109 protein-coding genes and 1 tRNA gene (2 of these 110 only partly in view) are annotated in these 115343 nt (G+C 42.2%); 48 read left to right on the top strand and 62 right to left on the bottom strand.

Annotated features, from left to right (window positions below):
- On the top strand, nt 1–1384 hold the 3' portion of the coding sequence (locus CH373_RS01860; protein ID WP_100712215.1) for an NAD(P)(+) transhydrogenase (Re/Si-specific) subunit beta. It extends 11 nt beyond the left edge of the window; only the last 1384 of its 1395 coding nucleotides appear in the window; its start codon lies off the left edge, out of view; its stop codon occupies nt 1382–1384.
- Between the two features lie 287 nt (nt 1385–1671).
- Here CH373_RS01860 and CH373_RS01855 read toward each other — a convergent pair whose 3' ends face one another.
- From CH373_RS01855 to CH373_RS01845, 3 genes are read right to left on the bottom strand one after another with little or no spacing between them, the layout of a single operon-like run.
- Nucleotides 1672–2781, bottom strand: a complete 1110-nt coding sequence (locus CH373_RS01855; RefSeq protein ID WP_100712214.1) for a tetratricopeptide repeat protein — start codon at nt 2779–2781, stop codon at nt 1672–1674.
- Nucleotides 2778–3188, bottom strand: a complete 411-nt coding sequence (locus CH373_RS01850) for an LIC10301 family lipoprotein (RefSeq protein ID WP_100712213.1) — start codon at nt 3186–3188, stop codon at nt 2778–2780. The genes CH373_RS01855 and CH373_RS01850 overlap by 4 nt, the downstream gene beginning before the upstream one ends.
- 51 nt (nt 3189–3239) lie before the next feature.
- On the bottom strand, nt 3240–3539 hold the full coding sequence (locus tag CH373_RS01845) for an STAS domain-containing protein (RefSeq protein WP_100712570.1): 300 nt from the start codon (nt 3537–3539) through the stop codon (nt 3240–3242).
- 116 nt (nt 3540–3655) lie between these two features.
- Between CH373_RS01845 and flgB the strand changes: the two genes are divergently transcribed.
- From flgB to fliE, 3 genes are read left to right on the top strand one after another with little or no spacing between them, the layout of a single operon-like run.
- Nucleotides 3656–4087, top strand: a complete 432-nt coding sequence (flgB, locus tag CH373_RS01840; RefSeq protein ID WP_100712569.1) for a flagellar basal body rod protein FlgB — start codon at nt 3656–3658, stop codon at nt 4085–4087.
- 40 nt (nt 4088–4127) lie between these two features.
- Nucleotides 4128–4589, top strand: a complete 462-nt coding sequence (gene flgC / locus CH373_RS01835) for a flagellar basal body rod protein FlgC (protein ID WP_100712212.1) — start codon at nt 4128–4130, stop codon at nt 4587–4589.
- A gap of 22 nt (nt 4590–4611) precedes the next feature.
- Nucleotides 4612–4992 carry a flagellar hook-basal body complex protein FliE gene (gene fliE, locus CH373_RS01830; protein ID WP_100712211.1) on the top strand — a complete coding sequence of 127 codons (381 nt, stop codon included), beginning with the start codon at nt 4612–4614 and terminating at the stop codon, nt 4990–4992.
- A 249-nt stretch (nt 4993–5241) separates the two neighbouring features.
- Here the strand turns inward: fliE and CH373_RS01825 are convergent, their stop codons facing one another.
- The gene (locus CH373_RS01825; RefSeq protein WP_100712210.1) at nt 5242–6903 is read right to left on the bottom strand and encodes a P83/100 family protein; all 1662 of its coding nucleotides are present in this window, start codon (nt 6901–6903) and stop codon (nt 5242–5244) included.
- A gap of 160 nt (nt 6904–7063) precedes the next feature.
- Between CH373_RS01825 and serC the strand changes: the two genes are divergently transcribed.
- The 4 genes from serC (at nt 7064) to CH373_RS01805 (ending at nt 11187) form a co-directional block, all read left to right on the top strand.
- Nucleotides 7064–8155 carry a 3-phosphoserine/phosphohydroxythreonine transaminase gene (serC, locus tag CH373_RS01820; RefSeq protein ID WP_100712209.1) on the top strand — a complete coding sequence of 364 codons (1092 nt, stop codon included), beginning with the start codon at nt 7064–7066 and terminating at the stop codon, nt 8153–8155.
- A gap of 33 nt (nt 8156–8188) precedes the next feature.
- Nucleotides 8189–8779 carry a hypothetical protein gene (locus CH373_RS01815; RefSeq protein ID WP_243393208.1) on the top strand — a complete coding sequence of 197 codons (591 nt, stop codon included), beginning with the start codon at nt 8189–8191 and terminating at the stop codon, nt 8777–8779.
- Nucleotides 8780–8856: 77 nt separating this feature from the next.
- Entirely contained in the window at nt 8857–9291 is a 435-nt protein-coding gene (gene rpiB, locus CH373_RS01810; RefSeq protein ID WP_100712208.1) for a ribose 5-phosphate isomerase B, read from the top strand.
- Nucleotides 9292–9321: 30 nt separating this feature from the next.
- On the top strand, nt 9322–11187 hold the full coding sequence (locus tag CH373_RS01805) for a hypothetical protein (protein WP_100712207.1): 1866 nt from the start codon (nt 9322–9324) through the stop codon (nt 11185–11187).
- Here the strand turns inward: CH373_RS01805 and CH373_RS01800 are convergent.
- Genes CH373_RS01800 through CH373_RS01780 form a run of 5 tightly spaced genes read right to left on the bottom strand, consistent with a single transcriptional unit; the run spans nt 11149 to nt 15604 of the window.
- The gene (locus CH373_RS01800; protein WP_100712567.1) at nt 11149–11565 is read right to left on the bottom strand and encodes a hypothetical protein; all 417 of its coding nucleotides are present in this window, start codon (nt 11563–11565) and stop codon (nt 11149–11151) included. The two genes, CH373_RS01805 and CH373_RS01800, sit on opposite strands and share 39 nt — an antisense overlap.
- A gap of 2 nt (nt 11566–11567) precedes the next feature.
- Entirely contained in the window at nt 11568–11765 is a 198-nt protein-coding gene (locus CH373_RS01795) for a CopG family transcriptional regulator (protein WP_165778757.1), read from the bottom strand.
- Nucleotides 11765–12367 carry a tetratricopeptide repeat protein gene (locus CH373_RS01790; protein ID WP_100712206.1) on the bottom strand — a complete coding sequence of 201 codons (603 nt, stop codon included), beginning with the start codon at nt 12365–12367 and terminating at the stop codon, nt 11765–11767. The genes CH373_RS01795 and CH373_RS01790 overlap by 1 nt, the downstream gene beginning before the upstream one ends.
- A 25-nt stretch (nt 12368–12392) precedes the next feature.
- Nucleotides 12393–14642: a hypothetical protein gene (locus CH373_RS01785; protein ID WP_100712565.1), complete on the bottom strand. Its 2250-nt coding sequence runs from the start codon at nt 14640–14642 to the stop codon at nt 12393–12395.
- A 5-nt stretch (nt 14643–14647) separates the two neighbouring features.
- The gene (locus CH373_RS01780) at nt 14648–15604 is read right to left on the bottom strand and encodes a hypothetical protein (RefSeq protein WP_125169849.1); all 957 of its coding nucleotides are present in this window, start codon (nt 15602–15604) and stop codon (nt 14648–14650) included.
- Between the two features lie 127 nt (nt 15605–15731).
- Between CH373_RS01780 and CH373_RS01775 the strand changes: the two genes are divergently transcribed.
- Nucleotides 15732–16712 carry a metalloenzyme gene (locus tag CH373_RS01775; RefSeq protein ID WP_100712204.1) on the top strand — a complete coding sequence of 327 codons (981 nt, stop codon included), beginning with the start codon at nt 15732–15734 and terminating at the stop codon, nt 16710–16712.
- A 5-nt stretch (nt 16713–16717) separates the two neighbouring features.
- On the opposite strand, the gene CH373_RS01770 is transcribed toward CH373_RS01775, so the two are convergent.
- Both CH373_RS01770 and CH373_RS01765 read right to left on the bottom strand, forming a co-directional pair.
- Nucleotides 16718–17866 (bottom strand): tetratricopeptide repeat protein, encoded by a 1149-nt coding sequence (locus CH373_RS01770; RefSeq protein ID WP_100712203.1) that lies wholly within the window; start codon nt 17864–17866, stop codon nt 16718–16720.
- Nucleotides 17863–19428, bottom strand: coding sequence for a hypothetical protein (locus tag CH373_RS01765; protein ID WP_100712202.1), 1566 nt, complete (start codon nt 19426–19428; stop codon nt 17863–17865). Before CH373_RS01765 ends, CH373_RS01770 begins: the two co-directional genes overlap by 4 nt.
- 158 nt (nt 19429–19586) lie before the next feature.
- On the opposite strand from CH373_RS01765, the gene CH373_RS01760 reads away from it, so the two are divergent.
- Entirely contained in the window at nt 19587–20249 is a 663-nt protein-coding gene (locus CH373_RS01760) for a class I SAM-dependent methyltransferase (RefSeq protein WP_100712201.1), read from the top strand.
- A gap of 110 nt (nt 20250–20359) precedes the next feature.
- Here CH373_RS01760 and CH373_RS01755 read toward each other — a convergent pair whose 3' ends face one another.
- From CH373_RS01755 to CH373_RS01720, 8 genes are all read right to left on the bottom strand, one after another.
- Entirely contained in the window at nt 20360–21169 is an 810-nt protein-coding gene (locus CH373_RS01755) for a DUF2071 domain-containing protein (protein ID WP_207761419.1), read from the bottom strand.
- A gap of 25 nt (nt 21170–21194) precedes the next feature.
- Entirely contained in the window at nt 21195–22508 is a 1314-nt protein-coding gene (mtaB, locus tag CH373_RS01750) for a tRNA (N(6)-L-threonylcarbamoyladenosine(37)-C(2))-methylthiotransferase MtaB (RefSeq protein WP_100712200.1), read from the bottom strand.
- Nucleotides 22486–23244: a tetratricopeptide repeat protein gene (locus CH373_RS01745; protein WP_341476338.1), complete on the bottom strand. Its 759-nt coding sequence runs from the start codon at nt 23242–23244 to the stop codon at nt 22486–22488. Before CH373_RS01745 ends, mtaB begins: the two co-directional genes overlap by 23 nt.
- A gap of 57 nt (nt 23245–23301) precedes the next feature.
- Nucleotides 23302–23727 (bottom strand): hypothetical protein, encoded by a 426-nt coding sequence (locus tag CH373_RS01740; RefSeq protein ID WP_100712198.1) that lies wholly within the window; start codon nt 23725–23727, stop codon nt 23302–23304.
- 103 nt (nt 23728–23830) lie between these two features.
- Complete coding sequence (locus CH373_RS01735) at nt 23831–26371, bottom strand: ATP-dependent Clp protease ATP-binding subunit (protein ID WP_100712197.1); 2541 nt, start codon at nt 26369–26371, stop codon at nt 23831–23833.
- Between the two features lie 107 nt (nt 26372–26478).
- Nucleotides 26479–27372 carry an ATP--guanido phosphotransferase gene (locus tag CH373_RS01730; RefSeq protein WP_100712563.1) on the bottom strand — a complete coding sequence of 298 codons (894 nt, stop codon included), beginning with the start codon at nt 27370–27372 and terminating at the stop codon, nt 26479–26481.
- A 16-nt stretch (nt 27373–27388) separates the two neighbouring features.
- Nucleotides 27389–28078: an ABC transporter ATP-binding protein gene (locus tag CH373_RS01725; protein ID WP_100712196.1), complete on the bottom strand. Its 690-nt coding sequence runs from the start codon at nt 28076–28078 to the stop codon at nt 27389–27391.
- Nucleotide 28079: 1 nt separating this feature from the next.
- Nucleotides 28080–29462, bottom strand: coding sequence for an ABC transporter permease (locus tag CH373_RS01720; protein WP_100712195.1), 1383 nt, complete (start codon nt 29460–29462; stop codon nt 28080–28082).
- A gap of 142 nt (nt 29463–29604) precedes the next feature.
- Between CH373_RS01720 and CH373_RS01715 the strand changes: the two genes are divergently transcribed.
- Together CH373_RS01715 and CH373_RS01710 are read left to right on the top strand one after the other, a co-directional pair.
- Complete coding sequence (locus CH373_RS01715) at nt 29605–30621, top strand: hypothetical protein (protein ID WP_100712194.1); 1017 nt, start codon at nt 29605–29607, stop codon at nt 30619–30621.
- A gap of 12 nt (nt 30622–30633) precedes the next feature.
- On the top strand, nt 30634–31707 hold the full coding sequence (locus tag CH373_RS01710) for an LIC_10230 family protein (RefSeq protein WP_100712193.1): 1074 nt from the start codon (nt 30634–30636) through the stop codon (nt 31705–31707).
- Here the strand turns inward: CH373_RS01710 and CH373_RS01705 are convergent.
- From CH373_RS01705 to CH373_RS01690, 4 genes are read right to left on the bottom strand one after another with little or no spacing between them, the layout of a single operon-like run.
- The gene (locus CH373_RS01705; protein ID WP_100712192.1) at nt 31663–31929 is read right to left on the bottom strand and encodes a hypothetical protein; all 267 of its coding nucleotides are present in this window, start codon (nt 31927–31929) and stop codon (nt 31663–31665) included. The two genes, CH373_RS01710 and CH373_RS01705, sit on opposite strands and share 45 nt — an antisense overlap.
- 14 nt (nt 31930–31943) lie before the next feature.
- Nucleotides 31944–32636, bottom strand: coding sequence for a toxin-antitoxin system YwqK family antitoxin (locus CH373_RS01700; protein ID WP_100712191.1), 693 nt, complete (start codon nt 32634–32636; stop codon nt 31944–31946).
- A 6-nt stretch (nt 32637–32642) separates the two neighbouring features.
- On the bottom strand, nt 32643–33392 hold the full coding sequence (locus CH373_RS01695) for a hypothetical protein (RefSeq protein WP_100712190.1): 750 nt from the start codon (nt 33390–33392) through the stop codon (nt 32643–32645).
- Nucleotides 33385–34140: a ParA family protein gene (locus CH373_RS01690; protein WP_100712562.1), complete on the bottom strand. Its 756-nt coding sequence runs from the start codon at nt 34138–34140 to the stop codon at nt 33385–33387. The genes CH373_RS01695 and CH373_RS01690 overlap by 8 nt, the downstream gene beginning before the upstream one ends.
- A gap of 114 nt (nt 34141–34254) precedes the next feature.
- Here CH373_RS01690 and gatB point away from each other — a divergent pair, with 114 nt between their 5' ends.
- Entirely contained in the window at nt 34255–35718 is a 1464-nt protein-coding gene (gene gatB / locus CH373_RS01685) for an Asp-tRNA(Asn)/Glu-tRNA(Gln) amidotransferase subunit GatB (protein ID WP_243393241.1), read from the top strand.
- A 19-nt stretch (nt 35719–35737) separates the two neighbouring features.
- On the opposite strand, the gene CH373_RS01680 is transcribed toward gatB, so the two are convergent.
- The gene (locus CH373_RS01680) at nt 35738–36208 is read right to left on the bottom strand and encodes a GNAT family N-acetyltransferase (protein ID WP_100712188.1); all 471 of its coding nucleotides are present in this window, start codon (nt 36206–36208) and stop codon (nt 35738–35740) included.
- 516 nt (nt 36209–36724) lie between these two features.
- Between CH373_RS01680 and dnaE the strand changes: the two genes are divergently transcribed.
- Complete coding sequence (gene dnaE, locus CH373_RS01675) at nt 36725–40243, top strand: DNA polymerase III subunit alpha (protein ID WP_207761432.1); 3519 nt, start codon at nt 36725–36727, stop codon at nt 40241–40243.
- On the opposite strand, the gene CH373_RS01670 is transcribed toward dnaE, so the two are convergent.
- A complete protein-coding gene (locus CH373_RS01670) occupies nt 40240–41145 on the bottom strand; it encodes a M23 family metallopeptidase (protein ID WP_165778756.1) in 906 nt (301 codons plus the stop codon). The genes dnaE and CH373_RS01670 overlap by 4 nt on opposite strands.
- A gap of 35 nt (nt 41146–41180) precedes the next feature.
- On the opposite strand from CH373_RS01670, the gene CH373_RS01665 reads away from it, so the two are divergent.
- The 4 genes from CH373_RS01665 (at nt 41181) to CH373_RS01650 (ending at nt 45528) form a co-directional block, all read left to right on the top strand.
- Nucleotides 41181–42086 (top strand): RNA polymerase sigma factor, encoded by a 906-nt coding sequence (locus tag CH373_RS01665; RefSeq protein ID WP_100712186.1) that lies wholly within the window; start codon nt 41181–41183, stop codon nt 42084–42086.
- Between the two features lie 39 nt (nt 42087–42125).
- Nucleotides 42126–42869, top strand: coding sequence for a hypothetical protein (locus CH373_RS01660; protein WP_100712185.1), 744 nt, complete (start codon nt 42126–42128; stop codon nt 42867–42869).
- An 83-nt stretch (nt 42870–42952) separates the two neighbouring features.
- The gene (locus CH373_RS01655) at nt 42953–44791 is read left to right on the top strand and encodes a CHAT domain-containing protein (RefSeq protein ID WP_100712184.1); all 1839 of its coding nucleotides are present in this window, start codon (nt 42953–42955) and stop codon (nt 44789–44791) included.
- A gap of 71 nt (nt 44792–44862) precedes the next feature.
- Nucleotides 44863–45528: a hypothetical protein gene (locus CH373_RS01650; RefSeq protein ID WP_207761418.1), complete on the top strand. Its 666-nt coding sequence runs from the start codon at nt 44863–44865 to the stop codon at nt 45526–45528.
- Nucleotides 45529–45584: 56 nt separating this feature from the next.
- Here CH373_RS01650 and CH373_RS01645 read toward each other — a convergent pair whose 3' ends face one another.
- From CH373_RS01645 to CH373_RS18615, 10 genes are all read right to left on the bottom strand, one after another.
- Complete coding sequence (locus CH373_RS01645) at nt 45585–45878, bottom strand: phasin-related domain-containing protein (RefSeq protein WP_100712182.1); 294 nt, start codon at nt 45876–45878, stop codon at nt 45585–45587.
- Between the two features lie 216 nt (nt 45879–46094).
- A complete protein-coding gene (pckA, locus tag CH373_RS01640; RefSeq protein WP_100712181.1) occupies nt 46095–47687 on the bottom strand; it encodes a phosphoenolpyruvate carboxykinase (ATP) in 1593 nt (530 codons plus the stop codon).
- Nucleotides 47688–47839: 152 nt separating this feature from the next.
- Nucleotides 47840–49042, bottom strand: a complete 1203-nt coding sequence (locus tag CH373_RS01635) for a PIN/TRAM domain-containing protein (protein ID WP_100712180.1) — start codon at nt 49040–49042, stop codon at nt 47840–47842.
- Nucleotides 49043–49080: 38 nt separating this feature from the next.
- Nucleotides 49081–49641 carry a CarD family transcriptional regulator gene (locus CH373_RS01630; protein WP_100712179.1) on the bottom strand — a complete coding sequence of 187 codons (561 nt, stop codon included), beginning with the start codon at nt 49639–49641 and terminating at the stop codon, nt 49081–49083.
- 116 nt (nt 49642–49757) lie between these two features.
- A complete protein-coding gene (locus CH373_RS01625) occupies nt 49758–50384 on the bottom strand; it encodes a hypothetical protein (protein ID WP_100712178.1) in 627 nt (208 codons plus the stop codon).
- Between the two features lie 167 nt (nt 50385–50551).
- Nucleotides 50552–51316: a cytochrome c oxidase subunit 3 family protein gene (locus tag CH373_RS01620; protein WP_100712177.1), complete on the bottom strand. Its 765-nt coding sequence runs from the start codon at nt 51314–51316 to the stop codon at nt 50552–50554.
- Entirely contained in the window at nt 51303–52901 is a 1599-nt protein-coding gene (ctaD, locus tag CH373_RS01615) for a cytochrome c oxidase subunit I (protein ID WP_100712176.1), read from the bottom strand. The genes CH373_RS01620 and ctaD overlap by 14 nt, the downstream gene beginning before the upstream one ends.
- Nucleotides 52902–52912: 11 nt before the next feature.
- Nucleotides 52913–53935: a cytochrome c oxidase subunit II gene (gene coxB, locus CH373_RS01610; RefSeq protein ID WP_207761417.1), complete on the bottom strand. Its 1023-nt coding sequence runs from the start codon at nt 53933–53935 to the stop codon at nt 52913–52915.
- A 24-nt stretch (nt 53936–53959) separates the two neighbouring features.
- On the bottom strand, nt 53960–54766 hold the full coding sequence (locus tag CH373_RS01605; protein ID WP_100712559.1) for an SCO family protein: 807 nt from the start codon (nt 54764–54766) through the stop codon (nt 53960–53962).
- A gap of 75 nt (nt 54767–54841) precedes the next feature.
- Nucleotides 54842–55000, bottom strand: a complete 159-nt coding sequence (locus CH373_RS18615; RefSeq protein ID WP_165778755.1) for a hypothetical protein — start codon at nt 54998–55000, stop codon at nt 54842–54844.
- Between the two features lie 279 nt (nt 55001–55279).
- On the opposite strand from CH373_RS18615, the gene CH373_RS01600 reads away from it, so the two are divergent.
- From CH373_RS01600 to CH373_RS01590, 3 genes are all read left to right on the top strand, one after another.
- The gene (locus tag CH373_RS01600; RefSeq protein WP_100712175.1) at nt 55280–56233 is read left to right on the top strand and encodes a COX15/CtaA family protein; all 954 of its coding nucleotides are present in this window, start codon (nt 55280–55282) and stop codon (nt 56231–56233) included.
- Between the two features lie 5 nt (nt 56234–56238).
- On the top strand, nt 56239–57105 hold the full coding sequence (gene cyoE / locus CH373_RS01595; protein ID WP_100712174.1) for a heme o synthase: 867 nt from the start codon (nt 56239–56241) through the stop codon (nt 57103–57105).
- Between the two features lie 264 nt (nt 57106–57369).
- On the top strand, nt 57370–59355 hold the full coding sequence (locus tag CH373_RS01590) for a M48 family metalloprotease (RefSeq protein ID WP_423789750.1): 1986 nt from the start codon (nt 57370–57372) through the stop codon (nt 59353–59355).
- A 4-nt stretch (nt 59356–59359) separates the two neighbouring features.
- Here the strand turns inward: CH373_RS01590 and CH373_RS01585 are convergent, their stop codons facing one another.
- Nucleotides 59360–60355, bottom strand: a complete 996-nt coding sequence (locus CH373_RS01585) for an RlpA-like double-psi beta-barrel domain-containing protein (RefSeq protein ID WP_243393206.1) — start codon at nt 60353–60355, stop codon at nt 59360–59362.
- 200 nt (nt 60356–60555) lie between these two features.
- Nucleotides 60556–60825: a hypothetical protein gene (locus CH373_RS01580; protein WP_100712172.1), complete on the bottom strand. Its 270-nt coding sequence runs from the start codon at nt 60823–60825 to the stop codon at nt 60556–60558.
- A gap of 628 nt (nt 60826–61453) precedes the next feature.
- Here CH373_RS01580 and CH373_RS01570 point away from each other — a divergent pair.
- The 3 genes from CH373_RS01570 to CH373_RS01560 all read left to right on the top strand — a co-directional run bounded on the left by CH373_RS01570 (nt 61454) and on the right by CH373_RS01560 (nt 64571).
- Nucleotides 61454–62764, top strand: a complete 1311-nt coding sequence (locus CH373_RS01570) for a 3-hydroxyacyl-CoA dehydrogenase family protein (protein WP_100712170.1) — start codon at nt 61454–61456, stop codon at nt 62762–62764.
- Nucleotides 62765–62783: 19 nt separating this feature from the next.
- Entirely contained in the window at nt 62784–64049 is a 1266-nt protein-coding gene (locus CH373_RS01565) for an acetyl-CoA acetyltransferase (RefSeq protein WP_100712169.1), read from the top strand.
- An 87-nt stretch (nt 64050–64136) separates the two neighbouring features.
- A complete protein-coding gene (locus CH373_RS01560; RefSeq protein WP_100712168.1) occupies nt 64137–64571 on the top strand; it encodes a hypothetical protein in 435 nt (144 codons plus the stop codon).
- A gap of 104 nt (nt 64572–64675) precedes the next feature.
- Here CH373_RS01560 and CH373_RS18550 read toward each other — a convergent pair whose 3' ends face one another.
- Genes CH373_RS18550 through CH373_RS01540 form a run of 3 tightly spaced genes read right to left on the bottom strand, consistent with a single transcriptional unit; the run spans nt 64676 to nt 69049 of the window.
- Entirely contained in the window at nt 64676–67015 is a 2340-nt protein-coding gene (locus CH373_RS18550; RefSeq protein WP_125169847.1) for a phosphatase domain-containing putative toxin, read from the bottom strand.
- A gap of 17 nt (nt 67016–67032) precedes the next feature.
- Nucleotides 67033–67965 carry a diacylglycerol kinase catalytic domain-containing protein gene (locus tag CH373_RS01545; RefSeq protein ID WP_100712167.1) on the bottom strand — a complete coding sequence of 311 codons (933 nt, stop codon included), beginning with the start codon at nt 67963–67965 and terminating at the stop codon, nt 67033–67035.
- A gap of 10 nt (nt 67966–67975) precedes the next feature.
- Entirely contained in the window at nt 67976–69049 is a 1074-nt protein-coding gene (locus tag CH373_RS01540; RefSeq protein WP_100712166.1) for an SPFH domain-containing protein, read from the bottom strand.
- A gap of 245 nt (nt 69050–69294) precedes the next feature.
- Here CH373_RS01540 and CH373_RS01535 point away from each other — a divergent pair, with 245 nt between their 5' ends.
- Nucleotides 69295–69438, top strand: coding sequence for a type II toxin-antitoxin system Phd/YefM family antitoxin (locus CH373_RS01535; RefSeq protein ID WP_100712165.1), 144 nt, complete (start codon nt 69295–69297; stop codon nt 69436–69438).
- 113 nt (nt 69439–69551) lie between these two features.
- Here the strand turns inward: CH373_RS01535 and CH373_RS01530 are convergent, their stop codons facing one another.
- Genes CH373_RS01530 through CH373_RS01495 form a run of 8 tightly spaced genes read right to left on the bottom strand, consistent with a single transcriptional unit; the run spans nt 69552 to nt 77752 of the window.
- A complete protein-coding gene (locus CH373_RS01530) occupies nt 69552–69977 on the bottom strand; it encodes an acyl-CoA thioesterase (RefSeq protein WP_100712164.1) in 426 nt (141 codons plus the stop codon).
- Nucleotides 69978–69984: 7 nt separating this feature from the next.
- Nucleotides 69985–71010, bottom strand: coding sequence for a phenylalanine--tRNA ligase subunit alpha (gene pheS, locus CH373_RS01525; RefSeq protein WP_100712163.1), 1026 nt, complete (start codon nt 71008–71010; stop codon nt 69985–69987).
- Entirely contained in the window at nt 71007–72407 is a 1401-nt protein-coding gene (locus CH373_RS01520) for a UDP-N-acetylmuramate--L-alanine ligase (protein ID WP_100712162.1), read from the bottom strand. The genes pheS and CH373_RS01520 overlap by 4 nt, the downstream gene beginning before the upstream one ends.
- Nucleotides 72404–73033, bottom strand: coding sequence for a hypothetical protein (locus tag CH373_RS01515; protein WP_100712161.1), 630 nt, complete (start codon nt 73031–73033; stop codon nt 72404–72406). Before CH373_RS01515 ends, CH373_RS01520 begins: the two co-directional genes overlap by 4 nt.
- Complete coding sequence (locus tag CH373_RS01510) at nt 73030–74130, bottom strand: type 2 periplasmic-binding domain-containing protein (RefSeq protein ID WP_100712160.1); 1101 nt, start codon at nt 74128–74130, stop codon at nt 73030–73032. Before CH373_RS01510 ends, CH373_RS01515 begins: the two co-directional genes overlap by 4 nt.
- Nucleotides 74120–76084 (bottom strand): motility-associated ABC transporter substrate-binding family protein, encoded by a 1965-nt coding sequence (locus CH373_RS01505; protein WP_100712159.1) that lies wholly within the window; start codon nt 76082–76084, stop codon nt 74120–74122. Before CH373_RS01505 ends, CH373_RS01510 begins: the two co-directional genes overlap by 11 nt.
- Nucleotides 76081–76809 (bottom strand): ABC transporter permease, encoded by a 729-nt coding sequence (locus CH373_RS01500; protein ID WP_100712158.1) that lies wholly within the window; start codon nt 76807–76809, stop codon nt 76081–76083. Before CH373_RS01500 ends, CH373_RS01505 begins: the two co-directional genes overlap by 4 nt.
- A gap of 10 nt (nt 76810–76819) precedes the next feature.
- On the bottom strand, nt 76820–77752 hold the full coding sequence (locus tag CH373_RS01495; protein ID WP_100712157.1) for an ABC transporter ATP-binding protein: 933 nt from the start codon (nt 77750–77752) through the stop codon (nt 76820–76822).
- Between the two features lie 276 nt (nt 77753–78028).
- On the opposite strand from CH373_RS01495, the gene CH373_RS01490 reads away from it, so the two are divergent.
- From CH373_RS01490 to CH373_RS01460, 6 genes are all read left to right on the top strand, one after another.
- Nucleotides 78029–79186 (top strand): ACP S-malonyltransferase, encoded by a 1158-nt coding sequence (locus CH373_RS01490; protein ID WP_100712156.1) that lies wholly within the window; start codon nt 78029–78031, stop codon nt 79184–79186.
- 72 nt (nt 79187–79258) lie between these two features.
- Nucleotides 79259–80830, top strand: coding sequence for a DUF2779 domain-containing protein (locus tag CH373_RS01485; protein ID WP_100712155.1), 1572 nt, complete (start codon nt 79259–79261; stop codon nt 80828–80830).
- Nucleotides 80831–80878: 48 nt separating this feature from the next.
- Nucleotides 80879–82090: an argininosuccinate synthase gene (locus CH373_RS01480; RefSeq protein WP_100712154.1), complete on the top strand. Its 1212-nt coding sequence runs from the start codon at nt 80879–80881 to the stop codon at nt 82088–82090.
- A complete protein-coding gene (coaD, locus tag CH373_RS01475; RefSeq protein ID WP_100712153.1) occupies nt 82087–82569 on the top strand; it encodes a pantetheine-phosphate adenylyltransferase in 483 nt (160 codons plus the stop codon). Before CH373_RS01480 ends, coaD begins: the two co-directional genes overlap by 4 nt.
- Before the next feature lie 9 nt (nt 82570–82578).
- Complete coding sequence (locus tag CH373_RS01470; RefSeq protein WP_100712152.1) at nt 82579–82992, top strand: nucleoside-diphosphate kinase; 414 nt, start codon at nt 82579–82581, stop codon at nt 82990–82992.
- 207 nt (nt 82993–83199) lie between these two features.
- Nucleotides 83200–83385 (top strand): hypothetical protein, encoded by a 186-nt coding sequence (locus CH373_RS01460; protein ID WP_100712150.1) that lies wholly within the window; start codon nt 83200–83202, stop codon nt 83383–83385.
- A gap of 59 nt (nt 83386–83444) precedes the next feature.
- Here the strand turns inward: CH373_RS01460 and CH373_RS01455 are convergent, their stop codons facing one another.
- On the bottom strand, nt 83445–85211 hold the full coding sequence (locus tag CH373_RS01455; RefSeq protein WP_100712149.1) for an alginate export family protein: 1767 nt from the start codon (nt 85209–85211) through the stop codon (nt 83445–83447).
- Between the two features lie 30 nt (nt 85212–85241).
- A complete protein-coding gene (locus CH373_RS01450; protein ID WP_100712148.1) occupies nt 85242–88781 on the bottom strand; it encodes a nitrate reductase in 3540 nt (1179 codons plus the stop codon).
- A 459-nt stretch (nt 88782–89240) separates the two neighbouring features.
- On the opposite strand from CH373_RS01450, the gene nirB reads away from it, so the two are divergent.
- The 6 genes from nirB (at nt 89241) to CH373_RS01420 (ending at nt 96671) form a co-directional block, all read left to right on the top strand.
- The gene (gene nirB / locus CH373_RS01445; protein ID WP_100712147.1) at nt 89241–91760 is read left to right on the top strand and encodes a nitrite reductase large subunit NirB; all 2520 of its coding nucleotides are present in this window, start codon (nt 89241–89243) and stop codon (nt 91758–91760) included.
- A 10-nt stretch (nt 91761–91770) separates the two neighbouring features.
- A complete protein-coding gene (nirD, locus tag CH373_RS01440; protein ID WP_100712146.1) occupies nt 91771–92157 on the top strand; it encodes a nitrite reductase small subunit NirD in 387 nt (128 codons plus the stop codon).
- 35 nt (nt 92158–92192) lie between these two features.
- Nucleotides 92193–92969 carry a uroporphyrinogen-III C-methyltransferase gene (gene cobA, locus CH373_RS01435; RefSeq protein ID WP_100712145.1) on the top strand — a complete coding sequence of 259 codons (777 nt, stop codon included), beginning with the start codon at nt 92193–92195 and terminating at the stop codon, nt 92967–92969.
- Nucleotides 92970–92983: 14 nt separating this feature from the next.
- The gene (gene moaCB / locus CH373_RS01430) at nt 92984–93904 is read left to right on the top strand and encodes a bifunctional molybdenum cofactor biosynthesis protein MoaC/MoaB (RefSeq protein WP_100712144.1); all 921 of its coding nucleotides are present in this window, start codon (nt 92984–92986) and stop codon (nt 93902–93904) included.
- Nucleotides 93901–95094, top strand: coding sequence for a molybdopterin molybdotransferase MoeA (locus CH373_RS01425; protein WP_100712143.1), 1194 nt, complete (start codon nt 93901–93903; stop codon nt 95092–95094). The genes moaCB and CH373_RS01425 overlap by 4 nt, the downstream gene beginning before the upstream one ends.
- Before the next feature lie 110 nt (nt 95095–95204).
- Nucleotides 95205–96671: an NADP-dependent isocitrate dehydrogenase gene (locus CH373_RS01420; RefSeq protein ID WP_100712142.1), complete on the top strand. Its 1467-nt coding sequence runs from the start codon at nt 95205–95207 to the stop codon at nt 96669–96671.
- Nucleotides 96672–96673: 2 nt separating this feature from the next.
- On the opposite strand, the gene CH373_RS01415 is transcribed toward CH373_RS01420, so the two are convergent.
- The 3 genes from CH373_RS01415 to CH373_RS01405 form a co-directional block, all read right to left on the bottom strand.
- A complete protein-coding gene (locus CH373_RS01415) occupies nt 96674–97081 on the bottom strand; it encodes a response regulator (RefSeq protein WP_100712141.1) in 408 nt (135 codons plus the stop codon).
- Nucleotides 97065–98969 (bottom strand): sensor histidine kinase, encoded by a 1905-nt coding sequence (locus tag CH373_RS01410; protein WP_100712140.1) that lies wholly within the window; start codon nt 98967–98969, stop codon nt 97065–97067. Before CH373_RS01410 ends, CH373_RS01415 begins: the two co-directional genes overlap by 17 nt.
- Before the next feature lie 209 nt (nt 98970–99178).
- Nucleotides 99179–99415 (bottom strand): ferredoxin, encoded by a 237-nt coding sequence (locus tag CH373_RS01405; RefSeq protein ID WP_100712139.1) that lies wholly within the window; start codon nt 99413–99415, stop codon nt 99179–99181.
- A 126-nt stretch (nt 99416–99541) separates the two neighbouring features.
- Here CH373_RS01405 and CH373_RS01400 point away from each other — a divergent pair.
- The 9 genes from CH373_RS01400 (at nt 99542) to CH373_RS01360 (ending at nt 106707) form a co-directional block, all read left to right on the top strand.
- Nucleotides 99542–99628 (top strand) — tRNA-Ser (locus CH373_RS01400).
- Nucleotides 99629–99661: 33 nt separating this feature from the next.
- A complete protein-coding gene (locus tag CH373_RS01395; protein ID WP_100712138.1) occupies nt 99662–100687 on the top strand; it encodes an AraC family transcriptional regulator in 1026 nt (341 codons plus the stop codon).
- 211 nt (nt 100688–100898) lie between these two features.
- A complete protein-coding gene (locus tag CH373_RS01390) occupies nt 100899–101687 on the top strand; it encodes a sterol desaturase family protein (protein WP_100712137.1) in 789 nt (262 codons plus the stop codon).
- Nucleotides 101684–102673, top strand: coding sequence for a sterol desaturase family protein (locus CH373_RS01385; RefSeq protein ID WP_100712136.1), 990 nt, complete (start codon nt 101684–101686; stop codon nt 102671–102673). Before CH373_RS01390 ends, CH373_RS01385 begins: the two co-directional genes overlap by 4 nt.
- Before the next feature lie 83 nt (nt 102674–102756).
- Nucleotides 102757–103809, top strand: a complete 1053-nt coding sequence (locus tag CH373_RS01380; RefSeq protein WP_100712135.1) for a hypothetical protein — start codon at nt 102757–102759, stop codon at nt 103807–103809.
- 26 nt (nt 103810–103835) lie between these two features.
- On the top strand, nt 103836–104066 hold the full coding sequence (locus CH373_RS01375) for a DUF2905 domain-containing protein (protein WP_100712134.1): 231 nt from the start codon (nt 103836–103838) through the stop codon (nt 104064–104066).
- A 7-nt stretch (nt 104067–104073) separates the two neighbouring features.
- Complete coding sequence (locus tag CH373_RS01370; RefSeq protein WP_100712133.1) at nt 104074–105264, top strand: pyridoxal phosphate-dependent aminotransferase; 1191 nt, start codon at nt 104074–104076, stop codon at nt 105262–105264.
- Between the two features lie 122 nt (nt 105265–105386).
- Nucleotides 105387–105869 (top strand): nuclear transport factor 2 family protein, encoded by a 483-nt coding sequence (locus CH373_RS01365; RefSeq protein WP_100712132.1) that lies wholly within the window; start codon nt 105387–105389, stop codon nt 105867–105869.
- Nucleotides 105870–105873: 4 nt separating this feature from the next.
- Complete coding sequence (locus tag CH373_RS01360) at nt 105874–106707, top strand: RNA polymerase sigma factor (protein WP_100712131.1); 834 nt, start codon at nt 105874–105876, stop codon at nt 106705–106707.
- 32 nt (nt 106708–106739) lie between these two features.
- On the opposite strand, the gene CH373_RS01355 is transcribed toward CH373_RS01360, so the two are convergent.
- From CH373_RS01355 to CH373_RS01330, 6 genes are all read right to left on the bottom strand, one after another.
- Entirely contained in the window at nt 106740–107726 is a 987-nt protein-coding gene (locus CH373_RS01355) for a M14 family zinc carboxypeptidase (RefSeq protein WP_100712556.1), read from the bottom strand.
- 81 nt (nt 107727–107807) lie between these two features.
- Complete coding sequence (locus CH373_RS01350) at nt 107808–108275, bottom strand: LA_2478/LA_2722/LA_4182 family protein (protein ID WP_100712130.1); 468 nt, start codon at nt 108273–108275, stop codon at nt 107808–107810.
- Between the two features lie 10 nt (nt 108276–108285).
- Entirely contained in the window at nt 108286–109014 is a 729-nt protein-coding gene (locus CH373_RS01345; protein WP_100712129.1) for an OmpA/MotB family protein, read from the bottom strand.
- Entirely contained in the window at nt 109015–109683 is a 669-nt protein-coding gene (locus CH373_RS01340) for an FFLEELY motif protein (protein WP_100712555.1), read from the bottom strand.
- A 27-nt stretch (nt 109684–109710) separates the two neighbouring features.
- Nucleotides 109711–110865, bottom strand: coding sequence for a hypothetical protein (locus tag CH373_RS01335; protein WP_243393205.1), 1155 nt, complete (start codon nt 110863–110865; stop codon nt 109711–109713).
- A gap of 57 nt (nt 110866–110922) precedes the next feature.
- On the bottom strand, nt 110923–111765 hold the full coding sequence (locus CH373_RS01330; RefSeq protein ID WP_100712128.1) for a DUF455 family protein: 843 nt from the start codon (nt 111763–111765) through the stop codon (nt 110923–110925).
- Between CH373_RS01330 and CH373_RS18610 the strand changes: the two genes are divergently transcribed.
- Nucleotides 111662–111898 (top strand): hypothetical protein, encoded by a 237-nt coding sequence (locus tag CH373_RS18610; protein ID WP_165778746.1) that lies wholly within the window; start codon nt 111662–111664, stop codon nt 111896–111898. The two genes, CH373_RS01330 and CH373_RS18610, sit on opposite strands and share 104 nt — an antisense overlap.
- An 11-nt stretch (nt 111899–111909) precedes the next feature.
- Here CH373_RS18610 and CH373_RS01325 read toward each other — a convergent pair whose 3' ends face one another.
- From CH373_RS01325 to CH373_RS01315, 3 genes are all read right to left on the bottom strand, one after another.
- Nucleotides 111910–112497, bottom strand: coding sequence for an ATP-binding protein (locus tag CH373_RS01325; protein ID WP_165778754.1), 588 nt, complete (start codon nt 112495–112497; stop codon nt 111910–111912).
- Between the two features lie 72 nt (nt 112498–112569).
- Complete coding sequence (gltX, locus tag CH373_RS01320; RefSeq protein WP_100712127.1) at nt 112570–114129, bottom strand: glutamate--tRNA ligase; 1560 nt, start codon at nt 114127–114129, stop codon at nt 112570–112572.
- Nucleotides 114116–115066, bottom strand: a complete 951-nt coding sequence (locus CH373_RS01315; RefSeq protein ID WP_100712126.1) for an LIC_13346 family putative lipoprotein — start codon at nt 115064–115066, stop codon at nt 114116–114118. The genes gltX and CH373_RS01315 overlap by 14 nt, the downstream gene beginning before the upstream one ends.
- A gap of 230 nt (nt 115067–115296) precedes the next feature.
- Between CH373_RS01315 and CH373_RS01310 the strand changes: the two genes are divergently transcribed.
- Nucleotides 115297–115343: the 5' end (the start) of a DNA gyrase subunit A gene (locus CH373_RS01310; protein ID WP_100712125.1), read on the top strand. It continues 1345 nt past the right edge of the window; the window shows 47 of its 1392 coding nt (coding positions 1–47); the start codon lies at nt 115297–115299; its stop codon lies beyond the right edge, outside the window.

Genomic DNA, 115343 nt, shown 5'->3' with positions numbered 1-115343 from the left:
TTTCGTTAACCTCATTTATCTCGTTGCGAGTATCCTTTTTATTGTCGGACTTAAACTACTTTCCCATCCTAAAACAGCGCTAAGAGGAAACTATGCCGGAGCAGTCGGAATGCTCCTGGCAGTGATTGGAGTGTTCTTTGAAAAAGGAGCTTTAGATCTTCCTTTAATCGCTGTAGGAATTCTAATCGGAACTGGAATCGGTGCATACATCGCATTAAAAGTAGAAATGACCGGGATGCCTCAGATGGTCGCATTGCTAAACGGTCTCGGAGGACTAGCTTCCTTCCTAGTGGGTGGAGACTCGCTTATGGAAGAAGTGGCAAAAAACTCTCCTTACTTAAGTAATCTGCAATTTACGATTTCCACTGCTGCGACGGGAATCATCGGTGCAGTTACTCTGACCGGAAGCTTGGTAGCTTTCGGAAAACTCCAAGGATTGATGCCGGAAAAATCGGTTCGATATTTCGGAGATCAGATCGTAAAAGTTCTGTTCTTCGTCGGTTCGATTGCACTCGGATATTTCTCCGTAATGCACCCAACTGCTATTGAATATTACTGGTACATCGTGATCGTCGCTTCCATTCTCGGAGTATTGCTCGTAATGCCGATCGGTGGTGCAGACATGCCGGTGGTCATCGCACTTTTGAACTCTTACTCAGGGATCGCAGCATCTGCAACCGGGTTCGTTTTGAATAATAACGTGTTGATTATCGCAGGTTCCTTAGTAGGAGCTTCCGGAATCATTCTCACACAAATTATGTGTAAAGCGATGAACCGCTCTCTTCCGAATGTGCTTTTTGGCGGCCTAGGAGCAGCTACTACATCGAAAGGCGAAGAAGATATCTACTCTGGAAAAATTAGAAGTACCTCTGCGGAAGAAGTCGCAATGTTACTCGATATGGCTCAAAGAGTGGTGATCGTCCCTGGATACGGAATGGCGGTCGCTCAAGCGCAACACGCAGTGAGAGATCTGTACAATCAACTGACTGACAGAGGAATCGAAGTAGAATTCGCCATCCATCCGGTGGCCGGAAGGATGCCAGGGCATATGAACGTGTTATTGGCAGAAGCGGATATTCCTTATGATAAGATGAAGGAAATGGATGAGATCAACTCCTCATTTGAACAAGTGGATGTTGTGATCGTCAATGGCGCAAACGACGTAGTCAATCCATTGGCAAAAACAGATCCTACTTCCCCTATCGCCGGAATGCCGATTTTGGATGTGGATAAGGCAAAGACGATCATTGTGATCAAGAGATCTTTGAGCCCAGGATTTGCCGGAGTTCCTAACCCTCTATTTATCCAAGAGAATGCTCTCATGTATTTCCAAGACGGAAAGAAAGCAACCCAAGAGATCGTAACAGCTCTGAAAGATACCTAAGGAGAAACGATCCGAAAGGGAAATCAAAAGGATAAGTACATAAGAAAAATCTTATCTAACAAAAAGGGTGCCTTAAATAAGCACCCTTTTTTATTGCTATAAGTAACTTGTAGGAGCTCCTACAAAACTTTACCTTAGAAACTATTCTTGACAAAAGTCGGTTTTTGTGATAGGGAATTCCCGGGGTTCCCACGAGCCCACCTCCCCTCCCAAAGTCAGGGCGGGGGCCGCCCTTCCCTCCAATCCGGAACCAGGATTCCGAGTTCCCTCAGTAAAAAGTTAGCTAACTAATACGGAGACCTCGAGGGAAGCATATGATAGATTTTAGTGTCGTTATCTCTAAGCAATTCCGCAGTATCCAAGGCTTCTTGAACCTTGCGTTTTTTTTCCGGCTCTTCAGAAATCCAGGAGGTGACAAAGGCTTCTAATCTGCCATATTCTCTTAAGAAAACAAGAGATCGAATGTAGTTCACTTTGTCTTCTTCATCCAGGACCTTTGATCCAAGAATCTGAGAGTACGTATTCGCAGCAGCGCGGTAGTTTCCGGTATTATAATATGCATGGCCGAGAAACCTTCTCTCATAAAAAGGGAGCCCCGGAAATTGGTTGTACAGCTTGATTGCCTTCCGAAAATTTTTGTCTATATCCATTACTAATCTTGCATAGATATAGACGAACTCTCGATTTAGAACTCCCTCTTTCGCGAATTCCTTGCAAAGTGAAAGTGCATTCGCTCTGTTCCCCAATAAGAATTCCGATTTAAGCAAAATCAATTTCGCATTCTTAAAATTCGGTTTTAGTTCGATTGCCTTTTCTGCTTCGGCCTTCGCTCTCAAATATTGTCCTGTTTCGAAATATGCCAAAGACATATTCAAACGATAGAAAGGATTGTAGTTCGCGAGTTCGACCGCTTTTTGAAAATATTGGACCGAGGACTCCCATTTGTTTCTCCTTACAAAAATCATCCCAAGCAGATAATAAGATGGATCGTGGCCAGGATGAATTTCCACGGCTTTCAGCAGTGATTTTTTCGACTGAGGATAGCGACCGACCGCATAAAGATAAGCCCCGGTTAAATAATGAAATTCTAATGCATTAGGATCAATCTTCTTAATCTTATCTATATTAGAAAGTGCCTTAGAAAGATTATTCACCCTCAACAAGTTAACTGTTTCGGTGTTCAAGGCCAAAATCTTATACTTTCTCCTTGCTACCTCGCTCTGGTCGACAGGTGGAGTTGGAGGTGGGAGTTCCCCTTCTGGAGAAGCAGGAATAAATGGAGAAGTCTCTTCTTCGCTAGTTTGAGCCGAAACTTCTAAAACACATAATGTATATAGGCAGACTAAGATTAGAAACGATCTCCCGAATCGTTCTAAGATTCTAAGAAAAAAATTCATTCCGTGAGAGTACCGATCTTTACGTAAGTCTCAAGAGTTTCTTTTTTAGGATCTAGGTTGAATAACTCTAGTTCCTTTTCTGAAATTCTTTTCACTATGTATCGAATCTCAAATCCATATTCGGTAAATACAAAGGCCAGTTCTGGTGATTTGGATTTGGTTTCTTCTTCTTGCAGCACATAGTGAATGTGCATTTCCTTTCCCTTTAAGCTCGGATCCGCGTATTTAGCAAATCCGTCCTTAAGGATCGTCAACCTCGCCCCTTTGCTCACCCCAGGATTTTTGCATTCCCCTTGAGCGGGACAAATCATTGTATTTTCCCAAACGCCCAGCAATTGCTCTGGAAGTGATTTTCCACATTGAATCGCAAAGAATAGGATTAGGACGATTAGATGGACTTTTTTCATAGGAGTCCAAGCTACGGCCGCTTTGATGGATGTCGAGGGAATTTCGCTGAATTAAGTCCTTCGAAAGTAGTCATTGACTCTGAGCAATTCAAAGGTTTTGTATAAGTCGGGATGAATTCTAACCATCTCTACTTCTATAGAAGCGAGTTTCGCCTCTTTCGCGAACCAAACCAGAGAACTAATGCATATAGAATTCATCGCTGGAATTCTACCCAGGTCGATAAGCACTTTGCTCGGCTTCGAGGCGATCGCATCCATCAACTGATTTCTAAAGGAATAATAGTCGTTAAATAGCGAGGCCAAGTCTGGTTCTATCTTTATTGTATCTGATGTATTGGATTGTTCGTTCATAACTGTCAAATAAAGGGAGAAAGGTTTTATTATATTAGAGATTTTTTCTAGAGATTTTCCACTTTTTAGCTTCGGAAAAATTGAAATTCGACCGAAATTTTTTATGGGAGAATTCCATGTTCGAAGAAACTCATTTTATGAAAACACAAGATTTGCTCGAACGCGGATTAGGAGCAAGCGTTCTAAAACGCAAGGTCATTTCGGATAATATTGCAAACGCCGACGTCCCCCACTTTAAGAGAAGTGAAGTCGTTTTTGAGTCTATGATCAAGAGAGCACTCGAATCCGAAAAAATAGAGGCTTCCAAAGCAATTCCAACCAGAATCGAGGACGAACGGCATATTTCCTTTTTTACGCCTCTCGATTACAGGAAGGTTCAGCCAAAAGTTAACATTGATTATTTGACCACTATGCGTGCTGATGGAAGCAACGTGGACCCTGAAAAAGAAGTCGTAGACGCCTCGAACTCGCAAATGCAGTACATGATGATGGTGGAGCGTCTGAACGCGAATTATAGGGATTTAAAGGGAGTCATGCGCCTCGCCTAATAGCGGCTAAGCGACATAGGGTAAGGATAAAGGAAGTATTATGGGATTGTTTACTTCGATTAATATCGCCGCAACCGGTCTCTCGGCGCAAAGGTTGCGCATGGACGTTATTGGTAACAATATCGCGAACTCGACCACCACCAGAAATACGAATGGCGACGGGCCGTTTCGTAGAGATAGAGTCATCTTAACACCGGTAAATCTGAGAACCAGGTGGAAAAGTCCGGTGTATCCTTTCGGCTTGGCCCCTGGAGAGGGAAAGGGCGTAAAAGTGATGAAAATCGAAAAAGACATGAGTCCTTTGCGTCTTGTCTACGACCCTACTCATCCGGATTCGATTCAGATCGGTCCCAAAAAAGGCTATGTAGAAATGCCGAACGTAAATATCGTTACGGAAATGACGGATATGATTTCTGCGTCCAGATCATACGAAGCAAACGTACAAATGATCAACGGCTCAAAGGCAATGTTCAATAAAGCCTTAGAAATCGGAAGAGCGTAATAAAGGAAATTAGGATAAGGTAATGCAAGTAGACTTTAATTCAAAACTCTGGTATAATTACAATTCTGGATATTCCGATTCTCGCTTTCCATTGTCTCCTAAGGGAGAACGTGTAAACGTTAACACTCAAGACGACAGACATTACAAAGACGTAAAAGAGCCTGTCGCCCCTGATTACGTGGCAGAAAGTTTCTCCGAAGCAATGCGCAACGCTTTCAAATCTGTGAACGACCTCCAGGTAGAGGCGGATGAAATGACTCAAAAGATGGTGTTTAATCCGAACAGCGTAGATGCGCACGAAGTTATGATCGCTTCCGAAAAAGCAAGAGTCGCTCTTACCTTCACAAAAACACTCGCAGACGGAGTCGTTAGAGCTTACAGAGAACTAACGAACATGAGATAGTTTAGAAAAATCTTAGAAAGTTATCTCGGAATTTTACTTAAACGGATAAAAACCAACAAGGGCTACTTTTGAACCACCTTGGATCTGTGACGAGTCGATTGGATTCAACTGCGCTTTTCTAATAAGGTGCACACAAATAGCGAAGTGATTGTTTTTCTAATATAAGACAAGCTGGATTCTCAATGCATTCGTTTAATAAAAACACTCCTTAACAATAAGGAGTGTTTTTTCTTCGGAGCAAATAAATTATCAAGGATTGATCTTCTTAATCAACTTCAGGTCCGATTTATTGAATACGCTGATCTGAGTCGACGCGCCGCCCTCTTCCTTTCCTGTCACATAGATCTTCTCACCGTAAAAGGTTACGTTAGAATTGGGGCTTACTTCATCTCCAGATTTCGCGACGCTTTTTAAAGACTTATCGAATCTAGTAAGATAATACTTACCGTCGGCTTCTTCGAATGCATAAATTTCCTCTCCTTTAATGATCATCGGAGATCGCCAGAATACCGAATTTTTGGACCAAGTCACTGGCTTTAAAGTTTCTTGATCAATTAGAATCAACTTATGTTCTGAAGTATGTGAGTTTTCGTATCCGATCACCAATGCTTTTCCGTCGACGATTTCAAAGGTTCGACCGCAAATCTTATCAAAGTCGCCCTTGAAGATTGTATCGTCCTTGGTCGGATCTAACGCGTGTAGTTCGTTATTGTAATGTCCGTTATCAATGTACTTTAAAGTCTTTAAGAATAGAATCTTTCCGCCGACTACGTTTTTATCGAATTCTTCTTTCTTCTTCTGCTCTTCTTTTACGGTTTCTAACTCTTTTTTGGTATCACTCAGCTCTTTTTGAAGTTCCTCTTTACTCTTTTTATCGTCCGGTTTTGATTCGGAGGTTTTCTTGTCGCTGCTTGACTTGGAATCACTAGAAGACTTCGAGTCAGATTTTGAGCTCTCTTTTCTAGATTCTTCTTTCTTCGCGATTTCCTTTTCTTTTTCTTTTAGCTTCTGCTCTTCTTTCTTAGCTTCTTGTTTTTCTTTTTGGATTTGCTTTTTCTCTTCCTGTTTTCTTTCGATTTGTTTTTTATTTTTTACAGGATCTTTATTCAGCTCTTGGACTTCCCTCTCGGCCTGTCTTTCTTTTTCTGCGATCTTATCTTGCTGTTGTTTATTTGCGTCCTGCTTTTCTTGGAGTTTACGCTTTTCATCTTCTAGCTTCTGCCTTTGAAGATCATCCATTTTCTTTTTATCGTCTTGGCCTTCTTTTTTCTTATCTAGATCCTTATTGACTTCCTTCTCTAGCTCATCCGTACCAACATCCTTGCCGTCTTCGGAAAGTATATTCGGAACAATGGGTATAATGATCTGAGTCTTGCCGGCCCAGTCCGTATAACGTCTGCCGATACCGATCGTATCTTTCTTTAGCTTTTTCATCACATCTGCGGTGTACTTCTTTTGGAAGAAGCCAGAGTTTTTACGATGAATTGCGTTATAATAAAGGATATAGGTGGCGAGTATTTCTGCGTTCTCTTCCGAATATCCAAAATTGGTTTTTACGTATCCGGTTAGTATTCTTCGGATCGAGTTGATATGTCCGTAATTTGTATCTTCGCTGAGTGAAACGATATCCGATCCAAAACGGGTTTCATCCGGCAAAACTCGAACTGCCGTGACCCCATCGCTGGAAGAACTTGCTTCGGCACTTTTCTTCAGTCCATCGGCAAGATCCGAGCCTGTCTTTTCGTTGATCTCTTTGGTTTCTTCGGCTGCTTTTGCGGTAGATCGATTGATAAAGTTCACTCTGCCAGAGGAGCGGACCTCTTTTTCGCCTAATTTAGGACTTTGTGCAAAAACGGTGGCTGTGAAACCGCTGAAAATAAGAAGTATAACGGACAATCGGATCCGAGACATGAAAGAGCTCCTACGCCGGAAAGTTCGCCCGAGCTTAAATCGGGACGCGTTGGATATCCTACTTGCCTTTCCACAACCCTGCCAAGGATTTTTCCCTTCTCTCCACAAATACTCGAAGTAAGAAAGTTGCCGCTCTAGGCCTCAATTTTACCCTGGAACCATGCGTGAGTTCAAAGAAAGAATCTACAATTTCTGCGCTGGCCCTGCCATGCTTCCTACGGAAGTAATGAAGAAAGCTTCCGACGAATTCCTAAATTACCAAGGTTCCGGAATGTCCATTATGGAAGTGAGTCACAGAGGAGCGATTTTTGAGCAAGTCCTGGATGACTCACTGAATCTGCTAAGAGAATTACTTTCCATTCCAGAAGATTACGAAATTCTATTTCTTTCCGGAGGAGCCACCCTTCACTTCTCCGCAATTCCATTAAATATTCTGAAAGAAGGTGAAACCGCGGACTATGCGGTCACTGGTCTTTTTGCCAAGAAATCCTTTGAAGAAGCACAAAGGTTTAATCCTGTCAAAAAGATCTATGATGGTTCTTCTCATATTTTTACCGAGATTCCGAAACTGAAAGATTCGGATATTCATGATGACGCGGTCTATCTGCACATAACTTCCAACAATACTATTTACGGTTGTAGGTATGTAGAATTTCCGGCAGTAACAAAGGCTCCGCTAATTGCTGACATGACTTCTGAAATTCTTTCTCGCAAAATCGACGTTCGACGATTTGCAATGATCTATGCCGGAGCACAAAAGAATATCGGTCCTTCCGGATTAAGCACGGTTATTATACGAAAAGATCTGCTTGGTCGTTCCGGTCGCACAATTCCGATGATGCTGGATTATGCGGTTACCGCAAAAAATAAATCCATGTACAATACGCCTCCTACTTATTCGATCTATATCGCTAAACTTATTTTCGAATGGATCAAGTCGAAAGGAGGAGTGAGTACATTCGAAAAACTGAATGAAGAAAAGGCGAAAATTCTGTACGATTTTCTAGATTCTTCTTCACTCTATGTTGCTCCGGTAAAAAAAGCTGACAGATCTTTGATGAACGTAGTTTTCACTTTAAAGGATAGAAGCCTAGAGCCCAAACTGCTGTCCCAGGCGGAAGATGCAGGATTGCACGGATTGGAGGGACACAGAACAGTCGGAGGATTCAGAGCTTCAATTTATAATTCTATGCCCAAAGAAGGAATTGTTGCACTGGTAGAATTTCTGAAGGAATTTGAAAAGAAAGTATAGACCTATCTCAAAGATTCGCGTATCTGGATTAGGATGATTTCGACTCGAGCTTGCATTCTACTGACTCTATGTCTTGCGTATTTATATCAGGTGAATCTGTATTCTGCCCCGATGCATTTCCGGACCTCTACGAGAGCAAATGCATGCTTTTCGCCTGCTGGTTCTTCAAAAGAATGGAGCAATTTTTATAATTCCAGAGTTTCTCCCGCAGAAAAAAGTCTATTGGCAGAAAAGCTATCAAAGGCGGAGGCTCAAAGCCTGAAAGAAAGTCTGGACTGCGTATTCCATCTCAAACTTTCCCCTCAAGAAAAAGAAATTCTGTTAAGAGACTTCGACGCCCACTATCGAATGGTGGACGAGCTCTACAAATACTATGAAAATCATTTTCTCTCGGACGATAAGAACCTTAGACTATCAGCTGGCGAAGAAAAGACTGTAAGAAGCTTCTTGATGGCCAAAAAAGAACTTCTAGAGCGAAGACGATCGGCTGAGAGGATTTCGATCGAAAACAAGCCTCTTCCCTTAGATACCTTTGAAAATTTATACTTAGCGATTCTGATCCACCACTGGGAATTCTTTCAAAGTGTTCCCGAATTCCTGAAGGAGCAACTGAAGGAAGAGTAGGTTCTCCACTAATTTTCATCTTTCATTTGTAATTTGCTTGAATGGAATACTTAAGATCCTACGCTTTCTAATAGGACATGAAAAAAATTGGAATCGCCTCCGACCATGGAGGTTTCGAGCTGAAAGAATATCTCAGAAAAGAGCTCGGAAATGGGATCGAAATCGTAGACTACGGAACAAAGGACGAAACTTCCGTAGACTATCCTGAAGTAATCGGCAACGCCTGTAAAAAAGTCATTTCAGGAGAGGTGGAAGGCTTAATTGCACTCTGCGGAACTGGAATAGGCGCTTCTATCGCGGCAAACCGTATGAAAGGAATCCGCGCGGCACTATGCCACGACGAATTTACTGCAGAAATGTCCCGCCGTCATAATAATTCAAACGTGCTGGTTCTAGGCGGTAGAATTTTGGGTAAAGAGCTAGCAATTCGAATCGCGCAGAAATGGTTGTCCACTTCTTTCGAAGGCGGCCGCCATGAAAGAAGAGTCGGTCAACTCGAGACCCTATCATAATCTTGAATTAGAAAATCAGGAGGATCCCGAGTGAGTAACAAACGCTATCTACACTCTAGATTTCTCCTCTTATTAACAATATTCATCTTTACTAATACTGATATAAGTACTGAATCGAACCGATTTGCCTTGAGCTCGTTCCAGCTCAAAGATTTGCGCGTACAAAAATCTGCGAGCGGAGAAACTTTCTTAGAACTTGCACCGAGAGACTGGAGCCTTTCCGCTAATCTATTTTTAGACTTCGAAGAGGATCAGCCTTCCGAGTTACGGGATAAATCGGGAAGCCATCAAATCCAATTCGCTTCTTACCTGCCGGAAAAGGCCCAGGCGAATTCAGGAAAGCGCTCCGCGAGATTTGCGGGTAAACGTTCCGGGATTAAGATTTCCGGAAAATCCAAAAGCATTCTTACTAGCTCGGATCTTAATGAGGAGTTCTTTATTTCCATGTTCCTTTTACCCGGAACTTTGGACAAGGAAGCGGTTCTGATTTCAAAGAGCATTCACACTCGAGGGAAAAAATTCGGATGGGAATTTCGAATCAAAGATGAACTCCCAGTTTTAGAATTCTGGAATTTTTTCGAGCCATCAGACAAATCTTCTACTGATATCAAAATTGTTTCAAAGAGAAGATTGGTCCGCTCCAAGTGGAATCACCTAATTGTGCATATACGACCTTTGCAAAAAGAGATCGTTCTCTATTTGAATGGAACCGAGATGGATCGAAAATCGATTCCGAGTAAATTGCAGATCGTTCGAGTAGGCTTTCATCCGGAAGATACGACTCCGTTCAGAATTGCGGAAAACTTTTACGGTTGGTTGGATGACTTTTTAGTACAAAAAGGCGCTCCAGATTTACAGAAATTGTCCTCCTATTATGAAGGCCAGGAATACGATGCTTCTTCGTTCACCGCTAACACAAACTACGGAACTGCATTGTCGCCTGTATATAAAACCAAGTATTCTAATTCTATTCCTGATTATCTGATTCTAAAGGCCAAGGTCCCGGGCTCAAGTTTTCTAGAATTGTATCTTAGATTTTCTCCCAAAAGTTTTGCAAGAAACGGAGAAGCAGTGCAATGGAATGCAATCGACTTACGAAAAATGGAAGATTACAAGGAAGTGGAACATTCTGATCATAAAAGTCCGGAAGAGACTCTTAATCCTAGATTCTACATGTATCGTATTCCATTAGACAAAGTTTGGAAGGACAGATCGAAGCCTTTCAAATTCTACCAGGCATTGGCAAAACTCAAAGCAGATCCGGATGGAAAACGAAGCCCTGAATTAGAGGAAATTTCCTTCGGATACAGAGAGACCATTCCACCAGTAAAACCAATGGGACTTTCCATTGTAGATGGCACACTTGAAGATGAGGATCCAAATTCCGGAGGACCAAAAGTATGCCTGAGCTGGACACCAAATCCGGAACGAGACGTCAGACAAAACGGCGGTTACGTAATTCACTACGGTGTCGGACCGAATCGAATGGTGGGATCGATCAAAGGAAGTCTCAAAGAACTCCCCAACGGAAAAATGCCAGTCTTGCTGACAGAAGGCAGAGAAAAGCATCCAATGAGTAATTACTTGGATCCTATTTTGGGCCAAGATTCGACCTGTCCCAAAATGTCAGATAATTCCGGAAGAAAGTTGTGTCAGTGTGTGGACAATCGAATCATCAGCCTAAATTCCGAAGTGAAGCTCGAACCGAGTTCCAAAAAGAAAAATTCCCGAAAGTATGTAACTGATCCGTATGACCGCCGCCAATTGTTCTTGAGAAAAGGATTAACATTTTATTTCAAAGTTAGCGCTTATAACTCTTCTTACGATCCAGAAATAGCCTCTGACCAAGTAAGCCCTCTAAGCGAGCCCGTTGAAGTTTATTTCCTGAGTGAGTAGAACTTTTACCAGATTCTGTTTTTTGAAACTAGCAGACGAAGTAAGAATTCCTTCTAAATCGTAATTTGCCGCCTGAGCAATTTCTATCCACTCTTCAAAACTCAAATCAGCAGATGCTGATAGTCGAATCGCGAGTGCAATTTCTTCCTTTCTGACCGGCAAGAGCTCAGTGAATAAATTTTTGGTCTGATTCCAAAGTATTTCTCTTTTTATAGGGTTCGGCTCTTTTGCTAAGGCCTGCTCTATCGCGGGAAGGGGAAGATAAAGAAGGACGTTTTTCTTTGTTAGAGATTCAACAGCATTCCGAACTGAGCTCTTGTTTGCTTCGACGCCGAACAATAAATCTTGGTAGGAAGATGAACTAAGCAGTATCCTCAAGATCAACGCCCCGGATACATCTGCGTCAATTCCTTCAGTGCATCCAATCTCTTGTAAGTATCGGATTTGAAAATCTCGTTTCGAAAACAGGTTCTAAGTAGTTCAGAAGCGGACAAATCCCGCTTTTCAGCTTCTTGCCTGAGCAATTCGAATTCCTCTTCTGTGAGGAGCATTTGAAATCTGCGTTCTATGCGAGCCATTACTCCTCTTCTTTCAGCTCCTTTTCATTTTTCAAGTAGGTTCTGAAGTAGATTTCAGAATCTCTCACTTGGCCGAGCATCTCATAAATCGCTGCGATATTATAATTGGCTTGATTCAGGCGAAAATCGAATTTGAAAGCTTTGCGAAAAATTTGTATCGCCCTGTCTTCTCTACCTGCGTACCACTCGGACATCGCCCATAAAAAATGCCATTTCCCGAGTTCCGGATCTCTTGGACTGATTTTGGCTAGGTGAGTCAAAACCTCTTCAAAAAAAGAAGCGGACCTCAGATAGTTTTCCCGAATCTTTTTTATTTTCTCCATCCTCAGGAACACGTCCTCATCATGCTTCGGTAGTTCCAAATCAGCCCTCCAGAACAATGCTCGCGCTAGGTACAATTTGTAAACGAGCTCGCTGGGATTCTTCCGAACGTATTCTTCCAAGTAAGGCAAACTTTCGGCTTCCTTGCCACCCTGGTGCAGAGAAATGATCTTTTCCTTGGCTGCGCGATTCCATTCTCTTCGATTTTCTTCCTGGGAAATCAGTGGAACAAGCTGGAAGAAATAAAGACCGACCAGTAGAATTAAGAATTTATAATGCATTCTCGAAAAGCTCGAACAGTAACGGTTAAATATATGTGTACAAGTTCTTTCCGTTTTCAGGATAGGGCAGATAAATGATTTCAAAAGGATTTCCGATGCCTTCTAAGATATCGGTTAACTCTTTCTTTCTCTCCTCCCTAGACAATACCAGTAGCTCGGCTGGAGCAACTCCAAATGCATAGTCGTCGCTTCCTAAACTCGGTTGTAACGTATCTAGGAATTTTTTTCTCCAGGACTCTGCGGTAGCAAACTCAGGGCGGCCCGGAATCCGAATCCGATAGATATGACAACGACTCCTTTCCCCGTGAGAAGCCCATCTCAAGAGTAGAAACTGGATTTGAACCATATCCCTTTTATCCTTGATCGCGTGAGACGCCTGCTCTATTTCCAACTGAAGAAATGCCTCTTCGACCGGATCGATGGATTTTTCTACCGACTCGCGTACTGTTTCCACAAAATCAGTATTAGGTGGATCTTGAAAGAATAAGAAGAATCTAAAATCGAGTCCCAAATCGAACAAAGGAAAAGAGACTATCCTCATAACTCCTTCCAAGTCAGATAAATCAAATTTTTTTCGAAAGAAGTGATCGCTTCTTCTGTCTTCTGTGACATCGATTATAGATGTCTCTCCGATTTCGGGACCTAGGAACTGATCGCCATAAAGAAAGATCATGTTCTTTTTTGAATATTCCTTTAAACCGTAGGTTACGACCGGATGATAGGCTCCCTTTCTTCTATCATAGAAATGAATCGAGAACGCCTTGAGCGACACCGATGACAAAATCGTTCTGTAGTATTTGAGCAAAGAGGCAGAAGGAGAATCCAATCCTCTCTGTATTTCATCCAGAGCTTCTAGGATTTTTCTTCTTTCTCGAATGGGTTGATTATCCAACCAAGATTTAAATTTTTCTGATAAAGGTAGGTCTTCATTCGGATCCGACTTCCGGATTCCCCACCAAGCCCGAGCCCACAGAAAAAAGCGAGACTCTTGCTGAGGATGCAATTCTTTCGCAGCTTCCAGTCTTCCTTCTACCAAACCGGTTGCCTTTAGGGCTTTTGCCAAAAGACCAGACTCTCCGGCTTTTGACTTTGCAGGAAGCCCCTCTGCGGTTGTCGACTTTACTTTTTCGACTAACTTAGATAGCTCTTCCGAAAAGATTGCCTCTCGTTTCTTCTGAATAGCTTCAGGTAAAATTCGGACAGCCCCCTTCTTAGATTCAATCTTTGTCGAAATCGGCTTCGGATCTCGCAAAAACTTAGGAGTTAAAATAATATCATCCGGCAAATCGAAAGGTAATACAAAAAAGGTTTTGGAACCCTGGCTTTCTAAAACCTGGGTTTGAAAAACAGGAAATTTTTTAGACTCCGTTTCCAGTTCCGCTTCCTCAGTCGGTTTCGGTCCGGCAAGTCTAGGTTCTGTTTTTGCGATCTGGATTTTCTTAAAAGATTCGGATTCGAGTCGTTCTCTTAATCGTTCGGTTAAACGAAAAATTTCCCTTTGATGGCTTTCTATCGAGCTAGATTTCTTTCTTCTGGCAAGTAGGATTAGCAGGTCCAGCCCGAGAAGTACCGCGAAAAATATCGGAGGTGCTAAAAAGAACATCGAATTTACAACCGGTACGACCAAGTAGATACTATCGATAAAGCTTTCTTTTTCCTCCCCAAAAAAGGAATAATAAGCGTAATAGGATTTATCACCAACCATTACTGATCGAAAACCAGACTGTTCCTCTTTCAGTGATTTCAAAAATTCAGATTCAATGTCGGTGGATTCTTCCCCAGCAGGTTCCAATTTCCAATTTGTGAATTTTCCGACTTTAGGAACCGGATAGAAGAATTCAAGTGCACCGTTTACTGTAATATGAAATTTACTTTTATCTAATATAACTAAAACTGCTTTCTGCTTCTCCTGAAGCGGAACAAAGAAAACCGGATTCGTTTCTAAAATTAGATATCTACTGATTTTTCCTGCCCAGGCTTGCTCAATCAGCTCCAAGCTCTCTTCTTTAGGGAATTTATCCAAGCCGCCCAACACAGGATCCCAAAGGTAAATTTCTCGAATAGGGACCGGGGAATCGATCGCTCTCAAATCCTTTAAATCGGAGCTTCGGATATTTTTCTCAAGAATGAGCAGGTTATTTTGAAACGATTTCCAAATTGAAACAAGCTTTGACTGATAGAAATATCCGTCCGGAAAATACGGCTCGGCCCAAGCCAATAGCGAAGAGATCAAAAGAGCGACGCCCAGAAGTATTCTCAGTCTTACTCCAATCATGAAAGTTAACCCTTTGCTTTTTTCAAAAGATTGAGCAGATCTATTTTCAGTTTCACCCAATCTTCTCGTTCCGAAAATCTCATTTCCGATCGAATTGAAAATACTAGGAGAGAAGCTAGAATCCCAATCAAAAGACTTAAACACGATACTACAAGAGCGGAGAGTATTTTAAGCATCTCTAAAGCTCTCGAATCCCTTGGCAGTTTTAGAAAGATCGAAGTATTTTCCCTTTGCGTCCGTTCCCAGATCGACCTGTACATTCCAAAATCAGAATGTGATGCTTTCTCCAAAATGGTATAGAGCTGTTCTGATTCTTCTTCTTTGTTTTTGCCTGGAAGGATTTCACTCCTGCTCTTACCGGGAACAATTTCAGAATGGTAAGAAAGATTGGTCTCTGAAAGTTTTCTGTGCTTTCCAATTTCAGAAAATACAAAATAGAAAACTTCATTTGGAGATTCGATTGGCGGAAAGGATGGTTTGATTCCGCTCGCTTCCTCTAACATACGATTTGCATCTTCTTGAGAAAGGTTAAAGTAAAGATTCCCGGATGAGCTTCGGTACAGCAAATCACCTTGAGAATCCTTTGCCCAATCCGAAGGTTTGATCTCTAAACCACCGAGCCTAAGATCCGGTTGGAATACAGTCTGATTTGGTTCTGATGAAAAAATCAATCTGTATGATTCATCATAAATTCTTACAAACCTATATCCAGACTGGATCAATTCTTTTGCTAGTTTTGCAGTCTCAGTCTTATCAGCTTGATTTGGCGATTTACGTAGGATATACTCTATTCTTAGTCCCAACTCTGAAAACTGCTCTGAGTGGGATCGAAATAGCTTTTCGGATAAAAAAATTTTCCACGACCTATGCTTAGTGCTTAGAATCTCAATCGGTTGAAAGAAAACCAACTCCTTCCAGGCGTCGGAAAAAAAAGGGATGGAAAGAAGCATTGGACTTAGCATTATCAGGGAAAGATTCCGAATTTTCCTAGAATGGGACTGAGGGCTCACGAATCTAGTATCGGCCTTAATCTACTCGCCGGCGAGTCTAAATTCCTGAGAATCCTGCAAAGAGGCGAGACGTAACTACATGATTTTCTATATGTTTATAGACGGAATCGGATTTGGACAGAATGATCCGACAAAGAATCCGTTCGCACGTTACGCGCGAGGAGTCTTTTTGCCCTTAGCGGAAAAGGAGTTTGGTGAAGGAAGTCCTTCAATTCTCAAAGAGCTCGTTTACTTAAAAACCGACGCGAGTATGGGAATCAAGGGCTTACCTCAAAGTGCCACTGGGCAAACCTCTCTTTGGACAGGGATCAACGCCTGCCAAGTATTGAATAGACATCTCAGCGGATTCCCCACATTTACGTTGAAGAAAATCATCGCGAAGTATTCGATTATTAGAATTTTAGAAGAACGCGGTTTTAAGGCTGACCTACTAAATTGTTATACTCCTGCGTACGAAGAGTATATTCGGAAAAATCCGAGACAGGTATCCGCCTCTACTTTGATTCAAATGGCCAGCGACAAACCTCTAAAAGGAATGGATGATCTGAGAGAAGGTCGTGGCCTCTATATGGATATTACCCGAGAATTCCTAAGTAGGTTCGGCAGGGACAGTGTCGAAAAAGATGATCCGGTTTTGATTAAGCAAAAAGCGTATGACACAGGTAAATCCATAGTGCCTAAATTGAAAGATCATACTTTATGCATCTATGAGTATTTTATCACGGATAAGGTCGGACATAAAATGAACTGGCCCGGTGCCGAAAAATGTATCGGCGATCTGGAAGACTTTATATTAGGAATTGTTGAAGCATTGGACCCAGCTGAGGATCAACTCATCATCACTTCGGACCATGGAAATTTGGAAGATTTGAGCGTCGATGTTCATACTACAAATTTAGTTCCAACGATTCTATTTGGAAAATACACGCAAAAGATCAAGGAAACCGTAAAGGCAATTAAAGACATTCCTCACGCAATCTACGATTGTCTTGGCGTCAAAGTTTCGATGTCTGAACAAGAATTTATGCAGACAACAACCGGATCAGAAAAGCCGAGTTAACCGAATCAGTATTTCCAGTCGTCTTCGTCTGCTTCATCGTTGCTGGGTCTGGCTCTTGCGGAATCACTGTCATTGTATTGCAGGTCATCCTCGATCTGATCCAGAGCTTCCCTTTTCCAATCTGCGGCCTTTCTTCCAATTGGAGTATCTGGATTCCGATCAGCAGCTTCTTGGAATAGTGAAGCCGCTCGATCGTATTTTCCTCCGCGAAAATAAATCGTCCCTTTTCTGAAAAGTGCAGTTTGGTCCAAAGTTGTATCAGAGTTTTCTAATACCTTACTCAAATATTGCAAAGCTGATTCCGGTTTTCCGATTGCATCGTAACTCTCAGCGATATAGTACCAAGCTTGCTCTCTTGCTTTTTCGCTAATGCCTAGATCTAAAGCTTTCTTGAAAGATTCAATGGCTCCGTAGTATTGTTTGCGAACATAAAGCTGTCTCGCTTTATCCAAAATTCCCGATCTGAACTCGGAATCTACAGCAATCTTATCTTTATCAAAATAAGAGTCGGACTGAACATAATCCTCATAAACATCATACGCCGACCAGTCTTTGCCCATCTTACGAAGAGATTTTCCCCAGCGGACTCTTGCCTTGACATTCTCGGGATCCTCCTGCAATGCCAAAACATAGTTCTTGCGTGACTGGTCATAGTTTCCCTTCTTCATATAATAATCTGCAATGGCTGAAAGCGCACTGGATCGGATTTTCCTATCTCCGGAGATTCGAAGGACTTCCTCTAAATGGCCTTTTCCTTCTTCATCGCGATTGAGTAGTAATAAAAGGTTTCCCAAACTATAAGCGACTTTTGCTTTTTCTTCTCTAGATAAGTTATCCTTTTGATTCAGTTCTCGGTAGATTCCTAAAGCCACCATTCTATCATTACTTTTTTCTAATGCGTTTCCTAAATCGTATTTGATTCTGAAAGCCAAATCGGGAGAAACTTCTTTTGCGGAAAGTTCCGAAAAAATATCCAAGGCCTTTTCCGCAGACTTAGGATTAGAGTGCTTTAGGAATTCTTCGCCTTCTCTAATCTTTTCTATTATTCCTTGATTCGTACCCGCGCTTTCCTGAATTACCGCGGTGTAGACGCCTGTTAAAACCCCCGCAGCAATGAACAAAAAGCCTGTGACCAGAATTATCGATCGGTTCATCTTCTGCCCCCGTCGATTCTTCCTAGGCAGCGCTTAGTCCAAAATTCGGATCTCTCCGGGTTGTATGCTTTCGCGTCCTTTTGAACGAAATATTTGAGAGCCCTTGCATAATTTCCATTTCTATAATGGGAAAGTCCGATGAAGAACTTAGCTTTTCCTCTAGTTTCGGCATCATAAGATCTTTCGAAAGGACGAAGCTGATAGACTGCATCGGAGTACTCGCTTCTCCAATATGTATCCCTCAGGACTTGATCCAGTTCTTCGTCGTCGGTCCTTTCTTCCTCCGCAACAACAGGTTCCTTTTCTTCTTTATCAACCTTGGGCTCGGTCTCTTCTTGTTTGTTATTTTCTTGAGCTAAGTCCGTAGACTGATTTCCTTTTTCAAGGTCAATTGCAACGTAAGAGACATCTTGCGTAAGAGTAAAATCTTCGTTCCCACCTCGTTTTACAGTCACACCAAAATAGACAGTACTCTTGGAAGGCTTGATTCGAACCATGACCGTTGTGTCAGGATGACCCAATTCTCCTAGCTTGCGTACATTTCCACCCAAGAAAGTTCCAACACCACCCGAGAGAGGTTTTGCTGCCTGATAAATCGAATATTGAACATTAGAATCCGGATTGTCAGGAGCCTTCCATTCCAGTCGAACCCCGCCTTCTACGGCAGTCGCTCTTAGTTCCTTTACATGCATCTCTTCGAAAGTATATTCAGGTTTTGCAATAGACTCATCTCCATTTGGAGGCTTTCTGTTGTCCTGATCGTACACATAAAAATGTCGGGTAAACGATTGGTTTTGAACTAAAGGGATTACTTCCTTGAATCCTTGACGAACACTCACTCCGTAATAAATCGTTTGAGACTTATTCAGATCTTGATCCAAGAAACTATTTTCAGGGTGAGAAACCTCTGCCAACTTCTCGGCTTTTCTCATCAAAGTAAGACTTGATAAAGGTTCCGTAGAACGGTAGATGTTATAGACTGTTTCGCCTTGCACTCCGTTTCTATAAGGCTCCCAAGAAATTCTTAAAAACTTTCCTTCTCTTTTAATGGAAATATCAGTGACTCTTGCATCATCCGCTAGAGCCTTATTTCCATCTCCTTGATTGTTTCCGCCCGGCTGAGGGTTGCCCGATTCTTTCGGTTGCTCGATCACTACTGGAATCGTGGTAAAATTTCTGTTGGGAACTAATTTAAGATCTTTCTTTCGAACGCGATGCGCGAGTATGACCGCGTAATAATAAGTGCCTGGCTTGAGATTATAATCGTAGATTTGATTTACGCCGTTTGCAATTCCACTGGGGAACTTTCCAAGCGAGTCCGCGATATAACATTTTTCCGCAGTATCAATCACGCCTGGTGATCTCGCTACGATAATCTCTCCAGTCTCACGAGGTGGCTCCCAACTGATTCGAACCGATTTTCCGTCCCGCAGTACATCGACTCCAATCGAACCAGCTACTCCGAAGTTTTCGGTTTCGGACCTAAAATCCTGTTCTGCATGGGTGATTCCTCCGAAGGAGAAAACAAAGGCTAGTAATATAATCCTGGCAGAGTTTTTCATAGGAAAATAGGTGTCCGTCTACTAGTATCGGATTGTAGGAACTCTTTTTTTACTGTAGATTTTAGCGGAAAATAGGGAAAATCCAGAAGATTGCTTTTATTATTTCGGATTGACTGGAATTTTTCTTTAGCAGACATAATAATGCATTCTTCTACAGTATGAGTGACCTTGAATATTACTACAATCTGGATTACCAGAATTTTCTGCTTTCTAGCAGGCGGAGGGATCTAACTCCTCCGGAGCTGATATTTAAGAACTTTCCTTTGAGTGATGTAAGCAACCTGGTAGATTTTGGAATGGGCCTGGGTTTTTGGACCCATGAACTACTGAAAAGGATCCAGAAAGAGGGTTGGGTCTGGGGCGCAGAATGTAACCAAGACTTTTTGGATGAAATCCTCCATTGGAAAAATCGAGAGGAAATCGATCGATTTACACCGTTTTATATGGAAAAAGCAGACCGACCTTTACTCCCAGAATGGATCCCGGTTCCGGATGCAATTTTTGCCTCGTTGGTACTCTCCACTTTTCCAGATCCTGGTCTAGCCATGGATGGATTGGTTCGTTCGATGAGAGTCGGGGGACGTTTAATCGTGCTCGATTGGATGAAGAACGAATACCCGATCGGTCCGAAAATAAACGACAAGATTTCCTTGGACAAAATGAAATTCCTAGCGGAGCAGTACCATCTAGACATCGTAAAAACAGTTCGTGTCAGCGATTACATCTACGGACTCGAGATCAAAGCCGGAACGGGCTTCGAGTATGGCTACTACGACCTCAAAGAGGAAGAGACTTATTCGGAAGAATTGATTCGCTCGTAAAAAGAGCGAATCCAGATTGGAACTACGGACTTGGTGATAGCAGGAAGACGAGTAGATTCAATTCTATATTGGAGCAACTAGTCAAGATACTTTACGAAATTTGAATACGATCAAACTTTTCTAGGAGGCAAATATACCGTAAACTGTGTGTCCGGTTGGATCCAAACGCTATGAGGTTTCAATTGATTTTCGTAGGGAACCAAACCGAGCTTATCTAAAAGTCCAAACTCCGCTTTGACTATTTTCCCTTCTGTGGGAGATAACTTCTCGTGCCAAACAGCATAGTTCCCTAAGTGGTTGTCCCTTCTATAAAAGTATCCTTCGAACGGATGAGTTAATACTACCAAAGAAGTTTCCAAATCCGAAAATCCGTCGGGAACTTTGGCAGGTACTCCTAAATCTTCTAGCTCCAAATCCACAGAAGCCCAATCGGACTTCGTCTTCATTCGGTAAAGATCGTATTTTTTCTTAGCCTGATTCCATTCGGTTTGAAATCGAATCTTTCCGGGATGCCAGGGAAGTTTCCAAAAAAGCCGAGGAAGAAATACACTCCAAGAATCTAAAGTGGTTCCTAAAAACCAAACTACTCGCTCACCCGTTTTAGAATCTATTACGTAGATTCTATAATTCGTTTGACCAAAGGAAAAACCTAGATAAGGAAAACGTACAAAACGAAAATCGGAGTCATAAAAAGGAACTACCGAAAGCAGAGCTTTTCTTTCTCCCTTTTTATCAGTAATCAAATCTAATTCGAATCTGGGATGAACATAGGCACGAACTTTTGCAGGATCGATCGCATAAGTTATCAAGGAAAAATGACTCAGTGTGCTGATAACATCTAAACCGCTAGGATCTTTTCGATCCGAGTTGTCTTGATCGAATCTTAAAATCTCATTTTTCGCTTTTTTGTAGTATCGCAAGTTTTGTACACGTATCTCCGATTTGTTAACCGATCGCCTGTAAAATTCTGCCTTTGACTTTTCCTTCCTTGTCTTGCTCGGGCAGATATTCTCCAATTTCTACTGTCAAAAATTGGCCGGAAGAAAGCGTCCTGATTTCCGAGTCCGGTAAGGAAACTTTTAAGTAGTTATCCGTGACTGCAATTCCATCTTTCTCCAAGATAGCTTCACGCCTTTCTCCAAAACTTTTTTCTGCATAAGATTGATGCAAAGATTTAGAAACGTCCATCAATCGATGTACTCTTTCTTTTTTTTCTTCTTTGGATAAGGTCTCCGAAAACTCTTCCGCTGCGGTATTTCTCCTCACGGAAAAAGGAAATGCATGTATTTTTGAAAAACCTAATTCGCTTATTAAATTAATCGAATCGTTGAAATCGGATTCGGTTTCTCCCGGAAATCCTACAATAATGTCGGTTCCGAGAAAGAGTCCGGGAATCTTTGATTTTGCTAGCTCTATTCTCTTTCTGAAAGTTTCAGGAGTGTAACTTCTTTTCATTTTCTTTAGGATCTCTCTGCTTCCACTTTGCAGCGGAACGTGTAGAAAATGACAGAAGCGTGGATGACTCATTAAATCCGCAAGTTCGGTCCCTACATCGGGAGGCTCGATCGAGGAGAGTCTAAGCCTGGAGTATTCCAATATGTTAAGAATCGCCTCTATCAATTTCAAAAATGATTTCTTTCCATTTTGATCACGATACCAACCTAGATTGACTCCGGTAAGTATGATCTCTCCTACTCCGTTATCCTGCAAAAAGGAAACTTGGTCTAGAACATCTTTCCATTCTCTGCTTTGACCCTTTCCTCGAGCTTGCGGAATCTTGCAATAGGAGCATTTTCGATCGCAGCCGTCTTGGACTTTCAGATAAGCTCTGGTATGTCCGTTCGGTAAAACATCCGAATAAGAAAATCGATCCAGTTCCTTTTCCGGAAGTATGAATTTACCTTCTGACTCAAGAATCTTGTAAGGCAGCTGTGATTTTTCCGAATTTCCTAAAACGCCTGCGATTCCAGGTATAGATTCAATCGACTTCTTATCAGTTTCGGCGTAGCATCCGGTCACCCATACCTGCGCACCCGGATATCTTTTTACAGCATTTCGAATAATATTACGATTTCTTGAATCAGCTTTATTGGTAACCGTGCAAGTATTGACCACAACAACGTCCGGGTTTTCTCCTTCCGTCGCGGTCCGATAGCCGTGTTTGGATAAAGAAGCGTATAAGCCGTCGGATTCAAAAAAATTCAGACGGCATCCGAGAGTATGAAATAGAACTTTTTTATCCGCCTGAGTTGAGTGCATTGATTCTTGCCTCTATTCTGCGTTGGTTGCCTTGGATCCTTTCATCCGATTTTATTTTTAAAGCAGCGTCCACTTGTTCCTTTGCATTTTTATAATGTTCCAAGGCTTTTTTGGTATTACCGCGTTTTGCTTCTTGGTTTCCGGCTTTTTCATAAACCAAGGCGAGATTATTCAGGATAGCTGAGTTTTCGGGAACTAAGGACTGAGCCCACTTTAAACTTACCTCTGCTTTCTCTGGGCTGCCCAAATAAAAATAAGTTTGTGCTTCAATGACCAAAGGTTTGTAGTCGTTTGGATCTTCTGCCTTTAACTTTTCGATCACATATAATGCATCTCGAGCTTGACCAGTATAGAGCAAAGACGTTGCAAATAATAAACGAACTTGTCTGTCCTTCGGATGAGTTTGATATGCCTTCGTGATAATTTCGAGTGCATCTTCGCTTCTGCCTACCTGGATCAGATATCTAGCAAAGTCTGAACTGACTGCAGCGTCCCCGGGTTTTAATTTGAGTGCCTCAGACCAATGAGTCGCTGCCGATTTATTCCTTCCTTGTTTGTAGTGGCAAAAGGCAGCAAGATAGTGAGTTTCATAAGAACGTTTCCCCTGTTCATGCAAAGCTCGAATAATCTCGAGGGCTTTTTCGGAATTGCCGGACTGGTATTCTGCCATCGCCGCGCCGTAGTCTAACTCCTGCGCGTGAAGCTGTGAAAAAGATAAAGCAAGAACAATACCCATCCCTGGGATTAAGAAAGTTTTTAACATATTGGCAGTCATTCACTCCGATCGAGCGGGCTAGGTAGGAACTTCCATCGATTTTGCATTAATACAATCGATTAAGGAGTGATAAGGCTCCACAGGATCGATGAATACGATAATACTCGGGAATTTTGAAATCAGAAAGTGTTCGATCTTTTCTTCGGAAACAATCTGAAATTCGCCCACTTCTAGAACGGGCAGGTCATCCGTATTTTTATAAAGTTCGTATTCTTCCCTACTTAAGAAATCGGTGAGTAATATATACCCTGAACCGAAATATACTCCACCCTGAAAGTAGTATTTGTAAAGCACTCGTACCTCGGGAAGAAATAAATCGGGCTCAAATAGGCAGAGTGAGATTTTTTCGATGCCCGCGACTGTCCGAATCTTTCTAAGGTGAAACCATACTTTCCTTACGAAAAGATAGGAGATCACGAAAAGTACAGGAATCAGATACGGCATCGGTTTTCCCTTCTTACAAAAATTCCGTGGATTCCGCACAACGTCCCAAGGGCGTCAGTAACTCTGGTTTCGAAAGCCTGGCCCTTGTCGGACCAGACATTTTTTACACTAGAGCAGGTTCTTCGGAACGTTCGGAATTGTTAGAAGAATTGTCTCCACCTTGGTGCTGGTCTGCCGGTTTATAATCTGTCCAAGGTTCTTCCACAAATTCCAGTTTTCCGTCCTTAAAGCTGACCGTGATACTTGTAGGATCTTTATAAGCTCCTTTCAGGGTCTGAACTGCCATATAATCTTCTAAATCTCTTTGGAAGACTCTGCGCAGAGGACGTGCTCCGAACTTCTCGTCATAGCCTATATCGACAAAATGCTCTTTTGCTTCTTGGGTAACTTCGATTTTGATCTTTTTATCCAAGAGTCGTTTGTTGGTATCCTTCGCCATAATGTCGATGATTGCCATGATATCGTCTTTGTTGAGAGGTCTGAAATATACTACTTCATCGACCCGGTTCAAGAACTCTGGGTTGAAGTGTTTTTTCAACTGCTCTCTAGCTTGGTCAGACTTGTATTGATCTTCCTCACCGGAACGATCCTCGAAGCCCAAACGCACAGTACTCGAAATCTCTTTTGCTCCGATGTTCGAAGTCATGATAATGATCGTATCTCTGAAGTTTACCTTGCGACCTTTAGTGTCAGTCAGGTTTCCTTCTTCCATTACTTGCAACAAGACGTTGAAAATATCGTGGTGAGCCTTTTCGATCTCATCCAAGAGAATGATAGAATAAGGTTTTTTACGTACGAACTCCGTGAGTTGTCCGCCGTCATCATATCCTACGTAACCCGGAGGCGCACCGATCAATCTACTTACGGCGTGCGGTTCCATGTATTCGGACATATCGACTCTAAGCATTGCATCCTGGTCTCCGAAAAGGAACTCAGCCAAAGCTTTTGCTAATTCAGTCTTACCAACTCCCGTAGGTCCAAGGAAAATAAAGGACCCGGTCGGACGACGTTCGTTCTTGAATCCTGTTCTAGCTCTGCGAACTGCTCTCGAAATTTTCTCGATCGCATCGACTTGTCCGACTACACGTTTCTTCAATTCCTCTTCTAGACGGAGCAATCTTTCAGATTCGCTCTCTTCCATTCTTTCCAACGGAATTCCGGTCCACTGAGAGATTACGGAGAGTATATCGTCCTCATCAATAGAAACTGCGAAGTCGTCCATCTTCTCTTGCCAAGAACGGATCTTCTCTTCTAAAGATTGTTTCTTGCGATTGACCTCGTCCCGAACACCGGCAGCCTTTTCGTACTCTTGTGCTCTCACCAGATCCTCTTTCTTTTGAGAAAGAGATTTGATTTCGTCCTCTAGATCTTTGATCGCCTGAGGACGAGCACAATTCGCGAGACGAGCTTTTGCTCCAGCTTCGTCAATAATATCGATCGCTTTGTCAGGTAGATACCTGTCATTGATATAACGATGAGATAGTTTAACCGATTGTTCCAAAGCTCTTTCGGAATAACGCACTTTGTGGTGCGCTTCATATGCTTTTTTCAATCCTTGCAGAATGAGAATTGCATCATCTACCGATGGCTCGGCGACTTTCACAACTTGGAATCTTCTCTCTAGTGCGGAATCTCGCTCAATATACTTTCTGTATTCCGTACTAGTAGTAGCACCGATACACTGAAGTTCTCCCCTTGCAAGAGCAGGCTTCAAAATGTTCGCTGCATCTACAGCGCCTTCCGCGGCACCTGCACCGATCAAAGTATGCAACTCATCTATAAAAATAATAATATTGTTAGAAGAAGAGATCTCCTTCATGATCTTTTTCAGACGCTCTTCAAATTCACCGCGGTATTTTGTTCCAGCAATCAAACTTGCTAAATCCAAAGAGAGTACTCTCTTTTCAAACAAAAGATCCGGAACATTCTTATCTACAATAGAAAGCGCCAGGCCTTCAACGATGGCTGTCTTTCCAACTCCAGACTCCCCAACGAGCACCGGATTGTTTTTAGTCTTTCTAGAAAGAATTTGAATCACCCTTTGAATTTCATTTTGTCGACCAACGACAGGATCTAATTTTTTATCTTTTGCTAATTGAGTTAGATCCCGAGCGAACTCATCCAAAATCGGAGTCTTGGTCTTTTCTTGGCGAGGAGTACCTGTTTGTGATGTCGGTTGGCTAGAAACTCCGACCGTGCTCGTAGGAGGTGCACCTAACAGACGCAGGATCTCTCCTTTGATCACGTTATAATTTACGCTAAACGAATACAGAGCTCCACCTGCGATATTATTGTTATCTCGCAGCAATGCCAAAAGAATATGCTCTGTTCCCACATAATTGTGTTTCAAACGCTTTGCTTCTTCTTTGGATAGCTCGATGATCTTTTGATAACGATCTTGCCCTTGGGCCATATCCATCAGTAGAGTTCCTGCGTTTTCGCGGGTGCGTCTCTCTACTTCTTTTCGAAGTTCGTTCAGATTGATATTCAGGTTGTTTAAGATTTTAATCGCAACCGAATCTTCTTCTTTTAACAATCCTAAAAGGATATGTTCCGGCCCAATGAATTCGCTGCCTAGACGTTTTGCTTCGTCTTGTGCGATTTCGTTTATTACTCGTTTTGCTCTTTTAGTGAATTCCAACATAATTGCGATAATCCCTGAGGCAGTTCATAGAGTTAGACTGGTTAAATTTCCAATTTCCAACTTTACGTCCGATTCATTTCCCTTACGAAAACTATCGGTTCTTTTTTTCAAAAATATTGACAGGTATGAGAACTTTTCTCCCCTTCAACTCGGCCCCTTACCAGTAAAGCTAAATAGGAAACGAAATTGAAAAAGGAATTTTTTCTAACTAGGCCAAAATTTTTCCGGAAAAAAACAATTCTTTCTATAACATCTTCCCGATAAAAACCCCAGTTCTCCGGGAGCACAAATCCGTCTAACTCTCCAGTTTGGGATAAGCCAAATGGTATAGCTACTGACAGCTTATCGCCTTCACCTGAATTAGTAGGACAAGAAGATATATATCCTATCCCTTCTTTGTAATCAAAGACTTGAGGTTTCCAAAATTTTTCCAAAAAGTTGGAATTGAGGACAGTTTCTAATTCGAACAAACTGTCGGTTACAAATTCCCAGCGCACCTGGTCTTCGTCACCGAAGAGAAGCCTGCCTCCATTTGAATAAAGAGAAGATCGGATACGATTGTTGGACCGGCTTCTAGGAGCAATGGTTTCCGAAAAAGATTTACTTCGCTTCGTATTCGAAGACTCAGTTTCATTTTCAGACAAAATTTCTTCGAGAATATCAGGCAAGCATTTCTGGAGTACTTTTTCGGGAGCGATCGATTTTGATAAACGAATAGGATAAACAGAACCTTTTGGGTTTCTCGTAATTCGAAAACGATAGGAAAAAGGAAGCTTCCAAGAATCGATCCTTTTAGCTAGACGATGGATTGGTTCGCTCGATAATTTCTTCCATTCTTTGAATAGTGGGACTCTCTTGGGAGGTTCCCAATCTTCTTTTTCCCTAGACGGGATATAGCGAATATAATCGGACTGAAATAAGTTCAGGCAATGAGCGCATCCAATTTTACCGTGGTCTTTCCAATCCCGAAGCGAAGTTCCACAGTAAATGCACTTGCTCATACACATTAAACCTTGGTTAGGCAAGCGCCTGTTGAACAGGACGTAGTTTTCCTTGATAGATTTGGTTTCTTTTATGCGCTAAAGCCGCAAGCTCCATATCGTGAGTCACTAGAATCAGTCCAAATTTTAGATCCTTCTGTAGCTCTTGGATCAGGCCCATTAGGTTTCGTGAATTCTCCCTATCCAAATTACCTGTAGGCTCGTCCGCCAAAATCAGCTTTTTGCCAGCTACAAGTGCTCTCGCGACACCGACCCTCGCGCTTTCTCCTCCGGAAAGTTGGGAAGGAAAACTCTGAATTCTTTCTTTCAGTCCTACTTTCTCAAGCATTGCAGTCGCCTCTTCTCTAGCGCGATTCGGAGAATATCCTCTAATTAGTAGAGGAATCGAAACATTCTCTAGGGCAGAGAAGTCGGGTAAGAGTAAATGGTGTTGAAATACAAATGCAACCTTTTCTGCTCTAAAATTTTCTTTTTCCTTTTCCTCTAGATTGCTTAGGGAAACACCGCATACCTCCACTTCACCGGAATCAAAGGTATCCATCGCTCCCAAAATATTCAATAAAGTAGATTTTCCGATCCCGGATTTGCCTTCTACTGAAAAGATTTCGCCTTCGGCTACTTCCATATCCAAGCCATCTAGGATACTAAATTCCTTTTCCAGTACGTGATAGGTTTTTACTAAATTTCTGATCTTGATCAAACTCACGTTAGTCGTTCCTGATTGTATCTACTGGATTCAGACTAGCCGCCCAGCGGGCTGGAAAATATCCAGCAATTCCGGACAAGATAGTAGCCGAAGTTGTAACCATGAAGATAAATGCGATGTCTATATCCACGGGAATGTGATCGAAATAATAAATGTTCTTTGGAACCAATTCCACATTGCTCCATTCTCTTCCGAGAAAGACATATAGAATCGGACCGATCATATTGATCACTTCGGAAAGTCCGTTGATAATAGTTTCCAGAGAGCTAGCCAAAAAGATTCCTGTGACTCCGCCCACTAAAGATGCCAGAATTCCTACAAGCATTGCGTTCAAAGTGAAGATAAGAAGTATATCAGAAGATGGCAATCCAAGAGCCTTCAAAACTCCAATGGACTTCCTTTTTGCCCGAACCAGCGAGTAAACCGAGGCGACCATTCCAAGAGCCGCCAGAATAATGAATAAGAAAACGATAATAGAAATGATTGTTTTTTCCAATCTCAATGCGGCTAAAAAGTTCTCTTGTTCTTCGGCTATCGTTCGAACGTTAAGCGAAGATGCAACTTCTACTTCAGCTTCGAACTCGAGCTCTGAAAACAGACGGAGCAATCTTCTTTTGCAAAAAGAAAGATCATCCAAAGATTTCACTTTAATCGAAACTTGGTTCACGGAATTTCGGAGTTTAAAAAACTTTTGAGCCACAGGGAGAGACATGTAGACATAGCGAGAATCGAACTGATAATTGCCTGTTTTAAAAAATCCTGATACTCTAAAGTTCTCTATGCTGACTTCCACTCCTTTGCCCAATGAGAACCTACCACCGGGAACAGCCAAAGTGAGCTGCCTGCCCAGGCCGAAATTATATAGGTCCTTCATCTCCTTTCCGATTACGATGAAATTCTCTTTATTGATTAGTGTTAACTCTTCTCTGTTGTAATGCACTACCCTTGGGAAGTTAGGTAACTTTGTTTGCAGCAAGTCATCCACACCGCTTACTGGGACAGCCCGGATAATCACAGGATAAAAAGAGTTATAATTCTGGATGAGACCGTGACTCTGGATCCCCCCTTCCACAGACACGATCCTTTCTTTAAGCTCCGGGACCTTGTCGATCCAACGGATGATCTTATCGTAGTTCGGGATTTCGCCGGATCCTGCGTTGCTCTCGATTGTTATGTGAGATCCACCTTGCCAAAGTGATTCTTTGACCTGCCTTTGGAATCCGTTGAATATGGAAAGTACCACGATCAACAAGGACACACCGACGGTCATCACAACAAACGAAACTCTAGATTTCAAAGAGAGTAAGCCGGCCGCTCTTGAGCCTTTGATATAGCGCGATGTTAAGAGAAGAATTAAAGGAGTTCTAGAAAAGAGAAAGTTCATTCTTGATAATATTCATATTTGGAAAATCCGTCCCTCGATGGAATTCCTTAGTTTGACAATTCTAAGATTCCGAACCAGAATGTCAAAATTAAAGTCGATTCCGATCGAATACTAGAGTACAATCTGCCCGCGATAAACAATTATGACATCTAACCAAGTATATTCGTTTTTATTCCAATCGTGGGATTCTACTTCCTCCCTTTACGTACTATTTGGTGCAATTCTGGATCCATTAAACAGTCGCGTGGAGAAAATGGATTTGGTAGCTGTCGGAAACAGTGAGTTGATCAACATCCCTCTTTCCAGCGCTAGTTTCAAGGACGTACTCAACCTCTGCCAAAAGATCAAGTACGAGACCAAGCAGCTAAAAAATCTTACAATTAAACTCGCTGAATTGTTTCAACAAAGTGGGCGATCCGATGATTTCATGGAGCAACTACTTCATTATGTAAACAAGAGGGAAGACGAGAAGATCCGATACTTACTCAACCAAGTGATCAACCAGGCGATTGGTAATTCCAAGCCTGATATCGCATTATTTTACAGAATGGTAGACCGTTCTTCTATGGACGAAGCCAACCTGGATCGTGGTCCCGGCGAAAGTTTGGAATCTTCTCCCGCAGATATAGGAGCTCCTCCAGAAGTTGTTAGCGCAGTCGAAATACCAAGCGCCCAAGGGATTGATTCGATGATCCCCCAGAATGCGACCAGAATCCAGTTTAAGTTTATGCTTTCGCCGGTTTCAGGGATCCCGGTGAATCAGCTAAAACCTGGGGACCAAGTTGTTCTCCAACTGATAGATTCCGATCCTACCACAAAAAGTGTGATCGATTCCTTAAAGCTGAGAAAAGAGGATGGCTCTATTAGTCCTGTGCCCGGTTCCATAGTCGTGACAGAAAACAAAGGAACAGAAAGCGAGGCAGTAGTCAAAATTGGGAACGATATCTTTGGAAAAATTTACGAAGAAGAAAACTCTGTAAAAGTCCGTTTGTATACGGGCGAAAAATCCACGACCAGGCCATCAAAATCCGAGGTCAAATCGAGTCCAGTTTCCAGCACGAACTTGGAAGCGGGTGAATCGAGCCTACTTCTGACAGTTCTAATTGCATTAGGAATTCTCGGAATCGGCATGGTGCTAGTTTACGTTTTTCTTTTTTAATCCAACACTTACATGAATCCACTTACAAAACTAAAACAATTCTTAAAATATCCTATTAAGCTCATCATTGCCTACGCAATTCCGATCGTACTTTTGATCGTCTGCGTTTTCCAGTTATTTGTGCAGCCTACATTTTTGGATGCAAACGACACTGCCACGATGGACGCGATGTTAGACGGCTCAGGAAAGGAACCTAGATCCGGATTTTATTTCCAGGGCGGAGCAATTTCTCAGATGTTGCTGACCTCGGACATTTTAAAGGAACTAAAAGACGCTTCGATCCCTTCGGACTCCCAACCGGAAGATACCATTGACAGAATGGAAAGAGTGCTTCTCGGACAAAGGATTCAAATTCTATTTTATTGTTTTCTAATATTACTGTCTCTCTCTTCCATCGCTTCCTTAAAGTTTCGAGCATACTTTTATTCCTTCATGAATCGGGTGCTTTACGTTTTTGGACTGATTTACGGAATTTCCGTACTAACTGCGCTATTCGGAGCTTTGGGAAGATCTCCGGATTCAATGACTTGGGTATTTCCCGGAATCCTGATCTGCTTAGCATGGATTGTATTACTCGTGAATTTCGCAATTCGAATCGGAGAGCTTTTCAAAAAGGAAGAGGCAAATCGATTTCATACCTTGCATAATTTGGAGGAAGATGAAGCCGAATTTAGGACCGGAAAAAAAGCAGAAAGCGAATCCCTGATCGATGGCATTTTGCATTTCCTCGGAATCCTATTCTTAGGAATTCTAATTGGAAACCTCGTATACATTCCTTTATTCCTATTGCAAAAAAATTACGCGAGCCAGTTCGGAGCATTGTTATTAGGCGCAATTCTGGTACTTTCTGGCTTCTATGTCAGAAACTATTTGAGGCTCGGAAAAAGTTCTGAATTGGGAAAAACCGAAAACCTAATTTTAGGATTAAGCTATCTGCAACTTAGATTCGTAAGAAACTTTCTGTTTGGAACAATCGGCTTTCTTTTAGTGCTCGTATTTATAGTTCTAATCTTTTGGATATTGCTAATGAATATCTGGTCTTTAGAATCCCTGTTTCCATTCATCGAGGGTGGACAACACCTCTAATGCGTTCGCTCCAAACCACCAAATAAATGCTAAATGAGAAATGGAAGCGGCCATGAATCGCTTCCAGTTAATATATTTTCTGAAAGAAATGTAATTTCCTAGGTGGGTAATTCCTAATGCAAGAAACAGCGGCTCTTGTTTGGAATGTATCAGTGCGAGATAAAGACTAACGTAAACCGTCATGCAGAATAGAATCCAAGAAAATACAGTTTCTGCGGACATACCTCTATCCAAAGTTAGAGTCTCTTACATTTTTCTAGTTCAGTGGTTTCGCAAAGCTTTGCCCCAGTCGGCAAATAGAGAACTCTAGAAAGCAATTTTCCGTTTTCTGTATATACTTCTATCGACTCAGTTTTTCCATTAGGAAAATAGTAAAACCAAGATCGGACTTTATTGCCGTTCAAATAAGTACCGGAAAATTCTAATTCTCCATTCGGAAAATATTTCTGCCAAAAATCGGATTTGCGACCTTCTCGATAAAATCCTTTTAGTTCGAGGGCTCCTGAATGATAGTAGCGTTCAAAGGTGCCTTCCTCATTGCCTTCCTCCCCTAACCAAGCAGATTCCGGGCGAATTGGTCCTGGCCCATAGCTTTGCAAGATGTAGGGTTTTCCGTCCGGAAAAAACCATTTCCACTTACCTAGCTTCGCGCCGTGATTGTATTCACCTTCAGAAGCGACAGAGTCTTCAGTTCTCGCAAAAGTTTTGCAGACTCCGTGATATTGCTTGGTCTGATCTATCGGACAATCGGAATATAACTTTCCGTTTTCATAATATATTTTTTGTCTGCCGGCTTCTTCCAAAACATAGACATTTCTTTTTTTGTCATGTTTTGCATTCGCAGGAATTCCAGTAGGTCTTACTTCCGAATTGCAATAGAGAATTAGATTTATTAATCCGATAAGAATACTAGTGTGGATTCGAAACATGGACTTTTAATCGATCGTGAACTTTTTAGTAATTAAGACTTCGTCGTCTTCGTCCTTGACTTCCACCTCGTAATTTCCCTCTTCTTCAAAGAAAGAATCATCGTAATAGGTTTGGAATTTGTCCTTACTCTTTTTAAATTCCTTTTCCTGGACACTGATCTCTTCGCGATTGGAATCCACTTTGTAAATCAATACTTTGATTCGTTTGGGAGAGAACCAGCCTCCGCGCTTATAATAGATAAAAAAATCCTGTCCGATTGCAAAATGGTACTCTTTCTCGGAACTCATCTTGGAAATCCGTTCCGGAGTCATTTTTTCGACATCCATATAGATCTCGTGGCCAGAAGGCCAGATCCACCAGATAAGCAAAACGAATAGAACACCTCCAACAATTCGGAGCCATTTTTTATTGGCATTCGGCTCTTCGGTCCGAGCCTGTGTATATTCGTCGATTCTCATATAGTTGTTTATCCTGAAGAGACCATCCTTTTTGGGCAAATGTTTTTCCCGATAAGAACCCGACCTTTCTCCGGATCGGATCTCATTTTCAGAGACAGAATCTTCTTTCTCTTGATCAAGTGTGCCTTCCTTGGAACCAGATTCTTTCAATCTGCTAGAATCTTCCGGGACCTGCTCAAAGCTTTTAGCCTGCCCGGAAACTTTCCCTTTTTCGGCTTCTGATTCTCCTAAGGTTTTCTTGACTGCTTCTCCGGCAGCTTTCTGGAGAAGGTTTTTTTTGCGGTCGCGGTTAGCCAAGTTTGTACACCTCTTCTGTAAGCTGGAGATAGGATTTTGCAGCTTTATTCTTAGGCTGGTATTCAAACAAAGTCTGGTGCAAAAGATGAGCTTCCTCTACTGCAACCGAAGGAGGTATTCTAGATTCAAAAAGGTCCAAATGTTCGGAAATCATCGGAACTACGGTTTGAGACATCGTGGTCCTTGCCTGGAACATCGTCAAAACGCTGCCTAGAATTCTTAGCCCGGGATTACTTCGTTTCACAGTTGATGACTTAGCTTCTAAAATTGCCTCGATTCCATCGAGGGAAAATTTGGAAACCTGCAACGGAATGACTAAACCTGTTGCAGCAACAAACGCATTCATCGTCAAAAGAGAAAGACTTGGAGGGCAATCAATTATGATCCAATCGAAGGAATCTTTTACCGCATCCAATGCTTCTTTCAGCCTAAAAAACCCATCCATCTTTCCGGAAAGAAGGACGTCCACTTGGGAAAGCTTCGTGGACGAAGACAATAGCGAGAGTCTTGGAATCCGCGTTTTACAAAGTAGTTCTTTCACAGGCTTAGAATCGCTAAAAATTTGAAATACATCCTGATTGTCGGAACGATTGCATTCCGGAAAAATCGAACTAGCATTCGCTTGAGGATCCAGGTCGATGAGAAGTACATTGTCTCCTTTGTTCGCAAGACCTGCTGCCAAATGAATGGCAGTAGTGGTCTTTCCTACTCCGCCTTTTTGATTTGCTATACAAAGAGTCTGCTTCACAGAAAAAATCCGTTGCCCCCGAAGTCCTCGTTCACAGAATAACTCCATACGAACCCAAATTCGACCGGACAAGGAAAAAATTCCGCTTCGAAAACAAGAGGGAAAAAAAGGAGAATTCTCGTGCAATACGAAACAATCATAGGTTTGGAAGTACACGCCCAGTTAAACACCGAATCTAAAATATTCTCCCCAAGTGCTACCAAATTTGGAGCACCTCCAAACTCGCAAGTTTCCACAGTTTGCCTAGGGCTACCTGGAGCACTTCCAGTGTTGAACGAGGAAGCCTTGAACAAGGCAATTATGGCCGGATTGGCTTTCGGATCTAAAATTACTCTTCATACAAAATTCGATCGTAAGAACTATTTTTATCCCGACCTACCCAAAGGGTATCAGATCTCTCAATTCGATCGACCGATTTGCGTTGGAGGAAAAGTTTCTTTTACCGTCAAAGGTGAAGACAAGCCGAAATCAGTAAACTTGACTAGAATTCATTTGGAAGAAGATGCAGGAAAGTTAATACACTCCGCAGATTCCAATTTGCCTCAATCCTATGTTGACTTGAACCGAGCAGGAACTCCCCTAATCGAAATTGTATCCGAGCCTGAATTAAGATCTTCAGATGAAGCGTACTATTATTTGCTCTCTCTCAAATCTGTACTGAGATATATTCGAGTTTCAGATTGTAATATGGAAGAAGGATCGCTTCGTTGTGATGCGAACGTTTCCATACGGCCCGTCGGATCTGATAAATTCGGAACCAGAGTGGAAATAAAAAATCTTAACTCGTTTAAAGCAGTAAAAGCTGCGATCGAATACGAGATCGAGTGGCAAAGAGAAATATTATCTCAGGGAAAAACATTCCAGCAACAGACAAAACTCTGGGATTCCGCAACAAACAAAACAATTACGATGCGGACAAAAGAGATGAGCCACGACTATCGTTACTTCCCAGATCCAGATCTTCCTTCTGTGGTACTTACGACTGACACTGTCGAAAAAATACGTAAGACATTGCCCGAGCTTCCGGACGCAAGAAGAGATCGATTCATCCAATCCTTAGGATTGCCGAAGTACGATGCAGAAGTACTGACTGCAGAACGCGAAATTGCAGATTACTATGAAGACGCCCTCAAAGAATCCGGTGATCCAAAAAGAACCTCCAACTGGGTAAAGGACGAGGTGCTTGGAATCGTAAACAAAGAGAGCATTACGATTTCTGAATTTAATGTAGAAGCGAAGAGAATCGGCAAACTAGTAAAATTAATCGCTGACGGAAAGATTTCTGGCAAGATCGGAAAGACGGTTTTCGAAGAGATGCTTACTTCTAGCAAGGACCCGGATGCAATCGTAACCGAAAAGAACTTGGTCGTTGTTAAGGATGATAAAGAAATAGAAAGGATCGTAGACGAAGCGATTGCCGCAAACGAAGATGCAGTACAAAAATACAAAAGCGGTAAGGATCGTGCTCTTGGCGCAATCGTTGGTTACGTGATGAAGGTTTCTAAAGGAAAAGCAGACCCTCAAATCGTGAATCAGTTGCTCATCGACAAGCTGGGGCCTCTTCCGGAAAAGAAATAGAAACACTCGGTCCTTGGGCTTATTTCTCTTTCGGAGATACCCAGTAGTAGCGCAAATATTCTTCGTTTAACCGAAATCCGAATCCCTCGTAAAGTTTTCGGGCGGATCGATTGTCCGCAGCTGTTTCGAGGGAAAGCCCTTTGCCTCCGCTTCTTTTCACGGAAGCGCCCGCCTCTGCCAAAAGCTTTTTAGCGACTCCTGTTCTTCTCGATTCTTCTCTTACATATATGTCGTTCAATATATAATCTCTTTTTAATGAAAGCGAAGAGAATGTCGGATATAGTTGTGCAAATCCGAGTAGGCCTACCTGACCTTCCGCGACCAAAAGAATAGAGTCCTTATGCAAAAGTCTATCTTCTAAAAATCGCTTAATCACTGTTAGATCATGACTTACATGATAGAATTTATGATACAAGTCAAATAGTTCTGTTAGCTCGTCCAAATCTGATCGACTGGCCGCACGTATCGTTATGTTTGCAACTTTCGCCATTTGACTCCGTATTTTCTTTCAGAAAAATGAAAGGATAAATTCGATAAGAATACGCTTATTTATTTTAACCGAGTTTGCAGGTGACTTACAACTAGATTCCGAATAAAGAAATTTCCTGCAGATTCTACTTTCCGAAAAATCATTCCGCAAGAAAGGTCGGGCGTCTGGGTGCGAGTGGAATTTTTCACAAGCTCTAAATTTAAGCAAGGAATATCCTATTACTTATACGACATGAAATCTTAGAACAATCACAACCGGATCTAGTTGTTAGAACACTTGGTACAACTTTATTTTTCTAAAAGGGTGCGCTTAGCACCTTTGACTTTTTCCCTTTTCGCTTTACAAATGACTGGTGTTTGCGGTCTAAAAGGAGCGCCTGTGCCAATCATTTTCAGGAAAAGGATTTTTTGTAGGACCTCTTAAATTTCTAGCAGCGATTCTTTCTTTCGAAAAGCATCGGTTGCCCACCCATGAGCTTGACTGGACCAGGAGTCACTTTCTATTATGTCCCTTGGAATGGAAGATTTCGCCCACCTCCACCTTCATACTACCTATTCCATGCTGGACGGAGCAATCCGGATCAAAGAGCTAATGCAACATGTAAAAGAACTCGGAATGTCCTCGGTTGCGATGACAGACCACGGAAACATGTTCGGTGCAATTGAATTTTACAACGAAGCGGTAAAGGCTGGAGTAAAGCCGATCATCGGCTGCGAATTTTATGTTTCTCCGAACCGAAAGGCAGAAGTAGAAGAAGTGAAAATTGCAGATGGGAACGCTTACCATCTGATCTTATTAGCAAAAAACGAAATCGGATACAAGAACCTAATCAAACTTGCGAGCAAATCTTATACGGAAGGTTTTTACAAAAAGGCGCGCATCGACTACGATCTTCTTGCTAACAACAGCGACGGATTGGTTTGTTTAACAGCTTGCCTAGCAGGAGAAGTAAATCGAAAAATTTTAGAAGGCAAAGAGCCTGAATCACTTCAACTCGCTGGAAAGCTGAATGAGATCTTTCGCAAAGAAGATTTCTATCTAGAAATCCAAAACCACGGAATCCGAGAACAGGAAATTGTCGCAAAAGGCGCCTTTGATTTTTCTCAGAGAACAGGAATCAAGCTCGTAGTCACCAACGATTCTCACTTCCTCAAAAAATCGGATAAGGAAGCGCAGGATATCCTACTCAGAATCGGTATGCGGAAAACGATCGAGGACGAAATGGAATTCGGATTCAATCAAGAATTCTACGTAAAAAGTCCCGAAGAAATGAAGAGACTATTTCCGGAATTACCCCAGGCCTTTTATAATACATTAGAAATCCGTGATAAAATAAATTTAAAACTTCAGTTCGGCACGTATCTATTACCTGAATTTCCTGTACCTGAAGGTTTCGACGAATATACTTACATGGAAAAGTTAGTTTGGGACGGAATCCGTCAGAGATATTCCCAGATCACTCCAAGCATCAAAGAAAGAGTAGAATTCGAACTAGGCACGATCAAGAACATGAGATTTGCCGGTTACTTCTTGATCGTACAGGATTATATTAATTTTGCAAAGAAAAGCGGAATCCCTGTCGGTCCAGGTAGAGGATCCGCAGCCGGCTCGATCGTTGCCTATTCGCTCGGAATTACGAATGTGGAACCTCTTCAATTCAATCTTCTCTTTGAAAGGTTCCTGAATCCGGATAGAAAGGACATGCCGGATATCGATACCGACTTTTGTGTCGAGCGTCGAGAAGAAGTCATCAGTTATATTCGGCAAAAATATGGAGAAGATAAGGTAGGTCAAATCATCACCTTCGGCTCCTTAGGTGCAAAGGCGGCCCTGAAGGACGTGGCAAGGGTCATGAACCTTCCTTTCGAAGAATCCAATCGCATGACAGGTTTCTGCCCGAGCAAGCCTGGCATTACCATCGACGAGGCTCTGGATATGTCTTCGGATCTAAAGCAGGCGAGCGAGAAGGATGACTTACACAAAAAGATTTTTGCCATCGCTAAAAGGTTGGAAGGGAACTACAGACAACCCGGAAGACACGCAGCCGGAGTTGTGATTTCACCTTATCCGCTCGATACTGTGGTTCCTTTATCTACAGTTGCGGAAAAGGAGAAGCCAGGAGTTCGGTCGATCGTAACTCAGTATGAAAAGAATAACCTAGAAGCAGTTGGTCTGATTAAGATGGATATCTTGGGTCTAAAAAACCTAACTACCCTAGACCACGCCGTAAAACTTGTGGAATCCAGAAGAGGGGTTCATCTCGATCTGGATAAAATTCCGTTAGATAATCAGAATACATATGCATTATTACGAAAAGCGAATACTCTCGGAATCTTTCAGTTAGAATCTTCCGGTATTACAGATCTTGTAGCACGAAGTCAGGTGTCCAATTTTGATGAGATCGTCGCTTTGATTGCACTCTACAGACCTGGACCTATGGAATCGGGAATGTTGGAAGAGTATTTGGAAAGAAAAAGCGGCAGAAAGCAGATTTCGTACCCCCACTCTTCCTGCGAACCAATTCTGAAAGAAACGTTCGGCCTTACTGTATACCAAGAACAGGTCATGAGTATTTCTCGAGAAGTGGGCGGATACACAATGGGTGAATCCGACATGCTTCGTAAAGCCATGGCCAAGAAAAAGAAAGAGCTGATGGAACCTCTCCGCAAGAAGTTCATCGAAGGCGCTCTGCTAAAAGGTCATAGCCAGAAATTTGCCGAAGAACTTTTTGATCAGTTAGAAAAGTTTGGAGGATACGGATTTAACAAATCCCACTCGGTTGCTTACGCTTTGGTAACTTATCAAACAGCGTACATGAAGGCAAATTATCCGACAGAATACATGGCAGCCTTGCTCGCGGGCGATCACTCCAAAACTACGGACATAGTCAAATATATCAACAATGCACGTGAGATGGGAATTCGTGTGCTGACACCGGATGTGAACGAATCCGACGTTTCTTTCTCTGTGATCGATGAAACTACAATCCGTTTTGGTATCTCCGCAATGAAAGGAGTAGGAGAAGGTGCCGCAGAAAACATCATACAATCCCGAAGAAAGATCGGTGGATTCAAAGACATCAAAGATTTTATCCTAAACATAGACACTCGAATCATTAACAAAAAAGTTTTCGAAGCTCTTGTCCAAGGCGGTGCTCTAGATTCTTTCGGCTATACTCGTAAATGTCTCTTTGATTCTCTAGACAGCCTTGTATCTTTTGCTCAAAAAGAGCAAGCGCGCTCCGCAGAAGGACAGTTCTCCTTGTTCGGAGAATCCACTCTCTCCTACGAACTGAACCTGCCTAAACAAGCGGAAGAATGGGAGATGGAAGAGAGATTGAGAAGAGAAAAGTCCGTAACCGGAATCTTTCTCTCGGGACATCCGCTCGATAAGTACGAAGGTCACCTTCGTAGTTTAAATAATACTGAAATAGAAAGACTAGATAATGTTAAAGCGGGAAGTAAGGTAGAAGTTGCCGGTGTGATGACCACACTAAAAGTGCGTTTCACAAAGAAAAAGGAAGAGTTCGTCAATTTTAAACTAGAAGACAGGACCGGTGAAATCGAGTGTGTAGCTTTCCCAAAAATGTACCAAAAGTTCAAAGAATTTATTCGCGAAGATCAGGCAGTCTTTATTAAGGGAGATCTAGACCGAATCGAAGCCGGCGAATCTGAACTGAGAGGACAAATCAAGGTCAACTCGATCGAAATCTTAAACCAATCTACAATAGAAGATAAAATGGAAAAATCTCTTCATATTCGATTGGAAGATAAACACAGACAAATGCCTGACGTAATCAATCATTTGAATACATTACTTTCTGCTTATAAAGGAAGCTCAAACGTGTACTTTCATATTAATTTCGAAAACCAAGAAAAGAAAGTGATTCGCGCTCACGATTATTTCTCAGTGCAACCGAACCCTGAGTTAATGTCTAGACTCGTCAGTCTTTTAGGAGAGGATACAGTTTACTATAGTTTCGGGGACAATATCAGGGCTTACAAAACTGCTCCGAAAGCTGGAGCAAAGATTTAGCGGATTCTAGTAACGTAAAATGTAAAGCTCTTCTCGCTTAAGTTTCCCCGGAAGTCCCAAGCAAGGATCTTGATCGTATTTTCTCCGTTTCTAAAATCGAAATCCCCTAGGTAATACTGATTTCTATAATATAGTTCTTTAAACCGAAATCCTTCCGGATTCTTCCATTCGTTTTCTTGATAGTTCAGTTGAGAAAAACTCGCCTTTCGGGCAATTTCCCCGTTAAGACTTACCTGAATCTGAGAAACACCCCGCCTTTGTCCTGGCTTCTTCCCGGCATCCTGAATACCGATTGTTATGGGAAAGGCTTTGGATATATTGATACTATCTCCGTCATTGATTTGGGTATATTTTTCTTCCACATGCACTAGCAGGTTTCCGATCTGGGGAGGTTCCGGGTCTTCAATTTCAGGAAGGAACTTCATCGGATCTAAAATCGCCTGCCCAAAATCCTTAAGTACAACAAAGTGGAGGTGGGCTCCGCTGGAATGACCAGTATTTCCGGTATTTGCGATCTTCTCCCCGGCACCTACAAGACGTTCGTCGAGCAATCCGGAACCCCTACCGTCTTTTAAGTGATAATAGGCAGTATACGTTCCGTCCCCATGGTCCAGCCAAATTGAGTTTCCGGTGCCAAACTCTTCACCGAAAGGGTCATCCTCCGTGAATCGTGAATATAGAACCCGTCCCTCGGACATAGCCAAGACCGGTTCTCCGTTGGAAGCGATATCCATTCCATTGTGAAAATGGTCCCCTCTTGACTCACCAAACACTGATGTGATTTTCCCTTCAATTCCTTCGGTTTTCACCGGGAACAAAAAATTTATTACTTTATCGTTTTCCGCGAAAGTGCTTAGATGGAACGCGGCCAAGATCAGTACAGGTATGGAAATTCTTCTCATTCCGGAATGTGCTCTGGCTTAAGGTTTTATAAAGAATGAATTTGTCAAAAGATAAAACCCTCGACCTTGTGACTCGTTGTGGCGAGGGAGATGAAGAGGCATTGAAATTGTTTTTCGAAACCTACTCGGAGGACATTTACAATTTCCCAATGAAAATCTTCCATTTGAGTGAAGATGATGCGGGAGACTTTTTTTTGTATGCCTTCGAAAGGCTAAAAACCGGGGCTCGCTTTTCCAGCTTCAAAGGAAAATCAAGTTTTCGCACCTGGTTCTATTCCGTGCTGCGGAATATGCTGATTGATTGGCAAAGAACGAAACGTGAATTAAAAATAACGAATTTAGGCAAAATCAATAAAGAAGGAAAAGAATACGCTACAATCGAAGACGAGCCGGACCACAGGCCCGATTTAATAGAAGAAGCTTGGGAATTAACTAAATTATTCCACCAAGTTTTAGGAGAAATCGGAGTAGAGAAGCGGGTCATTTTCAAACTTTCTTATATATACTATCTCAACCTAGACGAAGAGGAAATACAGTATCTTGTTTCAAAAACAAACTTAAGCGCAGAAGAGCTTAAGAATAAGATTATGTCATTGAGATCCGACCTTTCCAAAAGGGAAGAAGAGAATATTCGGATGGAAGACAAGATCACTTCTCTCTATCTAAACATTTTGGAGTTAAAAGAAAAACAGCTGATCGCCGAGAAAAAGCCCCCAATCCTCCCTCAAGAGGTGGATAAGACTTCTCAGGCACTAAGGAAAAAATACGATCAGCGTAAAAAGCTCTTAGAAAAGCGCAAAAAAGGGCATTTCTTAGCTAGAACACCATACAGAGAAGTAGCAGATCTACTGGGTATTACCGAGGGGAATGTGAGCGTAACATTGCTCCGCCTGATCGAAAAAATACAAAAAAAACTCAATTTTTCCGAGTTGTACGAGTAGTTCTTATCGTCATAAACCTTATTGGAGCGTCGCACGCAAATGGAATCCAAACGCGAACCAGGTCAGAATTTTGAGCTTTCCCAAGCTCTGTTTGAAGGGAAAGAGAATGCTCTGTCCGGAATCGATAAAAACCCGAACCTATTGAACGATATGATTCAAATGGAAGAAGCTTTGCAGGCTGCAATTGTATCAGCTAGTGAATCTTATCTAGAATCAGCTTCTCGTTCTCACTCTTTTTCCTCTTTTCAGGAAGACTTAGATCTGCAAAAGGCCGAACTTACCGAAGGATGGAAAGTAAAAGACTTTCCAGAGTATCTGAAACGATACGTTGCAATCGAACTGTCTCGTAAAGAACAAGGAAAAGAGTCCATCGTAGTAAAACTCGGAAAGTCCGGAGCTAGACTTTTCGACAGCTTGGTCGAATCTTTGCAAATCAACACTCGAGTGGACTATGCCCCAGCGATGAGATCTTCTGCTTCTAAAACTCCTACTGCATCGGAGTTTATTGTTTTTGAAGAAAAGGTCGAAGACGACTGTAAGTTCACGTATCAGGTCGTTCAAGAAACGAACGATACTGCTTACTTAAGTGTTAAAATTGAAAGTCCTAAAACGGAAGCTTTTCAAAGAGTGAATCTTTCCAAAGACGGTCGTTTTATTCTTTCGAATCAATTCAATTCCGAAGGCATCACAAACTTCTCCGGATTGCGCGAAGGCAAATACACCGTAGAATTCCAGGGAAAAGACTTGTCTAAATCGATAGACCTCTTTATCCTCTTGGATTAGATATTTACTCAATAAATTTCCCCTCCCTTAAGGGATCGGTTCCGGTAAGAGCGGGGAAATTGTGAGTTTTATATTTACCAACAATGCTCAACCTAATCATAGACAGAGTCGGATCGGTAAACGTATTTAATATTCTGGATAGCTCCGGGAGCGGTTCAGAGTCACATCTTCAATCCTCTATGGACGAAGATCTGATCATAGAGTATATTAAGGAAATTGAAAATTTAGTAAGAGTTTCCAACGCAATACACCAAAAATCCTCGAAGCACCAAACCCTCGAAACAGACATTCTTCACGAATTAAAAATTCTCGGAGAAACTTTCTACGACCAATTCTTTCCGGCGCCGATCCAAGAAAAACTCAGACTAACCACCGAAAAATATCTGCATTTTAATATAGATCCTAAGTTGGGCGTAATTCCGTGGGAGCTCCTACATGATGGAATTTGCTTTTTATCTGATAAGTTTTTCATAGGCAAAACGGTTCGCGGAGAATCTCACGGGGGTGCATTCAAAGAGAAGGAAAAACTTAGAATGCTGATCATCGCAGATCCGACGGAAGATCTCGAATGGGCACAGAAAGAAGGGGAGCAGTTATTCAAGGTTCTAAGTGAGAAAGTTCCTACTTCGAGACTAGAAATCGAATTTATCGGTGGTCGCCAAGTCACCAAGTTAAAGCTGCTTTCCTTGATAAAAGGAAAGAATATCATACACTATTCCGGACACCTTTACTTTTCGGATGATCCACTTGAAAACGGTTGGTTGATCTCCGAAGGCAAAATTCTGAAAGCTCGAGAAATCAAGAATTCCGGCTTCAACACGGACATGGTATTTTCCAACTCTTGCCAATCGAATAAAAGTACGACCGTTACTTTGAATTCGGATCTGATGAATAACTTTGCAGGATCTTTCCTGATGTCTGGGATCAAAAGTTTTATAGGAACGAATTGGGAGATCGCAGACAATCAGAACACCATCGATTTTACGATACAGTTTTATACGAACTTATTTACCGACAAAAGCGTCGGAGAATCTCTCTTCATGGCAAAGGAATTTGCACGGAGAAACTATGATCCGAGTGATCTGACCTGGACCAACTACTGTCTCCATGGGCAACCGAACATTCGAGTGACCACCGATCCAACCAAGGGCAAACCGGTTCACAAGATCATTAATCCTTCTCTTATTTTCAAATTCTATCCTACACCGATCGCTTCTTCTTACTATCTGTTCACTGAGCAGCAAAAAGAAGAATCTTTGAACTCTTTTCAACTGATGGAATATTTGATCCAGGCTTTCGAGAATTTCTCGAAAGTCATGGGCGGAATTTTATTCAGTGATCACCAGAACAGAACCTTAGGAAAATTTATCCCGAACAATCCCGACGATGCATATGAAATCAATCGCTGGTGGGAACTGATATTTCAATGCTTGCACGACTTCCGAAAACTGGAGATTACACCGGTGATCACCGATTTGCAGGAGATCCTCTTCGCTAACAAAGATACGATTCAAAAAATGATCAATTGGATCGATTTTTACTCCAAGGGACAAATACAGCCGGATTCTGCAGACGGTTATCTGATTACTTTTCAGTATTACTTCGAAAATCTGCTCACTGAATTGGAGGAATTAGAAAGAGTAAGCATCTTCTTAGTATCATCTAATTCGAATAATCATTTATTCTTTAAGGGAATAAAGACGGAATCCGCCTTGGTTGCAGCTCCTAAAATAAAGCAGGACTTTGTGGGAGAGCAGATCGAAAAGTACCGCGGAAAAGTGATCGTGTTTCACGAAGAAAGACTTCAGATATTTCCTTTAACATGCAATATTATTGAAAATCCGGAAACAAAAGAATTGGAGCTTTCCTTTCCCGGATTTAAACCTTCTATCGTCAAAAATCTACCTCACGGGGGATTCTGACCAAGTTGGGTCTCTGCCAACCTAACTCAAAAGCCCCGGTCTCTTGTGGCGCTTGCTGTGGAATCTTTAATTTGCAACTGAATTCAAATGAATTCAAAAACTTGCTGCACGAAAGAACCGTGCAATTTAGAAATTCCGTCGATTTCAAAAAGCCTTATACTATGGCTGAATATCGAAAGCAAAGGGAATCTTCAGAAAACAATATTCCGAGAAAAGACCCTCTTACATACAATTGTCCTTTTCTAGGAATCCTTCCTGGTCATGAAGAGGATGCTACTTCGGATCGTGCCAGTCTGCGCGCAAGGATCGGTTGTATGATTCATCCGATTTATAGTGGAGATCCTAAAAGTCAAAATTACTCTTTTTACGGTGCTTCTATTTGCCAGACGTATGATTGCAGAAACAAAGAAAGAAGTACTTCGGATCAATGGGAAGTTATATTTTCCGAAATCGCTTCGGACACTTTCTCCTACTCTAGTCTCGCCTCTGATTATAAAACAATAGAACTGATAGAAGGCTATCTGAAAGAACAAAATATTCCGGAAACGGAGTGGTTCGAACGATACCGAGATTCGATCAAAGGAATCCTCAAAAGAAAGCTAGAGCTCGGCGTCGCAAAGTGGAATACTTCTTTTGAATTGGAAATGGAATCACCACCGCCGATTTCCTTTGCTGACCGATTGAAATTATGGTTGGGAGAAATCCCGGAATTAAAAAGGAACCAGAGCCTTGTCTAAGGAATAGTTCCTATTTCTAAAAGTGTAAAGTTTGAAAGCTTAATTTAGAGTGATGTTTAGGCCGAAGTACCATTTGACTTAGAAGGCTTGCCTCCCTTATCTTTCGTAGCTACTTTCTTAACTTCTTCTACCTTGGTGTTGACTTGACCGGTCAAACCTTCCACTGAGCGAAGCGCATCTTCGATATAGCGTCTTAGATTTGTCGCGACTTCTCCTTGGTCTTGAGCACCCTTATTTGCCAGCTCTTTGAACTCTTTTTCCACTTTCAAAAGTATGCTGTCCGCCTGTTCACGAAGGGTTTTTGCAGCACCGATTGCAAAGTTGAGAGCTTCTTTGATTTCTTTTTCCATGTTACTTTCCTCTATGTAAGGACGAATACATCCAAGCGTTCGTATTTCAGCCGATGCTCGAGCTTTTAGTCTTGCATAAGCCGAAAATTCCTGATCTACAAATCATTATGCGTCGCACAAAAACTTGTCAAGTCTCTTTCCGAATCCGATTTTACCTGAAATAAAAAAGGAGCAGCTAGGCTGCTCCTTTTAAACAGTAAGTCTATTTCTTATTTACTAAACTTTCGGTCCGAAAGCCGTAAAATCAAAATCCTTCGAGCCTTCTGCGTACTTCTTGAAATTATCAATGAACATTTGTGCCAATTGATTGGAAGTTTTGTCATAAGCAGCTTTATCTGCCCAAGCAGCTCTTGGATCCAGAATTGCAGAGTCCACACCTTCTACGGTTTTTGGATATTCCACTTGAAAGACTGGGTGTTTTACGAACTCGGCTTTATCGATATTACCGTTCATGATCTCATCGATAATTTTACGAGTAGACGGAAGGTTCATACGCTTACCAACTCCGTACGCTCCTCCTACTAATCCAGTATTCATCAAGTAGGCACGCACGTTATGCTTCTTCATTTTTTCGCCGAGCAGTTTTGCGTAAACGGTCGGATGAAGAGTCATGAACGCTGCACCGAAGCAAGCGGAGAAAGTAGCGGTAGGCTCTTTCACTCCACGCTCAGTACCAGCGACTTTTGCAGTATAACCTGACAAGAAGTGATACATCGCTTGCTCGATCGAAAGACGAGAAACAGGAGGCAGAACTCCGAAAGCGTCATACGTTAAGAATATGATTACTTTTGGATGATCGCCCTTTGAAGGAACCTGAATATTCTTAATATGATAAATCGGATAAGAAACTCGAGTGTTCTCAGTCTTTGCAGCAGAATTATAATCGACTGCCTTTGTCTTTTCATCAAAGACTACGTTTTCCAAAAGAGCATCTCTTTTGATCGCTTCGAAGATATCCGGTTCAGTCTTGGGATCCAAATTGATGACTTTTGCGTAGCATCCGCCTTCGATATTGAAGACTCCGTGGTCATCCCAACCATGCTCGTCATCGCCGATCAGCTTCCGATGCGGATCAGTGGAAAGGGTAGTTTTTCCAGTTCCGGAAAGACCGAAGAAGAGAGCTGTATCTCCGTCCTTACCGATATTTGCGGAGCAATGCATGGAAAGAATTCCCTGAAGTGGAAGGCGATAATTCATTACTGAAAAAATACCTTTCTTCATCTCTCCACCGTATTCCGTTCCGCCGATGATGCAGATTTTTTTTGCAAGATTGAAAATTACAAATACATCCGAATTCAATCCGTGTTTCTTATAATTTTCGTTTTTTACACCGCAGGCATTGATGATCGTAAATTCAGGAAGGAGATTAGCCAGCTCATCTTTGCTTGGGCGCAAAAACATGTTCGTGCAAAAATGGTGCTGCCATGCTTTTTCCGAAACCACGCGCAGGCTCATTCTTGTTTCAGGATTCGCTCCGGCGTATCCGTCAAACACGTACAGTTTCTTGCCATTTAAGTAATTAATACATTTTGCATACAGTTCTTCGAAAACGTCCGAGGAAACTTTGAAGTTGATATGAGACCACCAAATATTGCTATTGGAGGAAGGTTCATCTACAAAGTACTTATCTTTCGGTGATCTTCCGGTAAAAATTCCGGTATCTACCATCATAGTTCCGTTCGAAGAAAGAACGGTTTCATTATTCGCCTTTTCGTGTTCGAAAATTTCGTCGTAAGATAGGTTATGAAAGACTTCTGAGGGCTCTAATCCGAGCTCCTTTAGTCCCTTAACTTGCGTTTGGACCGGCATCTGGCTCTCCTTGTTGTTCGAATTTCAATTATTTTAGTAGAAAGTGTATAGTCAATTCGGTTCCGACCAAATTCCACTTAGGAATTCGATCGGACCTTATATTCTGTCTCTTAAACGATAGAATTTCGGCCGAATTCGGCCCACGGAATGCTTTACTGCTGTTGATCTTGGTAATCTTTACGATTTCCGCGCTCTTCGCCTTGCATTTTTTCTCCGCGGTTTCCACGGTCTTGGTAATCTCGACGATTTCCTCGGTCTTCACCTCGATCCCCTCTTTCACCGCGATCTCCACGTTCACTTCTTTCGTTTCTGCCTTGGCGATTGTCTCTATCTCGGTCGCCTTTTTCGCTGCTTCCGTTGGAATTCGCTTTCGTAAAGATCATCTTACCTGCGGCAGTTTGGATGATGGAAGTTACTGTTACCTTCACTTCTTTTCCAACCAGGTGACCACCATTTTCGATTACCACCATAGTACCATCTTCAAGATATCCGATACCTTGGTTCTCATCCTTTCCTTCTTTGATCACCTGAATTCCGAGTTCTTCTCCAGGAAGCACAACAGGTTTGAGCGCATTTGCTAGGGTGTTCAAATTGAGAACTTTTACTCCCTGCAATTCTGCAACTTTGTTCAGGTTAAAATCGTTCGTAACGATTTTGCCTCCAGTATCACGAGCCAGTTTGATCAACTTGGCATCGACTTCGCGAGTTTCGGAATAATCTTTATACGTGATTTTTACTTCTATGGAACCTTTTCGCTGGAGCTTGTTTAACATCTCCAAACCGCGACGGCCTCTGGCTCGTTTGATCGGATCCGAAGAATCGCTGATCAGCTGAATTTCGCGCAAAACGAAATTGGGAAGAATTAGAGGTCCGTCGATAAAATGTGTATCAGCAATATCTAATATTCTACCGTCGATAACGACTGACGTATCTAAAATTTTATCGCGAACTTCGTCTTTATTCACGCCCATTCCGAATGGGTCCAATGACTGATGCCCACTTCCGCCACCGAAAATACCCAGTCCTGGCTCCTTTGCAAATGCCACTCCCACTTGGGAGCCGAACAGTCCAAAAAGTACATACAGAGCTAGATTAAATTCTTCGAATCGAATGATGGATCCTGTAAACCAAGCAATTGCTAGTCCAAGCAACGCGCCCACTGCAGCACAAAAAATTACATCTGCACGGAACTTAGGAAATAACTTGGATTCACCTAAAAGCAAAACTAAAGATACAACGAATACTAGCCCAGTAATAGAACCGGATAATACAAGGTCCTGTGTCTGTTTGTGGGTCACAAAAAATGACAGCGAGGAAAGTAGGACGGCGGTTAGGCCTTTATATAAATATACCATAACTCAAATCCTTATGATAGACTCGAGTTTAATCGGAATTATTCTTCTTCTACTACTGCAGCAGCAACGACCTTCTCTCCATTTGTGAGAGAACTGGCCAAAACATCCGACACAAGGTTTCCCGCTTCTTCTTGGGTTACGCCCTTGCTCAAGGCAACTTCCATTTTTACTAGGTTGTAAGCGCTCTCATACAGCTTCCGCTCCATGATAGAGAGCTCCTTACCGTTTGCCCTGCGGAATAAATTCCTACATACATCTGCTACTTCAAATATCGAACCGGATTTGATCTTATTCAGGTTATTCTGGTATCTGATCTTCCAATCTTCTTCAGTATCAATCTCATCCTTCTTGAGAAGATTGATTACCTTTTTGATGTCCTTTTTGTCGATAATCGGTCGGATACCCACCTGCTTTGCTTTATCGACGGGAATCATCACCTTCATCTTGCTACCTTGGATTTCCATCACGTAGCATTCTTTCTTTTTTCCCAGGATAACTTTTTTGGCGATCTCGGTGATTTCCCCCACGCCGTGGATCGGATAGACGACGTAGTCGCCTACTCCATGCTCGTAGCCAGATTGTTTCTTTTTGCTAGCCAATTAGGTATTAAGACTTCCGTTAAAACTCTGCTCAAAAATATAGCACATTTTGAGCCGAAGTCAAGGAAAAAATGAGTTTGGACTAGATTCCACTTTCATAGGAGTACTTTCAAGATTTAGAATTTTGCTTTGTGCAATTTTGAACCGTGAAACACCGGATCATTCAAAGGTCGAATCGCCTCGAGAGCCTGCACCGCCTCACTCTTTTCGTAGAAGTATCCTACAAAAAGTTCGCCTTGCTCGGAACGGAAAATTCTCCCCTGGAATTCAGGATGAGCTCTCAGCAATTTTTTCCCTGCTTCCATCGCTTCCACTGAATCAGAAGTTGGAACGGAAATGAAATAGCTGTCCTTGCTTTCGAGAGCAGGGTATTTTAATGAGTTCCCTGAATTTCCCTGGCCAGCGGTTGCGAGGTTTTCGGATTTTGCCGAGCCGGAATCTGCATTGGATTCTGAAGAATTCGAATTCTTCCATTTTCCTGTATTATAAAATGATTGAGTTTCGTTTTGTGCAAATGCCTGTTCCTTTTGGTCGAGCCTTAATCCGACAACCACTCCTCCCGTAAAAATGGAAATCGCTCCGATTAGTACGATAAAAATGGATCTTGAGCTTGGAAATGACCGAATGGGAGAAAGGCTTCCTCGAACATGTTGAATCGTCTGAACCGTGTGCTGGGACTCATTTCTAGTCCCCGCTCGGTTTGGCGATTGCTTCAGCTTTCGGGAATAATCTATATTTTGCATATTGTTTCCGACCGTGGAGCAAATTCCAGATACGGAAAACTACTCCTTCTATAGTATCGGCTAAACCGCCCAAATTTCGGCGTTGAAAATACGCGAGAAGACCTGCCAAAATGAAAAAAGCCGGGGGAAAACCCGGCTTTTTCTGGATTTGAAATCTGAAAAAAAAATTATCCGACTAAGTAAAGCAAAGGGAATAAGTAAATCCAGATTAAATCCACCACGTGCCAGAACAGGCCCACTCCTTCTACAGGTGTGTAATATTCAGGTCCCACTTGATTGCGGATGGTCTTAATCAACACCCAGAAAATCAGGAATGCTCCGATCAAGACGTGCGCTCCGTGAACTCCTGTCATTATGAAGTAAAATCCAAAGAACAAAGGCCAGTTCTTTGTATCGTTCAAATGGCGTAAGTGAGTGTATTCATGCTCATCCATATGAAGTTTGTGTTCACGCTCTTGAGCACCTAATTCAGTCGCTTCTTTTACAAGCGCAGCCACTTTCGTAGTCGTGCGAGTATCATCGGTATATGCATATTTTCCAGGAACAGTTCCTACATGGAATTTATGCGAATACTCAAAGTATTTCACAACCATAAAGATCATAGCGCAGATGATCGTGGCAGTTAATGCGATGATAGCTTTTTTCTTTAAGCCTCTTTGCACATAATTGATTCCGATCGCCATCGTAAACGAACTGAATAGTAGAACCACAGTGTTTACGGCGCCCAGAGGAATAGAAAGTTGCTTACTTCCTGCATGGAATACCTGAGGATACAGCGAATGATAAATCGCGTATGCCACAAATAGTCCGCCGAACATTAGAATTTCAGTAACAAGGAATAACCAAATTCCTTGTTTTGAAGACTCGTATTGGTGGTCAGCGCTCTCGAAATGGTGAGCGTGGTGAAACTCCGCGTGCTCAGCGGTATTCATATGGTCCCCCTGTTACTACTGGAGTTTTTTCAAAGTTTTCATGAGTTGGTGGAGAAGCGATTGTCCACTCTAAAGTTTTTCCTCCCCAAGGATTCTCAGGAGCTTTTTCTCCTTTCAGTAACCCGTGGAAGATAGCAATCAAGCCGACTACGAATCCGGATCCGATAAACCAAGAACCTACCGTAGACATCTGATTCAAACTGGTAAATTCAGGCAGATAATCAAAATATCTGCGAGGCATTCCCATAGAACCTAAGATGAACTGTGGATAGAATGTTACGTTAAATCCAGTAAAGATCAGTGCCCAAGAAATTCTTCCGAGCAGATCACTTGGCATTTTTCCTGTGACTTTTGGAAACCAATAAAGAAGAGCTCCCATGAACGCCATCAAGGTTCCTCCCACCATTACATAGTGAAAGTGAGCCACCACGAAGTATGTGTCGTGGAAGTGAATGTCCATACCGGTCGATGCCAAGAATACTCCTGTCAAACCACCGATCGTGAACAAGAACATGAATCCGATCGCAAAGAGCATCGGTGCATCAAGTCTTACGGATCCTTTATACATCGTAGAAATCCAGTTAAACAACTTAATGGCTGTAGGAACTCCTACGAGCATCGTAAGGAAGGAAAAGAGAAGTCCCGCAAATTCGGATTGTCCCGAAACGAACAAGTGATGCCCCCAAACCAAGAAGGACACCGCAGCTATCGCTAGGGAAGAGTAAGCAATCGCAGTGTAACCAAAAATCACCTTTCTGGAGAAGGTCGCGATCAATTCGGAGATCACACCCATTGCAGGTAATATCATGATATATACAGCAGGGTGAGAATAGAACCAGAAGAAGTGCTGGAACAGAATCGGGTCTCCACCTAGAGCAGGATCAAAGATACCAACGCCCAAAGTCTTTTCTGCGATCAATAGAAGTAATGTGATCGCAAGTACCGGAGTAGCCAATACTTGGATAATCGCAGTTGAATAGAGCGCCCATACCATGAGCGGGATACGGTTCATGGTCATTCCAGGTGCTCTGAGCTTATGCGTGGTTACGACAAAGTTCAAACCCGTAAGAATTGAGGAGAATCCCATAATGAAAACTCCCAGCACCATCGGAATTACTCCCGCTCCTGTCTTCAAAGAAGAGTATGGAGTGTAGAAGGTCCAACCGGTATCGACTTGTTTCATGAAAAGTGCAGAGGCAGTCACCGCAGCACCGATCATAAAAAGATACCAGCTCGCCAAGTTTAGTTTTGGGAACGCAACATCTTTTGCGCCAATCATGATCGGAAGAACAAAGTTCCCGAAAATGGCCGGAATCCCCGGTACGATCACCATGAAGACCATCACGGCTCCGTGATAGGTCATGATTCTGTTATAAGTATCCGCGCTAAAAAGAGTCTCCCCTGGAGAGAAAAGTTCAGCGCGAATCAATAGTGCGAAAATTCCACCTAACAAGAAGAAGGTAGAAATCGCGATGAAATACATGATACCGATCCGCTTGTGATCGATCGTAGTGAGCCAGGACCAAAGTCCTTTCTCGTGATTTAGGTAGTTGTCCTCTGCGACACCTGTTGCGGCATGCGACATTCTCCGTTCTCCTATTTCAGTGTCTTAAAGTACTCGATGATATTTTGAATATCTTCGTTTGATAGTTGGCCTTGGAAAGAAGGCATAACCGGCGGAAATCCTTTCACGACTTTGGCGTTAGGCACCAGAATCGATTGTTGGATGTAATTGTCATCAGCAGAACCAGCCGATCCGTCCGCAAATTGCTTCTTGGATCCATAGATTCCTTTGAAAGAAGGACCTACTCGAGGAGTTCCATCTACCGTATGGCAGCTGTTACATCCTTTGCTATTATATAAAGCCAATCCTTTGTCTGCTGGAGTTGCGCTTAGAGAAGCTTTCAATTTCTCCTCTTCTGCGGTTTTCCAAGCTTGGAATTCTTCGGAGCCAACCACTCGGATCGTAGCCATCATATTGGAATGCGAAGTTCCACAGTATTCTGTACAGAAAACCGTAAAATCTCCTTTTTGAGTCGGCTTGAAAGTGAAAGTAGTTCTTCTTCCCGGAACCACGTCCATTTTGTTACGGAAGGCAGGCACATAAAAACTGTGTAACACGTCCACCGATGTCATCACCAAACGAACTGTCTGATCTACCGGGACTGTAACGATTGCAGGCTTAAGAAGTGTAGATTTAGCAGTGTCGCTCTCGAAATGGTCACCGCTCGGACTCGTGATACTGATTCCATCTTGGTATTGGAAAGCCCAGCTCCACTGTCTTGCAGTCACGTGAATTTCTACATCTCCTTTTACTCCGGTTTTACGCAGATCACTCAGAACTGCCCAACCCCAAAAGAAGATAGCAAGTAGAACGACTAATGGAACGAAAGACCAAATAAATTCCGCTAAAGTGTTATGAGTAATATAAGCAGTCTTATCATTCTCTGTTTTTCTTCTATACTTGAAGATGAACCAAGTCATTCCACCGATGAGGATAACAAAGGATATTAGGCTCGAAATAAGTAAGAATGCATAAAGATGATCTACACCCACTGCCTCCTTACTAGCCTGGACCGGCATAAAGCTAGTCGCTGTAAAAATATGGTTCCAGTTCATCGGCTAGAAATCTCTCCTTTCCATTTATACGTTACTGGTCGTTTTTTGTTTTTTCCAAAATTGGAATAAGAAAACTGAAAGGGCAAGAATTGTTACCAAACCGCCCAATTGCATGATATTGTATGCGTATAATGTATACCTATTTTTGGATGGATCAAATTGGAAGCAAAAAAGGGAAACCTGGTCGGTCAAATCTCCGATTTTACCATTACTTGCTTCCACTAATGATAAACGAAGAGTCCTTTGATCAAATTGGATCCCCTTCAGGTATCTCGCGATTCTTCCTTCCGGAGTAATAATATAAGCAGCGGAAGGATGGGCCCATTGTTCAATTTCAGGATTCCACTTATAGGAAAATCCGAGGCTATCCGCGAGCTTCTTAATTTCCTGTTCGGTTCCGGTCAAAAAACTCCAACCGCTACCATCACCGCGCCCGTAATCTTTCACATAGGCTGCTTTTTTTAATTTTGCTAGTTCTGGTTTTTCTTTTGGATCAAAGCTTACGGCTATATAGCGAAATTCTTTACCTACTTCCCACTTGAGTTCCTTCAGAACATCTGAGATCCCGTTTAAATGAAAATTGCATAATGTAGGGCAGCGAAAATAAACGAGGGTAAGTAAAACTGGCTTTCCGTCTTTAAGATAATCTCCGATCTTTACGGGCTTACCTTCTTCATCCAAGAAGTTAAGATTAGGATCGATAGAATCGCCCAATTTTTCTTCTAAACCTACTCCTTCTAACTCGTTAGGTTTTACGTGGGCGGGAAGTTCTCTTTCCGTATCATAGGAATAGATGGGCAGAGCTAACAGGATGAGCATTTGCAAAATCATCAGGAAGATAATTTTGCGTTTTGAATTTCTTTTTAGTTCCACAGGTAAATTCCGCGAGCGCAAATTACCTTTTCTTTATTTTGTCTGAGAAGACTCTTGGCCAGGGACAGGTTTATTGTAGTCCTTTACTCCTGTTCCGAAAAAAGAAAGGTAAACAAAGTAAAGAATATTTGCAGTCAATATTACGATAAACGTCCAAAATCCAGGTTTGTTGTATTGATCGTTCTTGCTCATGAAAAGGAAAACTCCTAGTGAATCAGAAGGAAGCGAACTCGTCTTTTTTGGAAAGGGAGAAGCTTATACCAATCTTGGAGGTTCGGTTTTTTTTGGAAGCGTTTTTGCATTCTCCATGAACGAGACGAATGTTCTCCTTGTCTTGTTGGGATGAGATTGAATCTCATCGAAGAAAGAACTGCTTGGAGGTCCTACGGAAAGCCTTCAAATAGATTGCCGCTAAAGCCCAGCTCTCAAGTATGGTACCCAAGATCCAATTCACCTATTTAGAAGCCAAGAATGGAAGCACCGATTTCAAATAACTTACGTAGATTCGCAATATTTCTAAAAGTTTACTCCGCGATGATCTTCTTTAATTTATTATATGGGCCTCTAGTTAGGGCGACCGATTCAGGACTTGCTTGTCCAGATTGGCCACTTTGCTTCGGTAAGGTTTTTCCTGATTTCGACTTCAATATATTTATGGAAGTCAGTCACCGATACTATTCTATGATTTTAGGAATCCTTTTGGTCGGCGGAACCGTTTGGGCTGCAGTCTCGAAGGATTTGCGTAAACCGTTTCTGAAATATTTCGTTATCGCTGGCTTGCTGATTAGTTCACAGATTTATTTGGGTAGACTTACTGTTCTTCTGCTTCTCGATCCGCATTCAGTTAACTTGCACTTATTGAACGCCATTACTTTCTTTCTATGTATTCTTACTGCCAACTTGAAGGCAAAAGAATTTGTGAACGGCTCAGACCAACTCTCAGAAGGAAAATTCATAAGCACTCGAAATCTGATTCGAATCGATCAATTCGTATTAGTTTTTGGTGTCGCGTTGGTCTTTTTTCAGATCGTATTGGGAGGTCGCGTCAGTTCCCATTACGCCGGACTCGCGTGTTCCGATTTTCCGACCTGCAACGGAGAATGGTTTCCAAGTTCTGAATTTGAACCTAAAATAGGAATCCAAGTGCAACACAGATTAGGGGCGTATATCGTAGCAATCTACCTGATCGGTCTGAACGTCTATGGTTTGTTAAAACGATTTACCGAGCGACTGCGGAATTTGGTCAAAACGGCCATCGTGCTATTGACAGTCCAGTTTGCTTTAGGAATTCTTAATATATTCTTTCAGCTGCCTAAGCTGATTACTGCCGCTCACACCGGCGTCGCTGTGCTTATTTTAACAAGCCTTTACTCACTATGGATCTTGAGGGCTTCCGAACTTAGCAAACCGGAATCTGCAGTTTAAGAAAAATGAAACTTTTGTTATCCGACCTCAATCTCATGATAAAACCGAGAGTAACCTCACTCGTTTTGGTTACGGCAATTCCGGGACTTTATCTCGGCGCAGCTACTTCTCCCGATTTCCTTTTGGTATTTTTCACACTACTGGGAACGTTTCTGATGTCCTCTGCGTCCTTCGTGTTCAATCAGGTAATTGAAAAAGATAGAGATGCAAAAATGAAAAGAACTGCGAACCGACCGATTCCAACAGGAAGAATTAGCACAGCATCTGCTTTGACGGCCGGCTTCTTTATGACTGGAGCTGCATTCGGGATTCTTTGGTACTTTGCGAATCTTCTAGCTGCGCTCTGCGCTTTTATCGCTCTGATCGCATATGTGTTTTTGTACACAATTTTACTGAAGCCGCGAACCACGCAAAATATTGTGATCGGCGGGGTAGCAGGTTGTGTAGGACCTCTTATCGGCTATGCGGCGGTGAGTAATTCACTACCGATACAAGCCTGGATTTTGTTCTTAATGATTTTCTTATGGACTCCAGCGCACTTTTGGGCTTTGGCGATTTTTCTAAAAGAAGATTATAATGATGCGAACTTTCCCATGCTTCCCGTTGTAAAAGGAGTCAAGGAAACAGGTAGATCAATTTTTCTTTATACGATTTTATACGTAGCTTCCTGCATTGCTTTCTATTGGTACGAGCCTTCTATGGGAATGATTTACATTATTTCCGCCAGCTTATTGGGATTTGCAATGCTCTATCTATCCTACAGATTACTGATTCATCCAGAGCCGAAATTCGCTCGTGGCTTTTTCTTTTTCAGCATACTTCATCTCTTTTTAGTAAATATAATGATCTTGGTGGATCACGCAATTTCTTGACCTATTTCGGAATAAAACCTTAAGTTCCGAATCATTTGCCAAAACTTTATTCATAAACGATTTATTTGCGATTCAATCGGCCCTGTTTTTCAGGTCGAAACTTGTCCGAATCATTTTTGCCAGAGAATATATTCTTTTGCGGAACCTATCTTTGGGCCGGTACTGTCTTTCCGAGTTGACAGTCCGCCCTTGATCGCTAACTTTTTCACCCCGGAGGTAGGAAAGGTCATGAAAATTTCCCCCATTTTCCATTTGTCCCAAGAAATAATGAAATCATTTAAGAATGCTTTTTTCTCGCTCGCAACTACATCTCTGCTTTTAATTGCCTCTCCAAGTTTTGGCGATAACAAGACAGTCAATTTTGACTCCGAATTGTATGCGCAGCTTGTACGACAAAGTAACGTACAGTTCAAAAATCTGATTAAGTCTAAAACAGTTCTGCAAGACCACAATACTTGGAAAAAGTCGATCGACAAGGCGTTCAATCGACTTGCTGAATCTTCTGGCAACCCTCCTTTTCCAGCAGTTTATAAAATCGTAAAGGACCCTTCTTTCAACGCTTTCGCGATGGTGGGAGGACAATTCTGCATTCACTCCGGTGCCTTGGACTCTCTGGATCAAATCATTACAGAAAGAGAAGCGGACTCGAAAGGTAAAATGGATTACTATCGGGAGAGATATATTGCAGGCGTTTTATCTCACGAGCTCGCGCACTTTTATAACAAGCATGTCTTTCAAAGCGTGAAGAAATTCTTTGCATTAAAAGATGAGCCTGCAGGGAAAGCGTTTCTGGAAAATACTAAGTTCTCTCAAGAACAGGAATTAGACGCAGACCAGACTGGACTTTTTCTTTTAGATAAAGCGGGATACGGCGGGGATTACATGCTCGTCACTCTTCAAGCCTTGAATACGATCGAGCAATCTTACAAGGATGCAATCGCAGAAGCTAAAGCAGACAAAACTAGACCTGAACTGATCGGGTCAGTCTACTTTTCGAGTCACCCCTCTCCTAACGAGCGTTTATCGAGATTAAACACCGACAAGAAAGAGTTATATTCTTTCCTTGCGAAGATGGAAAAGTCCTTCGACGACATCCAATTCGGTAAAAACTTGGAACAGGCAAAATCGAATATTGAAGACGGGCTAAACCGTTATCCAAACAACACTTTCTTGAGCAAAGCCTTAGCTGTTTGTCTTCACAAAATTTGGATGTCCACTGCTTCCAACGAAGAGTTGAAACTGAAACCTGTGCTAGACATGCCTTCTTTTCGAGATGGGATGCTTTTTCCACAAGACAAGAAAAAGCGTGCAGTATTTAGAACCGTCCCAGGAAACGAAGCAGCCTACAACAAGGCACTCGAAAAATATAGGGAAGTTATTACAAAAACTGACGACCCTTATTTCTTGTCCAACTACGCGGTGTTACTCGGTTACTCTCCCGAAGAAAAGGATTTAGATGTAGCAGTAAGTCTTGCGAACCAGGCCTTCCAAGCGGAAGGTACGATTCCGCTAGCAAATAATCTCGGAGTCGTCCTGTATTGGACCAACCATCAGGCGGACGCGAGAGATCTGTTCAACCGACTTGCAACATCAGTAGATAACAAAGTCAGAAATCTTGCCTCTCAAAGCGGAAACAATCCACAAGTAGCTGCTTACTTGAAATCTATAGGAATGTCTACTGCTCAAAAGCAACAATTGGATCCAGATTATATTTATGAGAATTTCACTCCTATTTTGAATCTGGCTCTGGTGGAAACTTATGCCAATGACCCGAAGGCAAAAAACCTGGTAAGCTACTATTTTAACAGCTATGATTCCACTTCGGGTTGGGCGAAGGTCCTTTCCAAGTTGAACAGCCTCGATCTTCCTGCAGCAGAACCTACGAATACTGCAACTGTTCTCAAAGTAGGAGGAGTTGGACCCGGTGATAGACTAGAGGACTTGCTTAAAAACTGGGGAAAACCGAATCGGATTCAAACCGACAAATCCAGTGGAGTGGAATACTTCATTTACGATGAAAAGGAAACTTCTTTTATCATGAACATGGGACAAGTCGTTCAGGTAAATATTTACGGGAACCATAGTCCAGGAGTTGGAGCGGGAGTCACCGTTGGTGCCTCCAAGCCGGCAGCCGAAAAACTCTTAGGTTCTAAATTCAGGAAGCAAGGTCCGTTTCACGGGTATTACGAAAACGGAAATGCTTTCGTAAAATATAAAAAAGACAAAATTGATATGATGGTGATCCAGTAACTTCTTACGGGTTACAGCGGACTAGGCTACCATCCTTTCGTAGGAACACAAATGCTTCCCAGCCTTTCTGGGGAGCGTTTGCATGATAATCCAAGCTACATTCCTCTGAAGCTGGATGAAATGGATCTTTGGGGATGTTTTCTTCGGAGCACCAGGTTCTTTCCTTTTCTGAAGTGTAGTACCTCCAATCGCTAGGTACCAGCGGCGGAACCCCAGCGTCAAAAAATAGGTTCCGAGAAAGCTCCTTAGGCTGGTAGGGACTTCCACCTCCGTGAACTCCCACAAAAATATCCATTCTATCTCCACGAATGTATTCCGGAGAACCCGTATCATTCGCGCAGAAATACCCATCGTGCAACTTTCCATCTTCCATTCGGATTTTCTTTTTCGCTAATCCGGGAAAATAAAATAGAGTTCCGATTACTTTTGATTTATTGCAATTTTCTGGGGCAAGTCTTCCGAGCTTTTTGCATAAATCGCCAAAACTGATCGCGATCGTTCTATAAGGATATACTTGGTATTTATAGCCGGCTCCCCAACCCCACTCCAAATTATAGAGCTCATACCTTCCGTTTCCTGCAAAATGGTATTTCTTTCCGTCAGCTGCAACTCCGCTCCCTTCCCACTTGACTTGCTCCAGAAAATGAGCAGAGGCTCTTCCTATCTCCTTTCCCATGGGGGAAATTACACTCGTATCCTTTCCTGGATACGCCACTTCCAAAGCCAGATGATAGTAGGTCGGGTAATACCTATATAGCTGAAATTTGCGATATTCTTTGACTCTTTCTAGATCCTCCCTAGACAGCATGCTAGACAAGGACTTTGGAGAATGATCCAGGTTCGTATTCATAGGCCTGAAATCAGGCTGATAAGAGAGAAGTTTTAAGTTTAAGACCGGATACTTGCAGTGGCTATTCCCAATCGCAATTCGATGGTGCTCTTTGACCTCCGCATCCTCGGATGCCAAGTTCTGAATCGTTGCTGCTTCCCCATGGAACACTTTCCGGGAAGTTCCATTGTCGTTGATACAGTCGCAACCCTGGGGCGATCTTAGGCAGAGTATTTTGGCAAATCTCGGACTCTGGGCTTCTAAGATCTTAAAATTGGAAAAAAGGAAAAATAGGAGATAGAAAAATGTGAGTCTCCCGTCCCTACGAAAGGCAGGGAACGGGAGATTCCTCCATATTTGGAACGGCAAAATTAGAGATTGCCGTGGTCTTCTTGGGAATGGTCTCCCGACATTGAAGATCCTTGATTTGTACTAGTTTGCTCCATGCTGGATGTAGGAGGAGTCATACTTGCTACTACCGGTTTAGAGGCTGGTTTTTTAGCGGCAACTTTCTTCTTAGCTACCTTTTTCACCGCCTTCTTGACTACTTTCTTCTTAGCGACCTTCTTCTTTGCAACTTTGGATTTAGCTGCTTTCTTTTTCGGGGTCGCTTTCTTCTTTGCTTTCTTCTTAGCTACCATGAGAGATACTCCTTGTATCGTGTGGAAAATCTTACCGTAATTCCTTCGGAAATTTCCACTCCTATTGCCTTGTCCAAAAAGAGTAAAACCTTTTTTAGTTTTCGAAATGGAAAGCATTCAATTCTTCTTCGTATTTCTTTAATATGAAGAGCATGAAAAGGGTTAGAGTACACTTCGTAACCTTTCCAATAAGAATCACTTAGAAAGGAATTGTCCCGGGTTTCGGATCTTAATGCAACAATCTTCGAATAGTACATCCAATCTGATTTGAAAATAAATCAAAATTCATTTCGACCTTCAGATCAGAAGAATGTTACAAAACCTTTCCTTTAACTTTCGGAGATTCAAGAGAACTCTTTAAGAACTGTTCCAAGCCTTCAACCTTTGTACGAAAGAATCTAACCCGTACTCCGGGGAGATTGTCGAACCTCTATGTCGGAGGCCGTTTAGACTGGACTTCTATCCTTTTGGACTTAGAAAACAATGTTAAAAAACGTAACGCCCGTTCTGCAAAATCTTGTGCAAAGGGGCATGAGCTCGCATTTTATGAATAAAAAAGCCTTTCCCTCTCGAAAGCATATTTTATACAAGGTACTAAACGTAAAATTACTAGTCGTTGGTGTTTTTCATGAGAGAAATCAAGACCGTTACCGTTCTCGGTGCAAACGGAACAATGGGCGCCGGATCAGCGGCAATTGTGGCTGCATTCGGAAAGGCAAAAGTCCATATGCTAGCCCGGGACATAAACAAAGCGAAAGAAGGGATAGAGAAAGCTGTTGCATCGATTAAGACAGATACGATCCAGCCAAGATTGATTCCAGGTTCGTACGACCAAGACCTTGAAAAGGCAGTCTCCGAATCTGACTGGGTATTCGAACTTGTTGCAGAAAGCTATGAAGTAAAAGAGCCAATCAACAAGAGAATCGCTAAGGCTCGCAAACCCGGAACCATCGTTTCGACCGTATCTTCCGGATTGTCTATTGCCCGTTTGGCGGATGCCTTCGATGAAGACGGAAAGAAGCATTATTACGGCACTCACTTCTTTAACCCGCCGTACAAAATGATTCTTTGTGAACTCGTAACCCATAAGGGAAATGATAAGAAAGTTACAAAACAGTTAGGCGAATACCTGGAGAAAGTACTCGGTCGAGCAGTAGTTTATACGAACGACACGCCTGCATTTGCCGGAAACAGAATCGGATTCCAGCTCATCAATGAAGTCGCTCAAAAAGCTGAGGAATACTCTGATAAAGGCGGAATCGCTCTTTTGGATGCTATTATGAGCGGTTATACTGGTCGTGCGATGGCTCCTTTGGACACCGCAGATTTTGTGGGTCTAGACGTTCATAAGGCAATCGTGGATAATCTCTACGAAATGACCAAGGACGCGGCCCATTCTACCTTCAAACTCCCTGGATATTTCCAAAAATTGATCGATAAAGGTGATTTAGGGAGAAAATCCGGCCAAGGTCTCTACAAAATGACCAAATCTCCTGACGGGAAAAAGGAAAAGCTATATTACGATATCAAAAGCGATATCTATGTTCCGGTTCCAAAATTCGATATTCCGTTTATTAAAGATGCAAACCGTAGAATCAGCGAATCTGATTATATCGGTGCAATGAATATCGTAAAAGAAGCAAAAGGACTGGAAGCTGACCTAGCTCGTTACTTTATCGCGCGGTACGTAAGCTATTCTCTGTCTATAGTAGGAGAGGTGGTCGAGACCAAAGAAATGGCGGATCTTGCAATGGGCACAGGATTTAACTGGGCACCAGCGTCTGCTTTTGTGGATTTCTTGGGAGGTCCAAAAGAGGCAATCCAGCTCATCCAAAAGGCAAAATTGCCTGTTCCGGAAGTTTTGACAAAGGCAAAGAACGGAAAGCCTTTCTACGAATTGAAGGATAAGTTGGACGCACGTTCTCTTTTTAAAGGATAATAAGAGGAGGAATTATAGTATGAAGGATACTGTTTATATACTAGGTGGAGAACAAACCGATTTTCAAAGAAACTGGACCAAGGAAGGCAAAACCTTCATGTCTATGTTTCGCGAAGCGATCCAAGATGGATTGGAAAAAGTAGGTCTAACTCCTGACGAAATCAAAAAGCTGAACAAACAGAATCGTATCGGAGTATTCGTAGGAAACTTTGATGCAGAACAATATGCAACCCAAGGACACCTAGGAGCATTTCTTACTGAAGTGGATCCTTGTTTTTACGGTGTTCCTGGTGCAAGATATGAAGCTGCTTGTGCTTCCGGATCCGTTGCCTTGGATGCGGCTCAGACCAAACTGAGAGTCAAAGATTACGATGTAGCAATTGTTGTTGGATTAGAAATTATGAAAACGGTTTCTTCTTCGGTTGGTGGCGATTTCTTGGGAACCGCCGCGTATTACGAAAAAGAAGCTCGCGGGATTCAATTTCCATTTCCAAAATTATTTGGAAAACTTGCGGATGTTCTCCTAGAACGTTATAAGTTGGAAGAAAAAAGATTCATGGGAGCCCTCGCGGAAATTTCCAGAATCAATTACGCGAACGCAAAAAGAAATCCTAAGTCTCAAACCAGATCTTGGTTTATGAACAATGAACACGCAAATGCGAGAGGCGGGGCGTATAACATGTCCGTCGGAGGTAGACTTTGCATTACCGACTGTTCTCAGGTGACTGACGGAGCTGCACTCGTGGTTTTGGCGAACAAAAACTACGCGGAAGAGTTCGCGAAGAAACAAGGGAAAAAACTTTCTGCTTATCCTAAGATCAAAGGATGGGGACACAGAGTTGCACCAATTACCTTCGACGCCAAAGTTGCTGAATCAAAAGGCGACAAGTGGGTTCTACCTTGGACCCGCCAGGCAGTAAAAGACGCATATGACCGTGCGGAAATGAACACGAAAGATATCGACGTGTTCGAAACCCACGACTGTTTTACTTCCTCTGAGTATGCGGCTATTTCTGCGTTTGGTATTTCTCAACCAGGAAAAGAGCACGAAGCTATCGAGGATGGAGTAATCGATTTCAATGGAAAGAAACCGATTAACCCTTCCGGAGGATTAATCGGCGTGGGACATCCTGTAGGAGCATCTGGCGTGCGCATGATGCTGGACCTCTACAAACAAGTGACCGAAGATGCCGGAGATTACCAAGTCAAAGGTGCTAAAAACGGTTTGATGTTGAACATCGGAGGATCGGCAACGACTAACTACGTGTTCATCGTCGGTAAATAAATTAGAAAATATAAAAAAAGAATGGAAAGGCCCGGCTTCTACCGGGCTTTTTTATTTTCTAGCCCATCTTAAAATTTGGAGATAAAAATGGGATTACATAGCACTAGAGATTGGAACCGCTTTTTACTTAGATTCTTTATTGCATTCGGTTTTTGGGAAGTAATCTCTGTCCCACTTCGCAGTTTGCTCTTCTCCGCCTTTTATTACGATTCTTCTCTAAGAACCTTTTTTACTCCAGTTTCCGAAATCCAATGGATCGCACCGATTCTTTCTGATTTAGTTCAGGTTTTCTTTTTGGGAATTGTAGTAACTCTTGCCCGCTCCTCTTTTCAATTCGGAATCATTGGAGGAATCGTGACAGGGATATCCTTCTCTATTGCTGGCTTTATTGCTCCGGTCTTTGGAGCATTACAGTTTACTAAATCTTTACCGAATAAAATTCTCTGGGCCTGGGTTTTTTATCAATCCGCACTGACCTTAGTTGGAAGTTTGATCTATGCAATCCGCTCGGAGGACGAGTAGTTATCAACTTAGGAAGTTACAACGGTCGAGTAGCAGTTCTTAGTCTATAAGAATTGCATACTATACTAAAATCGGGTATTTAATCTATAGAGTGGTTTTCCAAATTAGAAATTAAATTCTCTTCTCTTTTCCGGAGTCAGGCTTCTAAGAAAATTTTCCTGCTCTTTCGATTCAATCGCCCTTTCCGATCTAGCCTGCCGCACGATCCGAATTGCTTCCTCTGACGGATAACCCAGTCTTCGGATCATGTACGCAGCTGCAATCGTACCCGAGCGGCCCAAACCTCCTACGCAATGTACGAGAACATTTTTGCCAGAATACAAATCGGAATCGATCTTATCCAACAGTCTTTCTAACCCTTCGGAATCCGGAACTCTCTGGTCCAAAATCGGTAAATGGTGAACTGTAAATCCTTCTTTTACGTAAGTTTGATGGAGCCCTTGTACTCCGTAATTTTCATATTCGTTTTCTGTTAACAAAGAAATAAGAGTGTGAACTTTCTCTTCCTTGATAGTAGCAATATCTTCTTGCAAGTTCCGATTTCTGTCTTTTCGCCCGGGCAATAAAGTCATTCCGAGTTTGCCGGTTCTATCTGCAAAATGTAGAAAATCGATTCGAAGTCGTTTCGATAACTGTATAGATAATTTTACTTTTTCGCAAAGTATTGAAGAAGTATAAAGAGCCCAAATTTTTTGGAAGGTGGAGGATTCGTCAAAGGATAATGTGTGAACCGAATATCTTAGCGTAGCAACATGCAATTGATAAGGATCCCTATCTAGACGAATTAATTTTGCATAAAAAGAACGAAGCTTTCGGATTGTGCGAAATGCTTTTCTAATTTTTGGGGACGAAAACAATTCCTCTGCTTCCCGATTCGGCGGGCTCGCTAAATCGACTGTGGAATACAATAGGTCGGTTAAAGCAAAAGCTTCGTTGTATTCTTCTTCCGTAATTTTCGTAAAAATATAAAGTATATCGCTTTCTAATTTGATCAAATCTCGCAGTACGTGACCACGATGAGTATGAAAGAAATCGATTAGCCAAACATTCTTTTGCGCATCCAGAATAATATTTCTTCCGTTTAGGTCTCCGTGCACGTACGAAACATAATGATTTGAAGATCCGTATTCGCGCAATTCCACCAAATCTTTTTCATAAAAATTGCATATATTAAAAACACTTTTGCCGGCAGGAAGCGTGAGCAATTCCCCATTTACCGATTTAGAGAGCAAACTTTCCACTCTCTTGCGAACACCGGGAGAATACTTGCTCTGAAAATCATAATATGTAAGCAGATCTAATTTTTCGAGTTCGGCCGCGTCGTATAACCGACCCAGCTGTTTTTCAAACACAGTTTCTAAAATTGGAAAGACCTCTGAATCGTTATCCGTTTTTTCGTACAAATCTTGGAAGACGATAGTCTTTTCGTCGAGCATCGCGGCGTATCTATATTTGATTCCGCCCCTATTTCCGATTTCTGCAAAGTCCACGATTCTTGGAGCATTATTCCCGAGTACTTCCTCTATTCTTTCGAAGGAAGTCCTTTCCTTGGCAATCGGATCCCGTTCTCCGATCTTAATCACGGTAGGGACCTGGGTATGACCGAGCGAATCTACACTTTTTGCTTTTAGAACTAAATTTCCCGAAAAGCCTCCGTCCAGGCAATGGAAGGAAACGCTTCTGCAATTTCTAAATAAATAATATAAGATTTTTCTATCCGAATCCTGCATCTGCACATCTGAATCGAACTCGATATGTAACGAATCCTGTCTCACGGAAAACCTATGAAACTCATTCGGAACATTTCCGGTCAAATACTCGCAAAAGGAGGACACAGAAGGATAAACTTCTACTCCGAGTAAACTTCTCAGTTGGTCTAGAGCAACATAGTGCATATGCCTAGAAGAACTTGCAGTCAGAGCTGTGCAAACACCGATCCGAAATTTAGGATATCTTGTCCTCAATTCGTACGCTAGGTATGTAACCTTTGCTTCAGTCCAGACTCCAATAATTCCTACATTTACAACTTGGTCCGCGGATCCTGATAAAATTTGCTCTAAGTCTGTCCGATGAAAATCGTTCAGACCGGAGGCATCCACAACGCTGAAATTTCTTTCGGAATGAGCTCCAAGATTTTGAAAAACGAATTCAGCACCTTTGGAATTTTTAATACAATGAGCACCAAATTGAGCCAAGTGCTCCGCTTGCTCCGGATCTTTCGAGTCATGCCAATCTCGAATATGAATAATTTCTAATTTTTCCGCTTTCTCTCGATAAGCCCAATCCATGAAGGACAGTAGGCTACCTTCCTGAGGATTTTCTCCCATCAGCCTAAGAGCTTCTCCGTATCCGATATGTAAAAGATTCGGAACCGGATCATACTTTTGAATCGGTTCTACAAAATCATTTTGAAGGCACTGAGTGATTAAAATTCCTTTTTGCATTCCGAAACAATCATCCTCTATAATATTTCCGTAATTAAGTTTGTGATCTTGTCAGCTAGATGTATCTTGGCTGTCGCACCTGAATTGAATTCTAAAAAGTCCGTCTCCATTCCATCCGAAAAAATGGTACCGTTTTCCGGCATATGGCTTTCTAAAATGACTTCTTCATTTGGTCCGACTGCGCCTGCAACCAAATCTGCGCCGCTCCATTTACTTCGAAAAGGCTCTCTTACCATGAAAATCAGCTTCCTAGATTGCCAAGGAATTCGATTCGGAACTTGTATCTGTTGCGATCCGGTAAATTGCACGATTCCTGCTGCCATGTTATAAAGTGAACTCATCCAACCTGTGCTTCCGGCTGGAGTCGAGACTATGATACCGCTAGAAATCTGCCTTTCTTGGCGATCTCCAAACCTGAGCGTATAACGCGCGCTAGTGTGAGACTTTGCACCGATAAAAAGATCGTTGAATGCATAAAGCTTTTGTCCGTCCGTAAGACTAGCCTGCGCCATAGATATATTCTGAGTTTTGAATTTGGATTTGAACACGGAGTGAATTACGTTCGGAGCATGATCCGGCAAGAAGGGCAACAAAATCCCATCGAATCTTTCAGGATCAGGATTAAATGCCAGAATCGGTTGACCATTTAGATATTTTGCTGTGTTTACAACGAGCCCGTCCTGACCAAGAGTGATAACCAAATCTCCGGGACCAAATAAGTAGTTGGGCAAGAAAGCACGATCTAAAACATGAAACTTTACCCCCGGTTCTATGCTTCGAACTACCAAGTCCCTAGCCATATGGTAGTTATCATCTTCGACTTCGTAATCCACGAAAGATTGCCCGCGCTTCTTTACGTAAAAGGCCGCCTGAGCCTTTGTATTGAAACGGTGAACGGTTTCTTCTAGGCGAGTCTGTCTAGTAACAATTACTACTCTGTCAAAATCCAAGTTCGGAAGCCTACTTTCCTTTCTCCTTGGCCATTAGCAGAGTCATAAGCTCCGGAGATAAATTTAAGTTTCCGATTTTCTCCGCATTCCTTGCGAGATCGCGAATTGCCTTAGAAATAATTTTGGAAGTATCCATTTGTCCTGAAGCGAGTATTTCCACGATTTCCGGAGAAAGATCCTTCAAAGCCGAAAGCTCCTCTTTGGCTGCTTGTCCTCTAGCTTTAGAATATTCTAATAGATTCTTAGCCTGAGATTCTACTAATTCCTTTCTCTTTTTTTCCTGTTCTATTTGGGAAGTGAGCTTCTGATTATCGATTTCGATCTTCTTTTTCTCGACCGCTTGCACTGCGTCCATTCTGGCCTCTTCAACCAATTTCTGCTTCTCTTGGACAGCGATCTCTGCGTTCATCTGAGTTTCTCTGATTGTCCGATTTTTTTCTTCTACCGCGATCTGGGTTTGGAGTTCGTTCTCTTTGATTTTACGCTCCTGCTCTACCGCAAAATTTCTCCTTTGGTAAACCGCGTCATCCGCATTCTTGAGTAGATTTTCTCGAGCCGCAGCTTCTAGGGCCCTTGCAATTTCAGGTGTAGGACTGATCTTTAAAATGGAAAAATCGAACACTTCGATTCCCAACTCGTTGAGTGTGGTGCTCTGTCTCAACTTCTCTAAAACCGGATCTGCAAGACTGCTAGCGGCGGTTAAAGCATCCTTCAAATTCAAACTTCTAAACTTTTCTCGAACCGCTACCTGGATAAGATTCGCCATTCTAAAGTCCAGTTTCTCCACACCGTCACCCAAATACTTTCCTCTTGCATCGACAGTAAAATCCAAGAGAGACGCCAATTTTTGTGGATCTAACACACGATAAGTGACCTGTCCCTGTATATCAATTTCTTGAAAATCTAATGTAGTCTCTTTGAAAATGAAAGGGGAATCTCGAGTGTCTGCGGGAACAATAACCAAAGTAGAAGAAGGCGCGTAATAAAAGAAACTTAAGCCAGCGCCTTGTTTTCTAATTTTTCCCGAACGAAACAGCAAAACGTAATCTATAGGACGTGTTTTAATAAATCGAATCCCGAACATAAAGCCTCTGAAATTTTTTCTGAAAACTGGAGGATACGAATCTAATCTGATTTTGATCTACTTGGGAAGAATTTTTTGCCCACGCAAGGGAGGATTTTCGAACCTTTAAGGATAACGCCTGACCAGAATGGACTTGCTCTAAGAGCATCCGCTAAAATGAAAATTTTTCCGGTAGGACTCAAAGGGGTATTGACTGGTTACTAAATATTACTGGATAGATAGAACTGGTCAGATTTAATAAAGAGATGGAAATTAGTGCTACCGGATTTAAGGCAAAATGTTTGAGTTTGTTGGATCTTGTGCAATCAAAACATACTGAGATCATCATTACTAAGCATGGCAAGGCCATTGCTAAATTAGGCTTCGTGAAAGTATTTGATTTAAACTGATAATTAGAGTTAGTCTTTTGCAAACGCTCAAACCAGTGAGTTAACGAATATTCACGAACCTTTTTCAGCGTATCCAAAGACCGAAAAAAAAGATCTGGATATAGCTCGATCGCTTAACTTGCAGAGTCCTTTTCTTTTTGGAACAACAGCAAATCTTGCTCCAAGATGGTCCGAATCCTTTCTGGAATTTGTATTGAAACATTATTATGATAATCGAAGGAAACTTGAACGGTTCTAGCTTTTGCGTAGACTAGCTTTGAATTCGGGTTGCGGACTCTGGATTCGAATTCCCAGGATTTATTTCCGATCCTCGCAACACAAGTAAGCACTTCGACAGGATCTCCTAGTTCTATCGATTTCAACAAATCGACTTCGATTCGAGCAAGGATAAACGGGACCTCCATCACTTCCTTTACTCCGAACTTCTTCGCACAATAATCCACTCGCCCGATTTCCAAGTAATTTACATAAGAAACATTATTCACGTGTCGAAAGGAATCCAAATCCGTCCAACGAGTCTGAATAGGAGTGATCAGCATACTTCGATTAAAACTGTTTTAGAAAGCGTAAATTTCCGGAATGGAAATATCTTATATCATGAATTCCGTATCTCATCATAACTAATCTATCCAGACCTAGACCGAATGCAAACCCGGTCCAAACTTCCGGATCTAATCCGTTGAGTCGGAACACATTCGGATGCACCAAACCGCAAGGAAGTAGTTCCAACCAACCAGAATGTTTACAAACTGAACATCCTTTTCCACCGCAAACCAGACAGTTAATATCTAACTCAAAGGCGGGCTCTACGAAGGGAAAATATCCTGGCCTTAGTCTCGTCTTAATTTCCCTTTCAAAAATTCTAGATAGAAGGACTTCCATCGTATGGATCATATTCCCTGCGGAAATATCTTTTCCAACGACCATGCCCTCGATTTGATAAAAGCTCGTTTCGTGGGAAGCATCTACTTCTTCGTAACGGAAAACTCTTCCTGGTGCGATAATTCTGAAAGGAGGTTTCAATTTTCGTAATGCACGAACTTGAATCGCGGAAGTATGAGTGCGGAGAACGTTTCCGTCGCTCAGATAAAAAGTATCCTGCATGTCCCTCGCAGGGTGATCATCCGTAAAATTCAGAGCTCCGAAATTGTTAAAATCGGTTTCTACTTCCGGTCCATCCCAGATCTCGAAACCCATTGAGGTAAAGATGTCCTCGATTTCATATTGGATTTTTGTAATTGGATGCAAAGTTCCTGGCTGAGGATTTCCAAGAGGACGCAAAGAATCCAAGCGCTCGCTTTTTGCCTGTGCTTGGAATACTTGAACCTTTAGCTCTTCGCGAGTCTTCGACACGAAGTCTTCTAATTTTTTGGAGAGTTCGTTTGCCTTCTGACCTACCGTCTTCTTTTCTTCGATAGATAGTGTTGCAAGATTTTTTAGTACTGCAGTGAACTTTCCTTTTTTACCTAAGTATTCGTTTTTGTTACGGTCTAATTCTTCTTCGCTCGTCGAGGAAGAAATTAGCTTTTCTCCGTCCACATACAGCTTGTCCAGTTCTTCGGATAAGTTCATAATCTTTCTTCTGCCATCTTTTCCAAGGTTGGATAGATCCCGCCAAAGGAACCGTTCGACATGGCTAAGATCAGAATTTTATCCCTTTGAAATTGGGGAAGGATTTTCCGCAATTTTTGGACCAGATCTTGGGGGTTCTTGCAATAGAAAGGTAGTGTCCCTGAATGTTTGGGAAGCTTTAAAACAAGCTTTGGCACATCTAGACGATTCTCTTTAGAAACCTTCTTCAAGTTGAAAATCTCGGTGATGAAAGTAACTGCAGAACCTTTAAATGCGTAAGAATATTCTTTTTGAAAAACGTTCCTGTGAGAAGTCGCGCTCCTAGGTTCGAACAGGCTGATGATCTTGAAACCCGGGAATGCTTTTTTGACCGACCGTATCGTTTCCTCCACGGCAACAGGATGGTGTGCAAAGTCCTCTATCACGATGGATCTCGGAGATTGAAAACGAATTTCTTGTCTCCTTTTTACTCCGGGAAAAGTCTGTAGTCCCTTTAAGAGAATCTTCCTTGGGTGATCTATGTTTTCTTTGGTTAAGATTTCTTCGCAAATTCTTAAGGAAACCTCTGCATTTCTGTAGTTATGATCTCCGAAAAATTGGGTGTGTAATACGGTCGAATCGGAGACTAGTTCTCCTTTTTTCCAAGAAAGAATGGATTTCTTTCCATTAAAATCGAATGGCTCTACCTTAAGAAACTTAGAAGCAGCCGTACATAGTTTTTTTAGACTGCTCGATTTGGACCAATAGAATACTTTCCCTTCGCCTGGTACGATTCTTAATAACCTTGCGAACATAGTTTCAATCTCACCGATATCCTTAAAAATATCTGCATGATCAAAATCTAATGCGTTTAATACTGCGTAGGTCGGACGATAGTGCAAAAATTTGGACGACTTATCGAAAAATGCGGTATCATACTCATCCCCTTCGATAACAAAATATTTGCCGTCTGAGTATTCAAATCCTGGAAATCCGTCCTTACGAATTCCTCCTACGAATAATCCGGGCTTCAAACCAGCTTCTTTTAAAAGATGATGAATTAAGAAAGTAGTAGTTGTCTTCCCGTGGGTTCCGGCGACTACGATGACTTTTTTTCCTACCAAGATAAATCTGGAAAGTGCTTGAGGCATGGATAGATATTCCATTCCCTGATTCAACATTTCTTCGACTTCGGGATTCCCCCTTGATATGGCATTGCCGACTACGATTAGATCTTTTCCTTTTAGTCGAGAAGCTTCAAAGCCTTCTCCGTACGGAATTCCCCATTCTTTGAGCTTGTCCGACATGGGAGGGTATACACCTGAGTCAGAGCCTGAAACTTCGTGACCCAGTTTGGAAAGCATGGAAGCAAGGTTGCCCATCGCGATTCCACCAATTCCGATAAGATGGATTTTCAATTTAATAAAGTCCTAATGATATTGTATACAATCGTAAAAGCCAGAAGGATACTTAACAAGTACGCAACTCCAACAAGGCTAAAAATGAGGAACTCTTTCGGATCCGTGCCTGTGACTCTCTTCATTCCCACATAACACAAATAGTACGATAACAAAAAGGAGATTCCAATCAAAGCTGCGTGAATCGGAGATGGAAATATCCAAAAAATCGAAGAGCCGCTGAAGGGCAAAAACGCCGTAGTCAGAACGTCGGATGCGGCCAGACTTTCGCCTTTCGTTCTATCCACTTTTCTATAAAATAATCTGAGCACATCGAGCTGAAATACAATGAAGAGCACTGCCGGATAAATCACAAGAGAGGTCAGAACTCCGGAAAATATTCCTGTGACAACTTCCTCCGAAAAAATCCATTCGAAAGAGATTCTAAATATGTTTCCGAATAGTTTCATCACTGGCGCGATAATCCATAGCGAGTAATGAAGCCGAAATAATTCTTTTCTTCCTAAGAGCGGTTCTCTTAAATAAAGGTCAAATGCCTCGATCGGAGAGCGAAATATTTTTTCCAAAAGAGATAGCTTCGCAGCATCCACCTCCGTAGAAGAATCGAAAAACTCTTTTAAGTTCATCTTTGGATTGCCGATGTCGAATCTGGTTTATGATACGCTGCCGCTGCGGAAATAAGATTTGCACTTTCTTTAATTTTTCGAACAGTATCTTCGTTCACGTAGGCAGGCGACTCTTTAAAGGATCCGTTCCATATTCTTACGACAGGAGTATATTTTTTATCTCCCAAATCCGTTGGTTTATAGAATCTGAATGTAAGTTCGTTTCCGTCTGTGAACTTAACCTTAAGCGTCGATAATGCATATTGGGAATGAGGATCGTCTGGAGCTAGATAATTTCCGATTAATAGTCCTGCTCCCTTTTCCTCGTCAGGATACAAATCCACTCTAAGCGATGTTACCGCGCGATGCAAAGAATCTCCTAAATTTGGATCCAAGAATACGATCGAACCTGTTGTTCTTCTCCAAAAGTTTTTCTTGGCAGCTTTTTCTTGGAAAGGGTGGTTCTCGACTTTTACGTACTTCCCGCCCTCTTCCAGGTAAGATATTTCTTTCACTAATTCTTTTCCTGGATTAACAAGTTGTTTTTGTCTAAACTCCACCGGTCCTTTCTGAAATCTTTCGAATATATAAGAATATGCTGATAGAATCATCTGAGGTTTTCCTAACTCCAGAATAACCCTGTTGGACCCCATTGCATGTTTTTTTCCGATTCGAACTTTTCGAGAGGAATTTCCGGAATAAACTATAATCGTAGGAGCTCCTTCCCCGACGTTTAACGAGGAGGAAGGCTCTTTTCCTTCTTCGAGTGGTTCAGAATCTTTGATTTTTAAGTTGCCCAAGTCTCTGAAAGTGTTTTCGGCATTATACCCACCTTCGTATTCAACCTTGCGATTCGTTTCTTTGTCAAAGTAGGAAACAGTGATAAATGCTCCGCCTTTCTTGATTTCCTCTTTAGAAGTTAGCGAAAATTCTTTGGTAAAAAAGTTCTCACCACTCTTTTCTAGCCATTGTTCGGAAGGCGGAAAATATTCGATCTTACTTACCGGAAATTCCCAGTAAGAAATCTCGCTTACATCTTCTTTCTTTTCCTCTAGAAATAAGAAGGCACCAAAAAGAGCTAATAGCAGTAGCACAAGAAGTAGAATCTTATTTTTCATTCGATCTGCCTGAGTTTCTTCTGCGAACTACATAAATAGAACTTAAGCCAACAATGATTCCAGGAAAGATAAACATTCCTAGAATCCAAACCGCTCTCTTCTGTCCGTCGGTCAATGACACTGTTTGTATCTCTTCCTTTTTGGGTGGAATCGCAGGTAGACTGACGCTCTGCTGCATCCAGGTGCTCGCGCCGGTCGCGAGCTCAAAATTTGCAGCAAACGGAATGTACTGGTCTGTAATCCAAGAAGTTCCTGAAAAAATCACTGCTCTTCCAGATAGTTTAGCCGTTTCGGAAGATTCAGCTTCCTTGGAAGTCACTCCTGGAATTGGAGGAACTCCCTCAGGAAGTTTAGAAAAATCCGGTAACTGAGACCCTTGGCTTACTGTTTGTAGAACCAACCCGATCGGTAGATTCTTTTTGCTTTCTCCTGCATCCAATTTTCCGTTTTGATTTGGATCTAGATACGCTTCCCCGCCGCTTTCCAAAAGGACAGTAGCTTCCAATTCCTTTTTGCCAGGCTCAGGCGGTTGACTCTGAAAATAACCAGTGTGGGCAAATACGACGCCCATTTCTTTCTTGGACATAGATTCTTCGATCGGATGCTTTAGAAAAGACTTTGTTACGATAATACCTGGTTGCGAAGGAATTTGAGAAAAATTCGTCTTCTCAAAGGAATACCCGATAGTTTTTAAGAGCCAATCGAAATTCTCGCTGCCTTTCGGTTCTATTGTAACGAGTAATTTACCGTTTCGTTTTGTAAGATATTCTAATATTGCTTTTCTTGCATCGGGTGAAAATGCGATTGTAGGCCCTACAATCGCGACTAAATCGGCATCCTCCGGAATCTTGGATGGCCATCCTTCTTTGAAGCCGATTCCGGAAGTTTTAAAATTCAAGAATCCTAAACCTGCGGTAAACCTGCTGATTTTTTCATTCGGAAGATTTTGAAAGACCGGAGAAAATCTTTCTCCATTCGACTGAGTGAAATACACCTTCTTTTCGCCTGTGCTCACGTTTACCACTGCTTGCACAAATTTGCGCTCAAAATCCTCGAATTCGGATTTGTCTTTTACGGATACTTTCTGTTCCGGAAGCGAATCTGTAGCCTTGAAATCTTTTTTCTTATAACGAACCAAAACGGTTCCGTTGGAAACTTGTCCGAAAGGAGCAAGCTCATCAAACTCCACGTCCGCGTTCACGAATTTCACTTTGAATCCTGGATGAATCGCACTCAACTGACCCAGAAAAATTTCCAAGTCCGGTCGTATCCGCCTCAGAGCCAGAGCATTCGTCTTGTCGCTGGAGGGCGCGTTTTCCAGAGGCCTCGGAAAGAAAGCCACCACTTCTATCTCTGAATCAGCAGGGATTTCTTTTAATATTTTTTTTGCTTCGAGCGAAAATGAAAACTGGCCTTTTGCACTGAGATCAAAATTATAATTACGAATTGATGATATGTAATTTGCGAGAATGATGATTAAGAGTAACACACCTGTTCCAAGCAAAAAGTCTCGAATCAAACTTTGTTTTCGTGCGTTCAGACTGGATTGAGCCCCCAAGGATTCTCTTTCCCATTCTTTTAGAAGTACTAAAAACAGGTTCGTGAGAACTGCGAGCACTAAAATCACCAGCAAGAATTCGTTCAGTGAGGAGACCCAAGTTGGTGCAGTTCCTCCTTTTTGTAGCGAAAACTCTTCCAGATAAATTCTAAGAAAATAAATTCCGAGCGAGAATATTCCGAATCCGCTAGAAACAAACTGATTCCAGTCTATCAGTTTTTTCTTAACTTGTGTGAACGAGAAAACCGGCAACGCGACAATGAGCAATATCGCACCCATGGACACGATCCACTTAAATGCAGTCGTAGTTACTGAATCATAAATCGGAAAAAAAAGTAACAATCCGATTGTAGAAGCCCAAGAAAGGATTCTTTGAAATAGCGGAGTAGACTTCATCCTCTCCACCTCCTAGATTCCAGAACTTTTACTGTCAAATAAAGGAATAAGACGGTACCGCTTAGAAAAAAGACCGTACTATTCAAGGGCAGAACTCCTTTGGAAAATCCGATAAAATGGGAAAATATATGCAAATGGAATAATACTTTTCTAGTAACTGAATCGAATAGATAAGAAAAGAACCCGACCACCCAAAGAGTCAAAAGAATCATAATGGAGATCAGCATGGAAATCATTTGATTCTTTCCTAAGCTCGATCCGAAAAGTCCCACTGCAAAAGTGAACATTCCGAGTAAGAAAACTCCGATTGTTCCGGAGGCAACTATGTACAAAGGAGCCTTCCAAAAGAAATAAAGGAACATCGGAAACAATCCATCTACAAAGACAGAAATTATGAAACAAACTACAGCCCCAAACAGGAACTTACCGATTACGATTTCCAAATCGGTCACCGGAGAAGTAAATAGCAACTCTAAGGTTCCTCGATTCTTCTCTTCCGTAATCGACCCCATTGCGACGATCAACATCGCAATCAAGATCGTGCTCATGAAAGATAGGAAGGTAACCATCGTAGTTTCGGCATAGTTCGTTCCAGAGTTAAAATTCAAAATCAGCACGAATAGAGAATTTAAGAAAGCAGTACCACCTAACACCAAGGGAGCAAGGTAAGTGCCGAAGAAGACCTGTATCTCCTTCCAAAAAATCCATTTAATATTATGAAACATGTATATTCCCTTAAACCTTGTTCATGAAAATCTGTTCTAAGGTGACATCCTGTTTTCGGATGTATTCAGGTAAGATTCCCGAGGACGAAATCCCGGAGTAAAGTTCTTCTTTGAATTTTTTTTCCGCGTCCGTAGAAATTAAGAAGATGGAACCTACAGAATCCTCAGACACATACTTTACCGACCCACCGGTTTTTTTTACGATCGAATTCAAATAGGTTTCGGACTCACCTTTAGATTTTCCTGAAACTGTAACTTCCAGACCGGAAAGTTTTTTCATTTCCGCTTCTAGCTCGTTCCGATCGCATTGGTAAACGATTCTACCGTGATGGATAAACAGAAAGCGGTTACAGGTCTTATAAACTTCAGGAAGTATATGACTAGAAAGTAATATAGTATGACCTTCTTTCAACCCATGAATCAGACTGCGAATTTCTACAATCTGCTTCGGGTCCAAGCCGGAAACAGGTTCATCCATAATCACTACTTTTGGGTTCCCTAGAATCGCTTGAGCAATCCCAACTCTTTTCCGAAATCCAAGCGAAAGAGTTTCTATGACTTGATCCTTTACATCCAGAAGATCCGTCTTAGTACAAACCCTTTGCACTTCTGCCTCGATCTCTTCGCTAGGCACCTGTTTGATCCTACAAGCAAAGGTTAGATATTCAGAGACTGTCAACTCCGGATATAAAGGTGGAGTTTCCGGAAGGTATCCGATTCTTTTTTTTACTTCCAGGGGATTCTCGAAAGTGTTAATCCCGTCCAGTTCGCAAATCCCGTCGGTCGCGATCAGATAACCGGTTAGAATTCGGATCGTAGTCGTTTTACCTGCTCCGTTTAATCCAAGTAAACCGACGATCTCACCTTGCTTTAGTTCAAAATTTAGCCGATCTATGGCCAGCTTCTTTCCATAGAATTTGGAAAGGTTCCTTACTTTTATCATGTTTCTTGTTTTCTTATCCGAGTTTTGGAGGATTGGAGAAATTTCTTTCTGTTAATATAGAAAAGAATACTTCAATCTCCTTGGCATGGGTCAATCATTTTCCCGTAAAGATATAACCGAACGGAGAGCGAATCTTTGCGCAAAGAAATCGATGCACAAATGGAACGATCGTTCTTGGCAAACGGAATTCCACGACCCAAAAGACTACAAAAAAGAATTGCGACCACGGGCTAAAAGCAGAAAGCATTATAAAACAACTAAGTTACAAGGCAATCCATGGCATTAGCAAACTTTCTAAACGACGCCAAGACGCAGGGCAACAAGCTCTTCTTGCAATTCGGTGGACAAGGGTCCCCTTGGTTAAAAGAACTCTCCAAATTATACGAATCAGAACCTTCTCTGAAGGAATTCTTTGATGTAGCATTTCAGGCATTAAGCGAAGAAGCTCCAAAACTAGATTCCAAGTTGATTCCAAACGGTTATGATTTTCCTGCTTGGATTAAAAATCCAGACTCGGCTCCTGATGAAAATTATCTTTCTAGTGCTCCAATCTCTATCGTTGGAATCTTTCTCACTCAAATCGGAAATTACGTCTCTTTGACCCAAAAAGGATTTATCCCTAGCGAACTAATTTCAAATGCTATCGGAGCCACAGGTCATAGCCAAGGAATCGTTGCCGCAGCTCTTCTTGCTCTCGGAAAAGAAGGAAAAGAATTTAATGCCGAACTAGCAAAGTTCACGAAATTCATTTTGTATCTGGGATATAGAGCCCAAGAATTGTACGGCCCTTTTAACATTTCTGCAGAACTGCTAAAAGCAAATGAAGAGATTGGAGATAAGCAACCTGCACCAATGGTAGCAGTGATCGGTTATTCAGCCGCCGAGCTCGAAGAAAGAATAAAAGCGACAAACTCTGCGGAAGGTTTGTCCGGGACTAAGGCACTTTACATTTCGTTGTACAACACTCCAGATTCAAATATTGTTTCGGGAGATCCTGAATCTATTTATAAATTTCGTAAGAAATACAAAGCAGAAATGGATGAGAGAAAAGCAAAGTTCGTGTATTTAAAAACAACTGCTCCTTTCCATTGCCCAGCTATGGATGAAGCAGAGAAAATTGTGCCGAAGGACATGGAAAGAATCGGATTCACTTTCAAAGGCTCAGATCTGAAAATTCCACTATTCTCTATTTTCGATGGAAGAAATATGCAAAAAGACGCGGAGGTTGGACTTCCTTTATTCCGAGAAGTCTTGATCAAAGCTCTACATTGGAACAAGGCAATCTCTACTTTCGTAAATACTCCGAAAGTAGTCGGCATTGATTTTGGACCTAGCGTGGTTTCCCAAAAATTGACACAGGGAAATATGAACGGATCGGACAATAAAATATTTTGTGCGTCCAGCCCTAAGGACTTGAAGGTTCTACTGGCTTAAAGAAAATTTCTCCGACGGGGAGTTTTCCCCGTCGTCGAGGCCACTCTGAATTCTGAGAAAAACTCTATTGTCATGCGCATTCTTCGAAATAGCGCTAGAAAATTCTCTTTTCTTTTTCCCGAATCTCTTCGTCAGAAAATTCTATTTCGTTTATTAGGTTCTTATCGGCCTGTAGACTCTCCGAAACTGAATAAATCCGCATTTCAATCCGGGCAGTACTGCGAATTACATTTGTGGAAACAGCTGAAAGATCCGAGTGATCATCCCGCAGAATCTCAGAATCAGTATATTTCGCCAAAGCAAAAATCTTTATTAAGAGAATTAGCAAATCGACTTCATCCTGAAGCTAAACATACAAAATACAACAACGCAACTACTCGCTCTATGCTCTCTAAAGGAGAGCCGATTCGAGGAGCTTATCTAGAAACAAAGTACTTCATTTTGAGGGCTGACTTCCTACTCCCGAGTGAAAACGGCTGGGATATTATTTTGGTCAAAGCTTCCTCCTCTCCCAAAAGGTCCGCGATTCAAGAACTTTCCTTTTATAGAATGATCATGGAAGAAGAGGGATTTCCAGTTTCCGGAACTTACCTATATTACGTAAATTCAAAGTATTATTATCCGGGCGGAGAAATAGATCCGAAACAACTTTTATTCAAAAAAGACGCAAGCAAAGAGACCTTTGAAAAGAAAGCTCAGGTCAAGGAACAAGCTTATAGAATGCTGGAAATTTTAGAAGAGCCAAATTTTCCACCCTCTCCTCATTCAAAAAAATGCGATCATCCAAGAAGTTGCTTTTATCCGGATAATTGTTTTGCAGATTCTCCAGTAGGAGATCTCTTTACATTAAGAGAAGGCAAAGAAGAAATATTCAATTTATGGAATGAAGGAATCAGAAATCTTTCTGAAGTCAAAGATTTGGAACCTTTGACACTAAGACAAAAAATCCAAGTTCAAGCAGTCCAAACAGGGCAAGAACACTGGAACATTCCTGCCATCGAAACTTTTCTGAAGAAACTGAAATTCCCTCTATACTTTCTGGATTTCGAAACTATCAATCCACCGATTCCAGTTTATGCAAGGTCCAACCCGTTTCAGCACATTCCTTTTTTGTTTTCCCTGCATATACTTCGGAAAAGTCCCTTTGAAGAGCCTGAGGAATATTCCTATTTGGATGACGGAGAAACCGACCCAAGATTACATATCTTGACTCGTCTGCGGGATAAAATCGGAGAAACCGGATCAATATTAGCATTTAATGATACGTTTGAGAAAAGGTGCCTTCGAGAATCCGTTCAAATTTATCCTGAATTCAAGAGCTGGTTTAACTCCGTGGAAGAACGATTTATAGATCTGGCCTTGCCTTTTTGGGATTTCGATTATTATCACCCAGATCAGAAAGGAAGCACCTCACTGAAATCGGTTTTGCCTGTCTTGACCGGATTCAACTATAGCAATCTGAATATCGGAGCTGGTTATACTGCAAACTCTGAATTTTTAAGAATCAAAACGGAACAGGTGTCGAAAGGCGAAAAGCTCCAAGTTGAATCCGATCTGATCCAGTATTGCAGAATGGATACTTTGGCACTTGTATTAATCCTCAGAAAGATCGCAGAACGACTGAATTGGATTCCAGAATCTTAGTAAAATCCTACTTGTCGGATAGGGCTCCACAAATTCCCTATTCTTAGAATGGCTCCGCAAAAACAAGTTAAGAAGATCGTACTCGCTTACTCTGGAGGTCTGGACACTTCTGTAATCCTGACCTGGTTAAAAGAAAAATACGGTTGTGAAGTGGTCGCTTTTACGGCGGACATAGGCCAAAAAGAAGAGTTAACAGGCCTCGAAGAAAAAGGAATTAAGACGGGTGCTTCTAAAGTCTATATCCGAGATTTGAGACTTGAATTTGCACGGGACTTCATCTTTCCCGCAATTCAAGGAAACGCAATATACGAAATGCGCTATTTATTAGGAACTTCCTTGGCCAGGCCTTTAATCGCAAAAGCAATGGTTGAAGTTGCAGAGCAGGAAGGCGCAGATGCCTTTGCCCACGGAGCCACTGGAAAAGGCAACGACCAGGTTCGATTCGAACTCGCATATAAATCATTAGCACCGAATAAAACGATTATTGCTCCTTGGAGAACCTGGGATTTCGGAGGAAGATCCGACTTAATCGAATACGCAAAATCCAAAGGAATACCAGTGCCGGTCACCGCGGCAAAGCCTTATTCAATGGATAGAAATTTAATGCACATCTCTTACGAAGGTGGAATTTTAGAAGATCCTTATAAAGAACCAAACGAAGATATGTTCCTACTTACGGTGTCTCCTGAAAAGGCTCCTGATTCTCCTGAGATTCTGGAACTAGAATTTCAGGAAGGGAACTGCGTTGGAGTCAATGGCAAAAAACTCAATCCTTTAGAAGTAATGGAAACTCTGAATACGATCGGCGGAAAACACGGAATCGGTAGAGTCGACATCGTGGAAAATAGGTTGGTCGGAATTAAATCCAGAGGTGTTTACGAAACTCCAGGCGGAACTATATTATTTATTGCTCATAGAGATTTGGAATCGATTACGATAGATCGAGATACTCAACATCACAAGGATAAACTCTCGGTCGAATTCGCGGAATTAATCTATAACGGCCATTGGTTCTCTTCCAGAATGAGCGCTGTAAGAGCATTCATCCAGGACACCCAAAAATTTGTGACAGGCGTAGTGAAAGTAAAACTTTATAAAGGAAATTGTACGGTGATCGGAAGAAAATCTCCAGTTTCACTTTACAATCCGGCCATGGCGACTTTCGAAAAAGAAGAGTTGTACAACCAGTACGACGCGGAAGGATTCATTAATCTATATGGGCTTCCTGCTCAGGAAGCGGCAAGGTTACGAAGAAAATGACTAGAGTTGCGATCTATCCCGGTTCTTTTGACCCTTTGACAAACGGTCACTTGGACATTCTGCAAAGATCGATGGGCCTTTTCGACAAGGTAATCATCGGAGTTGCAATCAATTCAAGCAAGAGCTTGCTCTTTTCTATCGAAGAACGATTGGGATTTATACGAACCGTTACCGAGGGCTGGTCGAATTTAGAAATCGATACCTTTGAGGGACTGACGGTGGATTATTGCAGAAAAAGGGGTGCAAAAAGCATCATTCGTGGGCTTAGAGCGGTTACCGACTTTGACTATGAATATGCAATTTCTTTAATGAATAAGAAATTAGCACCGGAAGTAGAAACGATTTTTCTAATGTCGTCCAACGAATATTCTTTCGTATCATCTACGATTGTTAAGGAAGTCGCAAGACACGGGCGAGACGTTTCTGCTCAAGTCCCTGAAATCGTCAGCAAAGCACTACTTAAAAAATTATCTAAATAGGAAATTGAAATGTCGAAAACGTTTATAATGATCAAGCCGGACGGAGTAAAAAATAAACACGTCGGTGATATTCTACAAAGAATAGAAAAAGAAGGATTCAAGATCCAAGGAATCAAGTATCTAAAACTTTCTTTAGAAGACGCGAAGCAATTTTACAAAGTGCACTCAGCTCGACCTTTTTATAACGATCTGTGCAATTATATGTCTTCCGGACCTATCGTCGCAGCCGCATTAGATCGAGAAAACGCGGTGCAGCATTGGAGAGACGTAATCGGCGCAACCGATCCAAAAGAAGCCGCCGCGGGAACAATTCGGGCTTTGTTTGCAGAAAGCAAAGAAGCGAACACCGTCCATGGTTCCGATTCTGATGACAATGCGGCTATGGAAATCGCTTTCTTTTTCAAAGGAAACGAGCTCTTTTAATCGAGTCTAGAAATCACCCCGGATCGTCCAAATACTGGGCGATCCAATTTCCCGCCTAATAAGTGTTTTTGGGACGTTTGAATTCCCGAAAATATCGGACTTTTTTTCGGAATCTGAAACAAAAAATTCTTGTACTTTTTGGAAATATATTTCTGAATTTCCCAAAGTACCGGAAAACCTTTTCGATTTTCGTCCGAAACTAGTAGTATGAAAGCCAGCACCAAAGAGCAAATCATCAAGCATTCTAAAATCATGGAGAAATACAGAGGCACTGATCCTTTCGGAGATCCGAATCACGGAACCCCAGATTGGATGGATGATGTGCTGGAAGTAATCTATGCCCAAGAAGAATTCTTAGGAGAAGCCCCAGACATAGATCTGGATATTGAATAGTGCCCGCAACCGAAACGATTGCGGACACAAAATAAAGTCATGCCGTTTAATCTTGCTGATTAAAAGGCATAGGTCATCATCAGATAAGCAAACTGGGCTTGAGGCAAAAAGCTAGAAGTCCTTGCTTGAGCTACTATAGTAGGATCGTTTACTTTTCTTCCTACAGAATCTCCCGCGAAAATCCAGCTATAGCCGAATTGCCACTGAATATCTTTATACTTCACGGCATAAATGATATCAAGCTCTCTGAACAATCTGTTTCCCAAGAAGCCCGCGCCTCGGTTATCTCCTGCTCCCTTAACAGAAGGAGCTCCTGCGTCGAATCGATTGTTTCCGATAGACTCGGTGCTCGCTCCCTCTTTTAAGTTACCAGCGACATCATACCAGCCGTCTTGGCGTTTATGCTTGTCGATAACCCAATAAGCGATTCTCAACTTTCCCATTTCCTTTGCGTCGTAGGAGATGTTCGCAGATTTCGCTACCATGTTCACCCAGCTGACTTGGTCGGCCTCTCCATAGAAACTGTGGTTCGTATGGAATAAGTTAGAGAATGTTGAAACAGATCCGTCTTTCCGATTCGGGTCACCACTACCAATATTATATTCCGCACCTAATCTAAACTGACCAAAGGTATAGCCAAGGTCCGCTGCGAATGCAAATGCGTCGTATACTTGTTTTTCCCTGTACAGACTTTGCCTGTAAGTAGTTCCAGTTAAAGGGTCTGTCTTAGTGATTCCAGTATTCAGGATATCCCAACCTGGGTTTACGTATTGACCAGTTGTACCGGTTTGAGCCGCATACTCGAAAGTGTAATCGAAAGCAGTTAGAGCTTTCTTGTCCTTTTGAGTACGGTTGGTAATGCGTATACCAAAAGTGTTTAGATTATCCGTTCTTTGGTTTCTATTTTGACCTGCAACTGTCGTAGGCAAAGTAAGTGCAGCCGCATTATTCGTCGGGATGTACTGCTTAGAAACCCCTAGATAGTACAGATCGAAATGAAATTGATCAGAAGGCTTGAACGTATTATAGAAACCGGTAAAGTAGGCATCGCCTAATTCCTGTTTTTGAACATCCGGTCCAACTGTACAAGGAGTCTTACTCCCGTTCGTACAGGTAAATTGAGCAGGATAAACATTCCTTTTCCCTAAACTACTTGAGTTTCCGGCAATGTCAGAATGTTTTTCTCCAAGTGACATGACCCATGCATGAGAAGAAAAAGTCTTTTCATCCCACTTCAATCTAAACCCGTCGAAGCTACGTCCCACGTTCGTCCAATCCAAGCTACCGACCAATCTTTCGTCGCCATAGCGCATGATTTGTCTTCCGGCTTGCAAAGCGATTGGTCCGATTAAGTTCTTAGATTCAATCCAAGCTTCTCGAATATCCGTAGATTGTTTGGTGGTATCGTTGGCCGTGTTCAAACCGGTGATGGATCCTTTTTCAGCTCCCCAAAGTCTAGTGTCTTGCAACACCACTCGAGCTTTGGTATTCTCGCTGAGTTCCTTTTCCATCCAAAACTGAATCTTTTGACCGACAAATTCTACGTTATCGTTTTTGTTTCGATCAAAGTCATAGTTTATCTTTACTTCCGGTCTAAACCTAAGCGTAGCTCCTAAAGTAAAACCTTCTGACCAAGGTTTCTTCTTCTCAGGCGGTGGAGTCGTAGGCGCCGGCACCACCGCCGGGGTCTGAGGTGTCTCCTGTGCACCAGTTTGACCAGCTGGATCCTTCTTAGGCTCTTCTTGGGCAGAGAGAGCTCCAAAAGGAACTGTTGCAACTAACAACGCGTAGGCGATGTTCTCCAAAATTTTTTTTCTTTTTCTCATATGGTTGACTCATTTTAATTTTTTATTTCTTTAAGCTCGGATATCCGCTTTTGAAGATTCCTTAAGTATCTTCGAAATTTCCGGACGACAGCTACCGCACCCGGTTCCAGCCCCGGTAGCCTTACCTAAATCCTCTATTGAACACAGGCCCTTGCCTATCTCCTCGCGGATATTGCCGTCACCGACTCCATTGCAAGAGCATACAAGTTTGCCCTTGATTGGTTTTGTGACGAGCCCTCCGCCTGATAGAAGACTTGCTCTTTTTTCTCCCAACTCGAGTCCCGATGAGATTAATTCTTTGAAAGTGCTGAATTCTGATTTATCTCCAATCAGAATCGCACCAACCAGTCTATCTCCCTTTATCACACATTTTTTATATTTTCTTAATTTACGATCTAATAATGTTACTTCTTCAAACTCACCTGTTTCATCGTCCTCCAAATCCATGACTGCGTCCGGCCTTCTTAAGGAAACCAGATCAAGTCCGGGAATCTTCAATAGATTGGTGTGCAGAGAACCTTCGTAGGCTTGATGCGCATATCCGAAGATATGATTCGCAGCAATTCGCGCCTGTTCTTCGGTAGCAGCTACTGTTCCGTAAAGTCCGCTTTCGTGTTCGGCGACCTCCCCGATCGCATAGATATCCGGGTCGCTTGTTTGCAACCAAGGGTTAACCAGAACTCCGGAATTGCACTGAAGTCCTGCTGAATTGGCCAAACCTATATTCGGAGTGGTTCCGGTCGCATATACAATTCCGTCTGGAATGATCTCAGAGCCGTCGGAGAGCTTCACGCTCATTACACGAGTCGTTCCTTTGATTTTTGAGATCTGACTATTAAATAGGATATTGATTCCTCGGTCCAATATCTCATCTTTTAAGATGGCGCTCGCGATCGGATCTAACTGTTTGGACATCAATCTGTCCGTTCTTACTAAAATCGTTACGAGTACGCCGTTGGATTTGAGAGCGGCCGCCAATTCTAATCCGAGTAAACCGCCTCCAACAATTAATGCATGCGAATCTGGAACAAAGAATCCTCTGATCTTTTCTGCGTCAGCCTTGCCTCTCAGACTGAATATTCCGTCCATTTCCGGGGGGATGGATTTCGGAATGGATGCTGAGCTTCCTGTAGCAAGGATAAGTTTATTATATGAATGTAATATTCCGTTCGAATCTTTTACTTTCTTCGCTTCGGGCAATAGCTCTTCGACAGCAGTTCCAGAAAAAACTTCCAAATTCCAAGAATCGATTTCCTCTTGATCGATAGCCAACAGGTCGCCGAATTGCTTTTCTCCACTGATGTAATCCGGCAAAAGAATTCGATTATAAAAAGGATTCTCTTCTTTACACAACAGAGATATCTCATCTTCCGGAGCAAGCTGACGATATGCTTTCAAAAAAGCTAATGTTCCGTTTCCTCCGCCGATAATCAGAACCTTTTCTTTCTGTTTCTTGAATAATTTAACCTCGACGGAAGATATTTTAAAGCCTGGCTGTTTTGAAAAAGGATCATATTCCTTACTCGTTAAATTATTTGCACGACTATCATCCCTTCCGTTTTTTCTTCCCCAATGCATCGGTAGAAAAACAGTGTTTTCCTTAATCTCCTCGGTTACCTTTGCTCTCACTCGAACTAGGCCTCGGGAATTCTTGACTTCGACGATGCTTCCTTCCTCTATTTCACGGACCTTTGCATTTTCAGGATGAATTTCGAGATAAGGTTCTCTTCTGTGCTCGCGCAACTTTCTTACTTTTCCAGTGCGAGTCATCGTGTGCCACTGATCTCTGATTCTTCCGGTAGTCAGCGTCAGAGGAAAATCAGGGGTAGGCTTTTCGGAAGGATCCTCGGGATTTACATCATGAATTTTTGCCAAACCACTTGGTCGAAAAAATTTACCGTCAGTGAAAAGCCGAGGAGTTCCTTCATGATCCTTGTCAGGAAAAGGCCATTGCACTGATCTTCTTTCTTTTAGAATCGAATAATCTAAACCTGTAATATCGATATTTGTTCCGGAAGTGATTCTGCAATATTCTAAGAACACTTCCTCTTCGTCCTTGTAATCAAAAGAGGGAGCATAGCCCATTTTATGCGCAAAATCGCGAATGATCATTGTATCTGCAACTGCTTCACCCGGAGGTTCTATAGCTTTCGGAAGATATGTGATCCTTCTATCGGAGTTCGTCATGGTTCCTTGCTTTTCGGCCCAGCCTGCCGCAGGCAGAACAAGATCCGCGAATGGAACTGCACCGGAATCTTTGGAAATATCTTGCACAACTACAAAATCAGCGCTCCTCAGGCCGCTTTCTACAGTCCGAGCATCTGGCAAGCTTACTGTCGGATTGGTACATACGATCCAAATCGCCTTCATCTTCCCGGAAGTAAGATTCTCAAACATCTCGGTGGCGCTATAACCCGGTTTTTCCTGGATGGAGTTTACACCCCAGAAAGTTGCGACCTCTTTTCTATGTTCTGGATTTTGTAAATTTCTATGCGCCGGCAATAAATTGCATAACCCGCCGACTTCTCGTCCGCCCATCGCATTTGGTTGTCCTGTAAGTGAAAAAGGACCGTTACCCGGCTTTCCGATTTTTCCGGTAATAAGGGAAAGATTTAACAAAGCTAAATTCTTATTCACTCCTACTACACTTTGATTCAGGCCCATTGCCCAAAGGCTCAAAAAGCCTTTGGAGGATCCGATTAGATTAGCAGCCTTGACTATCGATTCTGTTGGTACACCGCAGAGCCCTGCCGATGTTTGCAAATCTGTTTGAAAGACCTTCTCCTTTAGTTCGGAAAACCCCTCGGTGTGATTCTTTATAAAATCGTTATTTATTTGGTTCGTTTCTATTAAGATTCTTGCAATAGCATTGAATAAATAGATGTCTGTGCCGGGATTGATCTGCAGATGTAAATCAGCATCCTCGCAAGATTCAGTTCTACGAGGATCGACTACAATGATCTTCACATCATTCGGATTCTCTTTCTTTCGTGCTTCGATTCTTCTAAATAAAATCGGGTGACACCAAGCAGGGTTTGCTCCTGCAATCAGAAAACAATCTGCGAGTTCAATATCTTCATAACAAACTGGTACGCTGTCTTCTCCTAAGGCCATTTTGTATCCAACCACTGCGGAACTCATGCATAGCCTAGAGTTCGTATCTATATTGTTTGTTCCAAGAAATCCCTTCGTAAGTTTGTTAATAATATAGTATTCTTCGGTCAACAACTGGCCCGAAACATAAAACCCAACCGAATCCGGTCCATGCTCATTGATAATTTTACGAAATTCTAATGCGGCTCTGTTTAAAGCGGCTTCCCAAGTAACTTCCTTTAATTCCGAATTTCTATGCTCTCGCATCATAGGGTAGAGCAAACGGTCCGATCGATCCAAAAGCGCATAATGCAGATTCATTCCCTTGGAACAGAGCAAGCCCCGATTTGCCGGGTGATTCGGATCTCCCTCCACGGAAAGCTTTTGATCGTTATGTTTGTGTAATAGAACACCGCAGCCAACTCCGCAGTAGGAGCAAGTACTAGGATGTGTTTCTACAGACTTCACATTGAGCATTTAGCAAAATATATGCCAACTAGTTATAAACTTCAGTTTTTAGCTCAAAAAACTGGGACGAAGGGCTTTATTACTCGAAAACTTACAAATTTTATAAGGAATCACCAAATTTTTAGAAAGTGGGTTTCTCTTTTGGCTCGCTCCTAGCCAAACAATTAATAGTGTACATAGTGCCTAATTTCCGTACAATTCTCGTATTATTGCTAGATAGAACCCCTCGAATTTAGGAATACGATCAAATTTTGGTCATTCTTTTTTCTAGAATAAAATCATTTGGTCCCAGTATCTATAGAATCTTTTCGATTGCCTGCGAGTTTTCCCTTCTATTTTTTACTTTTTTTCAAAGTTTGGTACAAATCCTGCTTAAATATCATTCGAGACCTTGGTCTCCGAAGAGTTTTCACAAAAATAGAAGGAACTCCTCGAACTATAGAACAAAGAGATGTGTAGGAAGCTCTTATGCAAAAGAGAAAACTAATCGTTATCGGCAATGGAATGGTGGGACACCGTTTCGTTGAAAAGATCTTAGAATTTGGCGGCTCCGAAAAGTTCGAAATTACTGTTCTAGGCGAAGAACCTAGAAGGGCCTATGATCGTGTGCACCTTTCCGAATACTTTGCGACAAAGTCCGTAGACTTGTTATATCTCTGTCCACCTGACTGGTACAGAGCCAACGGAATCAAACTGCTTCTGTCCGAGCCCGCAGTTTCGATTGATACCAAATCTAGAATTCTAACTACTTCCCGTGGCACAGAGCTGGTTTTTGACGAACTCGTGTTCGCAACGGGGTCTTCTCCTTTTGTTCCTACATTTGAAGGTGTTGATAAACAGGGAGTGTTTGTTTATAGAACCATCGAAGATTTGGATAAGATCTTAGAATACGGCAAAGGAATACAAAAGGCTGCCGTGCTAGGAGGCGGCTTGCTAGGACTGGAAGCTGCCAAAGCTCTGGTTGATATGGGCAAAAAGACTCACGTGGTTGAATTCGCCTCTAGACTTATGCCGAGACAACTAGACGAAGCAGGTTCCTCGATCTTGAAAAGTAAAATCGAAGAACTTGGTGTAACGATACACCTTGACACGCAGACTGAAAAAGCATTAGGAGATTCTAAAATAGAAGGACTCCAATTTAAAGACGGCTCTAACCTCGAGATCGGAATGTTAGTGATTTCAGCCGGAATTCGCCCTAGAGATGAATTGGCCAGCAAAGCTGGTATCACAGTTGGAGAAAGAGGCGGGATTATCGTCGATGATGAACTTAAGACAAACGTGTATGGAATCTACGCGATAGGAGAAGTCGCACTTCACCGAAATTTCATTTATGGCTTAGTCGCACCTGGATATGAAATGGCGGAATCCTTGGCTTACAATCTTTGCAGTCCAAGTCAGACACCGAAAGTATATGCTGGATCCGATCTATCTACCAAACTCAAATTAATCGGAGTCGATGTTGCTTCCTTTGGGGATGCTTTAGGACAATCCAAACATATTCCAATCGTATTCACCAACCCAAGGACAGGAGTATATAAGAAACTCGTAATTTCCGAAGATGGAAAATTCCTGTTGGGCGGCATTTTAGTCGGAGACGCGGAGGCCTATGGAAATCTGTTGGCGCTCTACTTGAACAAAGTGGAACTACCAGAAGCTCCGGAAACCCTGATCGTAGGTTCGCCAAATTCTGAGTCTGCCTTTAGCGCTGACTCACTTCCGGACCAAGCAAAGATCTGTTCTTGCAACAACGTATCGAAAGGTGATATCTTGACCGCGATCCGTGAACAAGACTGCACTGATTTAGGCACTTTGAAAAGTTGCACAAAGGCAGGCACAGGTTGCGGCGGATGTTTACCACAGGTAAATAATCTTCTAAAAGCAGAGTTAAGATCGCAAGGTAAAGTTGTTACGGAACACCTTTGCGAGCACTTCGCTTATTCAAGACAAGAATTGTTTCAATTAATCAAAGTGAAAGGTCTTACTTCTTACAAAGAAGTTCTCGCTGTGCAGGGAAAAGGAAATGGCTGCGAAACTTGTAAGCCTGCTGTTGCATCGATCCTCGCAAGCCTTTACAACGAGCCTATCCAAAAGCACAGAGAAATCCAAGACACCAATGATAAATTTCTCGCGAATATCCAAAGAGGAGGAACCTACTCAGTAATTCCTAGAATTCCAGGTGGTGAAATTACTCCGGAGAAACTGATCGTCTTGGGAGAGATCGGAAAAAAATACGGACTTTACTGTAAGATCACTGGCGGACAACGAATCGACCTGCTCGGTGCTAGAGTCGATCAGCTACCGGACATTTGGCGAGATCTCGTAGAAAACGGATTCGAAAGCGGACACGCATATGGAAAAGCAATGCGAACCGTAAAGAGCTGTGTCGGTTCCACTTGGTGCAGATATGGAGTGCAGGATAGCACTGCGTTTGCGATCAAGATAGAAGAGAGATATAGAGGAATCCGAGCCCCTCACAAATTGAAGTCCGCTGTTTCCGGTTGCATTCGTGAATGTGCAGAAGCTAGAGGAAAAGACTTCGGGATCATTGCTACCGAAAAAGGTTGGAACCTTTATGTCGGAGGGAATGGCGGGGTAAATCCAAAGCACGCAATTCTGCTCGCAGAAGATTTAGATGATGAAACTTGCATTCGTTATATAGATCGCTTTCTCATGTTTTACATTAGAACCGCGGACAAGCTCACCAGAACTTCTGCGTGGCTTGAACAACTCGAAGGTGGAATCGATTATCTCAAGGATGTGATCATTAACGATCGTCTGGGAATCAACTCTCAACTCGAAGAGGAAATGAACAGATTGGTAGACACTTACGTCTGCGAATGGAAGGACGTGGTGGAAAATCCTGAGAAGCAAAAGAAATTTAAACATTTCATAAACAGCAACGATACGGATCCGACCATCAAGTTTGTAGAAGAGCGTGGTCAAAAACGCCCTGTTGATTGGCCCAAAACTGAGTTGGTAAATTCGTAAGGAGGAAAGAATGGAAACAGCTATTAAGAACAAAAATCTATTTTTGGTCGCACCGGTTTCCGATTTTCCGGAAGAAGGTGGAGTTTGCGCAAAAATCGGCGACCGCCAAATTGCGATTTATCGATTCGAATCTCGGAATGAGTGGTACGCTTGCGACAATGCTTGTCCTCATACGGGAGATATGGTTTTATCTAGGGGATTGTTAGGAGATTCGAATGGAACTCCTAAGGTTGCTTGCCCGATGCACAAAAAAGCATTCTCTTTAAAGACAGGAGAATGTCTATCAGGTGATTCTTATAGAATCAATACTTATCCGGTTGTGATTCAAAACGATTCCGTGTTTATCATGATCGACGATAGCATTCAATCGAAAGAAGGAGAATCCAAGCTTTCGTAGGTAACTCGAAAGTAGGATCGATTGGGTGATCACCGTTGAGAAGTTTTGAGAGAAAAGTCTACCTCGTAGGAGCAGGCCCGGGTGATCCGGACTTGCTAACCGTTAAGGCGGTGAAAGTACTCCGAAAAGCCCAAGTTGTGCTGTACGACGATCTGGTTTCGGCCAAAGTGCTTCGACTGTGCAGAAAGAGCGCAGAATTAATCTACGTTGGTAAGCGAATTGGTCAGCATAGTTGCGCGCAACAGGAGATTAACGAAAAAATCGCCGAGGCCGCATCCCAGTATGATATCGTAGTCCGATTAAAAGGAGGAGATCCTGCAATTTTTGCAAGAGTGGGAGAAGAGTTTGCTTACCTACTTTCTCTTGGAATCGATTGCGAGATCGTCGCAGGAGTTACTACGGCTTCTGGGGCGGCTGCTTCCCTTGGGATACCTCTCACACATAGGGATTATGCGCGAGAAATCGTATTTCTATCCGGACATAAAAAAGACGGCAAAAATTCGGAAGGATTTAGGGATTTAGTTTGTGCAGGAAAAACATTGATCGTTTATATGGGATTGAATTCGTTAGAAACGATAACTAAGGAACTGCTGAACTCCCAAAATCCAGAAGATACCCCGATCGCAATCATAGAGAATGCAACTTTAGAATCGGAGAGAATATTAACTGGAAACTTGGGAAATATACTGGAACTCGCATCTAAAAACGAAGTTCGGTCTCCCGCTTTACTAGTGATAGGCGGTATCGTTCGCTTCTATATCGAAATGGAAGCACTGAGAAAGGAGGCACGCCAGCAGGCCTTTTCTATTTGAAGGATTAGGTTAAAATGAACGATATTACCGGAAAAAGAGTCAGCCTTCGCTCTGCAGAGGCAGAAGGCTTTGTGTTTTGCAAACCGGAAACCCTACAAAGAATCATCAATAAAGATCTTCCTAAAGGAGACTTATTTGGAGTAGCCAAAGCCGCTGCACTGCTCGCCTCCAAAAAGACTTCGGACCTGATTCCACATTGCCATCCAGTTAGTATAGATTCTTTCGATATACAATTCGAAACTTTTCAAGAAAAAGCAACTTGCGGAGTAAAAATTACCGCTAGTGCAAAATCAATAGGAAGAACGGGAATCGAAATGGAGGTTCTAACCGGACTTTCCGTAGCTTCCCTCGTAATTTACGATTTACTAAAGCCAATAGATAAAGATTTAGTAATATCTTCTATCCACTTGACTGAGAAGAAAGGCGGCAAAAGCGATTTACAAATCACTAAATTTGCAGAGGGCTCCAAAGCGGCTATTTTAGTGTGTTCCGATTCTACTTTCGAAGGAAAAAGAGAAGATGGATCGGGCAAAGCAATATCGGAATTGTTAAAAAGCCATTCAGTCGAAGTAATAGATCTGAAAATTGTCCCGGATGAACCGACCGAAATCAAAAAAGTAATTTCTGAATGGGTAAATGAAAAAGTTGATCTGATTGTTTCGAGCGGTGGAACTGGACTCGGACCAAGAGATAATACTACAGATACGATCAGGCCCATGCTGGACCAGGAAATTCCGGGAATTGCAGAGGCTATGAGATCTTTCGGCCAAGATCGTACTCCTTTTTCCATGCTCTCTCGCTCCCTAGGAGGAAGAATCGGCAAAACAATCATAGTTTGCGTTCCCGGAAGCACAAACGGAGCTAGGGAAAGCCTGCAAGCAATTTTGCCCGGGATTTTTCATGCAAAAAAAATGATGAGAGGAAGCGGACATTGATTTCGATTTCGGATGCACTTAAACGAATATTATTAAAAGTGAATAAACCTGAAACGATCCTGATCTCTTTGGACCAAGCAACCGGATTTTCGCTTGCCGAAACTGTAAAGGCTGATCGAGACTATCCGCCTTTTCATCGTTCTACGATGGATGGTTTCGCCCTGAAAAGTAAAGATTACGAAACCGGGAAAGTCTTTACTTACCAAACTGAAGTATCTGCGGGAATGAAAATCAAACTGAGAAAAGGCGAGAGAATCGTAAAGATTATGACCGGTGCTCCCGTCCCAGATGGTTTGGATACAGTGATCAAGTTTGAGGATTCCAAGGATGTTTCCCAAGAAGGGAATCTAAAGATGGTTCGATTCGTCCCTACCAAAATTAAGTCGGGTCAGAATATTGCAAAACAAGGAGAAGACCTTCGAAAAGGACAGACGGTAATTTCATCCGGAACTATAATCAATGCATCCGTAATCTCACTCCTTGCTTCTTTGGGGAAGGATAAGGTCCGAGTATTTTCTCCTCCTAAAGTTTCCATCGTTTCCACCGGAAACGAGGTGGTTTCAATCGAGGCAAAACCGAAACCTTTTCAAATTCGTGATTCTAATTCACATGGTCTCACTTCTTTTTTAAAGAAATTCGGAATCACTCCATTGTCTGTGAACTTAGTTCCGGATGAAGAACCAAAAATACAGGAAGCCTTAAAACAGGGACTAACGTCGGAAATTCTTTTGATTACCGGTGGAGTTTCCATGGGCAGTTTGGATCTGATCCCTTCGGTATTAAGTAAACTCGGTGTCCAAGAAATTTTCCATAAAGTAGAATTGAAACCGGGAAAACCCATTTGGTTTGGCAGAACAAAAAGTTGCGTAGTATTTGCACTGCCTGGAAATCCATTTAGCGTACAGGTTTGTGCCAGGCTTTTTGTAGAACCGTATATTCGAAAATTCTTAAGTCTTCCGGAATCGTCTACACTCAATCTTCCGATCTTGCAATCGCGGAGCAAAGGCAATAAGCTTCCCGAATACTTTCCGGCGTTACTGGAAAACAACTTAGTTACAGGTGTGCTGCCCAAAAAATTCAACGGGAGTGGAGACATTACTGCGGGCTTGCTTTCGGACGGGATCGCTTTACATCCGGCCGATAAGCCCGAAATCAAGGAAGGGGAGGTTTTGGAGTTTTTGTTTTGGTGAATTTTTTTCACCTACTTTCATCCTGAGACCTTGATTCATCTGATCCGATTCAATACAGATTGACCAAGATTTGCATTTGGTTGAAATAAGGAATTTCCCAGGAGAGAAAGATGTCCAAAAAAAAGAGAATCACGGTTGCAAAGGGAGATGGAATCGGACCGGAAATCATGGATGCAACATTACGGATTTTGGATGCTGCCGGCGCATCTTTCGAACCCGTATTTGTAGAAATCGGAGAACAGGTCTATCTAAAAGGACACAGTGCCGGAATCGAACCTTCTGCCTGGGATGTGCTTCGCGATACTAAAGTTTTTTTGAAAGCACCGATTACTACTCCCCAGGGCGGAGGATTCAAAAGTTTGAACGTAACTGTTCGAACCACCCTCGGCTTGTTCGCGAACGTTCGCCCATGCGTATCACTTTATCCTTATGTAGATACAAAACACTCAAAACTGGATTTAGTCATCGTAAGAGAGAACGAAGAAGACTTATATACCGGAATCGAACACAAACAAACTGCTGATACGGTTCAATGCTTAAAACTAGTATCTAGACCGGGCTCAGAAAAAATCATTCGATATGCTTTCGAATACGCTAAAGCATACGGAAGAAAAAAAGTAACCGCAATGGTGAAAGACAATATTATGAAACAGACCGATGGCTTGTTTCACGAGGTCTTTAAGTCGATTGCGAAAGAGTACCCCGAAATTGAATCTACCAGCGAAATTATAGATATAGGTGCTGCGCATCTTGCAGAAAGACCTCAGGTGTACGATGTAGTCGTAACTTTGAATTTGTACGGGGATATCATATCGGATATCGTAGCTCAGATCGCAGGGTCCGTGGGAATGGCCGGGTCCGCAAACATCGGAGAAATCGTATCGATGTTCGAAGCAATCCATGGTTCGGCTCCGGATATCGCGGGCAAGAATATTGCGAACCCTTCTGGATTATTAAACGCAGCAATTATGCTCTTGGTCCATATCGGTCAGCCTGATATCGCCGCAAAAATTCAAAATGCCTGGCTCTTAACAATAGAAGAAGGTCTGCATACCGCCGATATTTTCAAAGCCGGAGTAAGCCGGATCAAACTTGGAACAAAAGAATTTGCAGATGCAATCATTGGGAACCTGGGACATCTTCCGGAAAAGTTCAAACCTATCTCCTTCGGAAAAGCAAAAGAAATTCATATTCCAGAATATAAGAGATCTGTAATGAAAAAAGATCTCGTCGGAACCGATGTATTCTTGGATTGGAGTCCGGGAAGTCCTGAAGAATTAGGGAAAAAATTGTCCACACTCTCAGGCGACTTAAAGTTACGAATGATCACAAACAGGGGAGTAAAAGTTTATCCACAGGGTCAACCGGAAACTTTTTTGACCGACCACTGGCGCTGCAGATTCGTAAGCCAAAATACTCCGGACACCGAAATGGGAGACGGATTTACTCCAATTCAACCTAATCAGATCGCAAATCTATTGTTAAGAATCGCGGAGGCAGGCCTCGATTGCATCCAGATTGAGAATTTGTATAACTTTGACGGAAAGAGGTCCTTTTCCTTAGGCCAAGGCGAATAATATCAAGCGACCGAGAAAATTCCGCGAAAGGCATCGACTGACAAGGGTTTCACGAGATATCCCTTAACGAAAGGGATCTCCTTCGCCTTACGAATATCTGCCTCGTCTACGGAAGAACTGACCATATAGATGATCGGCTGTTTGCTCAATTCTCCGGCAAACCTAGAATATTCATCTAGAAACTGCCAGCCGTCCATATAAGGCATGTTTATATCTAAAAAGATAACATCCGGAATTAGATTCAAATCAGCGATAACTGACTTTAAATATGTAATTGCACCTTCTCCGTCCCCAAAAACGCGAAGATTGCCTGCTACTCCAGCCTTTTCCATAGTTCGACGAGTCAGTGCTACGAAGATGGAATCGTCGTCGACCAATAAAAGTTCGTAGAACTTACTCGACGAATTCATTTTCTTTCGTTAGGTGAATTAGAAATTTAGTACCAATGCCAGGTTGGCTTTCGACGTAGATTTCCCCGCCCATTGATTCAATTTGATTTTTCGTCATAAACAATCCAATTCCCTTTCCGTCTATATCTCGATGAAATGTTTTATTTAATTTAAAAATTTGATTACCGTATTTGTCCAAATCAATCCCAAGCCCATTGTCGGCAGCTTCGAGAACGAATGCATTATTCTTCCAATACGTAGAATACTTTAAGATGGGTGATTTAGAAGGATCCCGATACTTTAAAGAATTGGAGAATAGATTCAGTAGAATGCTTTCCAAATAAACTCTAGAATATCTAATTTCAGGAGCCTCCTTAAAATCTACGATCACCTCGGCATTATACTCCAAAATTTGGGCCTGGAACATTGCCCTTACTTTTGAAAACGCTTCTTCTACTATTATTTTTTCCTTCGCAACTTTTCGTGTTTGGCGTATTTTGATCACTTCTACCAGGTCATTCAAAGTGATCAAAAGCTGGTCCGCAGTCTGCTTTAGATATCCTAAATACTCTAATTTTTCCTCTTCATCGACGGCATCTTCTAGAAACTTTACAAGAGTGGAAATATTTCCAATAGGAGATCTCATATTATGAGAAACAATCTGATTGAATTCCTCCAATTGTTCGATTCTCTCCTGCAAATGCACGCTGATCGATTTTAACCTGGAATTCTTTTCCCTTAATATGTTTTCTAGATTTCTCCTTCTAGTAATGTCCTGCATCTGAGAAACAAAGAACATAGGCTGCCCTGAATTCTTTCTGACCAAAACCACAGTCAGCAGGGCCCAGATAATCGCACCGTTTTTGTGGACGTATCTTTGCACGGTCTGGTAAGATTCCTTTTCTCCGCGAACTAACTTCTCCATGTTCGCAGTTATCTCAGCTAAATCCTCAGGAAATGTGATTTCTAGAATATTCCGTTTTAATAATTCATCTTTGGAATAGCCTAGGAGCTCTGCCAAAGAATAGTTCACTTCTATGGTAGCCCCTTCGGGGTTCGTCAAAGCCATTCCGATCCCAGAACTGTGAAACGCTTGGAAAAACTTCCGCTCGCTCAAACGGATTTCTTCCTCTACCGACTTTGATAAAGTGATATCTTGAATCGCTCCGTAGACTGTGGCCACTCTGCCTTCGACCGTAGTTGTAGGTCTACCTTGGGTTCGAACCCAACGAATCTTGCCACTTTCAGTCTTGATCCTATGCTCGATGGAGAAAGATCTGCCTTCTTCTTTCGCTAGAATAAAACACCGACGGACCAAAGCGCGATCTTGCAGTATGGTGTACTGCAGCGCAATGTTTGCGTTTACGCCAAGTAATTCATTTCTTTCGTGAATTCTAAAAACTTCGGAAGACCAGAACACTGAGTTCTCTGTCGGATACCATTCCCATGCGCCCACGTGCGCGAGCTCACTCATCAAGGAAGAGAATTTGCGCTCTTGTTGCAGCCTTCGGGTCAACTCGATCCTAGAAGAAATGTCCCTTGAAGTACTATGCAAATTTTTTACTGTTCCGTCTTCCTCCAGAATCAGTTGCATAAGGGTTTGGAACCAGACATATGTCCCATCTTTTCTTCTAAACCTGTATTCCATAGGTACAGGTTGGTTTCTTAATAATACTGGTATTTGAGAAACTTCTAATATTCTTTCTCTATCATCGGGATGGATAAAGTCGTAAAAGTCGCGCCCGATCAGTTCATCTTCCAAATACCCAGTCAAGAAGTTGAGCGCGGGATTTAGATAAATATAAACTCCGTTTGGTTCGTGTAAGCATATCAACTCTTTGCTTGTTTCTACAAGAGTACGATACAACTCTACGTCTGTTTGTATTTCTGAGAGTTTTCTATCTCCCATAACTAGAACCTTCCGGATACTTACTGATAGCCGATTAAAAGAAAGAACTTAATCGAATTCTTGCTGAAAAAATATGTAAGAGCAGCAAAGAACATCACTACAAGGGAAATCATACCCTATTCTAGTGAATCGAGGATCGTTTCCTTCCTAATAAATAAATCGAAGTACTTAGAGAATTAGGGGACAGAAAAGAGAAAGCAGTTTGAAGTCTAATTGTCCCCGTCATCACCGATGGATTCTACCGGACAAATATCCTTAGCTCTCCTTGCGGCAATCTCTTCTTCGGGGGTTTGAGGCTGTCTATGAAAATAAACTTTGGACTCGTCGTCGGTGTATCTCAAGAGCATGGGCGCTTCTTCAATACAATCATTACAAGGAACACAAGTATTATCTATGTAAAACTTGCCCGGAGCGTTCTGCGGGACCTTGTCGTTCTTATCAGCCATGTGGACAAATGATTCTCGCAGAAAGGGTAAGTCAATCCTGATTTGAAGAATCGAAATAGAAGGAGCTCCAGAGCAAACGAATCTCCTTGACCCTCCGGCCAGCTTAGAAAACATCGTATTCAAACTGGAGAGGTGTCCGAGCGGTTTATGGTACTTGCTTGGAAAGCAAGCGTAGGGTAACACCTACCGGGGGTTCGAATCCCCCCCTCTCCGGACCCCCCGCGATCCGATCATTAAGGAACTGAAATGGGCGGTCTGGAACTTTTCACTACAATTCTTCGCTTCGTCGGCGCATCGCAACTTTTTGTGCTCGCCGTCTATTTCCTCCGGATGGGTTGGCCTGGCCGATGCGCAGCGTTTTTCAATTTTACACTTTGCTGTTACCTAATCATTCCACCCTTCTTATCGACTGAAGCGTGGTTCTATTTACAATTTCCAATCCTGTTCGGCGCTTTCGGTGTGGCCGTCTCTTTTTGGATTTTCGCCTTATCCATTTTTGATGATTCTTTTTCCGTGACTGTGCAGCATGTTGTCTCATTACTTCTAGTCGAGGCGCTAAGTTTTTTTCTTTATTTGATAAAGGATATCGCGCTCCCGGAATTTATTCTACCGATTCGACGGCTCTTCCCTCAACTGATCAACCTCGGATTTATCGTATTCACGCTGATTCACGTACATCGTGGCGCAGCCGGGGATCTTATAGAAGAAAGAAGAAAATTTAGGCGGTTATTCGTCATCGTCTCTGGGATCTATATTCTTCTCGTCCTCGCGGTCGAGATCGGGTTGAAAGGGCTTCAAGCACCAGCGATTCTAAATACGGCAAATGTCGTATCGGTAGTTGCGCTGGTATTCTATTTCAGCTTTCGCATTCTCACCCCCAGACCAAGAACATTCCTGGACCAGCCATCAGCACCGGCGACAGACGCAGAGAGGTCGCTCAGCCAAAAGATCCACGCCCTGATGGAAACAGAAAAAGTCTTTACGCGCGACGATCTTAGTCCGCGTTCACTCGCTTCCCTCTTGGACGAACAAGAGTATAAGGTGCGCCGCGCGATCAATGGAGCGATGGGCTATCGGAACTTCTTTGATTTTTTGAATCACTACAGAATCGAAGAAGCTTGTCTCATCCTATCTGACGCCTCGAAACGAACGGTTCCGATTGTACGTATTGCGATGGACTGTGGGTATGCCTCACTCGCCCCGTTTAATCGAGCCTTCAAAGAACTAAAGGAAACGTCTCCGACCGACTTTCGCAAAAAGGCACTGCGTTAAACGCAGTCTTACGCTGCAAAAAGCCCTGCGAGCAACTTATAAAATCATGGCTTCGGCATTGCTGGATGCCCCATCCGAGTCCAACGAGCAGTTAATTTGATAAAATCGCTCCGAAAATCCTTATCACTTCTAGAAGTGAGGAGCCTATTCCAGCGGCGCGCAGAATCGCCGGTGCGCTCGAGCTATACTCTCCCGCATAAGGAGTAAGTAAATGTTCTGTTTAGATTGGTTACATACAAGTCTCTCGGTTTATCCGAGGATCTTTCTTAGCGATTGGCTGCGGTATCTCATCCCCGCGACCATTGCCTTTACTTTTTTCTACATCCTAGCCCGCGACAGGCTTCGTCATCGTAAGATCCAAGCGGTCAAGCAGGAAGCCAAGCAATATCGCCGCGAGTTCTTCTATTCTATGCTTTCGGCTGCGGTTTTTGCACTCGTTGGGCTCGGAATGTTCTGGATGATCAAGCTGGGTCTATCGCAAGTCTACAACGAAATCAGTGCGAATGGAATCCCATATTTCGCATTGAGCATCGCCATTGCACTAGTCATCCACGACACTTATTTTTATTGGACGCACCGCTTATTGCATACGCGATTTTTCTTTCGCTATGTGCATCGGATACATCACCAGTCCACTGCTCCTTCTCCTTGGGCCGCCTACGCGTTTCACCCGATTGAGGCACTCATCCAAGGGCTCATTGGTCCGATTCTCATTTCCATCCTTCCAATTCATCCTGCGGCGCTTGGAATATTTCTCGCGATTCAAATTGTGAGAAACGTCCTCGGTCACAGCGGGTACGAGATATTCCCGCGTTCCTTTGCCAATTCGGGATTTCTTCGCCTCTTTCAATCGAATACTGAGCACGACCTTCACCATAGATTCACGAAAGGCAACTACGCTCTCTATTTCACCTGGTGGGACAGACTGCTATCCACCGATCGCGCCGACTTTCTCGAAACATTTCGAAAGACAACACGAAGTAAAGGAGAGGCGATATGACGACGAACGATACAATGAATGAATTCAATTCCATAAACCAACCATCGAATGTAGTGCGTGAGGGAGAGATGACCGGCGCCAGTGAAAAACCGGTTTGGATTCGAGTACTGTTTTTTCCGCTCGTTATGCTCACATCTCTGGCGATTTTTTGGGCTTCGCTTCAGTACGATGTTCCGATCGGACTTGCTGCCCTCGGGGCAACGATTGTCAATATCATAGCCGTTGCGATCACCGAGCTCGTCATCCCGCTCAGACCTGGGCATAGTGCCATTCATGATTGGCAAACGTTTAACAACATTGTACACGGCCTGACTGCAAGCGAGGTCGGTGGACGTGCTGCGCGGGCATTAATCGACGTGGGACTCGTTTCACTTTACGGCAGTCTGACTGCGGGAGAGGTACCTTTCGTCGAAGGACTTAACATTCAGTTCTGGCCAAAGAGCGCGCCTTTTTGGTTTCAATTCGCCTTAGGCTTCCTCGTTATAGAATTTCTTTTCTATTGGCAGCATAGGATGTTTCATTCTGCCCGTTTCTTTTGGAGATTCCACGCGCTGCATCACAACGCAGACAAGATGCACGTGATGTCCAGTGCGCGTCTTCACTTCTTCGAGATTTTCGTGAGACACGCCCTCATCTTCGGACCGATCGTTTTGCTTGGAGCGCCACAAGAAATCATCTTCTTCTATTTGGCCTTCAACAATTCTCTCGGAAATGTTGTTCACTCGAACGTCGACGTGCTCGTTCCCCGCTGGTTACATGGGCTCATGGTGACGCCGGGAGTGCATCATTTGCATCACTCGCGCAAGCGAGAGCAAAGCGACAGCAATTTTGGAGCGAGTATCACTTTCTTCGATAGAATTTTCGGAACATTTAAGCATCCGGAAGAGGAATCGATCGCTGCTTTCGGAATTGAAGATGATCCCTTTGGGAGAAGCATCCCATCTCAGCTTCTTGTCCCGCTCAATCCTTGGAAACGATATCCATGAACTTACGTGCATCGATTGTGGGTCGTGCTATGTCGGCCCGCATCGCCGTGATGCTACTAATAATGCTTGGAGGAAATTGTCTCATGTTCATAAAAAAAATTCCGGTGAAAGGTGAGTTACACGGATACAGAATAGAAACGACGGTCGATGACCCGACCGCGAAGTTTTACTTGGAAGAGTATTTAGTCGGAAAGGGTGAGGAATCACTTTACGCCGCAAGCATTCAGAAACTGGAAAGCATTCACAACGGCAATGTACCGAATCGAGATGAACTTAAGAACATTTCCCAGGAGTACTCGGTCGATTTTGCGACACTATTTTTTGCGAACCGATTATTGATGCAAGATGGCAATAGGATATTGCAAGAGGAATTCCTCCGGAATCTGGACAAGGTCCGCTGGGGGGAATCAATCCCGATGAAAACCGACGTACTCATCATGCTTGTTCCTGGCTACGATTACGCTAAGAACGGTCATGTGACAGGAGCAGATTTCGCGAAGCCCAGAAAGCTTCTGGAAGATGCCGGTTACAATGTGGAGTTCATTGACATCGACCCATTGGGCGGAGTAGAAGAGAACGCGGAATATATCGCAGAAAAAATTCGAAGAGTACACGGAAAGCGAATCGCGATCGCCGGTGCAAGTTCAGGTGGCCCTGCAATTCATCTGGCGCTGGGAAAATTGCTTAGTGTGAACGAGACGACGCAGGTGAAGGCATGGCTCAACCTCGGTGGGATATTACAGGGTTCTCCTTTGCTCGATAAATTCTCGAGTGGTTTAAAGGGGTTATTGTTTTCGACAATTCTGTGGCTCAAGGGTTGGGAAAGATCAAAATTTGAGACGATGCGTGCGAGCACGAGCCGTCGACGATTTACGACGCTGAAGTTACCTGGACACATTGCGGTCTATAACTACTTAGGGCTTTCGCTTTCCGGAAATGTATCACGGTTTGGTCGAGACAAGTACAAAATGATGAGATCTGACGGGCCGAATGACGGGTTAACATTGTTGCCAGATATAGTCGCACCGAACAGTCTCTCCATACTTTCGCCGAATACCGATCATTTCTTCGCAGAGGACCCAGAGATTGAACAGAAAACATTGGCCCTCCTGCTCACGATTGTTAAAAGGATGTAATGGCAACTAATTAGGTGGACAAAACTATGGAACCCTTTGGTAAAATGTTTATTTGGATCGGAATAATTTTCCTGGTTCTCGGATTGTTCTTCGTATTCGGTTCTAAGATTCCGTTTTTATCTTCTCTCGGAAATCTTCCGGGAGATATTAAGATCGAAAAAGAAAACTTTCGGTTTTACTTTCCACTCGGAACTTCCATCTTGATCAGCATATTGTTGTCTCTGGCAATTTACCTGTGGAATCGTTTTATTCATTAGCTATTGTATGACCCTGAAAAGATATCCAGCATTCAGTCAAAAATTCGATTTTCAAGATGGAGAAAATGATCTTTATCTAAAACTGAAAAGCTTAAAGGAATCGGGAGATCTGATTTATGATCTGACAGTTTCTAATCCAACACAATCGAAGCTTACCTACCCTGCAGAAGCGATCCAACATTCCTTATCCCAATCTGAATCGCTAGTATATGAGCCAGATCCAAAAGGACTTTTGCTCGCGAGAGATTCCATTGCAAGGTACTATGAAGAAAAAGGAATTTCAGTCTCTACCGAGGATCTGTTTTTGGTGTCCTCTTCCTCGGAAGCAATTTCTTATCTTCTGAAATTGTTCTGTGATCCTGATGACGAGGTCTTAATTCCAAATCCAGGTTATCCTCTATTTGAATTTTTATCTATAATGGAGAACGTCGTCGCTCAATCCTATTCCTTAGATGAAAAGAGAGATTGGAAAATCAACTTTCCGTCCTTAGAATCCAAAATTTCCAAACGTACTAAATTGATTTTTGTAGTATCTCCCAACAATCCTACTGGAAGCATATTAGAAGATGATGAATTTCTAAGATTGAAAGAGATCGCACTCTCAAATGGAATCGCGATCGTAATCGACGAAGTATTCAGCGACTACACGCAAAAGGGAGCTGTTCATCGGACTTACTTGGACTCGGACGCACCGATTTTTGTGATCAATGGAATTTCTAAATTGCTCGCACTCCCGCAGCTCAAGTTATCCTGGATTCTGCTCTCTGGAACTGAAGACTGGAAAAAAGAAGTAAAGGAAAATCTAGAACTGGTCTCGGATACTTTTCTATCTGTAAATACTCCCGTTCAAGTTGCACTTTCGGAACTAATGCACTGGAGAAAAATGATCCAGGGACAGGTGCAAAGAAGGATCGACAGAAATATACAAACCGCGATCGACTCTCTTGGTAGTTCCCACTTAATTTCAGTTCTGATTCCGAAGGCAGGATGGTACTTGATTTTGCAAGTTTCTAAATATGTCTCGGACGAACATTTCTGTCAGGAATTATTAACAGAACAAAAGGTTTTGGTGCACCCCGGAAGCATGTTCGGATTCGATCCCAAAAATTGCAAAATCATCCTTTGCCTATTGCCCGAGCCCGAAATCTTTAAGGAAGGAATCTTGCGATTAGATTCATTTCTAAGGTCCAAGTCATAAGCTCTCCTTCCCTAGAATCGACTTGCTTTTCCTCCAAAAATTCAGAAATTTTTTGGCGAATCCTGTCACGCTGGACCTCCCACAAGTTGTCATAAGGAGAAACTAACAACTAGGACAGCAGTATGCATCCAAACGAAACGATTCTCAGAAACTTATATAAAGATTTTTCTTCTCGAAATGCGAGCGGAATGGCCTCCGCTTATTCTAAAGAAACCCATTTTTCCGATCCGGTTTTTCCCAACTTGATAAATGCGGAAGTTACTTCCATGTGGGCAATGCTGATGGAAAGAATGAATCCTGAAGCACAAATCGAACTAAAAGAAATTAAAGCTGAGGAAAAAAAAGGAAGTGCGGTGTGGGAAGCTACCTATCAATTCTCAAAGACAGGACGCACTGTGAAAAACCGAATTCGATCTGAGTTCGAGTTTCAGAACGGAAAAATTGTGAACCAAAAAGATCGATTCCCCCTTTGGAAATGGACTCGCATGGCATTAGGACTCCCCGGTGTATTGCTCGGATGGACTCCGATGATCCAGGGAAAGGTCAGATCGGAAGCAGCTAAAAACCTGCAACACTATATGAAGAAAAAAGGAATTTCTAAATAGCCAAATGGGTGAAGCGGTTCAGGACGAATTTACGGAACCGATCCGGCATGCTCTTCAAAACCGTCCCGGTGCACTTGAGAAATTGCTTCGGGACGTTCAAGATTATATCTTTAATCTTTCGTTACGCATGCTTTGGGATCCGACCGATGCCGAGGACGCTACCCAGGAAATTTTACTGAAAGTGGCAAACAATTTGGGTGGATTTCGTTTCGAAAGCAAATTTACAACTTGGGTTTATTCAGTCGCCTCGAACCATCTTTTGACCGCGCGCAAACCTAAAGCGTCCTCAAGAGTAATTTCGTTGTCAAAGTTTAGAGAGGAAGTAATTCATTCAGGAAATGTAAAACGATTCGAAGAAGAAATTGAAGACAAACTTCTGGAAGAAGAAATCCGCTTAGGTTGTGTTCACGCGGTTCTGCTTCGGCTTACGAATTCGGACAGACTAGTATTCGTTCTATCTACAGTTTTTGGAATGGGAGGAGAAGAAGGCGCCCAAGTGCTCGAAATTTCTCCCGAAAACTTTCGACAAAAACTTTCTAGAGCCAAAAAGAAGCTCTCTTCATTTTTATCCGAGAATTGCGGAATGTGGGCCGGGGAAAAAGCATGTCCTTGTCTGGGAATTCCAAAACATATTCTAAAAGAAAACCAGGAAAACGGAAAATTTTTTGCAGAGTTGAGAAAGTTAAAAAAGCAAAATCCTTATTTAGAAGAACCTTCGCTCGCGACCGAATTAAAGCAGATAGATAAACTGGCCCAAATTTATCGATCCCAAGCATACTACTCTACTCCCGGAAAGATACTAAGTTCATTAAAAAATCTTAAAGTAATCGGATCCTAGTAGGAAAACGAATAGCAGAAACGATTTTTTTTCTAAATCCAATCTTTAGGCTCGCTTAATCCCAGGCGGACCACATCTCTTAAGAAACCCCGGTACCTGGTTAATGTCTCGTGCTTGTTCGATTGAGCCGGACGAAAGATTCCTTTTTTGGAAAAAATCTTCATCGGCTCTTCCTTTACGTCGGACCATGTCCCCACTTCCAAAGTGATCGGCAGAAGTTTAGAGCTCCAATTTTTTTCGGAAGAATGTACTTCGCGATAGTGATCATAAATACGGTCCCAAAGATCTCCGTGAGTCGTATAGCTTTCGCTCTGAGGGCCATACGCAAAATGAATGTGACCGCATTGATTTTTGAGATAAGAAGCGATCTTCAAATAAAGATCAGTGTCAGGGCAAGGATACTTAGTATAAGCATACGGCCACCATACGTTATCAACAGTGCCAAAACCTGAATGTACGTCTAAGATCGGAATCACTGCATTCTTCGCATGAAAAAAACGATCGAACACTGTGCGAAACACAGTCCTAGACTCCGGCTCCAATCCGTGGCCTCGATAGTAAGGAAGCTTGCTCGAAAAATTATGCCCGCCGAAAAAAGGAAGAGCTTTTACCGCCTCTACTCCGGAGTTCCTCATTAGATCGACCCCACCAGGGTTTGCCCTCGACTTCAGCGCCACTCCACCTGGATTAACCATGGGAAGTACCACTAATCCAAGTTTCGATTTTTTGAATTCAGTCATGTACCCGGTAGACTTCGGGTGCAAAATATAATCTAGGAAATCCAGCAAGATCTGAATCCCGATTGTTTCTAATCCGTGAACTCCCGCAGTAATTCCCACAGGATTCTTTTTGAGACCTTCTTCCGTTCCAATTTCCAGACTATAAATCGGAAATCTAAAGCCTTCTTTCGTTCTCCGGGAAAAGCCTACTTGCTTGAGTTTGGTGATTTTTTCACCTAATTTCGCAATTCTTAATAATCGTTTTTCATAACGATTTAGTTTTTTCAATCCTCTTAACACGGCAAAAGCCTCCCGATTCAAATCGGATTTTTCTTCTTCCCCGGTTTAAGTCCAAATGACTTAATAAAAATAATCTTTATATTAAAATTTCTGAATTTTTCCGGTTTGCACTTCGTGTAACCAACCGCAATCCGAGCTGATTCCGTTTACCCCATTCACTACTTGTTCGCAGGGGGCGGAAACTACAGAAATGAAACAAGCTTTAGTTTTTCCAATCACTACCGAAGAGTTTTGTGCGGCTAATTTATATGCATTTGTTCCTTTAAAGTTTTGGACACAATTGGAGGAATTGAGCTTCATTTCCACCAAAGCTTTTTCGTCCTTAGAAAGTTTTTCCAAACCTGGCTTAGCACATTCTTGCAGTTTCGTGCAATAAGCTGCTACTAAACTCAGCCCATCTTCACCCCAAATTGCGTCCAATGTAGGATTCGATTTAGGCTTGGTCTTGCAATTGTAGAGAATCGATACAAGAATTAACATTACAAAGAATGCTGTTTCTCTATTAAATTCCAAAGCTTTCATTTTCGGGGAGCCTTTCTTTAAATTCATGATTCTTAATTTAATTTTCCGTACTACGCTTGCGAATGATAATTTCTATTCTTTCTTGGGATGCCTTAATTTCAGGGCTTTCGCTTTGGGACTTTTCAACTTTTTGAAATTGATTGAATGCTTGGACCGAAATTCGATCCTTAGGAATGCCATATTTTTCGGCAAGCACTTCGGCTACCAAAGTCGCACGATATGAATTGTATTCCCAGACATTTCTAAATCCTTTGCCTGCCTCCTGGTCTGCGTACGGAATTTGAACGCGAACTACCACGTCCACATCCATTCCTTGCACTACTTCTGCAAGCTTCTGAAACGCAAAATCCGTGTCTTCATCAGGCTGAAATTTTCCTTCACCTAAAGAAGAACTGAAAACTTGGATACGAACTTCCTCTGCTTCGCTCAGGCCGATAAACAGTTTTGTTTTCTCTTTTAGTTTTTTGAGCGCGTAAGATATCCTTTCCCAAAATCGATACAACTGGGTCCTAGGTTGCAGCAAAGGATCCTCTTCTAAAGAAATATTAGAACCGGTAAAGAAAGATTCTCCTAGTCCGAATCCTCCACGAATCAGATCAGCGACTTGTTTCAGCTTTGTCTGGTCTACTTGAGAAATTGAATACATGATAATGAACAAACCCAGCAGAAGAGTAATCATATCTGAATAAGTGAGCAACCAACGATCTTTGTTCTCGTCGATTTCATCTCGAACTCTTCTTTCTGGATATCTTCGCCTTCTGACCATTTAATTTTGCCGATGATTCAAATTCTTTTCAGTATCAAAATGTAAGAAACTTTTAATATAGGCTTCTTCTCTTTTTTCTACCTGCTCTATGAAAGATTCAAAAATCTCCGGCGATACTGGTAGGACTGCATTGTAAGCAGATTCAACTGATTCGAAAAGCAATGAAACTCCAAGCAACCCAGCCATAAATCTAGCAGGACGAATTAGATAGGCAGCGATAGGCCGATGAGCTAATTCGAAAAACACTCTTAAATTTCTTAGTACGATCTCTAACTGTTTTTCTCTTTTTTCTCGATGGCCAAACTCGCGATATAGTTCGTCGTATTCTTCCCTAGATAATCTTTTTCCCTCCCAACCTTTTTTGAGAAGCAGTTGGGCCATTTGCCCGTCTAACTCATCCGTAAGATTGTTCAGATCTATTAATGCTTCCAGATTTGTTCGAGTAGTCTCTTTCATCATGCCCTTGACTCTTTGATAAGTGTCCATAGCCAAGTGCATCCAGACTTCTTTTCCCTCTAGATTGTAGATCGTCTCAAAAAAGTATTCTACCATCGGAATTGTCTCTTCCAAATGAAAGTAATCAGAATAAAACTTTCGAAATCGTTCTACTTGCGCTCTAACGATTTCGATTTTTGCCTTATTCAGCTTTTGTTCTTCGAAACTTTTCAATGAATCTTCCGCAATCAATAACAGAACCTATTTGGCTTTTCCTTTCTTTTCAAGAACTATCGTATAACTCCGAAAGTCCTGTTGGTCCACTTCTGTATGAACAGAACTACTCGGAGTAGGTAAATTTACAGTTTCTCTGTATGATTTTGATGTGGAACGGAACAGCAATGTGGGAATTCCATCTTGATCCGGAGTCAGCATAAACCGAACTCCGTATTTGTGGTTTCTTCCCCAACCTTCCTTTGTAATCTCAATCAACGGAATCTTGGAAGAGATATAGACCCCTTTGGAAGAGAATACTTTTGATCCTGGTGGATAGAACCTTACTCCTTCTTTATTCGTATCGGTTTCCACCTTTTGAGAATTTGGAAAAGACAAGCTCAAATAAGCAGTCCCTGCATAGCTTCCGCGGTTCTTGAACCAGATCACAACTTCTCCGGGTTGTCCCTTTTTCCAGGTTTCCGGTACATCGATACTTAACAATCCAGGTGAAGCGACACCAGGAATATCAGGTACAAGTTCCCATCCGTTAAAGTTAAAATTCTGCGCATAAGTGCGGCTCGAAGGAAAGATCGTGATGTTCTTTTCCTCTTTATTATAGTTGAAATCGCCTCGCTTTGACTTTGCTAAATATTCGTGGTCCTTTAAAATAGAAAGGCCATCCAAGATTTTCACTCCTTTCCGAATTACGAAAGGTACGGAAAACAAACCGAGCGGAGGCTCCTCGCTAAGCACTTCCAGGAAGAGCGAATTAAACTCGTCGCCCGGCAGCTCCTCCATCAAGATTCTCTTTACGATATAACCGGCTTCTTTTTGCGGCTTACTATCATCGGCTTGCCAACTGGAGGTTTTTGGGTTGTACGCCAGCGGTCCAATATTCAATAAACTGAATGTATTTTTACTTACGAGTTTCCAATCTCCGTTCTTTTCCTTTTTTAGAACAGAAAGTATTTCCTCTGTTCCGTTTCGTACTAGAGCAAAGCACTCAAGGTCAGGATCCTCATCCAGATTTCCCACTTTTTTCAATATTACATCGGGATTCTTTTCCTGAGTAGAATCTATAACCAGCGAAATGATGTTAGAATCAGAAGGAGTCTTTGTATTGCATCCAAAGAGAAACGGTAAAAGTAAAAGGATTGAACGCCATCGAAAGAGTTCGTTCAGAAGAGTTGAGAATTTCATGCGGTTTCTCGAGCAGTTTCTTTTATCAAAATGCCTATGTCTACCGATTTCCAACCGCTAAATTTCGATCCGATTCCCCAAAACATCCTTTAGAATTCTGGCATTCGTATAATCTACGTAGTCATCGGAGTAGCTCCCCAGTTCCTGGGCAAAGGAATCAGAAAGACCTGCCCTTACTCTCAGCTCCGGAAAGTACGCTGTGCCCTTGGCCCTTCGAGGAGTAAACGGATACTCCAATAAGCTCAGATATTTTTTCCATTGAGCCTCTTCCGATGTGCCATCTGAAAAAAGTACCTTTGTACCTCTTCTCACATGCTTGATTTCATCGGCGTGAACTCTTTGCATGATCTCTGCTCTTTCAGTATCTCCAAATTTCTCAAAAGCTTTTTTGTAGATGATTGAATAGTCGAGATTCGCTCCTTCAAAAGTTAAAGCCATTACCGCATAAAAACGATCTAATGTTTGTATATTCGGAATCTGCTTCCAAAAAATATAATTCAAAGGCTTGTCGCCAAAATTCATTCCACCTTTTCGGATAGAATCGATATACAATCTGAGATGCGTTTGCTCTTCCAGAAGAGTCTTATATAAACTTTTTCGCACACTAGTAGAAGCATCTTGAAATTTTAATATTGCCCAAGCGAAAAGCTCGATAGCCATCAACTCATGGTTCGCAAAATGATGTAGTGAGTGAATACGATTCTCGAGTTGGTTCAAATGCTCTAATCTGGGCATCTTCACCTTCTTATCCGAAAACCTAATTTTTATTTCTCGCTCGGGGGAATCCGGAACGAATATGTCTCGTCGTATCGTATCCGCAGGAAAAGAAGCAGGAGTAAAAAGTTTGTCCTCCAACCTTGGAGAACGTATTATAAAAGCTGCAAATTCGTTTAGGGTCATGAATGCTAATTATCGAGAAATCGATTTAAGTTTAAATCTTTACATATGGCACGGAGAAGGTTATTCGATCGTTCGAAATAAGAAAAAAAGAATTTTTCTACTTGAAACTGCAAATATTATAATTTGGAAATAATTTCTTTATAACTAAGCAGAGTGCTTCTTCGCGTCGAAAGCGAGCTCAATGATAGATCCGCGAATATTATCCGCCTTTGGATCCATTGAAATTCTACCTTCCATGGAATGGTAGAAAACTTTTACCGAATCCATTAGTGTATGCATAATTTGTAATCCTTTTCCAAGGTTCCGATGGGATACCAACTTGCCCTTGAAAGGAAGAACCTCACACTTGTTCTCTTGGTGCTTGGCTACTTTTTCAAGTAGCTCGTGCAAAGAAGAATGTTTTTCTTTAGAACAAGCGGCTTCAAGTTTTTCTGCTTTCAATCCTTTGCCGTAGTCTACGATCCAAAGAGTAATTTTAGAATCTCTTAATATCCATCTGCATATAATTGTCTCTTGGCAGAACGAATTGCAATTAGCCGAGATAGAGTTAGTCAGCGCCTCGTCGGCGGCCAACTCTATTTGCTGAATAAATTTGGAAGAGAAACGATTTTCGACGAGGGACTCGCGAAGCAGTTTTCGGAATTCACGGATGCTTCCGATATCGGGAGGAATAAACATAACATAGGACCCGGAGTCTTGCTTAACAAATAATGCCTCCGCTGTATTCCTCATTCTCTATACGACGCCCCAAATATTGATACATCTGTCAGGAGCAATTTTGCAACAAAAAACCCCAAAAAATTATTAAGTTAGCGAAATTCCTGCATCTAAAGCCGATTTCTCTATTCGTTTGAGTAGCTTTTCTTTTCCTAAGAGCGGAAATAGGATCGGCAACTCGAGCCCATGCGCCTTTCCGGTAGCAACTACCCTAATCGGCATATACAGAGATTTACCTTTTTGTGAGGTTTGTTCCCCGGCAGAGGCCATTAACCCTTTATAATCTTCGTCCGTTTTTGGCTCATTGTTCTTTAGTAATTCGTAAAATTTCCTAACAACGATAGGAGAGGAATCCTGATTGAGAATTTCTTTCGCTTCGTCCCCTTGGATCTTTAAATCCGATACAAAGAATTCGGCGATATAATCGGGTGCTTGTCTTAAACTATCCAAATATACTCGAACACTATCCACTATGGATTGCAAAGTAGGATCGTTCGGATTCTTAACTATTTCAGGAATGTCCGTCCTATCTTTGAGGAAAGGAAGCAAAGAGTTGGTAATTTGCGAAATCGGCAACTCTCTAATATACTTGTTCGATAGCCAATTTAGCTTCGATTTAGGGTTCATTGCTTCTGCGATTTGATCCAGATTCGAAAAATTAGTAACTACTTCGTCTTCTGTTTTAGGTTTTTTGAATACATCAAAAGTAGAAGGCGATTTTGAACAACGATGTATATCGAATATTTTCTTAGGAAGTCCTCCGGGAAGATATTCCTGTCCATCGGGAGAAGTCCAGCCGAGTAAGGCCATATAGTTTACGAAAGTTTCCGGTAAGTATCCTAGATCTTTAAAGGCAAGAATCGAAGTCGCGCCTGCCCTCTTGGAAAGTTTTTTGCCGTCCATACCTACGATCTCTGATACGTGCGCGAATTCCGGAATCGGAAAGCCAAAAGCCTCATAAATCATTACTTGCCGCGGGGTATTAGAGAGGTGTCCGACTCCTCTTATTACATGCGAAATTTTCATTAAAGCATCGTCGATTACGACTGCATAGTTGTAAGATGGAAAGCCGTCCGATTTTACGATTATGAAATCTCCAATCAACTTGGTATCAAACTTTACTTTTCCTTGAATGATATCGTCGATGATCAGATTTTTGGAAGGTGTCTTGAATCGAATGGAATAAGGAATTCCTTGTTTAATTTTTTCCTGAACTTCTTCTTCACTCATGTTCGCATGGAGTCCGTCATAGACGTACGGAACCCCCATCGCCTCTGCTTGCTTCTTTTTGATCTCCAGTTCTTCCTGGGTACAAAAGCAACGATAGGCTTTGCCTTCTGCTATTAGCTTATCCGTATATTGTTTATAAATAGAGATTCTTTCTGATTGAATGTACGGGCCGTGAGGACCTCCAACACCAGGGCCTTCGTCCCACCCGATTCCTAACCACTGCAAAGATTCTAAAATCATTTTAAAAGAATCTTCTGTAGAACGAGACTGATCCGTATCTTCGATTCGAAGTAAGAACTTGCCTCCTTGTGCTTTTGCATACAAGTAATTGAATAGAGCAGTCCTAGCACCACCTACATGAAGAAATCCTGTTGGTGAAGGAGCAAATCGAGTTCTGACTTCTTTAGTTTCTGACATAATTTTCGTCTGTAAAATAGATGATTGGATAGTTCTCTAAATTGGCCCGAGCAGTAAATGGATTATTAGCCAGTGGATCGTAAAAAAGGAGAGGAGCTCCTTCACCTTTCTTTTGCTTTGCTAAGAGTCTAGGAGAAAGCATTTCTTCAGGTAAAAAAGCCCAGGCCCATGAAACTCCGTTTTCTTTCCAGAAGATCCAAACAGGAAGAGCTTCATTCAGAATCGGTAAAGCTTTATAATTAATATTCGAGTAATCATATTCAATGTAAGGTGTGATTTTACCATCAGGGTTTATATAATCAGTAGAAGGAACGCTCGAGAATCCCCAAGACTTAAGATTGCGCCAAGTCAGCCAAACGTCTGTATCCATATTTCTGGATTCCATAGATAGCCAGGCATTATCCTTTCCGATCTCAAACTCCAGTACCCAATTCTTCAGTTCTCGTTTTGCTGATCGGAATTGTAACCCTTTAGCCTGAGAAGAAAAGGTATTCCCTTCGTATTCCCAGATCACATCAGTCTTCGGAAAATATAAGATTCTCTTTGGATCGGACGGTTCTCCTTCCGATATTTTAGAAATCCCGGAAGAAACCGCGGCTCGTAAGGTGAGTTTAGGAAAATGGACGTTCTTGGGAAGTGATCTCACAAATTCTTCCTTTGTCTCCCAGAGGTTCACTTCCGCTTTCCAACTTTTTTCACTGGAAGAAGGGTTCTTAAGAATGAAATAATGTAGAACACCTGGCTGCTGGACGAACGCTTCAGAAGTCGCCGGAATTTTTGTCAAATTCCAGTAGACCTTGGTAGCTGGCTGGTTCTGGACCAAAGTTTCCCGGCCACCTAGCCAAGTTGGCAGTTCAGGTAAAAGACTACAATCTAAGGTCCAAATCAGAAAAAACAGGATTTGTATTATGCCGATAAATAAGGGAAGGAATTTCAAAATAAAGAGATCTCCAGTTGCAGCCTTCTATCGGAAAAACTCCAGTTTTTCGTCACATGCATCAAGGAAAATACGGGAAAATTTCTTTTCACAGGATGATTCTCTCGTAAGAACGTTAAGGCACTCTATTATATGATGAGTTTTCCACGAAAACGCTCGATATAGAGTTTCGAAGTTTGTAAAATGTTGACACTAAAACTGTCCTAAAATCCTTTGGCTATAAAAGTCCTATGAAAGATTCTAATAAATCCGGCAAAGATCGGGAAAATTTCCCCAA

This window comes from Leptospira perolatii, from assembly GCF_002811875.1.
Lineage (GTDB): Bacteria > Spirochaetota > Leptospiria > Leptospirales > Leptospiraceae > Leptospira_B > Leptospira_B perolatii.
Note: the sequence above shows the minus strand (reverse complement) of the source record. Positions and strands in the feature narration are given on the sequence as shown.

Excerpts from the sequence above, each read along its gene's own strand:
- flgC (WP_100712212.1), top strand. The coding sequence starts at position 4,128 with ATGGGATTGTTTACTTCGATTAATATCGCCGCAACCGGTCTCTCGGCG.
- CH373_RS01560 (WP_100712168.1), top strand. The coding sequence starts at position 64,137 with ATGGGATTACATAGCACTAGAGATTGGAACCGCTTTTTACTTAGATTC.
- rpiB (WP_100712208.1), top strand. The coding sequence starts at position 8,857 with ATGAAAAAAATTGGAATCGCCTCCGACCATGGAGGTTTCGAGCTGAAA.
- serC (WP_100712209.1), top strand. The coding sequence starts at position 7,064 with ATGCGTGAGTTCAAAGAAAGAATCTACAATTTCTGCGCTGGCCCTGCC.
- CH373_RS01345 (WP_100712129.1), bottom strand. The coding sequence starts at position 109,014 with ATGGTCAGAAGGCGAAGATATCCAGAAAGAAGAGTTCGAGATGAAATC.
- CH373_RS01530 (WP_100712164.1), bottom strand. The coding sequence starts at position 69,977 with ATGCTGATCACTCCTATTCAGACTCGTTGGACGGATTTGGATTCCTTT.
- CH373_RS01420 (WP_100712142.1), top strand. The coding sequence starts at position 95,205 with ATGTCCAAAAAAAAGAGAATCACGGTTGCAAAGGGAGATGGAATCGGA.
- CH373_RS01625 (WP_100712178.1), bottom strand. The coding sequence starts at position 50,384 with ATGCAAAATATAGATTATTCCCGAAAGCTGAAGCAATCGCCAAACCGA.
- moaCB (WP_100712144.1), top strand. The coding sequence starts at position 92,984 with ATGAACGATATTACCGGAAAAAGAGTCAGCCTTCGCTCTGCAGAGGCA.
- CH373_RS01515 (WP_100712161.1), bottom strand. The coding sequence starts at position 73,033 with ATGAACTTAAAAGAGTTTTTCGATTCTTCTACGGAGGTGGATGCTGCG.
- flgB (WP_100712569.1), top strand. The coding sequence starts at position 3,656 with ATGTTCGAAGAAACTCATTTTATGAAAACACAAGATTTGCTCGAACGC.
- pheS (WP_100712163.1), bottom strand. The coding sequence starts at position 71,010 with ATGAACTTATCCGAAGAACTGGACAAGCTGTATGTGGACGGAGAAAAG.
- CH373_RS01405 (WP_100712139.1), bottom strand. The coding sequence starts at position 99,415 with ATGGCTGATAAGAACGACAAGGTCCCGCAGAACGCTCCGGGCAAGTTT.
- CH373_RS01540 (WP_100712166.1), bottom strand. The coding sequence starts at position 69,049 with ATGTTCGGGATTCGATTTATTAAAACACGTCCTATAGATTACGTTTTG.
- CH373_RS01500 (WP_100712158.1), bottom strand. The coding sequence starts at position 76,809 with ATGTTTCATAATATTAAATGGATTTTTTGGAAGGAGATACAGGTCTTC.
- CH373_RS01660 (WP_100712185.1), top strand. The coding sequence starts at position 42,126 with ATGGAATCCAAACGCGAACCAGGTCAGAATTTTGAGCTTTCCCAAGCT.
- gltX (WP_100712127.1), bottom strand. The coding sequence starts at position 114,129 with ATGTCAGAAACTAAAGAAGTCAGAACTCGATTTGCTCCTTCACCAACA.
- CH373_RS01635 (WP_100712180.1), bottom strand. The coding sequence starts at position 49,042 with ATGGTATATTTATATAAAGGCCTAACCGCCGTCCTACTTTCCTCGCTG.
- CH373_RS01350 (WP_100712130.1), bottom strand. The coding sequence starts at position 108,275 with ATGAATTTAAAGAAAGGCTCCCCGAAAATGAAAGCTTTGGAATTTAAT.
- CH373_RS01495 (WP_100712157.1), bottom strand. The coding sequence starts at position 77,752 with ATGATAAAAGTAAGGAACCTTTCCAAATTCTATGGAAAGAAGCTGGCC.
- CH373_RS01665 (WP_100712186.1), top strand. The coding sequence starts at position 41,181 with ATGAATTTGTCAAAAGATAAAACCCTCGACCTTGTGACTCGTTGTGGC.
- CH373_RS01700 (WP_100712191.1), bottom strand. The coding sequence starts at position 32,636 with ATGTTTCGAATCCACACTAGTATTCTTATCGGATTAATAAATCTAATT.
- CH373_RS01765 (WP_100712202.1), bottom strand. The coding sequence starts at position 19,428 with ATGAAAAACTCTGCCAGGATTATATTACTAGCCTTTGTTTTCTCCTTC.
- CH373_RS01565 (WP_100712169.1), top strand. The coding sequence starts at position 62,784 with ATGAAGGATACTGTTTATATACTAGGTGGAGAACAAACCGATTTTCAA.
- CH373_RS01505 (WP_100712159.1), bottom strand. The coding sequence starts at position 76,084 with ATGAAGTCTACTCCGCTATTTCAAAGAATCCTTTCTTGGGCTTCTACA.
- CH373_RS01365 (WP_100712132.1), top strand. The coding sequence starts at position 105,387 with ATGCATCCAAACGAAACGATTCTCAGAAACTTATATAAAGATTTTTCT.
- CH373_RS01855 (WP_100712214.1), bottom strand. The coding sequence starts at position 2,781 with ATGAATTTTTTTCTTAGAATCTTAGAACGATTCGGGAGATCGTTTCTA.
- CH373_RS01850 (WP_100712213.1), bottom strand. The coding sequence starts at position 3,188 with ATGAAAAAAGTCCATCTAATCGTCCTAATCCTATTCTTTGCGATTCAA.
- CH373_RS01770 (WP_100712203.1), bottom strand. The coding sequence starts at position 17,866 with ATGAACCGATCGATAATTCTGGTCACAGGCTTTTTGTTCATTGCTGCG.
- CH373_RS01330 (WP_100712128.1), bottom strand. The coding sequence starts at position 111,765 with ATGACCCTAAACGAATTTGCAGCTTTTATAATACGTTCTCCAAGGTTG.
- CH373_RS01645 (WP_100712182.1), bottom strand. The coding sequence starts at position 45,878 with ATGGAAAAAGAAATCAAAGAAGCTCTCAACTTTGCAATCGGTGCTGCA.
- CH373_RS01710 (WP_100712193.1), top strand. The coding sequence starts at position 30,634 with ATGAATCCACTTACAAAACTAAAACAATTCTTAAAATATCCTATTAAG.
- CH373_RS01390 (WP_100712137.1), top strand. The coding sequence starts at position 100,899 with ATGTTCTGTTTAGATTGGTTACATACAAGTCTCTCGGTTTATCCGAGG.
- CH373_RS01370 (WP_100712133.1), top strand. The coding sequence starts at position 104,074 with ATGACCCTGAAAAGATATCCAGCATTCAGTCAAAAATTCGATTTTCAA.
- CH373_RS01460 (WP_100712150.1), top strand. The coding sequence starts at position 83,200 with ATGAAAGCCAGCACCAAAGAGCAAATCATCAAGCATTCTAAAATCATG.
- CH373_RS01335 (WP_243393205.1), bottom strand. The coding sequence starts at position 110,865 with ATGAAATTCTCAACTCTTCTGAACGAACTCTTTCGATGGCGTTCAATC.
- CH373_RS01705 (WP_100712192.1), bottom strand. The coding sequence starts at position 31,929 with ATGTCCGCAGAAACTGTATTTTCTTGGATTCTATTCTGCATGACGGTT.
- CH373_RS01510 (WP_100712160.1), bottom strand. The coding sequence starts at position 74,130 with ATGAAAAATAAGATTCTACTTCTTGTGCTACTGCTATTAGCTCTTTTT.
- CH373_RS01620 (WP_100712177.1), bottom strand. The coding sequence starts at position 51,316 with ATGAATACCGCTGAGCACGCGGAGTTTCACCACGCTCACCATTTCGAG.
- CH373_RS01825 (WP_100712210.1), bottom strand. The coding sequence starts at position 6,903 with ATGTCTCGGATCCGATTGTCCGTTATACTTCTTATTTTCAGCGGTTTC.
- fliE (WP_100712211.1), top strand. The coding sequence starts at position 4,612 with ATGCAAGTAGACTTTAATTCAAAACTCTGGTATAATTACAATTCTGGA.
- coaD (WP_100712153.1), top strand. The coding sequence starts at position 82,087 with ATGACTAGAGTTGCGATCTATCCCGGTTCTTTTGACCCTTTGACAAAC.
- CH373_RS01680 (WP_100712188.1), bottom strand. The coding sequence starts at position 36,208 with ATGGCGAAAGTTGCAAACATAACGATACGTGCGGCCAGTCGATCAGAT.
- ctaD (WP_100712176.1), bottom strand. The coding sequence starts at position 52,901 with ATGTCGCATGCCGCAACAGGTGTCGCAGAGGACAACTACCTAAATCAC.
- CH373_RS01735 (WP_100712197.1), bottom strand. The coding sequence starts at position 26,371 with ATGTTGGAATTCACTAAAAGAGCAAAACGAGTAATAAACGAAATCGCA.
- CH373_RS01450 (WP_100712148.1), bottom strand. The coding sequence starts at position 88,781 with ATGCTCAATGTGAAGTCTGTAGAAACACATCCTAGTACTTGCTCCTAC.
- CH373_RS01740 (WP_100712198.1), bottom strand. The coding sequence starts at position 23,727 with ATGCCGTATCTGATTCCTGTACTTTTCGTGATCTCCTATCTTTTCGTA.
- CH373_RS01720 (WP_100712195.1), bottom strand. The coding sequence starts at position 29,462 with ATGAACTTTCTCTTTTCTAGAACTCCTTTAATTCTTCTCTTAACATCG.
- CH373_RS01580 (WP_100712172.1), bottom strand. The coding sequence starts at position 60,825 with ATGGTAGCTAAGAAGAAAGCAAAGAAGAAAGCGACCCCGAAAAAGAAA.
- CH373_RS01655 (WP_100712184.1), top strand. The coding sequence starts at position 42,953 with ATGCTCAACCTAATCATAGACAGAGTCGGATCGGTAAACGTATTTAAT.
- CH373_RS01815 (WP_243393208.1), top strand. The coding sequence starts at position 8,189 with ATGATTTCGACTCGAGCTTGCATTCTACTGACTCTATGTCTTGCGTAT.
- CH373_RS18610 (WP_165778746.1), top strand. The coding sequence starts at position 111,662 with ATGTCTCGTCGTATCGTATCCGCAGGAAAAGAAGCAGGAGTAAAAAGT.
- CH373_RS01490 (WP_100712156.1), top strand. The coding sequence starts at position 78,029 with ATGGCATTAGCAAACTTTCTAAACGACGCCAAGACGCAGGGCAACAAG.
- CH373_RS01715 (WP_100712194.1), top strand. The coding sequence starts at position 29,605 with ATGACATCTAACCAAGTATATTCGTTTTTATTCCAATCGTGGGATTCT.
- CH373_RS01480 (WP_100712154.1), top strand. The coding sequence starts at position 80,879 with ATGGCTCCGCAAAAACAAGTTAAGAAGATCGTACTCGCTTACTCTGGA.
- CH373_RS01410 (WP_100712140.1), bottom strand. The coding sequence starts at position 98,969 with ATGGGAGATAGAAAACTCTCAGAAATACAAACAGACGTAGAGTTGTAT.
- CH373_RS01790 (WP_100712206.1), bottom strand. The coding sequence starts at position 12,367 with ATGCATTATAAATTCTTAATTCTACTGGTCGGTCTTTATTTCTTCCAG.
- CH373_RS01780 (WP_125169849.1), bottom strand. The coding sequence starts at position 15,604 with ATGCTAAGTCCAATGCTTCTTTCCATCCCTTTTTTTTCCGACGCCTGG.
- CH373_RS01745 (WP_341476338.1), bottom strand. The coding sequence starts at position 23,244 with ATGGGTATTGTTCTTGCTTTATCTTTTTCACAGCTTCACGCGCAGGAG.
- CH373_RS01785 (WP_100712565.1), bottom strand. The coding sequence starts at position 14,642 with ATGATTGGAGTAAGACTGAGAATACTTCTGGGCGTCGCTCTTTTGATC.
- dnaE (WP_207761432.1), top strand. The coding sequence starts at position 36,725 with ATGGAAGATTTCGCCCACCTCCACCTTCATACTACCTATTCCATGCTG.
- CH373_RS01325 (WP_165778754.1), bottom strand. The coding sequence starts at position 112,497 with ATGAGGAATACAGCGGAGGCATTATTTGTTAAGCAAGACTCCGGGTCC.
- nirB (WP_100712147.1), top strand. The coding sequence starts at position 89,241 with ATGCAAAAGAGAAAACTAATCGTTATCGGCAATGGAATGGTGGGACAC.
- CH373_RS01775 (WP_100712204.1), top strand. The coding sequence starts at position 15,732 with ATGATTTTCTATATGTTTATAGACGGAATCGGATTTGGACAGAATGAT.
- CH373_RS01845 (WP_100712570.1), bottom strand. The coding sequence starts at position 3,539 with ATGAACGAACAATCCAATACATCAGATACAATAAAGATAGAACCAGAC.
- cyoE (WP_100712174.1), top strand. The coding sequence starts at position 56,239 with ATGAAACTTTTGTTATCCGACCTCAATCTCATGATAAAACCGAGAGTA.
- CH373_RS01415 (WP_100712141.1), bottom strand. The coding sequence starts at position 97,081 with ATGAATTCGTCGAGTAAGTTCTACGAACTTTTATTGGTCGACGACGAT.
- CH373_RS01760 (WP_100712201.1), top strand. The coding sequence starts at position 19,587 with ATGAGTGACCTTGAATATTACTACAATCTGGATTACCAGAATTTTCTG.
- CH373_RS01395 (WP_100712138.1), top strand. The coding sequence starts at position 99,662 with ATGGGCGGTCTGGAACTTTTCACTACAATTCTTCGCTTCGTCGGCGCA.
- CH373_RS01360 (WP_100712131.1), top strand. The coding sequence starts at position 105,874 with ATGGGTGAAGCGGTTCAGGACGAATTTACGGAACCGATCCGGCATGCT.
- nirD (WP_100712146.1), top strand. The coding sequence starts at position 91,771 with ATGGAAACAGCTATTAAGAACAAAAATCTATTTTTGGTCGCACCGGTT.
- CH373_RS01795 (WP_165778757.1), bottom strand. The coding sequence starts at position 11,765 with ATGGCTCGCATAGAACGCAGATTTCAAATGCTCCTCACAGAAGAGGAA.
- CH373_RS01375 (WP_100712134.1), top strand. The coding sequence starts at position 103,836 with ATGGAACCCTTTGGTAAAATGTTTATTTGGATCGGAATAATTTTCCTG.
- mtaB (WP_100712200.1), bottom strand. The coding sequence starts at position 22,508 with ATGCACTCAACTCAGGCGGATAAAAAAGTTCTATTTCATACTCTCGGA.
- CH373_RS01385 (WP_100712136.1), top strand. The coding sequence starts at position 101,684 with ATGACGACGAACGATACAATGAATGAATTCAATTCCATAAACCAACCA.
- CH373_RS01470 (WP_100712152.1), top strand. The coding sequence starts at position 82,579 with ATGTCGAAAACGTTTATAATGATCAAGCCGGACGGAGTAAAAAATAAA.
- pckA (WP_100712181.1), bottom strand. The coding sequence starts at position 47,687 with ATGCCGGTCCAAACGCAAGTTAAGGGACTAAAGGAGCTCGGATTAGAG.
- CH373_RS18615 (WP_165778755.1), bottom strand. The coding sequence starts at position 55,000 with ATGAGCAAGAACGATCAATACAACAAACCTGGATTTTGGACGTTTATC.
- CH373_RS01605 (WP_100712559.1), bottom strand. The coding sequence starts at position 54,766 with ATGATTTTGCAAATGCTCATCCTGTTAGCTCTGCCCATCTATTCCTAT.
- CH373_RS01455 (WP_100712149.1), bottom strand. The coding sequence starts at position 85,211 with ATGAGAAAAAGAAAAAAAATTTTGGAGAACATCGCCTACGCGTTGTTA.
- coxB (WP_207761417.1), bottom strand. The coding sequence starts at position 53,935 with ATGAACTGGAACCATATTTTTACAGCGACTAGCTTTATGCCGGTCCAG.
- CH373_RS01535 (WP_100712165.1), top strand. The coding sequence starts at position 69,295 with ATGGAAATTAGTGCTACCGGATTTAAGGCAAAATGTTTGAGTTTGTTG.
- CH373_RS01570 (WP_100712170.1), top strand. The coding sequence starts at position 61,454 with ATGAGAGAAATCAAGACCGTTACCGTTCTCGGTGCAAACGGAACAATG.
- CH373_RS01730 (WP_100712563.1), bottom strand. The coding sequence starts at position 27,372 with ATGAGCAAGTGCATTTACTGTGGAACTTCGCTTCGGGATTGGAAAGAC.
- CH373_RS01600 (WP_100712175.1), top strand. The coding sequence starts at position 55,280 with ATGGAAGCACCGATTTCAAATAACTTACGTAGATTCGCAATATTTCTA.
- CH373_RS01485 (WP_100712155.1), top strand. The coding sequence starts at position 79,259 with ATGCGCATTCTTCGAAATAGCGCTAGAAAATTCTCTTTTCTTTTTCCC.
- CH373_RS18550 (WP_125169847.1), bottom strand. The coding sequence starts at position 67,015 with ATGCAAAAAGGAATTTTAATCACTCAGTGCCTTCAAAATGATTTTGTA.
- CH373_RS01380 (WP_100712135.1), top strand. The coding sequence starts at position 102,757 with ATGTTCATAAAAAAAATTCCGGTGAAAGGTGAGTTACACGGATACAGA.
- CH373_RS01670 (WP_165778756.1), bottom strand. The coding sequence starts at position 41,145 with ATGAGAAGAATTTCCATACCTGTACTGATCTTGGCCGCGTTCCATCTA.